Origin of the sequence: Rathayibacter sp. VKM Ac-2926 (genome assembly GCF_022815565.1) — a bacterium.
In the GTDB taxonomy this organism is placed as follows: domain Bacteria; phylum Actinomycetota; class Actinomycetes; order Actinomycetales; family Microbacteriaceae; genus Rathayibacter; species Rathayibacter festucae.
This window is the reverse complement of sequence record NZ_JALGRS010000002.1, coordinates 285,061-396,586: the sequence shown is the minus strand read 5'-3', so window position 1 is coordinate 396,586 and position 111,526 is coordinate 285,061. Positions and strand designations below refer to the sequence as shown.

Sequence of the window (111,526 nt, the reverse complement as noted above, 5' to 3'; positions counted from 1 at the left end):
CGCCGCGAACGCCAGAAGGATGATGGGGATCTGCGCGAGCGGGGGGATGCTCGCCAGCCACTGGAAGAAGCCGGACATGGACGCCCTTTCGAGTGCGACTCTGAACTCTGGTGAGGCCCGGTCCGGCCGGACCGCGGGTGCGATCCGGCCGGACGGGCATCGGTCGAGGGCCGCCGCTCCGGGGAGCGACGGCCCTCTCCGCGACTGCTAGGAGGTGTAGCCGGCCTGGATCTCCTCGAGGACCTGATCGGTGCTCGAGCCGTCGATCCAGTCGACCATGCCCTTCCAGAAGCTGTCGGCGCCGACGGACTTCGGCATGAGGTCCGAGCCGTCGAAGCGGAAGGTGGTGTCCGGGTCCTGGAGGATGCCGATGGAGTCCTTCAGGATGTCGCTGCCGGCGTTGGCGGCGTCGAGGCCGGTGTTCGCCGAGATGACGCCACCGAGCTTGACGCGGCTGTTGGCCCAGTCGGCGCTGGCCAGGTACTCCTGGACCTTGGCGGTGTCCTCGTCGTTCGAGAACGCGGCGACCATCTCGCCACCACCGGTGACGGCCTGGGCGTCGCCCGCCTCGGCCGGCGGGGTGAGGAAGGCCCAGACGTCGCCGTCCTCGGCGACGTTGGCGCCGGCCGAGATCAGGAAGCCCTCGAAGAACGAGGCCTGGTGGGTCAGCGCGCAGGTGCCGTTGGCGACGTTCTGCGCGACGTCGCCGAAGGCGGTCGAGTTGATCGAGGAGACGTCGCCGTAGCCGGCGTTGACCAGCGTCGGGTCGAGGAGGATCGAGCCGACCTTGTCGAAGGCCGCCTTGATCTCGGGGTCGGTGAACGGGGTGTCGCCCGCGACCCAGGAGTCGTACACGTCGGGGCCGGCCTCGCGGAGGACGGCGTCCTCGATCCAGTCGGTGCCCGGCCAGCCGGACGCCTCACCGGAGTTGAAGCCCGCGCACCAGGACGGTCCGCCGGTCTTCTCGGCGATGGTCTTGCCCAGCGCCTCCATCTCGTCCCAGGTGGTGGGAACGGAGACGCCCCACTCGGCGAACTTCTTCGGCGAGTACCAGATGTAGCCCTTGACGGAGGCCATCAGCGGCGCGCCGTACTGGGTGCCGTCGACCTGGCCGTACTTCTGCCAGTCCTCGGACCAGTTGTCCTGGACGTTCTTGAGCGCGCCGGCGGGCAGCTCCTGGACCTTGCCGGAGGCGACGGTGTCGGCGAGCAGACCCGGCTGCGGGAAGATCGCGAGGTCGGGGGTGTCGCCACCCTGGACCTTGATGCCGATCTGCTTCTCGAACTCCTTGTCGCCGGTGTACTTGATGTCGATGCCCGACTCCTTCTCCCAGTCCGCCCAGGACTGCTCGAGAAGGGTGGCCTCGTCGCCGTTGATGGTGCCGTAGACGTTGACGACGCCGTCGGCGGTGCCCACGGTGCCGGCGGAGCTGCCGCCGCCCGCGTTCGGGTCGTTCGGGTCGCTGCTGCTCGAGCAGCCGGCGAGGGCGATCCCGGCCGCTGCGAGAACGGCGACGGGAAGGGTGATACGGCGGTGCAGGGATGACCGCATGGTTCCTCCTCATTGAGTGGTGGTTCAGCCGAGGGCCGGTGCCGTCCGGCGGGCCGGCGGGCTGAGGCGACTCGAAGCAGGTGCTGCGACGACTCGGATGCTGTTGGTGGTTCCGTGCGGAGACTCTCCGAGCGGAACACCGGGTTCGTGTGGCTCGGGCCTCCACGGAGGGAAACCTTTCCACAAGATCGATGAAAGCACAACGGCGGCGATAGAGCGCTCTCTGAGATAACGATCCGGCGACGAACCGCGGTAAATCGGGCCGTGCGCCGCGGGAGATCGATCTCGACGCTCCCCCTCGCGTCGAGCCCGGGGTATAACTTTCTGGAACCGTTTCCAGCACCGACGCCGGACGGTCCGGGAGGAACGCCGTGCCAGGCATCGAAGAGGTCGCCGAGCTCGCGGGAGTGTCGAAGGCGACCGTCTCGCGCGCCCTGAGCGGCCGCGGCTACGTCTCCGCCGGGACGAAGCAGCGGGTCGAGCACGCCGCGTCGAGCCTCGGCTACGTCGTCTCGGCCAACGCCTCGAGCCTCGTCACCGGGCGCAGCAACAACGTCGCCGTGATCATCCCGGTGATCAACCAGTGGTTCTTCGGCGGGATCATCGAGGGCATCGAGCGCGCCCTGCTCGCCGCCGGCTACGACCTGCTCCTCTACAACATCGACAAGCACCGCGACGCGCGCCGCAGCGTCTTCGAGTACTACCTCGTCCGCAAGCGCGTCGACGCGATCGTCGCCGTGACCCTCGAGATCTCGCCCGACGAGACGGAGGCGCTGCTCGCCCTGGGCAAGCCGATCGTCGGGATCGGCGGCTCGCTCCCCGGCATCCCCACCTTCAGCATCGACGACGTCGCCGCGGCCCGGCTCGCCACCGAGCACCTGCTCTCCCTCGGCCACGAGCGCATCGTCCACATCGGCGGACTGGCGGAGGAGGAGATGGACTTCCACGTGCACACCAAGCGCCACGAGGGCTTCTCGCAGGCCCTCGCGGCGGCCGGACTCGAGCGCGAGGCCGGCCACTTCGTGCCGACCCGGTTCGACATCCCCGGCGGGCACCGGGCCGGGCGTCAGGTGCTGGGCGACCCGCGCACCCGGCCGACCGCGATCTTCGCCGCCTCCGACGAGATCGGGATCGGCATCATCCTCGCGGCGCGCGAGCTCGGGCTCTCGGTGCCGGAGGACGTCTCGATCATCGGGATCGACGACCACCCCTTGGCCGAGCTGTTCGGCCTGAGCTCGATCCGCCAGGACCCGCGGCAGCAGGGCGAGCTCGCGGTCGCGCTGGTTCTGGAGGCGCTGGCCGCGCTGGCCCGGGGCGAGGCGCCGCCGCCCGCCCGGCACACGACCATCCCCGCCTCCCTCGTCATCCGCACCAGCACGTCGGCCCCGCGGGGCGCGAGAATCGGAGCATGAGCGACTCCGCCGCCCCCTCCCCCGTCGTCCGCGACGCCCCCGAGCGCTCCCGCTTCGAGATCTCCGTCGACGGCGAGGTCGCGGGATTCGCGGCCTACGTCCGCCGCGGCGACGAGGTCGTGCTGACCCACACCGTCGTCGACGACGCCTGGGAGGGACACGGCCTCGGCAGCGTCCTCGCCCGCGCCGCGGTCCTCGCGGTGACGGAAGCGGGAGGCACCGTCGTCCCGCGCTGCCCCTTCGTCGCGGCCTGGCTCCGCAAGCACCCGGACTCGGGCGCCCGCGTCCGCTGGCCCGAGGACTGACGCGGGGCGGCCGCGTCCGCTCCATGCTGATCGAGTAGCCCGCGCAGCGGGCGTATCGAGATCCCCCAGCATCAGAACAGGAGCCTGCAGACCCGCCGTACTGAGGACGCCGGGTCTCGATACGCCCCTGCGGGGCTACTCGACCAGCATGGGGCGGCGGACCTCGTCGGCGTCGGCATGCTGATCGAGTAGCCCGCGAAGCGGGCGTATCGAGATCCCGGCGTCCGCTCAGGCGGGCGCGGTGCGGGAGCCGATCTCCTGGAGGGACCAGGTGTTGCCGTCCGGGTCGGCGAAGTGGGCGTACTTCACGCCGCCCATGTCCTGGACGTCCGACAGCTCGAGACCGCGCTCGACCAGCTCGGCGCGCGCGGCGGCGATGTCGTCGACGACGAGGTGCAGCCCGCGGACGACGCCGTCCTCCGGCCCGGGCCCCATCCCGGTGCCGATCACGATCGAGCACGCGGAGCCGGGCGGCGTCAGCTGGACGACCCGCATCGACGGCGAGGGCCGGACGTCGTGATCGACGTGGAAGCCGACGACGTCCGCGTAGAACGCCAGCGCCCGATCGACGTCGGAGACGGGCACGGGGACGAGTTCGAGTCGCATCTGCACCCGCTCATCCTGCACGAGTCGCTGACGACGGTGGGTCTCGATACGCCCCTGCGGGGCTACTCGACCAGCATGGAGAGGGCGGGGTCAGTCGCGCGGGGCGACGACGAGGCGCTCGTGCATGATCTCGACGGCTCGCTCGAGGACGCGGCGGTCCTCGGGGCGGAGGTCGGCGAAGATCGGCGTGAGGGCGTCGCCCAGCTGGGTGCGCCAGGCGCTGAGCGCGGCGGCGCCGTCGGGGGCGAGGCGGATCTGCCAGGCCCGCGCGTCGGCCGGGTCGGCGATGCGGTCGAGCCAGCCGGCCTCGACGAGGTTCTTCACGATCTTGGTCATCGTGGGCTGCGAGACGCGGCTCTGGGTCGCCAGCTCGCCCAGACGCATCGGCCCCATCGACAGCAGCACCGACAGGGTGCGCCAGACGGCCTGCGACTCCTGGTTGTCGGTGGCCTGCGCGGCGAGGCGGGTGATCCGGTGCGTCACCGAGACGAAGTCGCTCAGCAGCTCGCTCAGCGACACCTCGCTGGGCGGCACGTCGCGGGCCGGCAGGCCTGCGAGCGGATCGATAGCAGTCACCCGCCGATTCTAGAGGCTGCGTCGCGCGGCACCGGGGAGGCCGATCACCCCCGGTCGGGGACGCCGGGGCGGTGACGACAGCGCAGGGAGGACAGCGCGACGACGAGCGGGAACGACGAAGGGCGCCGCCTCCGAGGAGACGACGCCCTGCGCCGGTGGGCCGCCCGAGGGAGGACCCGTGCACCCTGACGGGTGCGAGGGGATTACTTGACGGTGACGGTCGCGCCGGCGGCCTCGAGCTGGGCCTTGGCCTTCTCGGCGGTCTCCTTGTTGACGGCCTCGAGGACAGCCTTGGGGGCGCCGTCGACGACAGCCTTCGCCTCGCCGAGGCCGAGGCTCGTGAGCGCGCGGACCTCCTTGATGACCTGGATCTTCTTCTCGCCGGCGGCCTCGAGCACGACGTCGAACTCGGTCTGCTCCTCGACCTCTTCGGCCGGGGCGGCCGGGCCGGCGACACCAGCAGCGGCGACGGGCGCGGCGGCGGTGACCTCGAAGACCTCTTCGAACTTCTTCACGAACTCAGAGAGCTCGATGAGCGTGAGCTCCTTGAAGGCCTCGATGAGCTCGTCCTGCGTGAGCTTTGCCATGATTTTTCTCCTTGTTGTTTCTTGTCTACGAACCGCGTGCGCACTGCCTCCCGGAGGGAAGCGTCAGCTCGCGGACTCCTGCTTCTCGCGCAGTGCCTCGACCGTGCGAACGGCCTTGGACAGCGGCGCCTGGAACAGGTAAGCGGCACCGAAGAGCGAGGCCTTGAAGGCGCCGGCGAGCTTGCCGAGCAGCACTTCACGGGACTCGAGGTCGGCGAGCTTTCCCACCTCTTCCGCGGTCAGCGGGTTACCGTCGAAGTAACCGCCCTTGACCACGAGGAGAGGGTTTGCCTTGGCGAAGGCACGCAGCGACTTCGCGACGGCGACGGGGTCGCCGTGCACGAACGCGATGGCCGAAGGGCCAGCGAGCTCGGCGTCGAAGGACGAGATCCCGGCGTTGTTCGCCGCGATCTTGGTCAGCGTGTTCTTCACCACGGCGTAGGTCGCGTGCTCACTGATGTCCTTGCGCAGCGTCTTGAGCTGAGCAACAGTGAGACCGCGGTACTCGGTCAGCAGAACGGCGGTCGAACTCTGGAACTTCTCCGTGAGTTCGGCGACCGAGGCTTCCTTGTTCGCCATGGCTACTCCTGTGAATTCTCGTGCCGGTAGCCCGAAGGCACGCAAAGAAAAAGGCTCCGGCGCAGGAGCGCGGGAGCCTGGGGAACGCGATGAACGCGGAACACATCTCTTGCACACCTGCGCGGGCCATTCGCTTCGCGAATCCTTCGTCCGGTGGCGATCCGCGGGGCCTGGGCCCTGCTCGTGCGCACACCGGAAACCGGCGGTCTTTGGCTTCGGGAAGCGTACGACGTGGACGGGGTCGTGCGCAAGTCGGATCGAGGCGGGATGCTGGAGGGATGACCGGCCCGTCCTCCCCTCCCGACCCCGAGACCGGCGGGCACGCCGAAGGCGACCGCGCGACCGAGGGCGCGACCGACGCCGCGATCGCCGCCGTCGAGGGCGAGCTGAGCACCCTCTTCAACCGGGTGCGCGACGCGATGCGCTCCGCCGCCGAGCGCCTGCATCCGGAGCTGAGCACCGCGGGGTACCGGACGCTCGCCACCCTGGAGCGGCGCGGCCCGATGCACTCCGGCGCCCTGGCCGAGCTGCTCGAGACGGACAAGTCCTCGATCAGCCGGCAGATCTCCGCGCTCGACCGCCTCGGTCTGCTGCAGCGCTCCCCCGATCCCGACGACGGGCGCGCGACGATCCTCTCGGTGCCGCCGGAGACCGCCGAGCGGATGCGGGCGATCCGCAGCTCCCGCCAGGCGCTGATGCACGAGGAGCTGCGCCGCTGGGACGCGGGCGACGTCGAGCTCTTCGCCGTCCTCCTGCGCCGCATCACCGCTCTGGACATGCGCGGCGCTACCACCGAGCCCTCCCCCGGACAATCCGGGGCGGGCCCGGCGCCGACCGCGTAGCGTCCACGGGGATGGAACCGCTCGCTCCTCCCTCCCTTCCCGGCGACGTCGACGGCGCTCTGGCCCTCGCCCGCACCCTCTCCGCCGACCCGCCGCGGCCCGGCACCGGCCGCACCGCCGAGCTGCACGGCCTGCTCGAGCGCCTGGCCCGGCACGATCTCGGCGTCGCCCGCGCGATCGAGCCGCACCTCGACGCGCTCGCGATCCTCGGCGAGGCGGGCCTGTCCGCCGCGGACGTCGGCGTGCAGGACGACGCGGTCTGGGGCGTCTTCGCGGCGGAGGGCGGCGACGAGCCGCTCGTCGCGACTCCCGAGGGCGACGCCTGGCGACTGGACGGCGTGAAGCCCTGGTGCTCGCTGGCCGGCCGCCTGGACGCGGCGCTGATCACGGCGCACGTCGGTGGGGGCTCCGGCGAGCGCCGGCTCTTCGCCGTGCGCCTCGGCGACGGCACCGCGACCCCGGAGGAGAACGCCTGGCACCCCCGCGGGCTGACCGAGATCCCGAGCGGGCCGGTGCGCTTCGCCGGTGCGCGCGCCCAGGAGGTCGGTGCTCCCGGCTGGTACCTCTCGCGACCGGGCTTCGGCTGGGGCGGGATCGGCGTGGCCGCCTGCTGGCTCGGCGGGGCCCGGGGCGTCGCCGCGACGCTGGCCCGGGCGGCCGCCCGCCGCGAGGACCCGCACCTGCTCGCGCACCTCGGCGCGGTGGACACCGCCCTGTCCGCCGGGCGCCGCGCGCTCGACGAGGCCTCGGCGCTGATCGACGCGGGCGAGGCCGAGGGCGCCCGCGGTGCACTGCTGGCCAAGCGGGTCCGCGGCACGGTCGCGAGCGCCGTGGAGGAGATCCTGCTGCGCGCCGGCCGCGCGCTCGGACCGGCTCCGCTGGCCCTCGACGCGGAGCACGCGAAGCGGGTCGCCGACCTCGCCCTCTACGTCCGCCAGCACCACGCCGAGCGCGACGACGCGGCCCTCGGCCGAGCGGTCCTGGCCAGCGGCGAGACGGAGGAGTGGTGAGCCGCGTCATCGAGTTCGACGGTCACCTCGAGGGCACCCCGGTCGAGCGCTGGCGCGAGGACGGGCGGCTCGACCGGCTGCCGGTCCTGCCGGAGGACGCACTCCTCGCCGTCGACCGCGTGCTCGCCATCGTCGCGCACGCCGACGACGAGACGCTCGGCTGCGGCGGCACGATCGCCCTGGCCCGCCGCCTCGGCGTCCCCGTGGACGTCGTGATCGTGACGGACGGCGGCGCGGCGCACGGCGCCTCCTCCCCCGGGGCCGCAGCCGCCCTCGTCGCCGAGCGCCGCGCCGAGGTCCGGGCCGCGCTCGACGAGCTCGGCGCCGGGATCGGCCTCGCCTTCCTCGACGTCCCCGACTCCGGCACCCCCGAGCACCGCGACCGGATCCTCGCGGAGGTGCTCGCCCGCGCCGCCGCAGAGCCCGGCCGGGTCCTCCTGCTCTCCACCTGGACCGGTGACGGCCACCGCGACCACCGCGTCGTCGGCGAGGTCTGCACCGAGGCGGCCGACGCCCTCGGCCACCCGCTGCTCGCGGCGCCGATCTGGCTCTGGCACTGGGCCGCGCCCGACGATGCCAAGGTGCCGTGGCCGGCGCTCGCCCGCGTCGAAGCCGACGAGGACCTGCGGGAGCGGAAGGCCCGCGCCCGCGAGCGCTATCCGAGCCAGACCGCGCCGGGACCCGGCGGGATCGCCCCGGTCCTCCACCCGCTCTTCGTCCGGGCCTTCGCCGGCGACGACCGCCTGATCCGGGTCCGCTGATGGCCCGGCCGGAGCTAGCGCACGGCGATCCGACCGACAAGTGGCGGAGAGAAGCCCCGATCCTGCCTAGGCTCGGGGGGACGGACGGGCGCGGCCCCGGCGACGAGGACACGGGGATGAGCTACTTCGACGAGCTGTACGAGCGGCACGAGGACCCCTGGGGGTACACGAGCCGCTGGTACGAGGAGCGCAAGCGCGCCCTCACCCTCGCGAGCCTGCCCGAGCGCCGCTACGACTCCGTCCTCGAGATCGGCTCCTCGATCGGCGTGCTGGCCGAGGCCCTCGCCGCGCGGGCCGAGCGCCTGCTGGCGATCGACGTCTCCGCGGCCGCCGTGGAGCGGGCCGCCCGCCGGCTCGCGCCGCTCGCGCACGTGCGGGTCGAGCACCACGACATCACTCGCGGGGTGCCGGAGGGTCCGTTCGACCTGATCGTGCTCTCCGAGGTCGGCTACTACCTGGGGCGCGAGACGCTCGAGCGCACGCTGCGCGGGGTGCGCGACCGGCTCTCCGCGTCCGGCGAGCTCGTCACCGTGCACTGGCGGCACCCGATCGACGGCCTCGAGCTCGACGGCGACGCCGTCCAGAGCGCCGTCGCTGGTCTCGGCCTGCACCGGATCGCCCGGCACGAGGAGGAGGACCTGCTGCTCGAGGTCCACTCGCGCGACGGCCGCTCGGTCGCCCGGCGGACGGGGCTGCTGTGACCCGGATCGAGGAGCTGCTGGTGGTCGTGCCGGCCCACGACGAGGAGGAGCGGATCGGCGCCACCGTCGCGTCGGTCCTCCGGAGCGCCGCGCACCTCGCCACGACCGCCCCTGACGTCGCGGTCCGGCTGATCGTCGTGGCCGACGGCTGCACGGACGCGACGGTGGAGCGTGCGCGGGCCGCGGGCGCCGAGGTCCTCGAGCTCGAGCGCTGCGGAGTCGGCGCGGCGCGGGCGGCCGGCATCGCGCACGCCCTCGGCTCCGTCTCCGGCTCCGTCCCGGACGACCGGGTCTGGCTCGCGAACACCGACGCCGACACCGTCGTGCCGGAGGAGTGGCTGCTCGAGCACGTCGAGCACGCGCGCCACCACGACGCGCTGGTCGGCACGGTCCGGCCCGACCCGTCCGACCTCTCGCCGGAGATGTACGGCCGCTGGCAGCGCACCCGCGAGCGGGAGGAGTCGATCGGCAGCATCCACGGCGCGAACCTCGGCGTGCGCGCGAGCGCCTACCTGGCGGCAGGCGGGTTCGGCGGCGAGCCGCTGCACGAGGACGTCCTGCTGGTCGAGCGCCTGCACGCCGCCGGCGCCCGGGTGGGAGCGACCGACCGCGGCGAGGTGACCACCTCCGGACGCCGCCGCAATCGCGTGGACGGCGGCTACGGCCCCTACCTGCACGACCGGTTCGCGGACGCTCCGGTCTGCTGACCGCTTCGGTCGCGGACGACCTCTGCTACAACGCGCGGGCGCAAGCAGATCCGCGAGGCCGTTGTCAACGGTCCGGGCCTGAATTGTCACGGCATCCGCAGGAGAGTGGAATGGGGGCCGAGCACGACCCTGTGCTCTCTCCGATGGAAGGGTCACCGCATGAATCCCCGCCTCGTCCTGCTGGCGCTCGTCGCCCTCGCCGCGTACGTCTTCGGCGCCCGCGCCGGCCGCGGACGCTACGAAGAGCTCCGCCATCTCGCACTCGGTGTGTGGAACGACCCGGCCACGAAGAAGACGCGCAAGAAGCTCAAGAAGACCTCGAAGCGCGAGGCGAAGCACTTCACCGCGGTCGCCGACAAGGCACGCGCGAAGGTGCAGCGCTCACTCCGCTGATCGACATCATCTGCAAGGACGCCTTCACGACAGGCGTTGACGCTCGCACCGGAACGGCCGGTCGAGCACACTACGAAGGAGACACATCATGGGCATCATCGGTTGGATCGTTCTCGGCCTCATCGCCGGCGCACTCGCAAAGCTCATCCTGCCCGGCAAGCAGGGCGGCGGATGGATCATCACCATCATCCTCGGCATCGTCGGCGCCCTCCTCGGAGGATTCATCGGCGGCGCGCTCTTCGGGCGCGACGACCCGATGGGCTTCAACCTCGTCAGCATCATCCTCGCTGTCGTCGGCGCCATCATCGTGCTGCTGATCTACGGCGCGATCACCGGCCGCAAGTCCCGCGCGTAGTCACGCGACCCCCGAAGGCCCCCGGCATCCGTGCCGGGGGCCTTCGTCGTTCCCCGAGCGTCCGGTGGCGCCGGACGACCGCCGATGTTCGCCGGCGGCGCAAGGCCTTGCACCTGGGAGGCCCCGGGGCGTGGACTGTACTCCGGCCGCAAGCTCTCCGATGCGGCCGATCCCCGGACGAAAGGACGCTCGAGTATGAGCACGGACGCGAACACTGTCCCCACGATCACCCTCAACAACGGAGTCGAGATCCCGCAGCTGGGCTTCGGTGTCTTCCAGATCGACCCCGCCGAGACCAAGGACGCGACGCTCGCCGCCCTCGAGGTCGGCTACCGCCACATCGACACCGCCGAGATGTACGGCAACGAGGCCGGCGTCGGCGAGGCCGTGCGCGCCTCGGGCCTCGACCGCTCCGAGGTCTTCGTCACCTCGAAGCTCAACAACGGCTTCCACGCCCGCGAGGACGCCCTCCAGGCGATCGACGACACCCTCGCCGAGCTGAAGTTCGACTACGTCGACCTCTTCCTCATCCACTGGCCGCTGCCGAAGGTCGGCGACTACCTGGAGACCTGGAAGGCGATGGAGGAGATCTATCGCAGCGGCAAGGCGAAGGCGATCGGCGTCTCCAACTTCCAGACCAACCACCTCAACCGGCTCCGCGCCGAGGCGACGATCGTCCCGGCCGTGAACCAGATCGAGGTGCACCCCTTCCTCACGCAGGAGGAGCTCCGCGCCTACGGCGTCGAGCACGGCATCGCGACCGAGGCCTGGTCGCCGATCGCGCAGGGCAAGGTGCTGGACGACGAGGCGATCGTCCGCATCGCACACAGCGTCGACCGCTCCCCCGCGCAGGTCGTCCTGCGCTGGCACATCCAGCGCGGCGACATCGTCTTCCCGAAGTCGGTCACCCGCAAGCGCGTGGAGGAGAACTTCGCGCTGTTCGACTTCGAGCTGGACGACGAGTCGATGACCGCGATCTCCGCGCTCAACCGCGACGAGCGCACCGGCCCGAACCCGGACGAGTTCAACTACATCCCCAGCTGACCCTCGGCTGCTGAGCCGGCACCTCCGGCTCGACCTCATGCCTCCGGCTCGCGGGATCCTCGGATCCCCGCGAGCCGGAGGCGTCTCCACGTGCCGGAGCTCCCGTGGGAGACCTCCGGCACGCGGGATCACCCTCGGCACGCGGAAACCGCGGACTCCAGCGAGCCGGACACCGTTCCACGAGCCGAAGCTCCCCGCACCCCACCTCCGGCACGCGGAATCACTCTCGGCACGTAGAAACCCCGGACTCCAGCGAGCCGAACACCGTTCCGCGAGCCGAAGCTCCCCGCACCACACCTCCGGCACGCGGGATCACCTCCGGCACGCGGGATCACCTCCGGCACGCGGGATCACCCTCGGCACGCGGAAACCGCGGACTCCAGCGAGCCGGACACCGATCCGTGAGCCGAAGCTCCCCGCACCGCACCTCCGGCACACCTCCGGCACGCGGGATCACCTCCGTCACGCGGAAACCGCGGACTCCAGCAAGCCGGACACCCTTCCACGAGCCGAAGCTCCCCGCACCACACCTCCGGCACGCGGAATCACCCCCGGCACGCGGAAACCGCGGACTCCAGCGAGCCGGACGTCGTTCCACAAGCCCGAGATCGGTCCGGCGCGGCTCCGGCTCGCAGAAACGGCTTCGGCTCGCGGAAACGGCTCCGGCTCGCGGGATCCGTGGATTCCTGCGAGCCGGAGGGTGTTTCGCGAGCCGGAACGGCGCGGAGGCGGGCGGTGGCTACTGCGAGTCGCGCCAGGAGTGCTCGGGGGCGTAGCCGAGCACCTCGCGGGCGTGGTCGATCGAGAGCAGCGTGTCGTTCACGCCGAGCTCGCCGCGCAGCTCGACGCCGGGGAAGACCTCGGCGACCAGCTCGTCGTTCGGGCGGGTCATCACGGTGTCGGCCGCCGCGATGATGAAGCGGTCGAAGCCGGGCTCGCGGTGCGCGAGGGCCTTCTCGACCGCCTGCGCGCCGTCGCGGCCGTCGATGTAGCCCCAGAGGTTCCACTTGCGCAGTGTCGCGTCGGCGTCGAAGGACGGGAACTCGGCGTAGTCCTCCTCGTTCATCACATTGGAGAAGCGCAGGCCGATGATCGTGAGGTCCTCGTGCCAGCGGCAGAGCTCGATCGCCAGCTGCTCCTCGAGGTGCTTGGTCAGCGAGTAGACCGACTCCGGGCGGGCCGGGTACTTCTCGTCGACCGGGATGTAGGGCGGCGGCACGTCGAAGGGCAGGCCGAGCACGGTCTCGCTGGACGCGTAGACGATGCTGCGGATGCCCGCGCGGATCGCCGCATGGAAGACGTTGAAGGTCGACGACATGTTGTTCTGGAAGGTCGCGATGTCCGGGACGATGCCCGGCGCCGGGACTGCCGCGAGGTGCACGACCGCGTCGATCCCCTCGTAGCGGTCGCCCACGGCCTGCAGGGCGTCGACGACCTGCCCGTAGTCGGTGATGTCGATGCTGATGACGCCCTCGCCGCGGGTTCCCGCGCGGTCGAGGACGAAGACGTCGTGGCCGGACTCGCGGAGACGGGTGACGACGCTGCGGCCGAGTTTCCCGGATCCACCGGTGACTGCGATTCTCATGCTCGAACGCTAACGGGCCGCGGGCCTGCGGACGAGGGGCTGGCGGATCAGCCCGCGACGTGGAGGGAGATGCCGTCGCCGACCTCGGGCGTCGTCTCGTCGGCGACGAGCTCGGTCCAGCGGCGCAGCACGGCGGCGCCGGCCTCGTCGTTGATCGCTCCGTCGACCACGAGGATCGGGTACGGCTTGTCCGGGACGCCCTCCGCGGGGCGGACGTCCACGTGGGCGACGTCGTAGGCGTGCTCGGAGAGCCAGTCGGCCATCGCGTAGTCGCTGCGGGAGTCGCCGACCGTGCGCCAGCGCTGCGGGATCGGGCCGGTGGCGCCGAGCAGCTCGACGGCGCGCTGGGCGCCGAGGTCCTTGCCGAGCCGGTTGGACTCGATGTCGGTGGAGATCACGGTCGGGTCGATGCGGTACTCGACGGCGCCGGTGTCGTTCGGGTAGCGGATGCCGCGGCGCTCGACGCCGAGGCCGGCCGCGGTCATGATCTGCAGGGCGTCGGCGTCGAAGACGAGCTGGCGCTCGAGGTAGTCCTCGCTGGAGAGGTCGACGAGCTGCTCGGCCGAGACCATCGCGCGCTTGGTCTCGTCGAAGAAGACCAGGTCGTCGTAGTCCTCGCGGATCATCCGCTCGAGGTCGCGGGCGACCGCCTCCGGGATCGCGAGCGACTCGTCGACGATCGGCTCGGAGGTGCCACGGTAGTCGACGGTGAACCAGACGGCGCCCTTCTCGCAGACGCAGACGATCCGCGCGTCGGCCGAGACGCCGCGCTCGAGGAGCGGCGGCAGCACGCGCTCGCGCAGGAACGCGTCGGAGCGGCCGGTGTTGAAGACGAGCGGGATGCCGGCGTTCGCGAGCGCGACGAGGTCGTCGGCGATCGAGTCGATGGCGATCGTGCGGCTGATCGGGCTGGCGATCGGGCCGTCGACGTCGAGGAGCAGGCCGAGCGGAGGCGGGGTGGAGGTCATCGTCTCCATTCTGCCGTGCGGGCGCGTCCGGCCGTCCCCGCGAGATGCCACTTGTGCACGCTTTCCTCGGCGTGTCGCGTGCACAAGTGGCATCTCGCGGAGAGCGCAGCTACTCGGACGTGGGGAGGACGAGGGTGCGTTGCGTGAGGGTGCCGTCGGGGGACTCGACGGCGAGGGTGATCAGGGTCTCGGCGTCGCGGCAGGGGACGGAGAGGGCGGAGTAGCCGGTCGCTGAGAGGTCGACGGGGTCGCCGGCCCGGGCGTCGGTGGTGCCGACGGCGAGGCGGGCGGCGACACCGCCTTCGGTCTGCCAGGAGAGCGCGACGGGGACGGAGGCGGTGCGGTCGCCGGCGCAGTCGATCGTCGCGGGCGAGGCGGTGAAGGAGAGGACGGCGGCCGCAGTGGCGGCGGCGCCGGGGGCGGGCGAGGCGACGACGCCCTCGGTCGGGGAGGTCTCGGTCGGGAAGGTCTCCGTCGGGGCGTCGGTGGCCGTCGGTTCCGTCGCGGTCTCCGTGGACTCGGCCTCGGTGGGCGCGGTCGACGGGGCGGCGGCGGCCGAGGCGGAGGGGGCGACCGGGGTGGAGGTCGGGGCTCCGGCGCCGTCGGCGGGGCGGACGAGGAGGACGATCGCGACGATCACGGCGACGAGACCGAGGACGGCCAGGACGATCCCGAGGGTGCGGGCGGTACGGGGCGGCATCGGGACTCCTCGGTGGTGCGGGTGCGGTGGTGCGTCGGTGCGGTGGTGCGGGAGCGGTGGTGCGGGAGCGGTGGTGCAGGTGCGGCGGTGCAGGTGCGGCGGTGCAGGAGCGGTGGTGCAGGGGAAGAGCGGCGGGAGGGCCGGCGGATCGTGCTCGCCGGCCCTCCCGCGGCGGAGGCTAGACCTCCTCGACCTCGCGGCGGCTGCGGGCGATCAGCAGGGCGCCGAGACCGAGCACGAGCGCACCTCCCGAGAGCAGCAGCCAGGGGCCGGTCTCGACTCCGGTCGAGGCGAGACCGCCGGTACCCGGCTTCGCGACGGGAGCCGCGGTCGCCGTGGCGGTCGGCTCCGGAGCCGCGGTGGGCGCGGCCGTCGGCGTGGCGGTCGCGGTCGGTTCCGGAGTCGCGGAGGGCTCCGGGGTCACCGTCGGCTCAGGAGTCGCGGTCGGCTCCGGGGTCGCGGTGGGCTCCGGGGTCACCGTCGGCTCCGGAGTCGCGGTCGGCTCGGGAGTCGCCGTCGGCTCAGGCGTGGCCGTGGGCTCCGGCGTCGCGGTCGGCGTCGCCGTCGGCTCCGGGGTCCCCGGCAGCTCGACGGCCGCGCCCTCGGGCGCCACGGCGAACAGCGCCCGGGCGACGTCGCTGAACGCGCCGACCGGGTGGTTGCGGAAGACCGGCGAGGTGCCGAAGAGGAAGCCCTCGGTGCCCGACTCCGTCGCGAACGAGACGGCCGAGGCCTGCCCGGCCGCGTCGCTCCGGGACTGCCGCTCGGACGCGACCCAGTGCCCGGCGACGAAGGTGTCCTCGGCGGCGTAGCTCTGCTCCACCGTCACGGACGCGTCGAAGCCCTCGAACCAGAGCGCCGGCGAGACGAAGGCGGTGTCCTGCGGGTAGTCGCCGAGGATCCCGTCGGCCGGCGTCTCGACCGAGACGATGCCGTTCGAGCCGCTCGTACCGGTCTGCGCGGTCAGCGTCGCGAGGCCGAAGTCGGTCGCGAAGGCCGCTCCCGCTCCGCCGCGGCCGACCACGTCGCCGCCCGCCGCGAGGAACTCCTCGACGGCGGTGCGGCCCGCGGCCTGCTCCGGGGTGAAGGACAGCGCGCGGCCCAGCAGCAGCACGTCCGCGTCAGTGAGGACGGTCTCGCCCGAGGCGAGCGTGTCCGCCGTGACGGCGACCGCGTCGGCGAAGCCGAGCTTGGCCAGCGCGTCGCGGTCCTCGTGCGAGCCGGAGTAGGCGACGCGGACGGCGGACAGCGCGGTGCCGTCCTCGTCCTCGATACGCTCCGCCGTGGTCGCCGTGAAGTCGACGCCGAACTCGGCGGCGGCGGCCTTCGCGGCGGCGAGACCGTCGGCGTCGGCGCGGAGGGCGATCGTGCCGTCGGCGAACTGCTCGAGCGCGACTCCGGCGCCCAGGAGCGCGTTCACCGCCTGGTACTCGAGCACGCCGCGCGGCTCGAAGGCGAGGTAGCCGGCGTCGGCGGGGACGCTGCCGCTCGGGGCGACGGCGGTGACCGGCTCGAGCTCGACGGCGGGCATCGGGTCGAGCGTGGAGCCGACCGGGATCACGTCGGCGCCCCAGAGCAGCGAGAGACTCCAGGCCGAGACGTCGTACATCTCGGGCACGCGGTCGGAGATGTCGGTGCCGTCGGCGAGCAGCACGTTCGCGAGGCCGCGGACGGGCTGGTGCATGTCGACGACGTAGGAGCCGGCGGCGTAGGTCGTGCCGCCCGCTGTCATCGCCGTGGTCGTGCGATCGACCTCGACGCCGTGCGCGAGCAGCTGCGCGACGAGGGTCTCGGCGTCGGACGAGGAGCGCTGCGCGTCGCCGGCGGGGATCACGTAAGCGCGGGGGTACTCGGTCGTGTAGACGTCGGTCTCGTCCCAGATCTCGGTCCACTCGGTCGGCGTGCCGGCCGGCAGGTCGGACGCGGCGACGTCGGCGGGGATCTCGACGGCCGGGGCGCCGGTGACGCCGCGCTCGAAGATCTGCACCTGGTTGCTGAGCAGGGCGTCGCGGTTGGCCTCGATGTAGTCGACCGAGGCGTCCATGACGATCCCGGCGACCTCGATGTCGATGTCGGCGTTGGCCTGGCCCTGGGCGATCTCCTCGGGCGTCTCGTTCGCGGTGCGGCCGAGCGGCAGCTCGACCGTGTTGGTGATCGCGCCCTGGAAGGCGACGTACTGCGGCGCGAAGATCGGGGGCCAGTCGTCCCAGCCCGCGCGGATGTCGCGGTAGGGGATCAGGATCTGGCCGGTGTTCTCGGTCGTGACGCTGCCGTCGGCGGCCTTGTAGGTGTTGCCGGGCACGTCCGCCTCGACGACGCGGCGCTCGATCTCGAGCGCGGTCGCGTAGGCGTGCGGCAGGAACAGGTCGTACTCGTAGTTCTCGCCGTGCGGCGGACCGCAGGGCTCGACCTGCAGGATGCCGGTGTAGCCGTGGATGTCGATGAAGTAGGTCGGCTGCAGGACACTCGAGAGGTCGCGGATGACCGCCGCCTCGTTCGTCGCGCCGGTGATCATGTCGCGGTTGGGGTCGTAGCCGGCCGCGACGGCGCGCTGGCCGAGGGCCCGGCCGTCGGGGTTGTTGGTGACGGTGAAGTAGAGGCGGTTGCCCTCGAGGAGCGCCTGGGTCTCGGCGTCCTCGGCGGTGGCGACCTTCTCGATGTAGTTCAGGATCGCGTCGGATCCCTCCCACTCGTTGCCGTGGATGTTGCCGTTGAACCAGGTCGGCACCTTGTACTCGGCCATCAGCTCGGCGTCGGCGGCGGCCGCCTCCGGCTCGTTCTTCAGGCGGTCGCGCCACTCGGCCTGCTGCGCCGTCTCGGCGGCGGTCTCGGGAGCGGTGACGGTGACCAGGTAGATGTCGCGGCCGAGGCCCGACTTCCCGACCACCTGGGTCGAGACGCGGTCGGAGCGCGCGGCGAGGTCGTTCAGGGCCGGGGCGATCCGGTCGTACGGCGTGACGCCGCGGGTCAGCGAGGCGTCGGTCGGGTCGACCGCGACCTCGGTGAGAGCTTCCCGGTAGGGGTAGCTCGCGGGCTCGGTGATCGGCGCCGAGGCGGGGCGGACGAGGTCCACCCGCTCGAAGGCGGAGGCGGCGGTCGGTGTCGCGGTGGTGGTCGCTGTCGCGGCGGGCGCGATCAGCAGACCGCCGGCGGCGAGCGCGAGGGCCGCGCAGCCGGAGGTCAGGGCGGTGCGTGTTCTCAAGCGGAGATCTTTCGTGTCGGAGGTCGGCGCGGACGAGGCTCCGCGCTCGCTCCTGCGTCATCGACCTCGGAGCAACGTGTGAACCCTCTCAGGAACCTAGGCCACCCGTGTTTCCGGCACGTGTCACGCCGGTCCCCCTCCGCGAGATGCCACTTGTGCACGCGACACGCCGTGAAAGGCGTGCACAAGTGGCATCTCGCGGCGGGGATCGGCAGGGATCAGAGGAACAGCGAGAGGAGGAGGACCATGCCGAGGGCCAGGACGGAGGCGAGGGAGACGCCGACCGTCACCGACTTGAGGGCGCCGCGGACGGACTGGCCGAGGAAGCTCTGCAGCAGCCAGAAGGTGTTCGAGGTGACGTGGATGCAGAACAGCGCGCCGGAGCCGGCGGCGAGCGCGATCAGCAGCGGATCGAGTCCGAGCGTCGCGGCGACCGGGGCCACGACGCCCGCGGCGGTGATCGCCGAGAGGGTGACCGAGCCGACGGCGATGTGCAGCACGGCCGCCATCAGCCAGACCAGCAGCAGCGGCGCGGCGGCGTTCGCCGAGAAGTAGCCCTTGAGCAGCTCGCCGAGGTCGCCCTCCGCGATCACCGCCGCGAGCGCGCCGCCGACGCCGGTGAGCAGGAAGATCTGCCCGCCGTCCTGGAAGCCCTTCGCCACCGCCTTCTCCATCCGCGGAGTCCCGACGACGGAGCGGCCGACGAGGCCGGTCGCGATCACGGCGAGCAGCAGCGCGATCACCGGGTTGCCGAGGAACTGCAGCACCGGCACCTCCGCGCCCGCGACCGAGAGCACGGCCTGCGCGGCGATGAGCAGCAGCGCGAGGAGCATCGGGGCGAACAGCAGGAGCAGCGGGCGCTCGCGCGGGGCGTCGGCGTCGCGCGCGTCGGTGTCGCCGTCAGCGGTGGAGCGACCGGCCGCGGAGCCACCGCTCGAGGACCGCCCGGACCCCTCCGACCCGGATCCGCCGACCGCCTCGCTCCCGGCCCGCTCCCCCGCGGGCACCGTCGCGAGCCCGGCGGTCTCGTCGCGCACGACGAGCTGCTCGTCGCGCGCCGGATCCCAGAAGCCCAGGCGGAAGGCGAGCGACATCAGCAGGATCGTGACCACGACGGTCGGTGCGACCACCACGAAGCCGCCCAGCAGCATCACGCCGAGCGGAACGCCGAGCAGCCCGGCGAGCGCCACGGCCGCGAAGCCCGGCACCATCATCACGATGCCCATCTCGAGGCCGACGGCGAAGGTGACGGCGACGATCCCCGTGCCGGCGGGGCCGAGCCGCGGCGCGATCCGCCGGGCGAGCGGCGCCGCGATGACGATCAGTGCGTCGACGAAGATCGTCTGCAGATAGGTGGCGAAGGACAGCCCGAGCGCGTACGGGATGCCGCGCTTGCCGAAGACGCGCAGCAGCCCCTCGACGAGGCGGACGACCGCGCCCATCTCGTTGAGCATCGCGCCGATCAGCACGCCCCAGCCGATCAGGAGGCCCGCCTCCATCATCACCTCGCCGAAACCGCGGGTCATGGTCGAGACGGTGTCGACGGGGCCGAGCCCGGTCAGCAGGCCGATGGCCGCGGCGCCCACGGCGAGCGCGAGCACCGGATTGAAGCGGTAGCGGACGATCGCGACGACGACCACGACGATGACCAGGGCGACGACGCCGAGGGTGTACCACTCCGGCATGACGCCTCCTCCGCCCGCGGCGGCGCGGGCTCTCACACCCTAGGGGTGCGGAGGATCCGGCGCAGAGCACCCGCGCCGCCACGCGGGTCTGCCGCGTGACGGGGTCCGCCCCATGGACTCCTGGCCACCGCGGTCCTACGGTGTGCGCATCGGCGATTCCCGTCGCCGCGGTCGGAGCCGCGGATCGTTCGACCCGCAGCACTGCTCTGCCCGCACCCCGAGTGCAAAGGAGCACCTCGTGAACAAACGCCTCCTCCTCACCGCGGCCGCCGCCGTCGCGGTCACGACTCTCGTCTCGGCCCCCGTCGCCCAGGCCACCCCCTCCCCGCTGTCCTTCGTCTCCGTCACCGATCGAGCGACCGGACTCGTCTCGCCGCTCAGCTTCGCCGTCGATGCGGGCGGCACCGCCTACGTCGCGCAGAACTTCGCCGGGATGCTGACCAAGGTCGCTCCCTCCGGCGCGACCTCGACCCTGGTCAGCGCGCCCGGAACCGAGATCGGGGCCGTCTCGGTCCGCGGCTCCACCGTCTACTACAGCGAGGGCGTCCAGGAGGAGGGCGAGGCGCTGCTGCAATCGGTGCCGAGCGGCGGCGGAGCGCCGACGACCCTCGCCGACCTCGGCGCGTACGAGGCGAGCGCCAACCCGGATGCGGGCAACAGCTACGGCTTCCTCGGCCTGCCCGCCGAGTGCGCCGCGCAGGTCGACCCGGAGGTCGCCGGCCCCGCCTCCTACACCGGCCGGATCGACGTGCACCCCTACGCGTCGGCCGCGACCAGCGCCGGCGTCTACGTCGCCGACGCGGCCGGCAACGCGATCCTGAAGGTCACGCCGAACGGCGTCGTCTCGACCGTGGCGGTGCTGCCGCCCACGGCCCCGATCACGATCACGGCGGAGCAGGCGGCGGCCTTCGGCTTCCCGGCCTGCACGGCCGGCTACCGCTACTCGTTCGAGCCCGTCCCGACCGACGTCGAGGTCGGCCCCGGCGGCTGGCTGTACGTGTCGACGCTGCCCGGCGGGCCGGAGGACGCCAGCCTCGGCGCTCGCGGCTCCGTGGTGCGGGTGAACCCGGCGACCGGCGAGATCCGCACGGTGGCCACCGGCCTGCTGAGCGCGACCGGCCTCGCGGTCGACCGCGTCACCGGCACCGTCGTGGTGACCGAGCTGTTCGGCGGCCCGGACGGCACGGGACGCGTGGCGCTGATCCTGCCGCGCACCTCGACGCCGATCACCGGACTCGCGGTCGTCTCGCCTGCGGCGATCGAGCTGCGGGACGGCGCTCTCTACGTCGCCCGCAACGCGTTCGTCCTCTCGCCGGAGGGCGCCCCGCAGCCGATCGGCACCCTGACGGTCGCCCGGCTGCGCGGCGTCGGAGCGGCGATGACCGCGGTCGACTGAGGTCTGCTGCACTCCGCTGAAATCCGCTGAGTCGCCCGGGAAGGCTCGTTCTCCAGCCCGAGAACGAGCCTTCTCGGGCGACTCAGGAGCTCCGGGCCTGCGCGGCGGGGGCTCGGCGCCGCCCAGGAGGAGGGAATAGCGTGGCGGGATGGCACTGACGCTTCCCGAGCCCCGGCTCCCCTCGCTCCTCGACTCCCCGGTGCTGCGCTGGGGAGTCCTCGCCCCCGGCTCGATCGCCGGCACCTTCGTCGCCGCGCTGCAGAAGCACACCCGGCAGCGCGTGGTCGCGGTCGGCTCGCGCTCCCAGGAGCGCGCCGATGAGTTCGCCCGGCGCTTCGGTGTCGAGCGGGCCTCGGTCGGCTCCGACGCGGTCGTGAACGACCCCGAGGTCGACGTCGTCTACATCGCCTCGCCGAACTCGGAGCACGCGCGCCAGGCCCTGCGCGCGATCGCGGCGGGCAAGCACGTCCTCATCGAGAAGCCGTTCGCCACCACGGCGGGCGAGGCCGAGATGATCGTCCATGCGGCGCGCGACGCCGGCGTCTTCGCGATGGAGGCGATGTGGATGCGCTACCTGCCGCAGATGGACGTGGTGCGGCAGCTCCTCGCGGACGGCGCGGTCGGCGCTCCCGCGCTGGTCTCCGCCGACTTCGGCGCGGCGTTCGCGTTCGACCCGGCCAGCCGCATCTTCGACCCGGCGCTCGCGGGCGGCGGCCTGCTCGACGTGGGCGTCTACGCCTCGTCCTTCGTCTCGATGGTGGCCGGCGCGCCGCAGAGCACCGTCGTCGCCGGCGCGCTGACCTCGACCGGGGTGGACGCGATGGCGACGATCGTCGGCCGGCACGCGCACGGGATCCAGTCGGTCGCGACCTCGACCGTGCTCGCCGACACCCTGCACGCGGCGAGCGTCGCGGGCAGCGAGGGGCGGATCGACGTGCACCCGTCGTTCTGGACGCCGAGCGGCGTCACCCTGACCCGCGGCTCCGAGAGCGGCTCGTGGCGGGATGAGACCGGGCTGCAGGGCGGCGAGGGCCTCGCGTGGGAGGCCGTGCACCTCGCGCAGTACGTGGCGGAGGGGCGCACCGAGTCGCCGGTGCACCCGCTGGACGAGACGGTGCAGGTGGTGCGCACGCTCGACGAGGCGCGCCGCCGCCTGGGCGTCGAGGTCTGACGACAGCGGTTCGATCTGCAGGCGATCCGGCCACCGCGCGGCACTCCCCCGCGGAGGAGAGCGCGTTCCGGACGGCATCGCCTGCAGATCGCACGTCAGCCCGCGGGCAGCTCCACCCGGAAGCTGGTGCGCCCGGGCTCCGACTCGACCAGCACCCGCCCGCCGTGCGCGTCGACGACGGCCGCCACGATCGCCAGGCCCAGCCCGGTCGACCCGGTGGTCCGCGCCCGCGAGGAGTCGCCGCGGGCGAAGCGCTCGAACAGCACCGGCACCAGCGCCTCGTCGATCCCCGGACCGGAGTCGGTGACCGTCACCACCGCGATCGGCCGGCCGCGCTCGTCGCGGTCCTCGGCGAGCGCCGCGACGACGCGCGTGCCCGGCGGCGTGTGCACGGTGGCGTTGCGCAGCAGGTTCGCGACCACCTGGTGCAGCCGGAAGCCGTCGCCGCGGATCTCGATCGGCTCCTCGGGCAGGTCGAGGTCCCACTCGTGGTCGGGGCCGGCGACGTGGGCGTCGGACACGGCCTCGATCAGGACCATCGTCAGGTCGACCGGCTCCTTCTCGAGATCGCGGCCCTCGTCGAGGCGCGCGAGCAGGAGGAGGTCCTCGACCAGCGAGGTCATCCGGGTGGCGGCCGACTCGATCCGGTCGAGCGAGTAGCTCGCCGACTCCGACAGCTCGACGTCGCCGCGGCGGGGCAGCTCGGCGTAGCCGCGGATCGCCGCGAGCGGCGTGCGCAGCTCGTGCGAGGCGTCGGCGACGAACTGGCGGACCTTGTTCTCGCTGGCCTGGCGCGACTCCAGAGCACCGCCGACGTGGTCGAGCATGCGGTTGAAGGCGGCGCCCACCCGGCCGACCTCGGTGCGGACGTCGGCGTCCTCCTCCGGCACCCGCTCGATCAGCTCGACCTCGCCGCGCTCGAGCGGCAGCTCGGCGACACGGGTCGCGGTCGCCTCCACCCGCTCGAGCGGCCGCAGCGCCACCCGGATGATCGCGGTCGCGATCAGGGCGACCAACAGCATCGCGAGCAGGACGACGACGACCACCACGGTGGTCAGGGTCCGGAGCGTGTCCTCGGCCTCGCCGAGGGGCACTCCGACGATCACGACCGAGCCGTCGATCACGCGCGCCTCTGCGCGGTACTGGCCGAGGGCGTCGCCGAGATCGAGGGTGGTCGCGTCACCGGCGTCGGCGACCGCGGCGGCAAGCACGGAGTCGGCCGGGTCGGCGAACTCCTGGCAGGCCCCGGAGCTGTCGATGTACGCGCCGGTGTAGGCACCGGACGCCCCGAGCACCGCCGTGATCGTCTGGGTGTCCTGATTGGGCCGCCCCGCGAAGTCGCCGCTCGGGCAGGTGGTCGCCCGCTCGATCGCGCTGGAGCCGGCGAACTGGCCCGGCCCGTCGAAGCCGGCCAGCCGGTCCAGCGACTCCGAGAGCTGCGTCTCCGCGTTGTCGTAGAGGATGCCGCGCAGCGACAGCACGCTGACCGTCCCGACGATCCCCGCGATCACCGCGACCAGCGCGACGACGGCGACGACCATCCGGCGCCGCAGCGTCCAGGGCGCGCGTCGGGACGCGTTCGAGCGGCGGAGGGCCGACCGGGTCGCGAAGTCGCCGAGTGTGGGCCGCAGCCGCCCGCCCCCGGTCGTCACTGCTCGGCGGGCTTCAGCAGGTAGCCGGCGCCGCGGACCGTGTGAATCATGGGCGAGCGCCCCGCGTCGATCTTCTTGCGGAGGTAGGAGATGTAGATCTCGACGACGCTCGACTTGCCGCCGAAGTCGTAGGACCAGACGCGGTCGAGGATCTGCGCCTTGCTCAGCACGCGGCGGGGGTTCCGCATCAGGAAGCGCAGCAGCTCGAACTCGGTCGCGGTCAGCTCGATGTCGGTGCCGGCCCGGCGCACCTCGTGGCTGTCCTCGTTGAGGACGAGGTCGCCCACCACGACCTCGGGGTCGTCGGCGTCGTTGGCGAGCAGGGTGGAGCGGCGGATGAGCCCGCGCATCCGGGCGACGAGCTCCTCGAGGGAGAACGGCTTGGTGACGTAGTCGTCGCCACCGGCGGTGAGCCCGGCGATCCGGTCGTCGAGCGCGTCCTTCGCGGTGAGGAAGAGGACCGGGGTCTCGCTGCCGTCGGCGCGGATCCGCTGGAGCACCTGCAGCCCGTCGATGTCCGGCAGCATCACGTCGAGCACGATGACGTCGGGGCGGAACTCGCGGGTGATCGTGATCGCGGAGCGGCCCTCGGCGGCGGTGCGCACCTCCCAGCCCTCGTAGCGCAGCGCCATCTGCAGCAGATCGGTGAGGGTGCTCTCGTCGTCGACGACGAGGACGCGGATCGGCGTGCCGTCCGCTCGCTTGAGGCGGGTGCGCTGCGCGGAGGCGAGGTGCTTCGAGGGGGCCGGGGTGCTCATGTCTCCCCAGTATCAGGAGTTTCCTATGAGCGCGCTATGCCCGGGCGATGGCCCGGCTGTGCGCGGCCGGAGAAGCGCGGCGACGACCGCCGACAGCACCTGCCGCCTTCGTCCAGGAGCGGTAGTGAGGGAGAGGGTTCGGCGCCCCTCTTCATGCTGGTCGAGTAGCCCCGCAGGGGCGTATCGAGACCCACCATCGTCACGAGGGCAGGTCTGCCGACTCGTCCTTCCGGCGATGGGTGGATCTCGATACGCCCGCTGCGCGGGCTACTCGATCAGCATGGGCTTGCGCGTCGACTCCCGCGGCTAAGTGAAGCTAGCGCTCGGAGGACGGCGCCGGCTCGTCGGCCGGGTTCGCGTCGAACTCCTCCGGGTCGACGACGGCCGAGCGGGCGTAACCGCGCACGCGGCGGTCGATGAAGGTCGCGAACCAGAGGAGCACGCCGATCACGAGCAGCACGCCCGCGATCTCGTACTGCGCGATGTCGCGGCCGGAGGTGATCGGCAGCACCAGGTAGAGGCAGGCGATCGCACCGAGCACCGGCAGCACGGTCGGCGTCCGGAAGTGCGCGTGCTCCACGGGCTGGCGCCGCAGCACGAGGACCGCGACGTTCACCACCGCGAAGACCGCGAGCAGCAGCAGCGACGTGGTGCCGCCGAGCAGGACCGCGATCGGGTCGGACGGGTCGCGCGACACGTACGCGGTGAGCAGCAGCGCGAGGACCGTGGTGAACAGGATCGCCGCCCACGGCGTCCGCCGGCCGGCCAGCACGTTCTTCAGGAACGGCGGCAGCACGCCCTGCTTGCTCATCCCGTAGAGCAGGCGGCTGGCCATCATCATGTTGATCAGCGCGCTGTTCGCGACGGCGAAGAGCGAGATGAAGGGCAGCAGCGTCGAGATCGGGAAGTCCGGCGCGGCCGTCTCCACGACCGTCACGAGCGGGGTGTCGTTGCCGGCCAGCTCGCCGATCGGCACGATCGCGACGGCGAGCGTCGAGACCAGCACGTAGACGACGGCGGTGATGCCGAGTCCGGTCAGCATCACCTTCGGGAAGATGCGGCTCGGGTCCTTGGTCTCCTCCGCCATGTTCACCGAGTCCTCGAAGCCGACCATCGCGAAGAAGGCCAGCGAGGTCGCGGTGCTGACCGCGAGCAGGAGCGACTTGTCCTCGGGCGTCTCGAACGCGACGACGCGGGAGAAGTCGGCCTGGCCGCCGAAGACCGCGAAGAAGCAGACGAAGATCACCAGCAGCAGGCCCGACAGCTCGATCAGGGTGAGCACCACGTTCAGGCCGACGCTCTCGGCGACGCCGCGCAGGTTCACCAGCGCGATGCAGACCATGAAGATCAGCGCGATGCTCAGCCGCGTGCCCGCGCCGTCGCCCAGGCCGAAGCCGATCGCGAAGTTGCTGGCGAACGCGCCGGAGGCGGCCGAGGCGGAGGTGATCCCGCTCGCCATCACGGTGAAGCAGACCAGGAAGGTGACGAAGTGGATCCCGAACGCCTTGTGCGCGTAGAGCGCGGCGCCGGCGGCCTGCGGGAACTTGGTCACCAGCTCGAGGTAGGAGCAGGCGGTCAGCGTCGCGACGACGAAGGCGATCACGAACGGCAGCCAGGCGGCACCGCCCACCTCCGAGGCGACCTGCCCGGTCAGCGCGTAGATGCCGGTGCCGAGGATGTCCCCCACCACGAAGAGGAGGAGGAGCTTGGGGCCGAGGACCCGCTTGAGCTCGGGAGGTGCCGTCTTCTCGCTGGTCGCCGTCATGATCGCGCCTCCATCGGTTCGTACCGGGTGGCGCGAGCCTAGGGCCGCGCGGGAGGCAGGGGGAAGCCCCGAGGACGGGAACGACGGCGGGAGCGCGTCCGGGAACGCAGAAGCGCCAGGACCCCGAACCGGTCCTGGCGCTTCTGTGGTGGTCGGTCACCGGGGACGACCGAAGTCGCCCGCTCAGGTGATCGAGACCTAGATCCCGAGGCAGACCCCGAGGAAGCCGGTCAGCGGGGAGGCGGAGAGACCGGTGAGGTTCGCAGCCGCCGTGTTGTTCCCCGTGTTGGTCTCCGTGAAGCCGGCGGGGACACTGGCGAGGGAGAGACGGAACTCGGCCACCGCGAAGACGCCCAGGACGCCGGTGATGTCGATGATCGCCGACGGGGTCGCCGTTGCGATGGTGAAGGTGATGGTGTTGTTGACGAGGACGCCGACGGTCGCACCCGCGGCCGAGACGCTCACGTTCGCCAGGCGCGGGCTGGACAGCGTGAAGGTCGTGCCGGCGGGGATGTTGCCCGTCACGGCGGACACCGTGAAGCGCGGCACGGAGCCGCCGAGCGTGAGCGTGCGGCAGGCGCGCGAGACGACGATGTCGACGGTCGCGTTCGACGCGGCGGCAGCGGGAGTGGCGATGGCGACGGCGACGACCGGCACGCTCCAGGCGGCGGTCTTGGCGAGCGAGCGGCGGGAGAGGGAGTTCTCGGGCACGGGTTCCCTTTCGAGGAGTCGGAGCGGAGGCCGTGCGTCGGAGGAGACCCCCGCGACCGGACAAGGGGAAAGCTAGGGAGCTGTCCCCCTTTCGATCCATCCCGGCGAACGCGGCGAGGATCACTCGAATCCGGGAGAACCTGGATCCGGGCTGAGAGCCGCCTGCACGACCGCGCGCGAGGATCCGCGCCGTTCCGGGCGCCGCCGAGCGCCGCTCCGGCGACCGGCGCCTCGGTCGCGTTCCTCGCCGAGGCGAGCCGACCCGCCGAGGAGGTCGATCAGGCGTCGCGAAACAGCGCTCCGCTGTCGGCCCCGGACGGTTCCCCCGCCGGTCGCGTCTTCGGACGTCCCGCCGGTTCAGGCGTCGTCGAGGTCCTCCGCGGCGCGCCGCAACCGCAGCAGCACCTGGAGCTCCAGCGCCCGCCCCCGCCACTCCCGGCCGAGCAGCCGGTCGAGCGCCGCGAGCCGCTGATAGACGGTGTTGACGTGCACGCGCAGCGCCGCTGCGGTGGCCGTGGGCCGGCGGCCCTGGTCGAGGAACACCTCGAGCGTCCGGAGCAGCGGGACGCCGCGCGCGGTCTCCTCGGCGAGCACCGGTCCCAGCTCGCGCGCCGTCTGGTCGCGCAGCTCCTGCCGGCCCGTCCGGCTGAGCAGGACCGCGAAGACGCCGAGGTCTGCGGCCCGCGCCAGCACGGCCGTCCGGCCGAGCGTCGTCATGACCCGGGCGGTCCGGCTGGCCTCCGCGTGCGCCGCGCGCAGCCCCGCGGGCTCGAGCACCGGCCCGGCCAGGCCCGCCGCCGGTGCCTCCTCGCCGCCCCAGCGCAGAGACAGGTCGAGGTCGGCGGGGACGACGAGCACCAGCTGACCGCGGTGCACTGCCGAGGCGACGCGCTCGCCGAGGCGCAGGCCCGCCACGTACCGCCGGGCGCGCTCGGGGTCGCCGCCCGCGACCACCACGAGGTGCGCCCGGCGGGGATCGAGGCCCGCTCCCCACCAGCGCCGGCTCTCGGCGGCCGGGTCCTCCTCGCTCCGGCTGAGCAGGTCGATCGTGGCGATGTCGCGGCCGAGCTGCACCGCGCGGGCGGTCGCCCGAGCGCCGGCGAGGGTCAGCGCGATCAGCGGAGCGGCGCGCTCGACGAGCAGCGCCGCATCGACGGCGGGCGCCCCGGAGTCGGACGTGCCGGACTCCGCGTCGTCGACGACCAGCGCGCCGAAGAGGGTGCCCGCCGCCAGCACCGGCTGCACGAGCGCCTCGCCCACCCGGATGCGGCCCGGATCGCCCGACTCGCCCGCCCGGGCGAGCGCCGCCCCGATCGGCCCGGCGCCGGGGTGCGCGAACCAGCGCACCGGCGCGTCCGTCATCGCCCGCACCCGCTCGACGAGGGAGTCGGGGTCGCCGCCCGCGAGCACGGCCGCGGTGAGCTCGGCGTCCAGGCGCAGCGTCGCCGCCAGACCGTCGCGCGCGTCCCGCAGCTCCTGCGCTCTGCTGGCGTTGTCGAGCGCGACCGCGGCGTGCGCGGCGAGCGCCGTCAGCAGGCTGATCTCGTGCTGCCCGAAGCGCCGCTCCTCCCGCTTGGCGGCGAGCAGCACGCCGAGGACCTGCCCGCGCACGCTGAGCGGCACGCCGAGCAGGCCGCGGATCGACTCGGCGGCGGCGGCGCGATCGGCGCGCGGCTCGTGGACGAGGGTCTCGTCCGCCGCGTAGTCCGAGGTCCACCGGGGTGCTCCCGCCTCGAGCACGGCGCCGACGAGCCCGGCCGAGCTCGGCAGGCGCACGCCGACCAGGTGCGCCGAGCGGTCCCCGCTGGCGACCCGGATCTCGAGGTCGTCCTCGGCGATCAGCACCACGTAGGTCAGGTCGACGCCCAGCAGCCGCCGGGCCTGGTCGACCACCTCGACCAGCAGCTCGCCCGGATCGGCGACGGAGGCGAGCCGGCCGGCGATGTCGTTCAGTGCCGCCAGCTCGACCGCGCGGTGGCGCCGCTCCTGCAGCAGCACCGCGATCTCGACGGCCGCGCGCGCCTCGGCGTCGACGACGGACTCCTGAGCGCCCGCCGCCAGCAGCGCGACGCGGTGCGCCTCGAGCGCGGGCAGGTCGGCCTGGTCCGCGAGGAGGTCGAGCCACTGCTGCCGTGCCATGGAGGCATCCTCCACCCTGCGGCTCGAGAGTGGAAGGTCCGTCCATTGTCGGCGAGGGCGGCGAGGACCGAGAGTGGAGCGTCCCCGAGCGGCACCGCCGCCCCCAGCTCAGGAGCTCCCCATGAACAACGTCGTTCCCCACCCCGATCACGGCCTCTCCGACGTCGCGCCGACCCCCGACAGCGCCGGCCCCGCCGCCGTCGCCGACACCCCGCCCGTCCTCACCGGACCGCTCCGGCTGCGCCGGCTCTCGGTCGGCCTCGCCCTCGTCTACGTCGCGATCCTCGCGATCAACTCCGGCGGCCTCGGCATCCTCATCCCGAACCTCGTCGCCGACCTCGACGCCGCGAACAAGATCGGCAACCTCGCGATCGTCACCACGGTCGCCTTCCTCGCCAACGTCTTCGCGCAGCCGATCGCCGGCGCGCTGTCGGACGCGACCCGCTCGCGCTTCGGCCGCCGCTCCCCCTGGATGATCGGCGGGGCGCTGCTCGCGGGTGGCTTCGTCCTCGGCCTCCCGCTGGCGAGCTCGGTGGTGATGGTCGCCGTGATCTGGCTCGTGGTCCAGCTCGGCCTCAACGCCCTGCAGGCCGCCGCGACCGCCCTCGTGCCCGACCGCTTCCCCGCGGCCAAGCGCGGCGGTGTCTCCGGCATGATCGGCCTCGGCATCACCGTCGGCAACGCGGCCGGCGCCGTCATCGCCGGCTCCACGGTCGGCTCGGGCGCGCTGCCCTACGTCGTCCTCGCCGTGCTCCTGCTCGTGATCGTCGCGCTCTTCGTCGTGGTCAACCCCGACCGCTCCAGCCGCGACGACGTCGCCGCTCCCCGCCAGACCCTCGGCGAGTTCCTCCGCGGCTTCTGGGTCGACCCCCGCAAGCACCCCGACTTCGCCTGGGCCTTCGCGGCGCGCTTCCTGATGGTGATCGGCTTCTACGGCGCGCAGACCTTCGGGCTCTACATCCTGCGCGACTACATCGGCCTCAGCGACGAGGCGTCCAACGGCTTCGCCGCGCAGATCGGCATCGTCCTCCTGCTCGGCGTGCTGATCTCCGCGCTCACCAGCGGAGTGCTGTCCGACCGGATCGGGCGCCGCAAGCCCTTCATCGTCTGGGCCTCGGTGATCATGGCGATCGGCCTCGCCGTCCCGTTGGTGCTGCCGACCACCACCGGCATCCTGATCTACAGCTTCCTGCTCGGCCTCGGCTTCGGCGCCTACATCTCGATCGACCTCGCCCTGATGACCGAGGTGCTGCCCGTCTCGATGACCTCCGGCGCCAGCACCGCGGGCCGCGACCTCGCGATCCTCGGCCTCGCCACGACGCTCCCCCAGGCGCTCAGCCCCTCGATCGCGGCCGGGCTCGTCTCGCTCACCGGCGGCTACCCCGTGCTGTTCGTCTCGGGCATCGTGTTCGTGGTGCTCGGAGCGCTCGCGGTGATCCCGATCAAGTCGGTCCGCTGACCGGCACGGCCCCGGGACCCGCGGCGGGGTCCCGGGGCCGTCCTGCGCCCGCCGCCCCCTGCTCCCCCGCCCGCCCCTCGAGAAAGACGGACCGATGCGACTGCACACCACGACGACCGGAGACGGCGAGCGCCGGCTGGCCCTCGTCCACGGCCTCGGCGCCGACGGAGCGACCTGGGCGCCGCTCGCCGATCGCCTGATCGCGACCGGCGAGTACACCGTCACCACGGTCGACCTCCGCGGGCACGGCCTGAGCGACCGCGCCTCCCGCTACCGCCTCGACGACTTCGCCGACGACCTCGTCGAGACCCTGCCGGCGGGCCTGGACGGCGTCGTCGGGCACTCGCTCGGCGGCGCGGTGCTGGTGCGCGCGGTGCCGCGCCTCCGCCCCGCGCAGGCGGTCTACCTCGATCCGGGCTTCGCGCTCGCGCTGCCGACCAGCGGAGTCGCGGGGCGGCTGTTCTGGGCGGTCCCGCAGCTCACGATGGGCGTCGCCGGCCTGATGCAGGCGCGCAAGGGGGCCGCGGTGCGCCGCGGCTACCCGCCGGAGATCCGCGCCTCGCTGGACGACGCGCGCGGCCGGTTCGACGCCTCGATGGCGATCGGCGTCTTCCGCGACGTCGCCTTCCACCCGGTCGCAGTCGGCGCTCCGGCCGTGCCGTCGGTCCTCGTCCTCTCCGACGACTCGCCCGCCGTGCTCCCCGATGCCGTCGTCGACCGGCTCGAGGCGGCGGGCTGGGGCGTGCGGCGCGTCCCCGGCGTGCACCACGACCTGCACCTCGAGGCGCCGGAGCGGACCTTCGAGCTGGTCGCCGGGCTCCTCCGTCCCGGCGCGGAGCGGCGCTGACCGGCACGTCACCCCACGGCGAGCCGGCGGGCCCGGCGGCGCACATCGGCGACTCATAGACGACCGAGACGAGCCGCATAGCGCGCCTTCCTACTGTCGGGACGTCGAGCGGACCCCACCGCTCGGCCTCCCCGACCGAAGGACGCCATGTTCGCCACCTATCTCCGGCGAGAGCTGACCAACCGCCGCCGGCAGACGATGATCATCGCCGCCGGAATGGCGCTCGCCATCGCCCTCGTGATCCTCGTCACCTCGTTCTCCGCCGGAGTCCGCAGCGCCCAGGCCTCGGTCCTCGAGTCCGTCTACGGCGTCGGCACCGACATCACCGTCACCCAGGCCGCCGTCGCCCCGACGGAGGGGCAGGCCCCCGGCCAGCGCTTCGACTTCGGCTCGACCGACGGGACGACCGACGACGGCACCACCTCCGTCAGCCAGTCGCGCCTCGAGGCCGACCGCGGCACGACCACCTTCGACGCCTCGGCCGTCGCCACCGCGCAGGGCGTGACCGACGTCTCCGCCGCGATCGGCGTCCTCGCGCTGAACAACACGACCTTCAGCGGGCAGCTGCCCGACTCCGCCCAGCAGGGCGGCACCGGCGGCACCGGCGGCACCGCGGGTCAGGGCGCCGCAGGCACCGCTCCGGCGGCCGGCGAGGCGCCCACGGGCGGCCCGGACGGCGCGGGGGGCTCCTCCTTCGGCGTCGACTCCTTCTCGGTGCTCGGCCTCGACCCGGCCGGCTCCGCGATCGGCCCCCTGGCCGACGTGAGCCTCACCGACGGCCGCACCTTCACCGCGGACGACGCGGGCCAGAACGTCGTCGTCGTCGACTCCTCCTACGCGACCACGGCCGCGCTGTCCGTCGGCTCGACCGTCGACATCGGCGGCACCGACTTCAGCGTGATCGGCATCGTCACGACCGACTCCACGGACGCTAGCACCGCCTCCGACACCTACATCCCGCTCGACGTCGCCCAGACCCTCTCCGGCCAGGCCGGACTGATCTCCTCCGTCTACGTCCAGGCCGCCTCCTCCGAGGACATCTCCTCGATCCAGACCGCCCTGCAGACCGCGCTGCCCGACGCGACCGTCTCGACGCAGGCCGACCTCGCCTCGAGCGTCTCCGGCTCGCTCTCCACCGCGGGCAGCCTCGTGGCGAACCTCGGCACCTGGCTCTCGCTGCTGGTCCTCGCCGCCGCGTTCCTGATCGCGATCCTGTTCACCGTCTCGGGCGTCACCCGGCGCACCCGCGAGTTCGGCACGCTCAAGGCCATCGGCTGGAGCAACGGCGCGATCGTCCGCCAGGTGGCCGGCGAGTCCGTCGTCCAGGGGCTGATCGGCGGCGCCGCGGGCATCGTCCTCGGGCTCGTCGGCGTCACGATCGTGAATCTGATCGCGCCCACCCTCTCGGGCACCTCCACCACCACCTCGGCGATGGGTGCCGGCGGTCCCGGCGGCGGCTTCGGCGGAGGCGGCCCCGGCGCCGCGCAGACCGCCGCGGCCACCGAGGTGGCGCTCTCGCTCCCCGTCACCGTGCCGGTGATCCTGCTCGCGGTCGGCCTCGCCGTCCTCGGCGGGCTGCTCGCCGGAGCCCTCGGCGGCTGGCGCGCCTCGCGTCTGCGCCCCGCGGCCGCGCTCCGCTCGGTCGGCTGACCTCCTCGTCTCCTCGTCTCCTCGTCCCCGGAAGGACACCCGCATGTACACCCTCACGAACGTCACCAAGAGCTACGACGGAGCGAAGACGACGGTCACCGCGCTGAAGGACGTCACCCTCACCATCCCGGACGGGCAGATGGTCGCGATCCAGGGCCCGACCGGCGGCGGCAAGTCGACGCTGCTGCAGATGCTCGGCGCCCTCGACCGCCCCACCTCGGGCACCGTCGTCCTCGGCGAGCACGAGATCTCCTCGGCGGGCGACGCGCGTCTCGCCTCGATCCGGGCGCGGGAGGTGGGGATCGTCTTCCAGAGCTTCAATCTGATCCCGACGCTCACCGCGCTCGAGAACGTCGAGACGGCGCTCGCTCCCCAGCGCGTCCCCCGGGCGGAGCGGGCCGAGCGGGCGAAGGCGGCCCTCGCCTCCGTCGGCCTCGCCGACCGGCTCGACCACCTGCCCACCGAGCTCTCCGGCGGTCAGCAGCAGCGCGTCGCGATCGCCCGCGCACTGGTCAAGAACCCGACGGTGCTCCTCGCCGACGAGCCGACCGGCGCCCTCGACGAGGACACCCGCGACGACATCATGACCCTGCTCGAGACCCTCTGGAAGGACCTCGGCCTCACCCTCGTCATCGTCACCCACGACTCCGCCGTCGCCCGCCGCGCCCAGCGCCGCCTACACCTCAAGAACGGCCACGTCCGCGACGTCGCGTGAGCCCATGCTGATCGAGGAGCTGCAGGCAGCAGGCAGCACAGCCATGCTGATCGAGTAGCCCGCGCAGCGGGCGTATCGAGATCCACCACCGTTCGAACAGCGGGTCTCGATACGCGCTGCGCGCTACTCGACCAGCAGAAAGCGCCTGCTCCTCGGTCGGCCGCGCCTCCCGCTGAGGCCCCGCCTCAGCCCGCGTGCTCCCGCAGGAACGCCAGCGCACGCGGCCACGCGTCCGTCGCCGCATCCGCCCGGTACATGCCCTCGTTCGCGTCGTTGAAGAACGCGTGCCCGGCTCCCGGATACACGACGATCTCCACGTCCTTGCCCGCGGTCGCCTCGCGGATCCCGGGGACCTGCGCCATCAGCGGTTCGTCCTGCTCGCCGTAGAACGCGAGGACCGGCACGCGCAGCGAGCCGAGCTCCTCCGCCGAGGCGGTGTTGTGCCCGTAGAACGGCACGGCCGCGGCCACGCGCGGCTCCGCGAGCGCGAGGGCCCAGCTGAAGGTGCCGCCGTAGCAGAAGCCGGTGACGGAGACGCTCGTCGTCCCCTCCTCGCGCAGGAGCCGCTCGACCAGCGCCCGGAGGATCGCAATCGTCCGCACCGCGTGCTGCGGTGTGAACACCGGGGCGAAGAACGTCCGCAGCTCCACCTGGCGCGGCAGCCGGCGGACCGGGTGGTCGTAGTCCGCGCGCTGCTCGGTCTCGAGCTGCTCGAGCAGACCGCTGTCGGCGAGCAGCTCGGGCGCGACGACCTGGAAGCCCTCGGCCGCGTACCGGTCGGCGACCGAGCGGATGTGGCCGTCGACCCCCCACACCTCGTGGATCAGGATCAGGACGCGCCCGCCCTCTCCGCTGCAGTACACCGGTACATCGTGGTCGGCCAGGGTCCAGGTCTCATCGCTCGTGGGCATCTGCGCACCCTAGCCCCGCCGGCCGGGAGCGGGCCCACCGATGGACCTCCGGCACGCGGAACCTCGTCCGGCTCGTCGAAACGGCCGATTCCCGCGAGCCGGAACCGGTTCCGCGAGCCGGAGGTGCTCCGGAGTCGCGGTCAGCCCACGGCAGCAGCGAGCGGCGGCGCCACCAGGATCTCGTCCCACTCCCCCTCGGGCCGCTCCAAGCGGAAGCCGTGCCGCTCGTAGAGCCGGCGTGCGGCGCTCCCCCGCAGCACGTCGAGGCGGAAGGGCCGGTCGGCGCGCCCGTCCTCGAGCATCACCCGCCGGAGGACCGCCCCGCCGATCCCGCGCCCCTGCGCGGCGGTCGCGAGGTAGAAGTGCTCGATCCAGACCGCGTCGTCCTCGAGGCGCGACGCGATGCAGCCGACGACCTGGCCATCCGCCTCGATCACGCGGGTGTGCTCGGGCCGGTAGCCGTCCAGGAAGCGGTGCCGCACCCGGTGCTCGTCGTAGCGGTCGAGCCGCTCGAGGTCGGGCCGCATCACGACGGCGCGCAGCTCGGCGATCACCGGGGCGTCGTCGAGCCGCCCCGCCCGGAGGCTCCAGCGCGGAACCCCGTCGAGCTCAGCGCCCACGGGGCTTCCGGGTCCGCCGCACAGCCGGCCGCGCGGTACCGCCGGGGCGGGCGGGCTTCTTCTTCCCGCCGCCGGCCTTCTCCAGCTTCTCCCGCGCCTCGCGGGCCTTCGCCTTCGCCGCCTTCGCCCGCGACTCGACCTTCGGCGTCGCCGCTGTGCCGCGCGTCGTGTTCGCGCTGCGGCCGCGGACCACGCCGATGAAGTCCTCGACGTCGTCGGTCTTGTCCTCGGTCGCCCAGGCGAGGCGGATGCTGGTGGGCGCGACGCCGGTGACGGGGACGACCCGCACGTCCTTCCGGCTGTGCACGCGGGCGACCGACTGCGGCACGATCAGCACGCCGACTCCTGCGGCGACCTGCTCGACGGCGTCGTCGAGGCCGGCCATCCGCGGCAGCGCCCGGCGGGTCCCGTCCGCGATCTCCGCGGCGAGCGCCGCCCACTCCGGCACCGTCTCCGGCTCCTGCAGCAGGTGCTCGTCGGCGAGGTCGGCGACGTCCATCTCCTCGGCGTCCGCGAACGGGTGGTCCCGGGGCAGGATCGCGACGGGCTGCTCCTCGTAGAGCAGGATCGAGCTGACGGAGTCGCTGCGCAGGTCCCCGCGCACGAAGACGATCTGCGCGCGGCCGTCGCGCAGCACCTCCTCCTGCTCGCTCTCCGCGATCGGGAGCACGCGGAGCCGCAGGTCGGGGCGGCGCTCGGACCAGACCCGGGTCCACTTGGTCGGCGTGACGCCGGGCACCAGGGCGATCAGAAGCGCGGGACCTTCCGGCTCGACGTCGTCCGGCTCGGCGCCCTCCGGGTCCGCGTCGTCCGTCTCCGGCGTCTCCAGGTCCGCCTCAGCGGCATCGGCCCCGTCGTCCAGGCCGACCGCGTCCTCGCGGGGTGCCGGCTGCTCGCGGGGGTCCGGCTCGTCGCTCATCCGTCCAGGGTAGGTCCTGCGCGCCCACCGGTAGGGTTGCCGCATGGCCAAGGCGACACAGACGATGAAGGCTGCGACCGCGGCGAAGAAGCTCCAGATCTTCCTCCCCGCGACTCCGGAGGAGTTCCAGGAGTCGGCGATCACCCGCGAGCAGTACGACGATCTCGTCGCGAACCCGCCCGAGTGGCTGACGACGCTCCGCGAGACCGGCCCGCATCCGCGCCCGGTCATCGCCTCGCGCCTGAACGTCTCGATCTCGGGCCTCGCCCGCGGCGGCATCGACGAGGCGCTGACCACCGAGCAGATCCAGGCCCTCCTCGACGAGGTCCCCGAGTGGCTCCGCGTCGAGCAGAACTCCTACGCCGAGGTCCGCCGCGAGCAGGCCCGCCTCAAGTCCGAGCGCGCCGCCAAGGACGCCGAGTCCGCGTAAGCCGGACTCCCGCTAGATGCCACTTGTGCACGCGACACGCCGTGAAAGGCGTGCACAAGTGGCATCTCGCGGAGGGGGCTAGGCCGGCACGTCCACCCAGGCGCCCGCCGCCGAGGCGTCGAGGACGGCGTCGGTGATGCGGGCGGCGCGCAGGCCGTCCGCGAAGGTCGGCAGACCCTCGACCTCGGCACCCGCGACGGCGGCGTAGGTGTCCCGGGCGAACGCGGTGAACGCGTCCTGGTAGCCCATCGGATGCCCGCTCGGCACGATCGAGAGCCGCGCCGCATCCGGGCGCAGGATCGACCCGTCGCGCGGAACGAGCGTCGCGCTGTCGCGCCGCCCGACCCACAGCGTCTCGGGCAGCTCCTGCTCGAACCGCAGCGACTCCTCGAGCCCCGAGACCTCGAGCACCAGCTCGTTGCGGTGCCCGGCGGTCACCTGCGAGACGAGCAGCGTGCCGACGGCGCCGCCCGCGAGGCGGACGATCACCCCGGCCGCGTCCTCCGTCTCGACCCGACGGCCGCCGCGCTCGGCGTGCACGGTGCTCGTGAGCGAGGCGAGCGCCGCGATCCGCTCGCCGGTCACGAACTCGAGCAGATCGACCAGGTGCGAGCCGATGTCGGCGAAGGCGCGGGAGCGCCCGCCCGCCGCCGGGTCGACGCGCCAGTTGTCGTCGGAGGCGCCGAGCAGCCAGTCCTGCAGATAGCTCCCGCGCACCGTCACGAGCCGCCCGGTCTCACCGGCCGCGACCCGCGCCCGCGCCTCGCGCACCATCGGGTGGAACCGGTAGGCGAACGGCACGGTGGCGACCACTCCGGCCTCCGCGGCGGCCTCGACGAGCGCGGTCGCCTCCGCCGTCGTCGCCGCGAGCGGCTTCTCGCAGACCACGTGCTTGCCCGCCGCGATCGCCGCGAGGGCGAGCTCGGCGTGCGTCCCGTTCGGCGTGCAGACGTGCACCACGTCGATCGAGTCGTCCTCGATCAGCGCGCGCGCATCGTCGTGGGCGACCTCGAAGCCGAGCTCGCCGGCCGCCCGCTCGCCCTTCGCCGGGCTGGAGGAGGCGATGCCCGCGAGCACCGCGCCCGCACTGCGGGCCGCCCGGCTGTGCACGGCGGCCATGAAGCCGCCGCCGAGCACGCCGACCCGCAGGGGTCCGCCCATCAGACGAGTGTCGCTTCGCTCGGGTCCCAGTCCTCGGGCAGAGCGGGGCGCGGCGCGACGGTGCTCTCGACGAGCACCTTCTCGCCGGTCTCGGCGGCCTCGAGCAGCGACAGCATCACGTCGGTCACGTGGTAGGCCAGATCGCCCGAGGCCGCCTCGGGACGGTCGGTGCGGATCGCGCGCGCGAGCTCGAGCACGCCGGTGCCGCGCGAGGCGGTCGAGCCGGTCGCCTGCACGACCTCCGGCTCGGACTCGCCGCGCCGGTACAGCGTCAGCTCGCCGTCGTGCATGTTCGGGTCGGGGAGCACGAGGGTGCCCTCCGAGCCGTTGATCTCGACGAAGCCCATCCGCGGCAGGCTCGACTCGAAGCTCCAGACGCCCTGCGCCGAGGCGCCGGACTCGAAGCGCAGGAGCCCGCCGATGTGCGTCGGGATCGTCACGGGGAACTCGGTGCCCTCGCGCGGGCCGGAGCCGACCGTGCGGGTCGCCCGCGCCTGCGAGGAGACCGCGGTCACGCTCTCGACCGGGCCGAGGTTCTGCACGAGGGTCGTGATGTAGTACGGCCCCATGTCCAGCAGCGGGCCGCCGCCGGTGGTGAAGAAGAACTCGGGGTTCGGGTGCCAGCCCTCGGGGCCGGGGCCCTGGAAGAGCGTGATCGCCGAGAGCGGTGTGCCGATGGCTCCGCCCTCGATGAGGCGCTGAGCGGTCTGCAGGCCGGCGCCGAGGAACGTGTCGGGCGCCGTCGCGACGCGCAGCCCCTTCTCCTTCGCGAGCGCGAGCAGCTCGACGCCGCTGTCGCGGTCGAGCGAGAACGGCTTCTCGGTCCAGACGTGCTTGCCCGCCTCGACGGCCTTGCGCGCCACCTCGACGTGCGCGGCCGGGATCGTGAGGTTCACCACGATCTCGATGCCGGGGTGCGCGAGCAGCTCGTCCACCGTGCCCGAGGCCGGCACGCCGAACGCCTCCGCCTGCGCCTTCGCGCGGTCGAGGTCGATATCCGCGACGAAGAGGACCTCGAGGTCGGGGAAGACGGTGAGGTTGGTCAGGTACTGCGTGCTGATGTTGCCGGCGCCGATGACGCCGACGCCGACGCGCCCCGCGCCGCTCATGCGCCGAGCTCCGAGACGTAGCGGAGGCCGGAGGCGAGGCCCTCGAAGACGTCGCCCGCGTAGGCGTCGAACTCGAGGACGGCCAGGGCCTGCGGGGCGGCGGCGAGGATCGCCGGGACGTCCATCGCCCCCTCGCCCGCGGGCAGCTGCTCGGACGTCTCCTTCGAGATCGGCCCGTCCTTCACGTGCAGGAACTGCACGCGATCACCGAGGCGGCCGAGCACCTCGACCGGGTCGTCACCGCCGACCGCGGCCCAGTAGGTGTCCAGCTCGAGGACGATGCGCGGGTCGAGCAGGCCCGCGAGGTGCTCGAAGGCGGTGCGGCCGTCGACGCGGTTCTCGAACTCGAAGGCGTGGTTGTGGTAGCCCAGCACCAACCCGCGCGAGGCGGCGGAGTCGACGAGCCCGTTGAGCTCGTCGGCGATGGCCTTCACGCCGTCGGCGCTGGTCCAGCGCTCCGGGTCGACCATCGGATCGATCACGGTCTGCACCCCGAGCGAGGCGGCGAGGTCGAGGATCTCCTCGACCGGCGCCCCGGTCTCGAGCAGCCGGGCGTGCGCGCTCGGCGCCGTGAGGCCGGCGGCCGGGAGGGCGGAGCGGTACGCGTCGGCGCGGTTCACCAGGTCGAACAGCTCGACCTTCGCGAAGCCGAGTCCGGCGAGCCGGTCCAGCGCGGCCGGCAGGTCCTCCGCGAGCGCGTCGCGGACCGAGTAGAGCTGGACGGAGAGGTCTGAGGGTGTGGCCACCGGGGGGTGCTCCTGATCGACGTCGAACATTGGTCCCCCGACCCTACGCGGACTTTTGCTTCCCGCCAAGCAAAACCCTGGGCCGCGGCGCGGGAAAGCGTGCTCCCGACGCGCAGAAGCCGACCCCCCTGTGGTTGACTCCAGCCATGTCCCCGCGCCGCCGCTCCTCGATCAGCGCGGTGGGCGAGCTGCTGCTCCTCCTCGCCGACGGAGCGCCGCGCACCCGGGCCGACGTCGTCGCCGAGACCGGCCTGCCCCGCGCCGCCGTGTCCGCGCAGCTCGACGCGCTGATCGCGACGGGTCTCGTCGCCCGCCGCGACGACGCCCCCTCCTCCGGCGGGCGCCCGGCCGGCCGCGTCGCCTTCGACGCCCGCGCGCGCAGCCTCCTCGTCATCGACTTCGGTGCCGCGCACGCCACCGTCGCCCTGACGGACCTCGACGGCCGCGTCCTGGCCGAGCGGCGCGAGGCGATCGCGATCGCCGACGGCCCGCAGGTCGTCCTCGGCCACGCCCTCGACGTCGCCGACGCGCTGCTCGCGCAGACCCCCGGCGCCGGTCCGCTCGCGGGCGTCGGCGTCGGCGTCCCCGGCCCGGTCGAGCACGCGACCGGCCGCCCGGTGAAGCCGCCGATCATGCCCGGCTGGGACCGCTTCGACATCCCCGCCGCGGTCGGCCGCCGCCTCGCCGTCCCCGTCCTCGTCGACAACGACGTGAACCTGCTCGCGCTCGGCGAGCACGCCGCGCACTACGCCGACGTCGACGACCTCCTCTACGTGAAGGTCTCCACCGGCATCGGCGCCGGCATCGTCAGCGGCGGCGCCCTGCAGCGCGGTGCCCTCGGCGCGGCGGGCGACCTCGGCCACGTGCAGGTGCCCGGCGACCGCGGCGAGGCCGACCTCGAGGCGATCGCGAGCGGCTCGGCCATCGCCCGCCGCCTCACCGCCGCAGGCCTGCACACCGCCGCCGGCCTCCCGGTCGCCCGGACCTCCGACGTCGTCGCCCTGCTCACCGCCGGCGAGCCGACCACCGTCGAGCTGACCCGCGCCGCCGGCCGCGACCTCGGCGAGGTGCTCGCGACCTGCGTCAACCTGCTCAACCCCTCCGTCATCGTCATCGGCGGCAGCATCGCGGAGGCGAGCCACGAGGTCCTCGCCGGCGTCCGCGAGGTGGTCTACCGCCGCTCCCTCCCCCTGGCGACCCGCGCCCTCGACATCGTGCAGGCCTCCGGCGACACCGGCGGCGGCGTCCGCGGCGCCGCCCTGATGGTCCGCCGCCACCTGCTCTCCCCCGCCGAGGTCGACGCCTTCCTCAGCGCCTGACCCGGCCCGCACCCGCGCCGACCTCCCCCCGCCGACGGCGTGCCGGTTGGGCAGGACGGCCCGACAGGCAGAGAATGAATCGGTGCCCGATCTGCAGCTCTCGTTCCCCTGGGAGACGCAACCCGTCTTCGTGGACGCGAAGCCGCCGCACCTCCGCCGGGTCGTCGCCGACTCCTCCGACCGCGTCGCCTGGCTGCGCGCCCGCTCGCGGGGCATCACCGCGACCGACGTCGCGCGCCTGTCCTCCCCCGCGGCCATCGACCGCGCCGCGCTCGACAAGCTCTACGGCTCGAGCTTCAGCGGCAACGCCTTCACCGACCACGGCCGCGCCCGCGAGCCGGAGATCGCCGCCTGGGTGCTCCGCGAGCACGCGATCGAGCCGAGCAGCACCCTCTTCCATGCGAGTCAGGAGCGCCGCCACCTGGCCACGCCCGACGGCATCGGCCTCCGCGAGGACGGCCGCCTCGAGCTCTGCGAGATCAAGACGACCTCGAAGCAGTGGCGCAGCATCCCGCGCCACTACCTGCGCCAGGTCTTCTGGCAGCAGTACGTCCTCGGCGCCGAGCGCACTCTCGTCGTCTGGGAGCAGCACCGCGACTTCGTCCCGATCGACGCCGTCCCCGAGTTCCGCTGGGTCGACCGCGACGAGGACGAGATCCACGTGCTGGTCCGCCTCGCCGGCATGCTGATGGCCGAGCTGCACGAGAGAACGCGCGCGGGCCGGCGATGACCGCCCTGCTCCTGCACGGCCTGGGCGGCGACCGCTCCCAGCCGCTCGGCCTCCTGCGCGCGGCCCTGCCGGCCGGCACCGAGGTCATTGCGCCGGACGTCCGGGCCCACGGCGCCTCCGAGCTGATCGGCGGCGCGGCCGACTTCTCGCTCGACGCCCTGGCGGACGAGGTGACCGAGCACGTGATCCGGGCCGGAGCCGCGCACAAGCCGCTCACCGTCCTCGGCATCTCGATGGGCGCCGCGATCGCCCTGCGGCTCGCCAGCAGGAAGGTCCTGCCGATCGACCGGGCCGTGTTCGTCCGCCCCGCCTTCACCGCGGAGCCGCTGCCGGACAACCTCACGGTCTTCCCTGTCATCGCGCAGCTGCTGCACGACCACGGCGCCAAGCGCGGCGAGCGGCTCTTCCGCGCCTCCGGCCTCTTCGAGCGCGCGGCCCAGGTGTCGCCCGCGTCGGCGGAGGCGCTCTGCCTGCAGTTCCGCTCGCCGCAGGCCCAGGAGCGCGCGGTCCGCCTGGCCGAGATCCCGCGGAACGCCGCCTACCGCGACTCCGGCGAGCTCGGCGAGGTCATCGCGCGCACGCTCGTGATCGCGGCCGACCGCGACCCGGTGCACCCGGTCGCGGTCGCCGAGCAGTGGGCTAGGGCTCTTCCGGACGCAGACCTCGAGCAGGTCCCGTCGCGGGACGCAGGTCTGTCGCAGCAGCAGGAGCGGATCCGCGGTCACGTCCGGGAGTGGCTCGGTCGCTGAGCTCCCGGCCGGTCGCGGCCGCCCGGAACTCCTCGCCCGCCCGCCCACCCTTGAACTCCTCGCCAGCGAGGACGAGCCCGACGACGGCCAGCCAGAGCACCGCGATCGCCGTCGCGACGAACTCGAGGGTGCCGCCGACTCCCAGCCACAGCCGCAGCAGCGAGAAGATCGCGCCGGTCCCTGCGACCAGGGCCACCGCGATGCCCGCGACCAGCGACAGCCTGGCGACCCCCGGCCGCTCCCGCGCGGTCGCGAGCTGCAGCATCGCCAGGCAGGCCGCAGAGAAGCCGAGCACCGCGGCGGAGGTGTGGATCAGATCCTGCCAGCTGAACCGCGGCCCCACCGGGAGCGGGCAGCCCGCCGAGCAGGTCACCTGCGAGGCGAGTGCGAAGCAGAGAGCCGCGAGGAGGATCGCCAGCGCCGGCCGGAAGCCGGGCAGCAGCCGCGTCCGCACCGCTCGCGCCCCGATCGCGATCGCGACGCCGCCCGCCGCGACCAGCAGCAGGGCGATGCGGAAGGTGCCTGCGGTCGGCAGGTCCGGCGCGCCCATCTCGCTGACGTAGACCCAGCGGCTCGTGCCGATGCTGAACCGCGCGGCCAGCAGCAAAGCAAGCCCCGCGAGGACCAGGAGCGCCCCGACCACGAGAAGGGGGCCGTTCGCTCGTCGTCGCACCCCCTCATCGTGCCAGACCGCACCTGGAGCGCCACTCAGGAGACGACCGGGCGCCCACCCCTCCCGCACGGGGGACAAGAGGGCTTTCTTCTCCGAGGGGTGACACCGCCGAAACAGCCCGGACTCATTACCGGGCTTGACTGAACGCGGCGCGCGGAAGCGGGGTCGGTCGGGGCGGACAGCCGCCTCCCGCCTGCTCGAAGGACCACCGGCGCCGGATCAGGAAAGGGCGATGATGCACAACAGCGCGCTCGGCCACGGCCTCGCGATCGGCGACATCCCGGAGGAGGTGGTGCTCCCCGAGACGATGACGGCGGCGGTCATCGACGCCCCGGGCGACTGCTCGGTCCTCCACCTGGCGACGGTGCCCACGCCGACCGCGATCAACGCCGAGTTCGCCGTCAAGGTGATCGCGGCGGGAGTGAACCCGCTCGACGTGAAGACGCGAGCGGGCAAGGGAGTCGCCGCGCAGATCCCCTCCTACCCGGCGGTGCTCGGCCACGACTTCTCCGGCATCGTCGTCTCGAGCCCCTACCCGGCGCACCCGCTGCGCCCCGGTGACGAGGTCTACGGCTTCGTGATGGTGCCGCGCTACTCCGGCTCCTACGCCGAGTACGTCAGCGTCCCGAGCGTCTCCCTGGCCCGCAAGCCGTCGACGCTCTCGCACGTCGAGGCGGCGGGGGTGCCGCTCGCCGCGCTGACCGCCTGGGGCATGGTCGTCGAGCTGGCGAAGGCGCACGAGGGCCAGCGGATCCTGATCCACGCCGGGTCGGGCGGCGTCGGGCACTTCGCCGTGCAGTTCGCCGCCTACTTCGGTGCGTCGGTGATCGCGACCGGCTCGACCCGCAACCTGCAATGGCTGCGTGAGCTCGGCGCCGACCAGGTCATCGACCACACCACCGAGCGCTTCGACGAGCTGCTGTCCGGCGTCGACGTGGTGATCGACCTCGTCGGCAACGTGCACGACAGCACGGGCTCCCGCTCACTGTCGGTGCTGCGCCCCGGTGGGCTGATCGTCAACGCGCCGACCGGCAGCTGGCCGGAGTTCTTCGAGGAGGCGGCCGCCGCGGGAGTTCGGGCCTCCACCTTCCGCGTCGCCCCCGACGGCGCCACGCTCGGCGTCGTCTCCCGTCTGCTGGAGTCCGGCGACGTCCGCGTCTTCATCGACGGCGTCTACCCGCTCTCCGCCGCCGGCGCCGCGCACGCGCAGCTCGAGACCGGCCACACCCGCGGCAAGCTCGTCCTCACCGTCGCCGAGGGCTGACCCCCCTCCCCTCCCGCGAGATGCCACTTGTGCACGCGACACGCCGTGTCGGGCGTGCACAAGTGGCATCTCGCGAAGGGGAGCACGGCGTCAGGGCAGGGGGCGCTCGAGGACGAAGTCCTCCTCGAGGCGGCCGCCGACGAGGAAGTGCCGGACGCCGACGGGCGCGAAGCCGTGCTTCGCGTAGAAGCGGCGTGCGCGCTCGTTCTCCTGGTTCACGCCGAGCCAGACACTGAGGGCGCCGATCGCGCGCGCCTCGTCGAGGGTCGCGGCCATCAGCCGCGCCGCGATCCCCGAGCCGTGCCGGTCGGGCAGCGCGTAGCACTTGCTCAGCTCGATCGTCGGCCGGACCGTGACCGCGACCGCCGCCTCGGGGTCGGACGGCTCGCCCCGCACGAGCATCGTGTAGCCGAGCGCCCCGGAGTCGTCCTCCGCCAGGAACAGTACGCGGCCGGGATCGGCGAGGTAGCCGCGGAAGCGCTCGACCGACAGCACGGTCCGGATGAAGTCCGCCTTCGCCTCCTCGGTGACGTGCGGCGGGCAGGCGAGCGGGAAGGTCGCGGCGGCGACGGCGGCGAGCTCCCCGGCGTCAGCGGCAGAGGCGCGGCGGACGGTCACGGGGTCGATGCTCGGGGGGAGGGAGTCGGACACGCCGTTCAGTATGCCCGGCGCACGCGGCGCCGCTGGAACGACGAAGGAGGGGACCCGCCGAAGCGGATCCCCTCCCGTCACTGCTTGCGCAGCTCAGTGCTGTGCCGAGGCTCAGGCCAGGACGTTGACGTCCAGCGGGATGCCGGGGCCGAAGGTCGTCGAGACGGCGGCCTTCTGGATGTAGCGGCCCTTCGAGGAGGACGGCTTCAGGCGGACGATCTCGTCGAGAGCCGTCTTGAAGTTCTCCTGGAGCTGCTCCTCCGTGAAAGCGGCCTTGCCGACGACGAGGTGCACGTTGGCGTGCTTGTCGACGCGGAACTCGATCTTTCCGCCCTTGATCTCGGTCACGGCGCGAGCCACGTCCGGGGTCACGGTGCCGGTCTTCGGGTTGGGCATGAGGCCGCGGGGGCCGAGCACCTTTCCGAGACGGCCGACCTGGCCCATGAGCTCCGGGGTCGAGACCGCGGAGTCGAACGAGGTGTAGCCGCCGGCGACCTTCTCGATGAGCTCGGCGCCGCCGACCTCGTCGGCGCCCGCGGCGATCGCGGCCTCAGCGGCCGGACCGGTCGCGAACACGATGACGCGGGCGGTCTTGCCCGTGCCGTGCGGCAGGATGACCGTGCCGCGGACCATCTGGTCGGCCTTGCGCGGGTCGACCCCGAGCTTGAGCGCGACCTCGACGGTGCTGTTGAACTTCGCGGAGCCGGTCTCGCGCGCGAGCGCGACGGCCTCGTCGGCGGTGTAGAACTTGCCCTCTTCGAGCTTGGCGGCGGCGGCCCGGTAGGCCTTCGACTTCTGTGCCATGTTGTTTCTCCTTGAAACGAGAATGTGGTTCTAGAGCCTGGCGGGCTCTCCCACGGTGTGAGTTCTGGAAAGGCGGAGGGACTAGCCCTCGACCGTGATGCCCATCGACCGAGCGGTGCCCGCGATGATCTTCGAGGCGGCCTCGATGTCGTTCGCATTCAGGTCGGCCTGCTTGGCCTCGGCGATCTCGCGGACCTGCGCCATGGTGAGCTTCGCGACCTTCACGGTGTGCGGGGTCGACGAGCCCTTGGCGACGCCGGCGGCCTTCTTGATGAGCTCCGCCGCGGGCGGGGTCTTCAGGATGAAGGTGAACGAGCGGTCCTCGTAGACGGTGATCTCGACGGGGATGACGTTGCCGCGCTGCGACTCGGTCTGCGCGTTGTACGCCTTGCAGAACTCCATGATGTTGACGCCGTGCTGACCGAGCGCCGGACCGATCGGGGGGGCCGGGTTCGCGGCGCCCGCCTTGATCTGGAGCTTGATCAGGCCGGTGACCTTCTTCTTGGGGGCCATTCAGGATTCCTTTTCTCAGGGTTCGAGCGGTCGGGGGCTCCCGGCCGCTCTCCCGCGCATCCGACGGAGCCGGATCGCGGTGGAGGAGGGTCGGTCGGCGCGCACGCGGACGGGCGCCGACACGAAAACCCGTACGAGCTTACACGGCGGAGGCCCTCCCCGACAGTGCGGGAAGGGCCTCGGCCGGACGGGGGTCCGTCGTCAGAGCTTGGTGACCTGGTCGAACGAGAGCTCGACCGGGGTCTCGCGCTCGAAGAGCGAGACGAGGACCGTGAGCTTGCCGCTCTCGGGCTTGATCTCGCTGATCGAGCCGGGAAGACCCGCGAACGAGCCCTCCTTGATCGTGATGGTCTCGCCGATCTCGAAGTCGACCTCGGCGGGCAGCACGCGCTGCGCCTGCTTCTGACCCTTGACGCCGGCCGTCTTGGACGGCGCGACCTCCTTGATCTCGACCAGGCTCTTCAGCATCGTGAAGGCCTCCTCGAAGCGCAGCGGCGTCGGGTTGTGGGCGTTGCCCACGAAGCCGGTGACGCCCGGAGTGTGGCGGACGACCGACCACGAGTCCTCGTTGAGGTCCATGCGCACCAGCACGTAGCCGGGGATGCGCACGCGGGTGACCATCTTGCGCTGGCCGTTCTTGATCTCGACCACGTCCTCCATCGGGACCTGGACCTCGAAGATGTAGTCCTCGGCCTCGAGGGAGACCTTGCGGTTCTCGATGTTCGACTTCACGCGCTTCTCGAAGCCCGCGTAGGAGTGGATGACATACCACTTGCCCATCTTGCCGCGCAGCTCGGCGCGGAACGCCTCGTACGGGTCGATGTCGGCGAGGTCCTCGCCCTCGGCCTCCGCGTCCTCCGCGGCGACCTCGGCCTCGTCCTCGACGGCCTCGAGGGCCGCTTCGGCCTCCTCGACGGTGTCGATGTGCGCGGCCTCGTCGACGGCCGAGTCGGCCTCGGGGTCGTCCACGGAGCCGATCGCGTCGAGCGCGGCCTCGAGGTCCGACGCGAGGTCGTCCTCGGACTCGTTCTCGTCGATGACGCTCAGGGCGCCCTCCTCGGCGGGCTCGACGGCGTCCTCAGCCTGGATCTGGGTGTCGCCCTCCTGAACCTCGTCGACCTCGGACGACTGCTCGGCGGCGGTGGCCCAGTCGACGTCGTCGCGGTTTCTGTCAGACACTCGTAACTCTCTCTCGATCGATCGGCCGCGTCCCGTCGGGATTCGCGTGCCGCTGCCGTCGGCGTCCCCCGCTCCTGCGGACGGGACGCTCCCGGGTCGGGTGGCGGGGGTCAGGACGCCGGTGTGCCGAACACGTAGGTCACGGCGAGCGCGAACACCCAGTCCAGCAGCGACACCAGCGCCATCATGATCACGACGAAGATCAGGACCACGACGACGTAGTTGCCGAGCTCCTTGCGCGTCGGCGTGACGACCTTCTTCAGCTCGGCGATGACCTGCCGGATGAAGAGGGCGATGCGCGCGAACGGACTGCGCCGCGCCTCGCGCTGCTGATTGGCGATCGCGACGACGTCCTCGCTCGGCTCGTCGACTGCTTTCCCGGCCACCTGCACGCACCTTTCCCGCACCGGAACCTCCGGTGTGGCCGACCGCCCGTGGGCGGTCCTGGACCGATGACCGCTGCATCGCGGGGACCGCGAGCGACGGGCATCGATGTGCAGGGCGGACAGGGCTCGAACCTGCAACCTGCGGTTTTGGAGACCGCTGCTCTACCAATTGAGCCACCGCCCTATGGATGCCGTTGCGAGCATCCGAGGAGGAGTCGAACGTCTTCGGGAGCCTCAGCAACCGCCTCGGGCGCTGTGAATCCTGGCAGCGTTCGACTACCGCAGACGAGTGTACGTGGACCCGCTGGACGTGTCCAGCCGGGCGCGACCCGTCGCCTGGAGGCCCCCGCGCCCGCGCGATACGCTGGCCGTCGTGTCCTCCACCACGCGCATCTCCGCCCGCATCGCCGCCATCGCCGAGTCCGCGACCCTCAAGGTCGACGCGAAGGCGAAGGCCCTCCAGGCCCAGGGGCGGCCGGTGATCTCCTACGCCGCGGGCGAGCCCGACTTCACCACGCCGCAGCACATCGTCGAGGCCGCGTCGGCCGCGGTGCTCGACCCGAGGAACTACCGGTACACGCCGGCGGCCGGTCTGCCCGACCTCCGCGAGGCCATCGCCGAGAAGACTGCGCGCGACTCCGGCTGGGCCGTCGAGGCGTCGCAGGTCGTCGTCACCAACGGCGGCAAGCAGGCCGTCTACCAGGCGTTCCAGACCCTGCTCGACGACGGCGACGAGGTGCTCGTGCCGACCCCCTACTGGACCACCTACCCCGAGGCGATCAAGCTGGCCGGCGGCGTCCAGGTCGACGTCTTCGCCGGCGCGGACCAGGGCTACCTCGTCACCGTCGAGCAGCTCGAGGCGGCGCGCACCGAGCGCACCAAGGTCCTCCTCTTCGTCTCCCCCTCGAACCCCACCGGCGCGGTCTACTCCGCCGAGCAGACCCGCGAGATCGGCGAGTGGGCCGAGGAGCACGGCCTCTGGGTGATCGCCGACGAGATCTACCAGAACCTGGTGTACGCGGCCGAGGGCCAGGACGACGCGAGCCCGCTCACCCGCGCCACCTCGATCGTCGAGGCCGTCCCCGCCCTGCGCGACCGCACGATCCTCGTCAACGGAGTCGCCAAGACGTACGCGATGACCGGCTGGCGCGTGGGCTGGATGGTCGGCCCCGCCGACGCGATCAAGGGCGCCTCGAACCTGCAGTCGCACCTCTCCAGCAACGTCTCCAACATCTCGCAGCGCGCCGCGATCGCCGCCCTCACCGGCCCGCAGGAGCCGGCCGAGGAGATGCGCCTCGCCTTCGACCGCCGCCGCCGCACCATCGTCGACGCGCTGAACGCCATCGACGGTGTCGACTGCCCGACCCCCGGTGGCGCGTTCTACGTCTACCCGGACGTCCGCGGACTGCTGAACCGCGAGTGGGACGGCGTCACGCCCACCACCTCGCTGGAGCTCGCCGACCTCATCCTCGAGAAGGCCGAGGTCGCCACGGTCCCCGGCGAGGCCTTCGGACCCAGCGGCTACCTCCGCCTCTCCTACGCGCTCGGCGACGACGCGCTGCTTGAAGGCGCGAAGCGCCTTCAAGCGCTGTTCGGTGCCGTTAGCTGATCTCCTCCTTCGTCGTCGATCAGCCGCGGTCGGCGTCCTGAGACGGGTGCGTTCCGCAGAGCGTCGTACGTCCACGCACGACGATTCGCTCGCACGCGAATCGCCGGTTGCACGGTGCCTCTGAGCTGATCTCCTCCTTCGTCGTCGATCAGCCGCGGTCGGCGTCCTGAGACGGGTGCGTTCCGCAGAGCGTCCTGCGTCCGCGCACGACGATTCGCTCGCACGCGAATCGCCGGCTGCACTCGACCCTGCTGCCGCGCCTCCCGGATCGAGTCCGGTCCGGCGGCTGGGGGCTCGCGAGATGCCACTTAGGAGGCAAGACACGCCGTCGGGGTGGCGCAAGTGGCGTCTTGTGGGGGCGGATGACTGTGCTCGGGGGGTGGGACAGGGCACGCTGGGGGGATGACGCCTGACGACGCCGTTCGTGTCCGCGATCTGCGGAAGGACTATGGGGGTGCGCCCGCCCTCACCGGGGTGTCCTTCGAGATCGCGCGCGGCGAGACGTTCGCACTGCTCGGGCCCAACGGGGCCGGCAAGTCGACGACGATCGAGATCCTCGAGGGCTACCGCGACCGCTCGGGCGGCGAGGCATCGGTGCTCGGCGTCGATCCGCGGCACGGCGACCTCGCCTGGAAGTCGCGGCTCGGGATCGTGCTGCAGTCCAGCGGGGAATCGGGCAACGCCACGGTCCGCGAGCAGATCGCCCACTTCGCGAGCCTCTACCCGAGCCCGCGCGACGTCGACGAGACGATCGAGGCGGTCGGGCTCACGGCGAAGGCGCGCTCGCGGATCGGCAAGCTCTCCGGCGGGCAGCGCCGCCGCGTCGACGTGGCGCTGGGCATCGTGGGCCGTCCGGAGCTGGTGTTCCTCGACGAGCCGACGACGGGCTTCGACCCGGAGGCGCGGCACGCGTTCTGGGACCTGGTCGCGCTGCTCAAGAGCGAGGGCACGACCATCCTGCTCACCACGCACTACCTCGACGAGGCCGCGCACCTCGCCGACCGGGCCGCGGTCATCGCGGGCGGCCGCCTCCTCGCGATCGGGCGGATGGACGAGATCGGCGGCGACGAGGCCCGCGTGCCGATCGTCCAGTGGCAGGAGGACGGCGCGCAGCGTCGCCTCCGCACCCCGGAGCCGGCCCGCGTCGTCGCCGAGCTGAGCGCCCGCCTCGGCGAGCCGACGGCCCTCGAGGTCCTCCGGCCCAGCCTCGAGGACATCTACCTGGACCTGATCCGCGACGACCGCGCCGGAGACACCGCCCTCGATGTGATCGGAGAGCCGGCATGAGCGCCGTCGCCGCCCCCCGCCCCGCGCTGCGCACCGGTGTCGGCCGCACCCTCCGGCTCGGCGCCGCCCGCGCGCGCTACGAGGTGCGCTCGTACTTCCGCGCGCCGGACCAGGTGTTCTTCACCTTCCTCTTCCCGGTGCTGCTGCTCGCGATCTTCTCGGTCGCGTTCGGCGACGGCGCGGTGATGCAGGCGAACCCGCAGGACCCGGGCATCAGCATGGCCGAGTACTACGTGCCGGGACTCGCGGCGGCGGGCATCCTGCTCTCCGGGGTGCAGAACCTCGGCGTGGACATCGCCGTCGAGCGCGGCGACGGCACGCTCAAGCGCCTCGCCGGAGCACCGCTGCCCGTCCTGAGCTACTTCCTCGGCAAGTTCGGCCAGGTGCTCGTGACGAGCGTCGCGCAGACGGCGCTGCTGCTCGCTGTCGCCGCGACCGTCTTCTCGGTGCCGCTGCCGACCGACGGCGGTCGCTGGGCGACCTTCGCCTGGATCTATCTGGCCGGAGTGGCGACCTCGGCGATCCTGGGCATCGCGGTCTCCGCCCTCCCCCGCACCGGGAAGAGCGCGACGGCCGTCATCGTCCCACCGCTGCTCGTGCTGCAGTTCGTCTCGGGGTCCTACCTCTCCTTCACGACCCTGCCGGACTGGCTGCAGACGATCGCGAGCGTCTTCCCGCTCAAGTGGATCGCGCAGGGCATGCGGGCGGTCTTCCTGCCGGCCGACTTCGAGCAGGCCGAGGTCAACGGCGACTGGGACCTGACCGGGGTCGCGATCGCGCTCGGAATCTGGCTGGTCCTGGGACTGATCGCGAGCCGCCTCACCTTCCGCTGGATCCGCCGCGACGCCTGACACCCACCATGCTGGTCGAGTAGCCCCGCAGAGGCGTATCGAGACCCACCGTTCCCCGTAGGGCGGGGACGCGCGCCGCGCGGTCCATGGCGCGGGGAGTCACACGGTGGTGCCGACCACCACGGGCTCGGGGTGCAGCAGGATGCCGAACTCGGCGAGCACGCGGCCCTGCACGTAGCGGGCGAGCTCGGCGATCTGCTCGGCGGTCGCTCCGCCGCGGTTCGTGAGCGCGAGGGTGTGCTTGCTCGACACCGCGGCGCGCGAGCCCGGGAGCGAGAAGCCGCGGGCGATCCCGGCGTGCTCGATGAGCCAGGCGGCGCTGAGCTTGACCAGCGCGTCGGGCGAAGTCGGGGCGGGCAGCCGGATCGGCGCCCCCGCCTCGACGTCGGCGAGGGCGGTCACCAGCGGGGCCTCGCTCGCCGGCGTCTCCGGCCAGCGCGGCGCGGTCGGCGGCAGTCCGCTCGCGGCCGCGACGGTGATGATCGGGTTGGTGAAGAAGGAGCCGGCGCTGGCGGTGTCCGGATCCTCCGGATCGAGCACCATCCCCTTCGCGCCGCGCAGCCGCAGCACGCTCGCGCGCACCTCGGCCAGCGGCACGCGGTCGCCCAGCTCGACGCCGAGCGCACTGGCCAGCTGACCGTAGGCGACGGGAGCACCGAGACCCGCTCCGCCGACGTCCTCGAGGGCGAACTCGACGGCGAGGACGGCGCCGCGTCGACCCTGCTTGACGGCGGAGGTCCGATAGCCCAGCTCGAGCTCGGCGGCGGTCAGTCGCACGGGCTCCTGTGCGCCCTCGTCGAGGAAGTCGACCGCGACGAGGGTGTCGGAGAGCTCCTGGCCGTAGGCGCCGATGTTCTGCACCGGCGACGCGCCGACCGTCCCGGGGATGCCGCTGAGCGCCTCGAGTCCCGCCCAGCCGCGCTCGACGGTCGCGGCGACCAGGCCGTCCCACGACTCGCCCGCCTGCACGCGGAGGTGGACCGCGCCGGGCCGGTCCGTCTCGAGCCGCTCGATCCCGGTCGTGCGCACGCGCACCACGGTCCCCTCGACTCCGTCGTCGCCGACGAGGAGGTTGGAGCCGCCGCCGAGCAGCAGCCAGGGCTCGTCGTCGGCCCACACCTCGCGGAGGGCGGCGACCAGCTCGGCCTCGGTGGCCGGCTCGAGCAGGCGCTCGGGGACTCCCCCGACGCGCAGCGTGGTGAGGGTGGAGAGGGCGGGTGTCGTCATCGGTGCGGGATCAGGCCAGCGAGACGCGCGCCTGCGCCTTGCCGAGCACCGCCTGGCCGCCGTACGTCACGGCGAGGTCGATGCGCGCGATCCCGGCCTCGGCGTCGATCGCGCCGATCTTCGCGACGACGTCGAGCTCGGCGCCCTCCTTCGGGTCGACGACGACGGGCCGCGTGAAGCGGACCTGGTAGTCGACGACACGGCCGGGATCGCCGACCCAGTCGACGACGACCTGCACGGCGGTGCCCATCGTCAGCATGCCGTGGGCGAGCACGCCGGGCAGCCCGACCTCGGCCGCGACGTCGTCGCGGTAGTGGATCGGGTTGAAGTCGCCCGAGGCGCCGGCGTAGCGCACGAGCGAGCCGCGCTCGAGGTGGAAGCGCCGCTCGCCGACGACGTCGCCGACGGTGAGCTCGGACAGGACGGGGCGCTCGGCGCTCATTCGTCTCCCCTGACGACGAGGGTGGACAGGGCGGTGACGACGTGGGCGCCGTCGGCGTCGACCATGGTCGACTGCGTGGTGATCATCGAGTGCGCGCCGAGCTGCTTGATGCCGGCGACCGAGAGGGTCGCGGTCAGCTCGTCGCCCGCGACGATGGGGCGCGAGTAGCTGAAGCGCTGGTCGCCGTGGACGACCCGGCTGAAGTCGATGCCGGCGTCCGGAGCGGCGAGCAGCTGGGCGAGGGTGAACTCCTGCACCACCACGGCGAAGGTCGGCGGGGCGACGACGTCGCGGTAGCCGGCACGGCGCGCGGCCTCGGGGTCGAGGTGGAGAGGGGACTCGGCGGAGACGGCGCGCGCGAACTCGCGCACCTTCTCGCGGCCCACCTGGTAGGGCTCCGTCGGCGCGAAGACGCGCCCGGTGAGGTCGGGGTTCACTGGCACCCGGCCATCTTAGGCGCTGGTCTCGGAGCCCTCCACGGCCCTCGGCCCCCTCCGAGACCCCTCCCCCCTCGACGAGGGTCATGCACGTATGACCATCGGCAATTACCCACGCGCGTATGGGTGACCGCGGACGATTCTTCTCCGAAGCTGGCGAGCATGTCCACACCTGACCCCGAACGCGACTGGATGACCTACGCCCGCGAGCTCGGCACGAACCTCCACCGCGCCCGGATGGCCAAGGGCGAGAGCCAGGAGCGCATCGCCCACGCCGCCGGACTGGCGGGCTACACCTACCAGAAGTTCGAGAAGGGCGAGTCGAAGCCGGGCTCGCCCGCGAACCCGCAGCTGAAGACGCTCTTCGCCCTCTGCGAGGCCCTCGACATCGAGCTCTCCGACCTGCTGCCGCCGAACCCGCCCCGCTCATCCGGCTCCGCCGGAGCCGAGTAGCCGCAGCGTCGCCTCGACGCCGCGCGCCAGCCGCGCCGCCGCGCTGAGATCGAGGTCCACCGCGCCGAGCCCGTCGGATTCGAGGCGCAGCCGCTCCTCGCCCCGGCCGCCGGGCCGGCACAGCGAGACGTGCACGACGGCGGCGACGGGCTCGCCTGCCCCACCCTCCCCGCACCAGAGCACGAGCGGGAGCGACTGCGCCCGGGAGCGGTGCAGCCGCTCCTCGGGGCACTCGATCTCGTCGTGCTCCCCTGCGCACCAGCGGGGGCACTCGTCGTCGTCTCGCCTGTTCTGTCGTCCGTCCATGTTCCGCACCAATCGTTCGAGGCGCACAGCACACCAGGCGGCACCGACATCGCGGCGGGCCCGCCGACCGGATCCCCCAGGGATGTGGACAGGCACCCGGCACCTCCCCCCTGTGGAGGAATGCTGTCACTGTGCCATACCGGGATGGCGGCCCCGCGGGCCGCGTCAGCGGTGGACGATCAGCCAGGTCGCGACGGCCGTCGTGGCACCGCGGTTGATCATCCGGTGGCCGCGCTCGCAGGGGAACGTGATCGCGTCCCCCGCGGCGAGGACCACGGTCTCGTCCTCGAACTCGACGGTGAGCTCGCCGAGCGTGACGGTCCCGATCTCGATCCCGTCGTGGCGCAGGAACCGGCGCTGCGCGGTCGAGGTCGCCCCCGGCGGATAGGTCGACTCGAAGAAGTCGACCGCGTCGACGGGCTGCGGCGCCAGCCGGCGGAAGAGCACGCCGCCCTCGAGGAGGACGGGAGCGACCTCGCCCGCGCGGACGACGGCCGTCGTCAGCCCCGCGCCCTCTCCGCCGCTGGGCCCGCCCGGCCCACCGGCCGCCGTGCCGCCGGCGGCGGTCTCGTCGAAGACGACGGAGAGCGGGACGCCGAGGGCGCCGACCATCGCGATGAGGCGCCCGACCGACGGCTGCATGGCCCCCCGCTCGATCTGCGAGACGGCGCTGGCCGAGATGCCGAGCTCGCGGGCGAGTGCGCGCAGCGACATCCCTGACGCGAGACGCAGCTCGCGCAGGCGCGCGCCGACGCCTTCGCGGACCGCCCTGGGGAGCGCGGCGGCGACGTCCGGAGCCGCGGAGACCGCGGAATCCCGGGCGGTCTCGTCGGTGGGCATGCGGGACGCCGTCCTCTCCTCGGTGATCGTCACACAGCTGTAACGGGGGCGAAACGAACGCGGCCCGGCGGAGCCCTAGGTTCTCCCGTGTGAAGTCATCACTTCACACGATCCGACAGCCCACCGCTCGCGCGGAGGCGGCCGATCGCCACGGCCGACCGCCTCGACCACCCTGACACATCCGCTCCGTGCGCCGACCCGCGCACCCGCCCGAGAGGTGGATCCACCATGACCGACCGCGCCACTGCACCCCGCATCGACCCGTCGACCGCGCCGCCCGCCGAGAGCGCCGGGCTCGCCGGCCCCTCGCTCGTCAAGCCGGGCTACGACGACCGCCTCGCCAACGAGGACCTCGCCCCGCTCGTCAAGCAGCGCTGGTCGAGCTACAACATCTTCGCGTTCTGGATGTCGGACGTGCACAGCGTCGGCGGCTACGTCACCGCCGGCTCGCTCTTCGCGCTCGGCCTCGCCGGCTGGCAGGTGCTGGTGGCCCTCGTGGTCGGCATCGTGATCGTGCAGGTCTTCTGCAACCTCGTCGCGAAGCCCAGCCAGGTCACCGGCGTCCCCTACCCGGTGATCAACCGGGCGATCTTCGGCGTCCGCGGGGCGAACATCCCCGCGATCATCCGCGGGCTGATCGCCATCGCCTGGTACGGCGTGCAGACCTACCTCGCCGCGCAGTCGCTCAACATCGTGTTCCTCAAGTTCTTCCCGGCGATGGCCTCCTGGAACACCCCGGAAGCCTCCTTCCTCGGCCTCTCCGCCCTGGGCTACCTCTCCTACGCGATCCTCTGGGTCGCCCAGGCCGCTCTCTTCTGGCGGGGCATGGAGTCGATCCGCCGCTTCATCGACTGGGCCGGCCCCGCCGTCTACGTGGTGATGCTCGTGCTCGCGATCTACCTCGTGTCGCAGGCCGGCTGGGAGAACATCTCGCTGAACCTCGGCTCGGGCGAGCCCCTCGACCTCGGCGCCTCGATCCCCGTGATGATCTCGGCGGTCGCCCTGGTCGTCTCCTACTTCTCCGGCCCGATGCTGAACTTCGGCGACTTCTCCCGCTACGCCCGCAGCTACCGCGCCGTAAAGAAGGGCAACCTCCTCGGCCTGCCGATCAACTTCCTCTTCTTCTCCCTGCTCACCGTGATCACCGCGTCCGCGACGGTCCCCGTCTTCGGCGAGCTGATCACCGACCCGATCGAGACCGTCGAGCGGATCGACACCTGGTTCGCCGTCCTGCTCGGCGGGCTCACCTTCGTCATCGCGACGATCGGCATCAACATCGTCGCCAACTTCATCTCGCCGGCGTTCGACTTCTCCAACGTCAACCCGAAGAAGATCAGCTGGCGGATGGGCGGCATGATCGCCGCCGTCGGCTCGGTGCTGCTCACCCCGTGGAACTGGTACTCCAACGACACCGCGATCCACTACACGCTCGGCATCCTCGGCGCCCTGATCGGCCCGCTGTTCGGCGTCCTGATCGCCGGCTACTACCTGATCAGCCGTCAGCGCGTCTGGGTCGACGACCTGTACACGATGAGCGAGAAGGGCCGCTACTGGTTCTCCCGCGGCTTCAACCCCAACGCCGTCTGGGCCACCGTGATCGGCGGCCTCCCCTCCGTCCTGTCGGTGCTCGTCCCGCGCTGGATCGAGGAGGCGGGCGGCCCGTCCTTCACCTGGCTCGGCGACTACAGCTGGTTCCTCGGCTGCGGCCTCGGCTTCGTCGCGATGGCCGTCCTCGAGCGCCGCTCCCCGCGGATCGGCCGCCTCGAGGAGGACCTCGCGAACGTCAGCGACGGCAGCACGGTCTGACCCGAGCCCTCCCCCACCCGCCCCTGACCCGGCCTCGCCGTCCACTCCATCCTCCAGAAGTTGCGGTAGTCGCGCGTGACTACCGCAACTTTCGAGGACTGGCCGGTGGCGTGGTGGCCGTTCCACCCCTGCAGCATCCCGAGGAGCGCCCGTGCGCATCACCGTCGTCAACTCGAACACCAGCGAGCGCATGACGGAGGCGATCGGCCGCGCCGCGCGGTCCGTCGCCTCGGTCGGCACCAAGATCGTCGCCGTCACCCCGCCGATGGGGCCGGCCTCGATCGAGAGCCACTACGACGAGGCGCTGGCCGTCCCGGGGCTGCTGCACGAGATCGTCCGCGGCGACGCGGCCGGCAGCGACGGCTACGTCGTCGCCTGCTTCGGCGACCCGGGGATCGACGCGGCCCGCGAGCTCGCCCGCGGACCGGTGATCGGCATCGCCGAGGCCGCGATGCACATGGCGTCCCTGGTCGGCCGGCGGTTCAGCGTCGTCACCACGCTCTCGCGCACCAGCGGGCGGGCCTGGGACATCGCGCACCGCGCCGGATTCGACCGGGCCTGCGCGGGAGTGCACGCCTGCGACATCCCGGTGCTCGAGCTCGACGACCCGCACTCCGACGCGCGCCGGGTGATCCTCGAGGAGTGCGCCGCCGCCCTCGCGACGGACGGCTCCGACGTGATCGTGCTCGGCTGCGCCGGGATGGCGGACCTCTGCCGCGACCTCTCCCGCGAGCTCGGGGTCCCGGTGATCGACGGGGTCGCCGCGGCCGTCCGGCTGGTCGAGGGCCTGGTCGCGATGGGAGTCACGACCTCGCGCCGCGACGAGTTCGCGGCACCGCGCCCGAAGGAGATGACGGGGCTGCTCGCCCCGTTCGCGCTGACCTGAGGCGAGCGCACGACGCGGGACGCACGAGAGGGCCCGGGAGCAGATGCTCCCGGGCCCTTCGTGTGCAGCGGCTAGGACTGCTGCGCGCTCCGGCGACGGCGCGTCACGACGAGCGACGCGAGACCGAGCGCCAGCAGCGCGGCCGCACCGGACGCGAGGCCCGCGGTCTCAACACCGGTCTCGGCGAGCGCCGAGCCACCGCGGGTGCTGCCGCCCGTGGTGGAGACGGTGGTCGTCGTGCCCTCACCGGGCTGCGGGACGTGAGCGCGGTACTGCAGGTACTCGAGACCGCCCTCGAGGACGCCCAGGGTGCCGACGATCGTGACCATGGCGTCGACGTGGCCGGGGGTCACCGGGTAGCTGTAGGTGCCGCCGGCGTAGGAGGAGGAGTCGAGCACGATCTCGTCGAGCTTCACCGCGACGAAGGGGTGGTCCTCGGTCGGGCGGTCGTAGTCGGCCGCCCAGATGACGAAGGTGATGCTGTCGAGGCAGTCGACGGTCTCGACCGACGGCAGGACGACGGTCATGACGCCGTTCGTCGTGCTCGCGGTGACGTCGCCGCTCTTGCTCTTCACGATGCGTCCGTCGTTCGGGGCGAGGCACGCGTGGTAGGCGGCCGCGTCGGCCTCGTACTGCTCGGCCGAGACGTCGGGGACGTCGAGGTGGATCTGCTCGCCGATGGTCTCGCGGGTGCTGCCCTGGACGTCGCCGTCGAATCCGTAGATCGCCACGAGGATGTCCTGATCGCCGGCGGGCAGGTCGCCGAGCCCGAGGGTGACGCCGCGGAAGTCGCGGCCCTCGATCGGGATCGTCGTCAGCAGCTCGAGCGAGTAGCCCAGGTCGGTCGGGCGCTCGTAGTCGAGGTTCCAGACGCGCAGCTCCGCGCGCTCCCAGCAGGACGTGGTGCGGATCGGCGGGATCGTCACGCTGACCGCGGCGCCGGACAGGGTGGCCGACACGTCGCCCATGACCTCCTCCGCGACCGGCCCGCCGCCGGGGACGTCGCAGATCGGGTCGATGCCGGGGGCCGGCGTCGCGGTGGGGGTCGCAGTGGCCGACGGCTCCGGCGACGGAATCGGCGATGTCGTCGGGACGGCGGTGGGAGTCGCCGTCGGCGTCGCCGTGGGGGTCGGGGTCGCTGTCGGCTCCGTCGTCGCGGTCGGAGTCGCGGTCGGGACAGCCGTCGGTGTCGCGGTCGGAGTCGACGTCGCGACGGCGGTCGCGGTCGGCTCCGGGGTGCTGGTCGACGCGGCGGCGGCCGGGGCGATCAGGCCGCCGGCGAGGCCGACGACGAGGGTGAGGCACGCGAGACGCGAGCGCGAGCGGAGAGAGGTCCCCCGGAGAGACATGGATGTATTCCTTCTCGAGAATGTGGAAGCGGGATCGGCGCCGAAGCTGCCCCCGTGGCGCCTGGCTGATGTCTATCAGCGGCCTGAACATCCGCACATCCCCCGCGAGGTCGCGTTCTGCATCGATCGCATAACGGCCCTTCTGCGAGGATCGAGCCATGGCGATCCTCCGCGACTTGGCCCTCGGCGCACGGCTCTTCGGCAGGGGGTTCGGCACCTGGGTCCGCTCGCCCCGGGCGATGCTCCTCGGCGCGATCCCGCCGCTGATCGTCGGCCTCGTCTTCGTCGGCGTGCTGGTGCTCGTGCTCACCCGGATCGACGCCGTGGTGCGCGCGCTGACGCCGTTCGTGGACGGCTGGGACGAGGCCGCGGCCGGCACCGTCCGCCTCCTGCTCTCCATCGCCGCGGTCGGGGCGATCGTCGCACTCGGCGTCGTCCTCTTCGCCGCGGTCACCCTGCTCGTCGGCGACCCCTTCTACGAGCGGATCTGGCGCGGCGTCGAGAATGAGCTCGGCGGCGTGCCCGACGAGCACGAGACGGGGTTCTGGCGCGGGCTCGGCCGCACACTGCGCGACTCCTCGGTGCTGGTCGGCACCTCGCTGGCGATCGGCGTCGTGCTGGTGCTGCTCGGGATCATCCCGGTCGTCGGGCAGGTGGTCGGGCTGATCGCCGGCGCACTCGTCGGCGGCCGGGCGCTCGCCCTCGAGCTGACCGGATTCGCCGGCGATGCCCGCGGACTCGCACTGCGCGATCGCCGCCGCCTCCTCGGCGAGCGCCGCGCGGTGTCCCTCGGCTTCGGCATCGCGGTCTACCTCGCCTTCCTGATCCCGGGCGGCGCGGTGATCGCGACACCCGCGGCGACGGCCGGGGCGACCCTCCTGCTCCGCACTCTCCGCGGCGAGTCGACGGAGCGGATCGACCCGGCGTCCGACGCCGCGACCGCCTGATCGGGTGGCCGCCCGAGCGGCGCCTCCCCTAGACTTCCCCCGTGCTCACGTCGACCCTCCGCCCCTGGTGGCCCGCCTCCTAGGCAGGCCGACGCGCAGACTCCTCTCGCACACGACCGCCTCGACCGGGCGGTCGTTCTGCATGTCGGGGCCCGGGTGAGGGACACCCCGACCCAAGGACCACGATGACCTCGCTCCTCTCCCGCATCCTCGCCTCCGACGGATCGCTGCCGTTCGCGGTCGTCCTCCGGCAGGGCCGGACGGACGTCGACGTCTTCACCGGCGACGTCGTCGACGTCGAGGGCCTCGCCGACATCCCGCTCGACGGCGCCGACGTGCTGACCCTCGTGCCCTACCGCCAGGTGCGCGAGCGCGGCTTCGCGGCCAAGGACGACGGCGCCCCGCTGCGGAACCTCGTCGTCCGCGAGCGCGAGACCGTGCCGCTCACCGAGGTGCTGCGGCTGCTGCCCGAGCGCGAGATCCCGGTCGAGGAGCGCGGCTTCGACGTGCCCGACGAGGAGTACGCGGAGATCGTGCGGCGGGTGATCGACGACGAGATCGGCCGCGGCGAGGGCGCGAACTTCGTCATCAACCGCGCGTTCGTCGCGCACACTGACGCTCCTGCAGTCGAGGCGGTGCTGGCCTGGTTCCGGCGGCTGCTGACCGACGAATCGGGCGCCTACTGGACCTTCGCGATCCACACCCCCGGCGCCGACGGCTCGCCGACCGTCACCGCGGTCGGCGCGACGCCCGAGCGCCACGTCTCGGTCCGTGACGGCGTGGCGATGATGAACCCGATCAGCGGCACCTTCCGCCACCCCGCGGCCGGCCCGACCGGCGCCGAGGTGCTGGCGTTCCTCGCCGACGTCAAGGAGAGCGAGGAGCTCTTCATGGTGGTCGACGAGGAGATGAAGATGATGAGCGCGGTCTGCCCGAACGGCGGCCGGATCCTCGGCCCGTTCCTCAAGCAGATGTCGCGCCTCAGCCACACGGAGTACCTGCTCGAGGGGCGCACCGACCTCGACGTCCGCGAGGTGCTGCGGCTCACGATGTTCGCGCCGACCGTCACCGGCTCGCCGATGGAGAACGCCTGCGCCGTGATCGCGGAGTACGAGAAGGAGCCGCGCGGCTACTACTCCGGTGTCCTCGCCCTGTTCGAGCCGGAGGAGCACGGCTACACGGTCGACGCGCCGATCCTGATCCGCACCGCGTACCTCCGCGAGGACGGCCGGCTCACCGTGCCGGCCGGCGCGACGCTCGTGCGCCACTCGACACCGGAGGGCGAGGTCGCCGAGACCCGCGCGAAGGCCTCCGGGGTGCTCTCCGCACTGGGGCTGCTCCCCCACCGCGACATCCCGCCGGCGATCGACCTCAATGCGCAGCCCGGAGTGCAGGAGGCGCTCGAGGCGCGGAACGAGCGGCTCGCGTCGTTCTGGCTGCGGCCGCAGGCGCCGGAGCACATCGAGGGGCTCGCCGGGCACACGGCGCTCATCGTCGACAACGAGGACCAGTTCACGACGATGCTCGCGCACCAGCTGCGCCACCTCGGCATGGACGCCCGGGTCGAGCGCTGGTCGAGCGTCGAGGACGTGCTGAGCGACGACCTCGTGGTGTTCGGCCCCGGCCCCGGCGACCCGCGCGACGACTCCGAGCCGCGGATCGCGCGCCTGCGGGCCCTGATGACGGAGCGGCTCGCCTCGGAGCGGCCGATGCTCGCCGTCTGCCTCAGTCACCAGATGCTCTCGCTGCTCGCGGGGCTGCCGGTCGAGCCGCTGCCCGCGCCCCGGCAGGGCGTGCGGCTCGCGGTCGACGTGTTCGGTGAGGACGCGGCGATCGGCTTCTACAACACCTTCTCCTCGGTCGCCGGCGCGGACGTGTCGAGCACCCCGCTGCTCGACCTCGAGATCTCGCGCGACCCGGCGACGGGGATCGTGGACGCGCTGCGCGGGGAGGGAGTCGCCTCCGTGCAGGGGCATCTCGAGTCGGTGCTGTCGTCCGACGGCCTGCGCACGCTCGAGCGACTGGTCCGCACCGCGACCTCGCAGCCGGCGCGCGCGTGAGCGACGTCCGGCTGATCGCGTCGCCGTCCTACTCCGCCGAGCTGCGGGAGGCGGTGGCCGCGAGCGTCCGGGCGGCGGCGGAGGCGGCGCGCGGCTGGTATGGCCGCGGCGACAAGCTCGCCGCCGACGCGGCCTCGGTCGCGGCGATGCGCGCGGTGCTGGCCGAGGCGCCGTTCGCCGGCGTGGTCGTCATCGGCGAGGGCGAGAAGGACGACGCGCCGATGCTCGCGAACGGCGAGCGGCTCGGCCGGGCGGACTCCCCCTCCTGCGACGTCGCGGTCGACCCGCTCGACGGCACGCGGCTGGCGGCGGAGGGGATCCCCGGCTCGGTCTGCGTCATCGCGCTCGCCCCGCGCGGCACGATGCTCGACCCGCGCGACGTGTTCTACATGGACAAGCTGGTCTGCTCCGGCGCGGGGGCGGGGGTCGTCGGGCTGGACCTGCCGCCCGCCGAGAACGCGCGGCGGCTGGCCGACGCCCTTCGCAAGCCGGTCTCCGAGCTGGTGGTCGCCGTGCTGGACAAGCCGCGGCACGCCGGACTGATCGCGGCCCTCCGGGAGGCCGGCGTCGCGCTGTCGCTGCGCGGCGAGGGCGACGTCTCGGTCGCGATCGAGGCGGCGGACCCGGACGGCAGCGTCGACCTCGTGCTCGGCATCGGCGGCACGCCCGAGGGCGTCGTCGCCGCCTGCGCCGTCCGCGCCCTCGGCGGCGTGATGGAGGGCCGCCTCGCCCCGCAGACCGATCTCGAGCGTGCGAACGCCCTGGCCGCCGGCCACGACCTGACCCGCCTGCTGACCCTCGACGACCTCGTCTCCTCCCCCGACGTCCTCTTCGCCGGCTGCGAGGTCTGACGCTTCTCCGCGAGATGCCACTTGTGCACGCCTTTCACGGCGTGTCGCGTGCACACGTGGCATCTCGCGGGGGCGCCGGTCAGGGGGCGGCGACGCCGTGGCGCCAGTAGCCGATGAAGGTGATGGCGCGCTTGTCGACGGCGCGATCGGCGACGAGGTGGCGGCGGGCGCCGGTGGCGAGGGAGGACTCACCGATGGCGAAGACGGAGGGGCGACCCGCGGGCAGGGTCGCGTCGCGGAGGACGGCGAGCGCGTGCTCGCCGGGGCGGGCGTGCGCGTCGGCACGGGGCAGCCAGTGCAGGGTGACGGCGTCGGAGGCGACGACGGGCTGGCGGTCCGCCTCGGAGGGCAGCTCGAGGAAGACGTGAGCGGCGCGGTCCTCGGGCAGCGAGGCGAGGATGCCCGCGACCGCCGGCAGACCCGTCTCGTCGGCGACGAGCAGGCACCAGTCGGAGCCGTCGGCCCGGCGGTAGCCGAGCCCCTGGTCGAGGATGCCGACCCGGTCGCCGACCGCGGCGGTGAGGGCGAAGGTCACGGCGGGCCCCGCTTCCCCCGGCTCGCCGTGCACGACGAAGTCGACGTCGATCTCGGGTCCGCCGTCGGCACCCTCGGCCCGGTAGCGGCGCACGGTGTAGTTGCGGACCACCGGCCGCTGCGCCTTCGGCATCGCGAGGTACTGCGCGTACCAGAGCGCGCTCGAGCGGGTCGGCAGCCGCAGCGCCTCCTGCCCGGGCCGCGGCAGGAAGAGGCGGAACCACTGGTCGTGGCCGAGCGGATGCAGCAGCGCGACCCCGGGCCCGCCGAAGGTGACGCGCTGCATCCCCGGCGTCACGCGCGCGGTGCGGACGACCTCGACGGTGACGACCTGCGGATCGGTGGGGCGCGTCGGGGCGGACGAGCGGGCCATGCGGAGCCTCCGTGCTGCGGGCGGACGCACCGCCGGGTTTGGTGAGGCTTACCTTACCCAGTCGCTCCTCGAGCATCCGAGAGCGCGCCGACGATGAGCTCCGCGAGATGCCACTTTTGCACGCCTTTCACGGCGTGTCGCGTGCACAAGTGGCATCTCGCGGAGGGGGTGCAGCCCGCGCAGCAGGGACGAAGCGGGCGCGCCGTAGAGGGTCGGCGGGCGGAGCGGTCGTCGCCAGAGGCCGACAGGTCAGCCGTGCTGAGCACAGGCCGGTACACGGTCGCTCGTCTGACCCTCGAAGAGGGGTATGTGATATTTCCTCGCTTAGTGGTCATATAGATGTGGTCGCGGCGCTTGGTCCGACCGACGGATCGAGGGACGGCCATGAAGAGATCGACACGAATCGCTTCCATCGCAGGAGCAGTCCTGCTGAGCGTCGGAATGGCGGCGACGGCGCAGGCGAACGTCTTCGCTGACAGCTTCGACAAGAACGCCGGCGGGTTCCAGTCGCCGACGTCGACCACGTACCAGACGAAGTACGAGTCGAATCGCAACGGCACCATCCAGCTCCGGGAGATCGGCAGCGACTACAAGATGGACGCGCAGATGTGCCAGGCGCTCGTCAACTGCGACAAAGGCACGAAGATCTTCTCGATCACCGACGACAACATCGTCCACGGGCTCCCGAACAGTTATGCGGCGGGTACCGAGACTCTCACGTCCGCGCTTAGAACGACCCCTTTCACCATCTATCAGGTGCACGTGCGCGGTCAGTGGCAGGCCTGGTAGAGCCGGAACCCGACCATCGACACGACCGTGCCGTCGCGCTTCGCACTGGTCCTCACCGATCTGCGGTCGTCGTTGCGCTGGCCGCAGGCGCTCCTCGGTGCGATCCTCGTCCTCGGTCCGACGGCTCTCGGGCTGGCGGAGGTGGGCGGCGGTGTCTACCGCGATGAGCTGGACGTCTACTCCCAGTTCATGATCTCCCCGATGATCATTCTCTTCCCCGTCTTCATCACGACGGCCTGCTGCAGCGGCACCGCTGCCGAGATCAGGAACAGGTTCGTCGTCCTCGTCCGCGCGCGGACGGATCTCCGGTCCTACCTGGCGACCCGGATGATGAGCGTCGCCCTCGGAGGATTCGTGCTCGGCTTCGTCGCCGCACTCCTTCCCGGACTGATCGCCTTCGGGATCTGGCCGGAGCTGGGTGCGCCCTTCATCGATCCGGTCGTGTACGGACTCGCACCGGACGAGGTGGAACGGAACGCCCTGGAGCGCGTGAACTACTCGCAGCTGCTCGCCTTCGGGTGGCCGGTGTACCTGATCGGCTACTCCTCGGTGCTGGGTGCCTGGGGCGCGATCACGGCGGTGGCCGGGGTGCTCGCACTGGTCGCACTGAAGAACCTGGGGCTGGCGATGGTGCTGCCCGCAGTGATCTTCTTCGTCGAGACGATGGCTGTCGCTCTGGTCGACCATCCACTTCTCGGATTCATGTACGGAGCCTTCCCGTTCGGTCTCGATCAGGCACCGATCGGCATCATGGTCCTGCCGCTCGCGGTCGCTGGAGCCGCGACGGTTCTCGCCGCACGGCGGGTCCTCGGCAGAGCCCAGCGACTCCCGGCGCTGACATGATCGCCTCGCTCTCCCGCCGTGTCCGCCTGCTGCTCGCCGGCTGGGCGCTCGCGGCTGCCGCCGCGTACTCGATCCACCAGCGGATGCTCTGGACCGCGTCGGGTTCCTCGTTCGGATTCGTCGACGTGGCGGTCGAAGTCGTGAACGACCCGCTCTTCGTCTGCTACGGACTGGGAGCGCCGTGGTGCATCGCCCTCTTCCTGGCGTCGAGGTCCCTCCCTCCGGAAACCGTGTGCATTCGGGCAGGATCCCTCAAGAACGTGCTCCTCGTCCTCCTGCGCAGCGACGCGGCGAGTGCTGCGGTCGTCCTGTTCGGTGTGCTGACGACGTGCTGGGTGTGCTCCCTCGGGCTGGTGAACGACGTCGCGCGCGTGCCCGGATCGGTGAGTGCGCTGCTCTCGGACGTTGCGCTGCCCCCGCCCGTCGGAGTGCTGCTCCAGCTCCCGCTCCTCCTGCTCTTCCTCGCGACGATCGGGTCCCTCCTCTCCGCCTGCTGGGTGCTCTCAGGCGGGAGTGTCCTCGTCGGGCCGGCGGCGACGGTGCTGCTCGGCTGGTTCGCCGTCTCGGCGGCGGGGGGACTCCCGAGGGACTCCGCCGTCAGCTCGGCGTTCCTCTCCAGTTCCTCGCTCCACCTCGGGCGGCCGTTCGGCATGCTGGCCGCCGTCGTCGTCCTCCTCTCGATCGAGGTCGTCCTCCTCGGCGCCGTCCGGGTCCAGGATCGCCGGCTGTCCGGAGCGGCGCGGTCCTGGGGTGCCGGATGGGCGGCGTACGTCCTCCTCCTCGGCACGGCCGCGCTCGGGCCGACGGGGCTCCAGTCGGTCTCCGAGGGGAATCCGGCACCCGGGGTCGAGGGAAGAGTCCTCGGTCCTCTCTTCGCGGGCCCAGTGGGCGCTCTCGCACCCACCCTGCTCTCCGTCCTCGTCGTCACGGGCTTCGCGATGACCTGGCAGCTCAGCGAGCTCGATCCCCGGCGCCCGATCCTCCGCTGCGAGCTGATCCGGTTCGGATCGAGCGGCGCTCGGAATCGGCGACTCGGCGCAGGGCTCCTCGCCCGTGCACTCGGAGTGAGCGCGCTCGTCGGCGCTCTGGCCGGTGCCGAGGCGCTCCTGCGGGGCGCCCCCGGCGAGCTCGCGTCCTTCGTCGACCCGGTGGTGGGCTATCAGCTCCTGGTGAACGGAACGCTGCAGCTGACACTGGTCGCGGTCGCCGCCTCCGCCTTCGCGCCGCTCGCCGGATCGGGCGCGGCCCCCGCGGCCTTCTCGGCCGGATTGGCCTTCCTGCCGAGCGAGCTCCTCGAGGGCAACCCGCTCGGCATCGCGGGTCTGTGGAGGAGCGCGGGGGGCTGGCCGAGCGTCCTCCACGGGACGGCGCTGGCGCTGGGGAGCGCCTGCATCGTCCTCATCGCAGCAGTCATCGCGTCTCGACTGGTCGAGAGGCATCCAAGAACAGAAAGAGGTCGCTCATGACGAACGCCATCACGGTCGAGGGTGTGTCCAAGAGCATCCGCGGGAATCTGCTCTACAGCGAGGTCGCGTTCGAGCTGCGCCGAGGCGGGCTCTACGCCCTCCTCGGTCCGAACGGCTCCGGGAAGTCGGTCCTGCTGCGACTGCTCTGCGGCTTCCTCAGGCCGGACTCGGGCAGCATCAGCGTCGACCCTTCGATCTCGCCGGAGGGGCGGACGTTCCCGGACAGCTTCGGGATCACGATCGACGGCCCCGCCTACATCGCCGGCCTCTCCGCGGAGCAGAACCTCTTGCGACTGGCCGCGATCCGCAGGCGCATCGGGATCGAGGAGATCCGCGCGACGCTCGCCTCGGTACGTCTGCAGAGCACGGGGCGCGCGGCGGTCCGCACCTTCTCCTCGGGGATGAAGCAGAAGCTGTCTCTCGCGCAGGCCCTGATGGAGGAGCCGAAGGTGCTCCTCCTCGACGAGCCGTTCACCGCGCTCGACACGGAGAGCGTCGCGGTCGTCAAGGACGTCCTCCGCGAGCGGGTGGCTCAGGGCGTCACCGTTCTGCTGACGATGCACGGCGAGGCGGACTTCCTCGCCGAGTGCGACGGCGTCCTCCGGATCGAGAACCGCACGATCTCGATGCTCTGACGACCGGTCGTCTCCGCGAGATGCCACTTGTGCACGCCTTTCACGGCGTGTCGCGTGCACAAGTGGCATCTCGCGGGAGGGAGGCATCGGGGACGACGAAGGCCCCGGCTCGACGTGCGAACCGGGGCCTTCTCGATGTAGCGGGAGCGGGACTTGAACCCGCGACACCACGATTATGAGCCGTGTGCTCTAACCACCTGAGCTACCCCGCCGCACGTTTCCGGAGGCTGGCCTGCCGGGAACGGAGCCCCCTGTGGGAATCGGACCCACTACCTCTTCCTTACCAAGGAAGTGCTCTACCAATGAGCTAAGGGGGCGCACCTGCGGGTCTGACTGCCCCTCTCGGGGCGTGCCCGCGATTTGGCACCGTTAGACGATAGCACCTCCACGGGGCCGTGTTGACCGCGGGGTGGAGGGGGTGGTCCGGGCGGGGTGGATCTCGATACGCCCGCTCTGCGGGCTACTCGATCAGCATGAAGGCGCGGGCGGAGCAGTCGCGCAGCGGGGCCTCATGTCGGTCGAGCAGCCGCGCAGCGGCGTATCGAGACCCGCCTACGAGCGGCTCGCCGTGTCGAGTGCGGCCAGCTCCTCCGCCGTCAGCTCGAGAGTCGCGGAGGCGACGAGGGCGGGCAGCTGCTCCATGACGCGGGCGCTCGCGATCGGCGCGGCGACGCCGTCCTGCGAGCGCAGCCAGGCGAGGGCGACGGTCGCGACCTCGGCGTCGTGGGCGGCCGCTGCCGCGTCGAGGGCGGCCAGCACGCGGCGCCCGCGGGCGTCGAGGTACTGCGCGGCACCCGAGGCGCGCGGGCTGTCGGGCGTCGAGCCGTCGCGGTACTTGCCCGTCAGGAAGCCGGACGCGAGCGCGTAGTACGGGACGACGGCGAGCCCGGCCTCGCGGGCGAGCGGCAGGACGTCCGCCTCGATGCCGCGCTCGACGAGGTTGTAGTGCGGCTGCACGGCGACCGGCGCGTGCAGGCCCTCCTCCTTCGCGAGGCGCAGCCACTCGGCGATGCGGTCGGCGCTGAAGTTCGAGACTCCGATCGCGCGGACGAGGCCCTCGTCGACGAGCTCGGAGAACACCCGGGCGATGTCCTCGAGCGGGACGGCGTCGTCGTCGAAGTGCGCGTAGTAGAGGTCGATCCGGTCGGTGCGCAGGCGCTGGAGCGAGGCGCGGGCGGCCTTGCGGACGTTGTCGGGCGCGAGGCCGAGGAACTCGGGGTGCCTGCTGACCTTGGTCGCGATCACGACGTCGTCGCGGGAGCCCGAGCGGCGCGAGAGCCACTCGCCGATGATCGTCTCGGACTCACCACCGTGGTTGCCGGGCACCCAGGCGGAGTAGGAGTCGGCGGTGTCGATGAAGTCGCCGCCCGCGGCGACGTAGCCGTCGAGGACGTCGAAGGAGGTCTGCTTCCCGGCGGTCCAGCCGAAGACGTTGCCGCCGAGGGAGAGCGGGAAGACCTCGATGCCGGAGTCGCCCAGGGGCGTGCGGGTGAGGGAGTCGTGGGACGGAGCTGCGCTGTCGATCGTCATCCCCCGATTCAACTCGCCGCGGGCCGCACTGCCGATCCCCCGCCGCGCATGCGGAGCAAGCACTCAGCCACCCGGCGCCGAGCAGTACCTCCGGCACGCGGAACCTCCTTCGGCACGCCGGAACAGCAGGTTCTCGCGAGCCCGGGCACGTTCCACGAGCCGGAGGTGCGCACCGGCGGACCCTCCGGCACGCGGAACCGACTCCGGCACGCCGGAACGGCCGGTTCTCGCGAGCCGGAGGGGGTTCCACGAGCCGGAGGTGGGGCGGGCCTCGCGCACCCGCGCAGGACGGCGGGCGTCAGCCGCCGAGCGGGTAGTCCGCGTAGGCGAAGCGCGCCCCGTCCGGCGACCAGCCGGCGACGTTGATCGTGCCCTGGCCGCCGAAGAGCGACTGCACCACCCGGCCCGGCGAGGTGTCGCCGGCCGGGCGCCCCTCGAGCGCGAGCAGCCGCAGCTCGACCGGCAGGTTCTCCGGGTGCCCGGCCGTCCCGGCGGGGTAGGCGAGGTACAGCAAGTGCGCGCCGTCCGGCGACTCGTGCGGGAACCAGTCGACGGTGTCCGACACCACGGTCCGCTCGATCCCGGAGCCGTCGGGCCGCATCCGGAACAGCTGGGCGACGCCGCCCTCGCGCTCGGAATTGAAGTGCAGCCACTCGCCTTCGGCGGAGAAGTCGACGCCGTCGTCCGGGTGCGGGTCGTCCGTCAGCGCGGTGAGCGGCCCGCCCTCGGCCGGCATCGTGTAGACGTTGGTGACCCAGCGGCCGGTGGCGTCCTCGCCGCCGCCGATCAGCGCGAGCAGCCGGCCGTCGGGCGAGACGCCGTGCAGGTAGTGCTTGAAGCGCGGCACGGGCCCGGCGGAGGTGACCCGCCGGGCGCGCGCCGAGCCGTCCAGCGCGACCGCGTAGAGGTGGCCGTCGCGGGCCGAGACGTAGGCGGTGCCGCCGCCGGGAGCGAGCACGTGGTCGTTGTTCAGCTCGTCCGGCACCCCGTCGAGCGGGATCGCCTCGAGCCCGGCGGGACCGACCGGCGCGTCCCCGAGCGGCAGCCGGAACAGCCCGCCGTCCCCGTTGACCACCAGGAACGACCCGTCCGGCGACCAGTTCGGCGCCTCCACGAGCAGCGAGTCGGAGGAGAACACCGTGGTGACCTCGCCGCTCACAACGTCGAGCACGCGGATCCGGCAGGTCTGGGCGGGGAGCAGTGAGCGGGCCATGCGCACCACGGTAAGGGAACGGCGGTCGTCAAGCCCGTCCGCACTCAGGTTCCCGCCGCCCGGCCTCCCTTATCCTTGTCTGGACAACTGTGCTGAGTGGAACCGGGGAGGACTGTGTGATGCTCCTCACCCTCGCGATCACGTTCGCCCTCGCGGTGATCACGCCGTGGATCGTCGACCGCTTCGGTCCGAAGGTCTTCTACGCCCTCGCCCTCGTGCCGGCCGCGACCTTCGTCTCGACCGCCGCCTCGCTGCCGACCGTCCTCGCCGGCGGAGAGCTGCGCGAGGAGATCCCGTGGATCCCCTCCCTCGACGTCTCGCTCTCCTTCCGGCTGGACGCGCTCTCGATCGTCCTCGCGCTCGTCGTCAGCGGCGTCGGCGCCCTCGTCCTCGCCTACTGCGGCAGCTACTTCACGCGCGACGAGCCGTCGCTCGGCCGGTTCGCCGCCCTGCTCTTCGCCTTCGCCGGCGTGATGTACGGGCTGGTCACCGCCGACGACGTGATCATCCTCTTCGTCTTCTGGGAGGCCACGAGCGTCCTCTCCTACCTGCTGATCGGGCACTACAGCGGTCGCAAGGAGAGCCGCGGAGCCGGCCTCCAGGCCCTCCTGGTCACCACCCTCGGCGGCCTGGCGATGCTCGTCGGCGTGATCATCCTCATCGTCGAGTCGGGCACCTCGAGCCTCGCGGGCATCGTCGCCGCGGCCCCGTCCGGGCCGATCGTCTCCGTCGCCCTCGTCCTCGTCCTGCTCGGTGCCTTCTCGAAGTCGGCGCTGGTCCCCTTCCACTTCTGGCTGCCGGCCGCCATGGCCGCGCCCACCCCGGTCAGCGCCTACCTGCACGCCGCCGCGATGGTGAAGGCCGGCATCTACCTCGTCGCCCGCCTCGCCCCGGGCTTCGCCGACGACGCCGTCTGGCTGCCCGTGATCGTCAGCGTCGGCGTCTGGACGATGCTCGTCGGCGGCTGGCGCTCGCTCCGCCAGTACGACCTCAAGCTCGTCCTCGCCTACGGCACCGTCAGCCAGCTCGGCTTCCTCACCGTCGCCGTCGGCTTCGGCTCGCGCGACGCGGCCCTCGCCGGCCTCACCCTGCTGATCGGCCACGCGCTGTTCAAGGCGCTGCTGTTCCTCGCCGTCGGCATCGTCGACCACCGGGCCGGCACCCGCGACCTGCGCAAGCTCAGCGGTCTCGGCCGCCAGGCCCCGGTGCTCGCCGGAGCCGCGCTGCTCGGCGTGCTCTCGATGGCGGGCATCCCGCCGCTGCTCGGCTTCGTCGCGAAGGAGGCGGTGTTCACCAGCCTGCTCTCCGCGATCGAGCAGGGCTCGTTCTGGGCCTGGGTCGCGCTGATCGGCCTCGTGCTCGGCTCGATCCTCACCGTCGCCTACTCGGCCCGCTTCTTCTGGGGCGCCTTCGCCCGCAAGAAGGGCCTCGAGGACACCCACCTGCACGCGGAGCCGTGGACCTTCACCGCGCCCACCGTCGTCCTGGCGGTCGTGAGCCTCGTCGGCGGCATCGGCGCCTCGCTGCTCGACCCGCTCGTCGCGGTCTACGCCGACACGCTGCCCTACGGCGCCCCCGACGCCGACCCGCAGCTCGCCGCGGCGGCCGAGGAGTCCGACCACGGCGGCTACCACCTCGCGCTCTGGCACGGCTTCGAGCCGGCCCTCGCGCTCAGCGCGATCGTGATCGCGATCGGCCTGCTCCTCTTCGCCAAGCGGATCGCCGTCGCGCGGATCCAGTCCAAGGTCCCGAACACCATCGACTCGGCCGAGGGCTACTGGGCCACCGTCCGCTGGCTCGACCGCGTGGCCAGCACCGTCACCGAGTTCGTCCAGCGCGGCTCGCTCCCCCGCTACCTCACGGTGATCTTCGCGGTCTTCGTGCTGGGAGTCGGCGGCGCCGCGGCCCTCAACCGCACCTGGCCCGGCGACCTCGTCTTCTGGGACTCCCCCGGCCAGCTCGCCGTCGCGGCCGTGATGATCCTCGCCGCGATCCTCTGCGCCGTCGCGCGCAACCGCGTCGCCGCCGTGCTGCTCGCCGGTGCGACCGGCTACGGGATGGTCGCCCTCTTCGCCATCCAGGGCGCCCCGGACCTCGCGCTCACCCAGGCGCTGATCGAGACGATCACCCTGGTCGTCTTCGTCCTCGTGCTGCGCCGCCTCCCGACCCGGATCGCGCAGAAGCACCAGCCGATGCGCAAGCGCCTGCGCGCCGTCATCGGCATCGCGGTCGGCGCCGTGATGGCCCTCGCCGCGACGATCGCCCTCGGCGCCCGCACCGCGACCCCGATCTCCGTCGACCTCCCCCGCCTGGCCTACGAGGAGGGCAAGGGACGCAACATCGTCAACGTCCTCCTCGTCGACATCCGCGCCTGGGACACCATGGGCGAGATCTCGGTGCTCGTCGTCGTGGCGACCGGCGTCGCGAGCCTGATCTTCCTCTCCAGCCGAGCCGGCGGCGCTCCGCGCCTCGAGCACCAGAGCGCGGCCGACCGCGAGGAGCGCGCGACCGACCTCACCGCCCCCTCGGCCGACGCGGAGAAGACCGGCGACCGCGGCTCCTGGCTGGTCGCCGGCCGCACGCTCCGCCCCGAGAACCGCTCGATCGTGCTCGAGGTGCTGGTGCGCCTGCTCTTCCACCCCGCGATGATCGTCTCCGTCTACCTGCTCTTCACCGGTCACAACACCCCGGGCGGAGGCTTCGCGGGCGGCCTGCTCGCCGGTCTCGCCCTCGTCGCGCGCTACCTGGCCGGTGGCCGGTTCGAGCTCGGCGAGGCCGCGCCGATCGACGCGGGCAAGGTCCTCGGCCTCGGCCTGCTCTTCGCGGTCGGCACCGCCGTCTCCTCGCTCGCCTTCGGCCTCGAGGTGCTCGAGTCGAGCTGGCTCGACCTCTACCTGCCGGTCCTCGGCGAGCTGCACCTGGGCACCTCCACCCTCTTCGACATCGGCGTGTACCTGATCGTGATCGGCCTGACCCTCGACATCCTCCGCAGCCTCGGCGGCGAGGTCGACCGCCACGGAGAGGAGGCCGAGCAGGGCGACCCGTCCGGCGACGGCGTCACCCACTCGACCGACAGCACCCCCGGTCCCGGCGCCGGCACCGTCGACGGCCTCGAGACGAAGCTGCCGACCGGCTCCACCGTCGTCGGCGGACCGGGCAGGGGGGACGACGCATGAGCATCACCCTCGTCCTCGTCGTCGTGATGGCGGTGCTGTACGCCGCGGGCGTCTACCAGATGCTCGAGCGCAGCCTCACCCGGATCCTGATCGGCTTCCTCCTGGTCGGCAACGCGACGAACATCCTGATCCTGCTGATGGCGGGCCGCTCGGGCGTCGCGCCGTTCGTCACCGACGACGGCCGCTCCTACGAGCAGATCGCCGAGGAGATGGCCGACCCGCTGCCGCAGGCGCTGATCCTGACGGCGATCGTGATCACCTTCGGGGTGTCCGCCTTCCTCCTCGCGATGATCTACCGGCGCTGGCGCCTCGCCAACGCCGACCAGGTCGAGGACGACGAGACCGACGCCTCCGTCCGCGCGGACGCGGCCGGCATCTCGGCGCAGACCACCGCGGACGACCGGGCCCTGGACGTCCTGCTCGAATCGAGCGACGAGGGCACCGCCGCCAAGCATGCCGAGAGCGCCATGACCGACGACAGGAAGGAGGACCGATGAACGTGCTGATCCCCCTCGTCGTCACCCTCCCCCTGCTGGGAGCCGCCGTCGCCCTCGTGCTCGGCCGCCATCGGCGCGCGCAGATCACGGTCAACATCGTCACGCTGTCCGCGGTCCTCGTGATCTCCTCCGTGCTGCTCGTCCTGGTCCTCACCGGCCAGGAGGGCGGCAGCGCCGTCTACGTCGGCGGCTGGGAGCCGCCGTGGGGCATCGTGCTGGTCGTCGATCCGCTCGCCGCCCTGATGCTGGTGATCACCTCGGTCACGCTGCTCGGCGTCCTGCTGTTCTCGGTCGGCCAGGGCCTGGTCGACGGCAACCGCGAGACGCCGGTCACGATCTTCCACCCGACCTACCTGATCCTCTCGGCCGGCATCCTCAACGCTTTCGTCGCGGGCGACCTCTTCAACCTCTACGTCGGCTTCGAGATCCTGCTCGCGGCGAGCTACGTGCTGATCACCCTCGGCGGTACCGCGCCCCGCATCAGGGCGGGCACGACCTACGTGGTCGTCAGCCTGGTCTCGAGCGTGTTCTTCCTCTCCGCGATCGGCCTGCTCTACGGCGCCACCGGCACCGTCAACATGGCGCAGCTGTCGATCCGCATCGCCGAGCTGCCCGCCGACGTCCAGCTCGTGCTGCACGTGGTGCTGCTGCTCGGCTTCGGGATCAAGGCCGCGGTCTTCCCGCTGTCCTTCTGGCTGCCGGACTCCTACCCCACCGCTCCGGCGCCGGTCACGGCCGTCTTCGCCGGCCTGCTCACCAAGGTCGGCGTCTACGCGCTGATCCGCACCGAGACGCTGCTCTTCCCGGGCGGCAGGCTCACCGAGGTGCTGATGGTGGTCGCGCTGCTGACGCTGGTGGTCGGCATCCTCGGCGCGGTCGCGCAGGCGGATATCAAGCGGATGCTCTCCTTCACGCTGGTGTCGCACATCGGCTACATGGTCTTCGGCATCGCGATCGGCACGGAGGCGGGCTACGCCGCGACGATCTTCTACGTGATCCACCACATCACCGTGCAGACCACACTGTTCCTCGCGACCGGGCTGATCGAGCGCGTCGGCGGCACCACCTCGATCCTCCGGCTCGGCGGGCTGCTGAAGGCCTCGCCGCTGCTCGCACTGCTCTACTTCATCCCCGCCATGAACCTCGGCGGCATCCCGCCGTTCACCGGCTTCCTCGGCAAGGTCGGCCTCTTCGTGGCCGGCACCGAGTCCGCCGCCGACCAGCCGTCCTGGCTGATCTGGGCGGTCATCGCCGCGGGCGCCGTCACCTCGCTGCTCACCCTCTACGCGGTCGCCCGCGTCTGGAACATGGCGTTCTGGCGCCGCCAGGAGGAGGTGCCCGGCTACGAGTCGCCGCTGATCGACCAGCTGCAGGAGGACCCGCACGACACGGGCACGGTCCGCACCCGGCACTCGCCGCCGATGATGGTCCTCGCGACCGCTGGCATGGTCGTCTTCGGCGTCGGGCTGACGATCGCCGCCGGCCCGCTCTACGACGCCAGCGAACAGGCCGCCGCCGCGGTCGCCGACCCCTCCACCTACATCGCCACGGTCTACCGCGACTCGTCCTTCGGAGAGGAGGGCCCCCGATGAGCCCCCGCCGCCGCGTCGACTTCTGGAACCGGTTCGCGATGTTCGTGACCCTCGTCGGCATCTGGGTGCTGCTCTGGGACGACGTCTCGGTGCTCTCGATCGTCTCGGGCTTCCTGGTCGCGCTGATCATCACCCGCGTCTTCTACCTGCCGCCGGTGGAGTTCTCCAACCGGGTGAACCCCTGGCACCTGCTGGTCTTCCTGCTGCGCCTCACCTACGACATCGCGGTCGCCTCCGTGCGCGTCTCGTACCAGATCCTCACCCTGCCGGTCCCGGTGCACAACGCGATCGTGGCCGTGCACCTGCGCAGCCGCTCCGAGGGGATGCTGGTCTGGACGACCGAGGCCGTCTCGCTCGTCCCCGGCTCGCTCGTGATCGACGTCGACCCCCAGCTGAACGTGCTCTACCTGCACGTGCTCGGGGTCACTCACGACGAGGGCCACCGGATCGACGAGGTCCGCCGCACGGTCCTGCGCACCGAGGCGCGCATCGTCCGCGCGATCGGCTCGCGCGAGGACGTCGCCCGGGTCAGCGAGCCGCTCGGCGAGAACGCAGGGGTGCTCCGATGATCGAGTGGCTCGTCTGGATCCTGGTGCCGATCTTCGGAGCGGCCGCCCTGCTCTCGCTCGTGCGCATCCTGATCGGCCCGTCGGTCCTGGACCGCGTGGTCGCCGCCGATGTGCTCGTCGCCACGATCCTCTGCGGCCTCGGCGCCGAGATGGCGATCAACCACCACGCGACGACGCTGCCGGTCGCGCTCGGACTCGCGCTCTTCGCGGTGTTCGGCTCGATCAGCGTCGCCAAGTTCATGGCCAACCGCGAGGAGGACTGACATGGACGTCTTCTTCGACGTCGTCACCGCCGTGCTCGTCACCGTCGGCGGGCTGCTCTCGCTGGTCGCCGCGATCGGACTGCTCCGCTTCGACGACCTGCTCTCCAGGATGCACGCGGGCACCAAGCCCCAGGTGCTCGGCATCATCTGCGTGATGCTCGCCGTCGCGATCCGGAACCCCGGCTTCGCCGCCGCGGGCACCGTCGTCCTGGTGATCGGCTTCCAGCTGCTGACCGTGCCGATCTCGGCGCACATGGTCGGCCGCGCGGCCTACCGGGCCGAGGCCGTCTCCACCGGGTTCCTCGTCTCGGACGAGCTCGCCGACGCCGTGCAGCGCGCGGACGACGCCTCGCGGGCGACGGGTCCGGAGACGGCGCACGCGTCCGAGGAGGCCGCCGAGCACTCGAGCGCCCCGCAGCCCGAGGACGAGGACGGACCGGCCGCGACCGCCTAGCCGCCGGTCATCGTCCGCAGCGCGTAGCCGCCGACGGCGAGCGTCACCGCGAACAGCCCGCCGATCAGCAGCACGAGCAGCGGCACCACCCAGAGCAGGGCCCTCCGGCGTCGGGCGCGGGCGGCTTCCGGGGTCTCTTCGCTCACCCGTCGACCCTAGGCCAGGCGGCGCCTCCGCCGGGCCGGGCGCTTCCGGGGCGCCCGCTACCCTTGATGCCATGACCCTGGACTCCGCTCTCTCCGGCGCGCCCGAGAACTCCCCTGCTCCCGGGAGCTCGCCCGTCTCGTTCCCGGAGGCGGCCGGCCGGCCCGGTGCGGAGTGGTGGCGCACCGCGGTCATCTACCAGATCTACCCGCGCTCCTTCGCGGACGCCGACGGCGACGGGATCGGCGACCTCCCCGGCATCACCTCGCGCCTGGACAGCCTGGCCGAGCTCGGCATCGACGCGATCTGGCTCTCGCCGTTCATGACCTCCCCGCAGAAGGACGCCGGCTACGACGTCGCCGACTACTGCGACGTCGACCCGCTCTTCGGCACGCTGGCCGACTTCGACGCGATGCTCGCCCGCGCCCACGCGCTCGGGATCCGGGTGATCGTCGACCTCGTCCCCAACCACTCCTCGAGCGCGCACCGCTGGTTCCAGGCCGCACTGGCCGCTCCCGCCGGCAGCGACGAGCGCGCCCGCTACCTCTTCCGCGACGGCCGCGGCGCCGCCGGCGAGCTGCCGCCGAACAACTGGGAGTCGGTCTTCGGCGGCCCCGCCTGGACCCGGGTCACCGAACCCGACGGCACCCTCGGCCAGTGGTACCTGCACCTCTTCGACACCTCGCAGCCCGACTTCGACTGGACGAACGAGTGGGTGCGCGAGCGCTTCCGCGAGGTCCTGCGCTTCTGGCTGGACCGCGGCGTCGACGGCTTCCGCGTCGACGTGGCGCACGGGATGATCAAGGCCGAGGGCCTGCCCGACTACACCCCGCCCGCGGACAGCGGCTCGATGGGCGGCGTGGCGCCCGGCGACGACGCCGAGCCCGTCACCGCTCCCTACTGGGCGCAGGACGGCGTGCACGAGATCTACCGCGACTGGCATGCGCTGCTCGCCGAGTACCCGGCCGACCGCGTGCTCTGCGCGGAGGCGTGGGTGCAGCCGCTCTCGAAGCTCGCCCGCTGGGTGCGCCCCGACGAGATGCACCAGGCCTTCAACTTCGCCTACCTCGAGACGCCGTGGGGCGGACCCGCGCTGCGCGACATCATCGACTCCTCGCTGAGCTCGTTCGCCGCGGTCGGCGCACCCTCGACCTGGGTCCTCTCGAACCACGACGTCGTGCGCCACGCCAGCCGCCTCGCCCTCACCTCCGACAACCCGCAGGGCTACGGCATCGGCCCGCGCACCCCGGGCCTGCCCGACCCGGTGCTCGGCCTCCGCCGCGCGCGGGCCGCGACCGCCCTGATGCTCGCGCTGCCCGGCTCCGCCTACGTCTACCAGGGTGAGGAGCTCGGCCTGCCCGAGGCGATCGACCTGCCCGACGCGGCGCGCCAGGACCCGACCTGGTTCCGCACCGGCGGCGAGCGCTACGGCCGCGACGGCTGCCGCGTGCCGCTGCCCTGGGAGGCCGACGCGCCCGCCTACGGCTTCAACGACTCCGGCGACTCCTGGCTCCCCCAGCCCGGCGACTGGGCGCCGTTCGCGCGCGACCGCCAGACCGGCGTCGAGGGGTCGACCCTCGAGCTCTACCGGGCGCTCCTCGCGGTGCGCCGCGCGGAGGACCTCGGTTCGGGCGCGATCGAGTGGCTCGAGGGCTACCCGGAGGACGTCGTGGCGTTCCGCAACGGCGGCGTCACGGTGATCGCGAACACCGGCTCATCGCTCGTCGAGCTGCCGGTCGGCACGGTCGTGCTCTCCTCCGAGGAGCTGCACGAGCCGGCGCTGCCGGGCGACACGACGGTCTGGCTGCGCCAAGACTGACGTCCCAGAGTTCGATCTGCAGGTGATCCGCCGCCGCGGGCTGCGCTGCCGCGGCGGAACGGGTGCTGCGACGCGGATCGCCTGCAGATCGAACGGGAGCGGGCGGGCCCGCGGCGGCTCAGCGCCCGGCGTTCGCCTTGAGCCAGAGGTAGGAGTCGACCTTGGTCACGCCGTCGAGGCGGATCTCGAAGTGGAGGTGCGGCCCGGTCGACATGCCGGTCGTGCCGACGAGGCCGAGCAGCTGGCCGACCTTGACCGGGTCGCCCTCGTTGACCGCCGCGCTGCCGTGCTGCATGTGCGCATAGACGCTGGAGACGAGCTGGCCGTCGATCTCGTGGTCGACGATGACGTGCACGCCGAGCGAGCCCTCGCCGTCGATCACGGTGCGGACCACGCCGTCGGCGATCGCCTGGATCGGCGAGCCGTTGCCCGGGTTGAAGTCGGTGCCGCCGTGGTTGACCGAGCAGCCGGCGCAGTTGCGGTAGCCGAAGCGGTCGCCCACCGGCACACCGACCGCGAAGGGCCACTGGATCGAGGCGTTCGGGTCGTTGGTGAAGCCGGCGTCGGAGGTGCGGACGATCGCGGACACGTCGGTCTGCGTCTTGCGCTCCTGCACGCCGAAGCCGTCGCGCGCGACGGTCTCGGCGCTGACCTCGCCGGTCGTGAAGGACTGCGCGCCGCGGTCGACGGTGCCGCCGGGCGCGACGACGAGGTTCTGCGCCTGCACCTCCTCCGCGGTGAGGAGCGACGTGGCGGGCAGCGAGGTCGCCGCCACCATCGCGGCGACGAACGACAGCGCGACGAGCCCGCCGATCCGGCGGCTCGACCGCACGGGTCGCAGCGGCGCGACGCGGGGTGCGGAGACGGGCGCCGGCGGCGCGGAGCGGACGGAGGCGACCCGCAGCTCGGCGTCGCGGAGCTCGGCCGGGCCGACCGCCACTCCCTCGGCCTGGACGTCGGCAGCGAGGGCCTCGGCGCGCTCGCGCTCGCGCAGCTCGCGACGGGTGAGGGGTGGGAGGGATTCGCCAGGGGTCGATGCGGGGGCAGCGGGCAAGGGCGAATCGGGGCTCACGAAATCCGGATCTTCCGTCGGGGGCGGGGGACGAGCGGCACTCCGCCAGGGAGTCGAAGCGCTTCTCGGGGATCCGCGACCGCATCCTGTGCGAATGTCACGAATTCATAAAGGATAACCACGGACTCCCGATCCGGCCAGAGCGGGTCGTCGAGAGGCCGGATCCTCGTCGCCGGATCCGCGCTCGGCGCTCGGATCCTGCGCGATCATGCGCGCGCATGCACCGACTTCGCGCGGAACCGGTCCCCGATCAGACCTCGTCGGCGCGCAGCCGCCGCAGCAGAGCCTCGAGCTCGCTGAAGATCGGCTCCGGGGCCGCGATCAGCAGGCCGTTGCCCGCCGGGCGGCCGTCGAAGCCGGCGACGATCGCTCCGGCCTCCTCCGCGACGAGGGCGCCCGCCGCGAGGTCCCACGGGTTCAGCCCGCGCTCGTAGTACGCGTTCAGCGACCCGGAGGCGACCGCGCAGAGGTCGAGCGCCGCCGAGCCGATGCGGCGGATGTCGCGCACCGAGCCGAGCAGCTCCTGCACGACCGCGCCCTGGCGCATCCGGCGCCCGGCGTCGTAGCCGAAGCCCGTGCCGACCAGCGCCAGCGAGAGCGAGGCGGGCGGAGAGACGTGCAGCGCGACCCCGTCGCGCTCGGCCCCGCCACCCTTGCTCGCGGTGTAGACCTCGCCGGTCGCGCCGTTCACGACCGCCCCGGCGAGCGCCGTCCAGGTCTCCGGCTCCGGCTCGCCCTCGACCACGGCGATGCTGACCGCATAGGAGGGGATGCCGTAGAGGTAGTTGACCGTGCCGTCGATCGGATCGACGACCCAGGTGAGTCCGCTCGTCCCGCCGCCCGCGCCGGACTCCTCACCGAGGAAGCCGTCGTCCGGCCGCGCCTCGGCGAGCCGGCGGCGGATCAGCTGCTCGACCTCGCGGTCGGCGGCCGTGACCACGTCCTCCGGCGACGACTTCGAGGCGGCGATCTCGACCCCGTCCTGGCGGCGCTGCCGGGCGAGGTGCGCCGCCTCGACGGCGATCGAGCGGGCGATGGCGAGGAGGGAGGCGTGGGCGCTCATGCGTCCAGCCTAGGGACCGGCCGGTCCGGCGGGGACGGACGCGGGCGGGGCGGACGGCGACCGGGCCCGCGGAGGATCATGGGGGCATGAGCGCCGCCGTGACCCCTCAGCCCCCGATCGCCGTGACCGGAGCCACCGGGGCGGTGGGCGGCCGCGTCGCGCGCCTGCTCGCCGACGCCGGCCTCCCCCTCCGCCTCCTCGCCCGCGACCCCTCGCGTGCGCCCGAGCTGCCGGGGGCGACGGCCGTCCGCTCGTCCTTCACCGATCCGGGCGATGCGCTCGACGGCGTCCGCCTCCTGCTGATGGTGTCCGCGGCCGAGAACGAGGACCGGCTCGCCGAGCACCTCTCGATGGTCGCGGCCGCCGCCGCCGCGGGCGTCGAGCACGTCGTCTACACGTCCTTCGCCGGCGCCTCCCCCACCGCGACCTTCACGCTCGCGCGCGACCACGCCGCGACGGAGGAGGCGATCCGCGCCTCCGGGATGTCGTGGACCTTCCTCCGTGACAACCTCTATCTGGACTTCGTCCCCGCGATGCTCGGCGACGACGGCGCGATCCGCGGCCCGGCCGGCACCGGCCGCGCGGCGATCGTCGCCCGCGAGGACGTCGCCCGCGCCGCCGCCGCGATCCTGCGCGCCCCGGAGGAGCACCGCGGCGCGACCTACGAGCTGACCGGTCCCGAGGCCCTCACCTTCGACGAGATCGCCGCGGTCCTCACCGCCGCCGGCCGCCCCGCGGTCTTCGTCGACGAGACCCTCGAGGAGGCGCGCGCCTCCCGCCGCCGCTGGAACGCCCCCGACTGGCAGCTCGACGCCTGGATCAGCACCTACACCGCCGTCGCCGCCGGCGAGATGCAGCACGTCTCCGGCGACGTCGAGCGCCTGACGGGCCGCGCCCCGCTCTCGCTCGCGCAGTTCCTCGCGGCGCCTAGATCAGCATGAGCTCACGGCGCCGCAACGGACGAGCAGCAGTCGACCGCGCGGCGAACGGCCCTCCCCCTGCTGGTCGAGTAGCGCCACAGGCGCGTATCGAGACCCGCCGTCATGAGCAGGGCGGGTCTGCAGACTCATCCTGCTGACGTGGGTGGATCTCGATACGCCCGCTGCGCGCGCTACTCGATCAGCATGAAGGCGCCTGCCTGCACATGCTGGTCGAGCAGCCGCGACCCGCGGCGCATCGAGACCCCCGTGATCAGCACGGCGGGTCTGCGGACGCGGGTGGATCTCGATACACCCGCTGTGCGGGCTACTCGATCGGCATGAGCACTGAATGCCGCAGCACCTGCATGCTGGTCGAGTAGCGCCGCAGGCGCGTATCGAGACCCACGCGCGCGAAGGACCGGGAAACGGAGGAAGCCCCGCCACCCGCCTCGTGGAGGCGCGTGCGGGGCTTCGGTCGCAGTGCTGTGGCGAGTGAGGGATTCGAACCCCCGAAGGCTACGCCGTCTGATTTACAGTCAGATCCCTTTGGCCGCTAGGGTAACTCGCCGTCGCGCACCCGACCGGGAGTCATGCTCTCGACCGAAGGCGCTGGACAAGGATACCCACGCGCTCCCCGGATCGGAAATCGGCCTCAGCCCGCCGCCGCGGCGTAGCGGGACGCCGCCTCGGCGACCTTGCCCGCGTAGCTCGTCGCCGGGTTGTAGGCCGCGATCGCGTCTCGCCAGCCGGACTGCGTGGTGAGGTCGCCGCCCGCCTGGCAGAGGTAGCGCGCCGCGGTGACCGCCTGCTGGTCGACGTTCTGCGGGTCCCAGCCGCTCGATGCCCAGCGCATCCAGGTGGCGGGGATGATCTGCAGCGGGCCCATCGCACGATCGGTCTCGGGGTCGCCGTCGAGCGCGCCGCCGTCGTTGTCCTCGACGCGGTCGAACCGCGTGCCGTCCAGCGAGGGTCCGTAGATCGGCTCGGTCGGGCGGCCGTCCTCGCCGAGCTCGCCGCCGAAGATCGTGCCGTGACGGCTCTCGACGTAGCCGATGCCGGCGAGTGTCGCCCAGTCGAGGCCGCAGCCGGGGTCGACGGAGGAGGTGAGCAGCGCCGCGCCCGCGTAGGCCGTGAGCGCGCGCACCGGGATGCCGCTGCCCTCGGCGGTGCCGGCCAGCCAGTCCCCGCTCGTGAGCTGTCGCACCGGAGTCGCCGCCGTCTCCTCGGGGTCCTCCAGCAGCGCCGGGTCGGCCGCGGCGGGAGCGGCGGCCGCCGGCGGCACCGTCACGACTCCGTCCTCGTACTCCACCGCGGGCTCCGCGGGGCGGGTGCAGCCGACGAGCACGAGGCCGACGAGCGGCAGGATCAGCAGGGCGGGGAGGCGGCGCACCGTCCATTCGTACCAGGCGCGCCTCCGGATCGGCCCGGCCGAGGCGCGAAAGCTAAGCTCGGAGGCATGGCAGATTCAACGTTCGACGTCGTCAGCAAGGTCGACAAGATGGAGGCGGACAACGCCCTCAACCAGGCCCACAAGGAGGTCGAGCAGCGCTACGACTTCAAGAACGTCGGCGCCTCGATCGCGTGGAGCGGCGAGAAGATCCTGATCAAGGCGAACACCGAGGAGCGGGCGAACGCCATCCTGGACGTCTTCCAGACCAAGCTGATCAAGCGCGGCATCAGCCTGAAGAGCCTCGACTCGGGCGAGCCCTTCGCCTCCGGCAAGGAGTACCGCATCGAGTCGACGCTCAAGGACGGCATCGATCAGGAGCAGGCGAAGAAGATCAACAAGCTGATCCGCGACGAGGCCCCCAAGTCGGTCAAGTCGCAGATCCAGGGCGACGAGCTCCGCGTCTCGTCCAAGAGCCGCGACGACCTCCAGGCGACGATGGCGCTGCTGCGCGGGGCCGATCTCGACCTCGACCTCCAGTTCGTCAACTTCCGCTGAGGGATGTCGCACTCCGAGAGCACGCAGACCCGCCGCGGCATCGACGCCCCCGACGCTCGAGGCCGCACCGGCCTCGACCGCGAGGGCTACGACCTGACCGGCAACCCCGACGTGGTCGTGAAGTCGGTGACCCTCCTCTCCAGCCACTGGTACGTCCTGCGCACCACCGAGTTCGAGTACCGGCACCGCGACGGCCGCTGGACCACCGAGCACCGCGAGACCTACGACCGCGGCAACGGCGCGGCCGTGCTGCTCTACGACCTCGAGGCGCGCTCCGTCGTGCTCGTGCGGCAGTTCCGCTACCCCACCTACGTCAACGGCAACCTCGACGGCATGCTGCTCGAGGTGCCGGCGGGTCTGCTCGACGAGGACGGTCCGGAGGAGGGCGCGCGCCGCGAGGCGTCCGAGGAGACCGGCCTCGAGGTCGGCCGGCTCGAGCACGTCTTCGACGCGTACATGAGCCCCGGCTCGATCACCGAGATGCTGCACTTCTACGCCGGCCCCTACCGCGCCGGCTCGAGCGACGGCGTCTACGCCGGGCTCGCGGACGAGGGTGAGGACACCGAGCTCGTCGAGCTGTCCTTCGACGAGGCCCTCGCGCAGATCGGCGTCCAGATCATCGACGCGAAGACGATCATGCTGCTGCAGTGGGCGGCCCTGAGCGGCCCCTTCTCGCGCTGACGCCGGGGGCCATATCGCGCCGAGGCGGGACATCCATGGTGATCGAGTAGCCCGCGGAGCGGGCGCATCGAGATCCACCGGCGCCAGAGGATGAGCCTTCAGGCCCGCCCTGCGGAGGACGGCGGGTCTCGATACGCCCCTGCGGGGCTACTCGACCAGCATGAATCTCCTGCTGACCGAGCAGCCCCGGAGAGAGCGCGACTCATGCTGATCGAGTAGCCCTCGAAGCGGGCGTATCGAGATCCACCGTCGTCCGGAGTCCGGGGTCTCGAGACGCCGCTTCGCGGCGGCTCGACCAGAAGAGGCTCGTCGAGGGCCGTCCGGTCAGGCCGTGTACGCCCGCAGCGCGTCGCCGGTACGGGTCTGCGCACCGGCGACGAGGTCGGCCGGCGTCCCCTCGAAGACGATCGACCCGCCGTCGTGCCCCGCGCCCGGGCCGACGTCGATGATCCAGTCGGCGTGCGCCATGAGCGCCTGGTGGTGCTCGATCACGATCACCGAGGAGCCGGAGTCGACGAGGCGGTCGAGCAGGCCGAGCAGGTTGTCGACGTCGGCCAGGTGCAGGCCGGTCGTCGGCTCGTCGAGGATGTAGACCGAGCCCTTCGAGGCCATGTTGATCGCGAGCTTCAGCCGCTGCCGCTCGCCGCCGGACAGCGTGTTCAGCGGCTGCCCGAGGGTGAGGTAGCCGAGCCCCACGTCCACGAGGCGGGCCAGGATCGTGTGAGCCGGCCCGGAGCCGAAGAACTCGGCCGCCTCGACGATCGGCATCGAGAGCACCTCGTGGATGTTCTTCCCGCGCAGCCGGTACTCGAGCACCTCCGCGGTGAACCGCTTCCCCTCGCACTCCTCGCAGATCGACGAGACGGTCGCGGCCGGGCCGAGCTCGGTGAAGATCAGCCCGGCGCCCTTGCAGACCGGGCAGGCGCCCGCGGAGTTCGCACTGAACAGGGCCGCCTTGACGCCGTTCTCTTTCGCGAAGGCGGTGCGGATCGCATCGAGCACGCCGGTGTAGGTGGCGGGGTTGCTGCGCCGCGAGCCGCGGATCGGCGACTGGTCGGCGACGATCACCCCCGGCCGCTTCGCCAGCGAGCCGTGGATCAGCGAGGACTTGCCCGACCCGGCGACGCCCGTGACGACCGTCAGCACGCCGAGCGGCACGTCGATGTCGACGCCGCGCAGGTTGTGCGTGGACGCGCCGCGGATCTCGGCGAAGCCCATGGGCCGCCGCACTTCGCTCTTGAGCGGCACCCTGTGGTCGAGGTGCCGGCCGGTGAGGGTGTCGGACTCGCGCAGCGCCTCGACCGAGCCCTCGAAGCGGATCTCACCGCCGTGCGAACCGGCTCGCGGCCCGAGGTCGATGACGTGGTCCGCCACGGCGATGATCTCCGGCTTGTGCTCGACGACGAGCACCGTGTTGCCCTTGTCCCGCAGTCGGCGCAGCAGCTCGATCACCCGCGAGACGTCGTGCGGATGCAGCCCCGCCGTCGGCTCGTCGAAGACGTAGGTGATGTCGGTGAGGCTCGAGCCCAGGTGCCGCACCATCTTGACCCGCTGCGCCTCGCCGCCCGAGAGCGTGCCCGACTCGCGGTCGAGCGAGAGGTAGCCGAGCCCGACCTGCACCAGCGCGTCGAGCGTGCCCAGCAGCGCCTCGACGATCGGGGCGACGGAGGGGTCGCGCACCCCGCGCAGCCACTCCGCGAGATCGGTCGCCTGCATCGACGAGCACTCGGCGATGTTCCGACCTTCGATCAGCGAACCCAGGGCCGCGCGGGTGAGCCGCGCTCCCCCGCACTCCGGGCAGGGGCCGAAGGCGGCCACCCGCTCGGCGAAGGCACGGATGTGCGGCTGAGCCGCCTCCTTCGCGAGGTACAGGCGGGTCACCTTGACCACGAGGCCCTCGTAGGTCATGTTGATGCCGGCGATCGGCATCTTGACGGCCGGCTTGTACAGGAAGTCCTCGAGCTGCTGCGGCGTGAAGTCGGCGATCGGCACGTCGGCGGGATAGAGCCCCGACTCGGCGAGGCTCTTCCAGTACCAGCCGCCGACGACGAAGTTCGGGATCGCGTCGAGCGCACCGCCCTCGAGCGACTTCGAGCGGTCGAGCAGCGCGTCGAGGTCGATATCGGAGACGCGGCCGGTGCCCTCGCAGCGCGGGCACATGCCCTCGGGCAGGTTGAACGAGAACGCCCCGCTGGTGCCCACGTGCGGGTCGCCGATCCGGCTGAAGAGGATGCGGAGCATCGTGTAGGCGTCGGTCGCGGTGCCGACGGTGGAGCGGCCGTTCGCGCCCATCCGCTCCTGGTCGACGACGATCGTCGCCGACAGCCCGTCGAGAGACTCGACGTCCGGCCGGGCCGGCGAGCCCATGAACTGCTGCAGGAACGCCGAGTAGGTCTCGTTGATCAGCCGCTGCGACTCGGCCGCGATCGTCCCGAAGACCAGCGACGACTTGCCGGAGCCCGAGACACCCGTGAACACCGTGATGCGGCGCTTCGGGATGTCGACGTCGACGCCGCGCAGGTTGTTCTGCCGGGCTCCGCGCACCCGGATGACGTCGTGCGGGCTGCTGCCGGGACTCGTCGCGGGCAGGTCGGGCATCGTCATCGGGTCTCCGTCCGTCAGCGGTGCCCGAAGCCTAGAGGAGGCCTCCGACGTCCGGGAGTCGCCGAGGGCGACCGGGCCGGAAGGGCCCCCTCAGCACCGCGGTCTGGTGCTCACTGGTCGTGGCCGGCCCACACGACAGTGCGGGTGCTCTGCTGCCAGGGCTTGTCCGTGGGCCAGCTGCGCAGGGTGATGGTCTGCGGATTCGGCATCGGCCGGTCGAAGGTGACGCGGAAGGCGCCGGTCACGTCGGTCGCGACCGGGGGCAGCGCTGGGTCCTCGCCGAGGCGGAGCTGGACGCTCTGACCGGCGGGGACGACGCCCTCGATGCCGGTCGCGGTGAGGTGGAGGATGCGGATCGGCGAGCCCTCGACGCTCTCCGGGATCCGGGCCGGGACGGTCGGTCCGCCGTCCAGGACGATGCGCTCGGCGATCGTGTGGTCCTTGAACGTGGCGACGAGACGGGTGCTGCCACCGGGCGCATCCGGTCGCGCGGTCAGGGTGAAGTGCCCGTCCGCCGCGGTGACCGGATCGGAAACAGGGAGTCCGTTCTTGTCGGCGTCGATGCTGTCCTGGGGCATGGTCTGCAGCTGCACGACCGCGCCCGCGGTGACGGTGCCGATCACGGTGCGGCCCTCGACGCGGAGGTCGGGTCCCCACTCGACGACGGGCTCGGGCTTCGCCTTCCCCGTCGTCGTCACGGTGACGGTCTTGCCGGTGCTCGCGAACCCGCCCGTATCGGTCGTCGAGGAGTACAGCTCGTAGGTCGCGCTCGTCCCCGGTTCCTGGAAGCCCTTCTCGTTGCGGCAGACCCAGAGGCCGACCGTGTTGACCTTCGTCGCCCCGCAGACGAGGGCGTGCGTGTTCGGGTTCCAGATCTGCACGAACGAGCCCGGCGTTCCCGTCCCGGTGAACGAGGTCACCGAGTCGACGGTCGCCGCAGCTGCGGGCGCGGTGAAGCCCCAGTCCCGCTGCACCTTCGCGACGGTGGCGAGCACCTTCTCCTCGGTCACCATCGGCGTCGCGAACGCGTTCTTCGACGGCGCCCACAGCGGCAGCGCGTCGAGCGCGTGCCGGTAGCGGCTCTGCATGGTCGTCCGGATCGAGCCCAGCGGGGTCGTGAACTCGTCCACGTGCACGGGCGTCGGGTCGGTCGTGGGCAGGGCGTCGAGGTCGACGTGGTGCTTGAACCCGTTGATCGACACGCCCCCGTTCTCGTTCATCGTGTCCGCCCACTTCTTGCGGAACTCGGTGAACACGGCACCGTTGTTGTACACGTCCAGCAGAGCATCCAACCCCTGGTCCAGACTGAGCACCCCCGCTTCTGCGATCCGGGCGAGCTCCTGATCGGTCGCCTCCCGGATCAGGCGCTTCTGCTCCTGACCGTCCCCGGGGCCACCGCCGGTCGTGAGGTCCTCGCCCGCGCTGAGCTGCTCCAGATCGACCTTCGTCTGCAGATAGTCGGCCCGGTAGCGGGCCTCCTCCATCCGGTCCGAGACCGCGTCGCGCATCGCGTCGGCCATCGCACCCGCTTGCTTCTCCAGCGACGGCAGCGCCCAGTCCTTGAACGCGATCGCCATCTGCTGGCCCGCATCCATCGCCCCTTCAACGGGCGACGTGCGCGACCAGATCGACGCCGCCGTGTACAGGATCATCAGCGGTGCCAGCTCCGGGATCGCGCTCGCCACCAACCCCACCATCGAGAAGATGTAATCCGTCGAGCTGCCACCCTGATTGAACGCGATCGTCGACGTGATGAACCCGACCACCGCGCCCGCACCACCGACCGTCGTCGCGATCCGCGACCCCAGCATCGGCGCGATCGTCGTGACGATGTCCGCCGTCGTGTTCGTGATCGACAGCGCACTCACATCCCCCTGCATCAACCCCAGAACATCCAGCCCGATGCCCGCCGCGCTCAGCGAGTCCGACCCCGCGAGGAACCGGAACGACGCCCGCTCCAACCCCGACACGACCTTCGGATACCGCGCCCACACCCCCGACGCCAGACCCGGACCATGCACCTGCCGGATCGCATCCCCCACCGGATCCGCCAGCACCCGCCGCTGCACCGCCCGCGGACCCTCGAACGCCGACCTCACCTCCGCCGCCACCCGCGCCTCGACCGCCGCCGCCCGCTCCGCTGTCGACGGCCTGCGCGCCGTGACCGCGCAGGTGAGGCACGACTCCCCCGAGCCCGTCCCGGGTCGGTCCTCGGACCCGGCGGAGGAAGAGGACCGGCTCCGCGACCCCTCCGGCGATGTGGACGACGAATCCAGCGGCTGCGGCGCCTCCCACGTCCCCTTCGCCGGCACGACATCGGTGCGCCCCCGCAGGTCGGACGCCTCCCAGTCGTCGAATCCGCGAGGGACGACGACGTCGAGCGTCGTGAGGTACTCCCCTCCGATGGTGAGGGTGCTCGGGTTGTACTCGGGGCGCGTCACGACGCCCCGCTCGCGCGCGAAGGTGACCTCGGTCGGCGGATGCAGCGCCATGCTCAACCGGGCCGCTGCGGTGCGGAGCCAGCCCTCGCGCTGCCCCGCTGGGGTGTCGGCGGCGACGGACCTGTCCGTCGCGTGATTCTGAGCTCGCAGGAACCACGGGTCCACGCTGATCGAGGGGAACTCCTCGGCCGTGAACACCGGCGCTTCCCCGTTCGGGCCCGGCGACGTCAGGACCGTCCGTGCCTCGGTCAGCCCGCGCGGCCCCCCGTGCGCGAACAGCTCGGTCAGCTTCTCCTGGATCTCGCCCTCACCGTCCGCGGGACCGGTCAGTGGCCACGTCGTCCACTCGGGCGTGACGACCCAGGCGTCCCCCGTCGGCTCGGCGCCGCCCGCCGCCGTGACCGCGTGCATGAGCTCGTGGTGCACGGCCGTCTCGGCGCTCAGCAGCCGACCCGCCCCGGACGCGGGGTCGAACCACATCGACCACGTCGAGTCCCCGTCCCCCCAGAGGTCCGGACTCAGGTTGACCAGGCTGCCCACCCCCTCGATGTCCCGGCCGAAGCTCGTCGCCGTCGTGTCTCCGACCGCGCCGGACGAGCGCTCCGCGAACACGATCTGCACGTCGGACCTCACGGCTGCGGAGCCGTCCGTCCCCGCGACCGTCCAGACGTCCTTCGCGCCCGGGCCGACGAGGTGCGGGATCGCCTTGAGCTCCGCTGCGCCCGTCGGAGTCGCCCGGATCCGGTCGAGGACTCCCGAGACCCGATCCACCAGCGCCTGGAAGCGATCGTCCGTCAGCACCGATCCATCGGGGTCGAGTCCGTTCGCCCGCGACGACGGGATCGTGTTCGTGACCCCGATGCCCGGCGCGACGCGGACGACGCGATAGGCGAAGTGCGACTCCGGCTGGTGCAGGGTCAGGCCGTCGGCGCCCGGACTGCGGACGTCCACGTGGTGGGTCGGCGCGCTCGCACCGGGCGGAGGAGGCGGCGTCATCGCCTGCGCCGGCGGTGCCAGCAGACCGGCCAGCAGTGTCAGAACGACGGCGACGCCCGTCGTCCTCGCTCGACGCGTCCGACCGTTCACCGCTGCTCGTGTGCTCATCCCAGGGACGGTAGCGATCCCCGGGAGTCCGCCGCGGGGATGCTCGGCGTCCTGGCGCGCGGCGGACGCACGGAAGGGCCCCCGGATCGCTCCGAGGGCCCTTCCGAAGGACGCGCCTCAGCTCGAGACGGTCTCGCCGCGCGAGATCGAGATCATGTCCTCGCGCGGGACGACCTTCACGCGGACGCGGCCCTGCGGAGCGCCGAGCGCCTGCTCGTGCTCGTCGAGGCGGTGCCAGCCGTCGAGGTCGGTGTAGGCGACGCCGCGCTCCTCGAGCAGGGCGACGACCGCCGACTCCTCGGGGTGCGCCGGGGTCCACCAGGACGCCTGGTCGTTGAGCACGTGCCCGACGGTCTCCATCGCGTCCGACTTGGTGTGCCCGATCAGGCCGACCGGTCCGCGCTTGATCCAGCCGGTGGCGTAGACGCCGTGCACCGGCTCGTCGTTGTCGTCCAGCACCTGGCCCTCGCGGTTCGGGATGACGCCGCGCATCTCGTCGAACGGCAGGCCGTCCAGCGGGGAGCCGAAGTAGCCGACGGCGCGGTAGACGGCCTGGACCGCGATCTCGCGGATCTCACCGGTGCCGCGGGTGCCGCCCTCGCCGTCGGGCTCGGTGCGCTCGTAGCGGATGGCCGAGACGCGGCCGGTGCCGTCGTCGACGAGCTCGAGCGGCTTGGCCCAGAAGTGCAGGTGCAGGCGGCGCGAGGCCGAGCCGACCTCGCGGGTGCGCCACTGGTTCAGCACCCGGTTGATCACCATGACCTGCTTGTTCGTCTCGATGGCGGCCTGCGAGGCGGCGTCGAGCACGAAGTCCTCGTCGGCGACGATCATGTCGACGTCGCGCAGCTCGCCGAGCTCGCGCAGCTCGAGCGGGGTGAACTTGACCTGCGCCGGTCCGCGGCGGCCGAAGACGTGCACGTCGGTGACGGGCGAGGCGGCGAGGCCCTCGTAGACGTTCGGCGGCACTTCCGTGGGCAGCAGGTCCTCGGCGTGCTTCGCGAGCATCCGCGAGACGTCGAGCGCGACGTTGCCGTTGCCGATCACGGCGACGGAGGAGGCCTCGAGCGGCCAGGTACGCGGCACGTCGGGGTGGCCGTCGAACCAGCTGACGAAGTCGGCGGCGCCGTAGGAGCCCTCGAGCTCGACACCGGGGACGTCCAGCGGGGCGTCGCGGATCGCGCCGGTCGAGAAGATGACGGCGTTGTAGTGCCGCTTGAGGTCCTCGAGCGTGATGTCGGTGCCGAAGTGCACGTTGCCGAAGATGCGGATGTCGCCGCGGTCGAGCACCTCGCGGAGCGCGGTGATGATGCCCTTGATCCGCGGGTGGTCGGGCGCGACGCCGTAGCGGACGAGTCCGTAGGGCGCCGGCAGGTGCTCGAACAGATCGATCGAGACGTCGTACTTCTTCTCGGCCTTGATCATGAGGTCGGCGGCGTAGATGCCCGCGGGACCCGCGCCGACGATGGCCAGCCTGAGCTTGGTCATTGCATTCCTCCTGCCGGGGCGCCGAGGCGCGTCTCCGGACTCATTCCTGCGGCGCTCGAATGCGCGCCGCGACGATTCGGTCAGCCGTTGCGGTCGACGACCGTGTCGGCGAAGCGCGTGAGCGCCTTGCGGACCGGCCCGTCGGGCAGCGGGGCGAGAGCGTCGACGGCCTCATCGGCCCAGGCGTGGGCCTCGGCGAGGGTCTGCGCCGTCACGGGGTGGTCGCGCAGCTGCGCGATGGCGTCGGAGATGTCGGCGCTCTGCTCGTCGGTGTGCGCGATCGCGTCGTTCGTGCGGCTGACATAGCTCTCGATCCGGGCCAGCAGCACGGCCGCGTCGCGGTCGGCGGCGGCCCGCTCGCGCAGGCGCAGGATCGGCAGCGTCGAGACGCCGGCGCGGATGTCGGTGCCCGGGTTCTTGCCGGTCTCCTCCGGCTGCGGCGAGAGGTCGATCACGTCGTCGACGATCTGGAAGGCGACGCCGATCTTCTCGCCGAAGACGCGCACCGCCTCCTCGAAGGGCGCGGGCGCCTCGGAGAAGACGACGCCGGTGCGGGCGGCGGCGGCGATCAGCGAGCCGGTCTTGTCGGCCAGGACGCCGAGGTAGTGCTCGACCGGGTCCTCGCCGGCGCTCGGGCCGACCGTCTCGTGCAGCTGGCCGAGCACGAGGCGCTCGAAGGTGTCGGTCTGCAGCCGGATCGCGCGCTCACCGAGCTCGGTCATCAGCTGGTTCGCCCGGGCGAAGAGCAGGTCGCCGGTGAGGATGGCGACGTTGTTGCCCCAGACGGTCTGCGCCGAAGGAACGCCTCGGCGCTTCTCCGCCTCGTCCATGACGTCGTCGTGGTAGAGCGAGCCGAGGTGCGTGATCTCGATGGCCTGCGCGGCGCTGAGCACCTCGGGGGTGTTGCCCCGGCCGAGCTGCGCGGTGAGCAGGGTGAGCATCGGCCGCACCCGCTTGCCGCCGGCCTCGAGCAGGTAGCGCGTCGAGACGTCGGCGACGGCGTCCGCGAAGGACAGCTGCTGGACCATGCCGGCTTCGACCCGCTCGAGCCCGTCGTCGATCGCGCGCGCGAGAGCGCGGTCCGGAGCGGTCGAGAAGATGCGCTCGGAGAGGCCGAGCTGCGCCGTCAGCGACGGACTGCGGCGGGCGACGGGCGCACTGGCGTTCACACTCAAACCCTAACGTCTCGGCCCGGCAGGCCCCTGGGCGCGCATCAGGTCGCCGCGATCGGCTTGATCCCGCGGTGCAGCGCCACGATCCCGGCGGTGAGGTCGCGGTAGGCGACGCGCTCGAAGCCGGCCGCGCGGAGCCAGCCCGCGACGACCTTCTGCTCGGGCCAGGCGCGGATGGAGTCACCGAGGTAGTCGTAGGCCGGGTCGTTGGAGGAGGCGAGGCCGACGATCACGGGCATGACCTTCGTCAGGTAGAAGTCGTAGGCGGCGGCGAGGGGCTTCAGCGGCGGGGTCGAGAACTCGCAGATCACGACGCGGCCGCCGGGCTTGACGACGCGGAAGAACTCGGCGAGCGCCGTCCGCGGCTCGGAGACGTTGCGCAGGCCGAAGGAGATGGTGACGGCGTCGAAGGAGTCGTCCTCGAAGGGGAGCTTCATCGCGTCGGCCAGGACGAACTCGATGAGCTCGTTCTCGGCGTGCCGGCGGCGGCCGACCGAGATCATCCCGCGGGAGAAGTCGGCGGCGACGACCTGCGCTCCGGAGCGCGCCAGCGAGGCGCTCGAGGTGCCGGTGCCGGCCGCGACGTCGAGGATGCGCTCGCCCGGCGCCGGGTTGACGGCGCGGGTCGTGGCGATCCGCCAGAGGTGGTCGTTGCCGACGGACAGGACGGTGTTCGTCAGGTCGTAGGCGGGCGCCACCGTGTCGAACATGGCAGCGACCTCGTCGGGCCGCTTGGTGAGGTCTGCCTTTGTCACGATCAACGAGTCTAGGGCGAGGAGCGGAGTGGCGGCTGTGCATCCACTGCCCTTGCACATCCGCTCAGGCGACCGGCGCCGGACCGGCGGAATCGCGCGGAGGGAGCGGGACGGGGCGGAGGTGCCGGGGCCGCCTTGCTCCGCCTAGCTGCGGCGGCCCCGGACGAGGAAACCGTAGCAGCGGGCCCCCGGGCGAGGGTGGTCCCGGCGCACAACGTCTCGCTTTCTGCGGCGGGCGTACTGTGGAGCAGTGACATCGACCGGGGCCGGAGCTCCTCCCCTCCATGCCGAGACGACACCGCTCGACGGCCCGCACGAGCTGATCACCCGCGTCGATCCGCGGCAGCCGCTGCTCTGGCAGCGCGGCGGCGCAGGACTGGCCGGGCTCGGCGAGGCGCTGCGGCTGGAGTTCTCCGGCCCGGATCGCATCCGCGAGGCCTCCGCAGCGTGGCGCGAACTGTCGGCTGCGGCCGTCGTCGCTGATCCGCTCGGCGTCCCGGGCACGGGACTGGTGGCCTTCGGGGCCTTCGCCTTCTCCAGCCGGTCGAGCGCGACGAGCGTCCTGATCGTCCCCCGCGTGGTCATCGGCTCGCGGGGCGGGCGGTCGTGGCTGACCCGCATCCGGACGGCCGACGAGACGGCCGGCTCGACGGCGGTCCCCGCTCCGCTGCCGTTCGGCGACGAATTCCGCCTCCCCCTCCTCCCCGGTGCGATGACGCCGGACGCGTATCGCGCCGCGGTCGCGTCGGCCGTCGGCTCGATCCGCTCGGGCGCCCTCGAGAAGGTCGTCCTCGCGCGCGACCTGCAGGGACGGCTCCCCCGGGACGCCGACCGCCGTCGGCTGCTCCGCGATCTCGCGAACGGCTACCCGGACTGCTGGACCTTCGCGGTCGACGGCTTCCTCGGTGCCAGTCCCGAGACGCTCGTCGGGGTCGACCACGGCGCGATCACCGCGCGCGTCCTCGCCGGCACCAGCGCGCGCGGCGGCGACGCGGAGGAGGACGCCGCGATCGTGCGCGCCCTCCTGGCGAGCCCGAAGGACCGCTCCGAGCACGCGTTCGCCATCGCCAGCCTGCTGCGCGAGCTGCGGCCGCACACCGGCGCGCTCACGACCACTCCGGAGCCCTTCGCTCTGAAGCTGCCGAATCTGTGGCACCTCGCGACCGACGTCCGCGGGACGCTCGACGACGCCTCGACCGCGCTCGACCTGGTCGACGCCCTGCACCCGACCGCCGCCGTCGCCGGCACGCCGACCGACCGCGCGCTCGCCCTGCTGGAGGAGCTCGAGCCGTTCGACCGCGGCCGCTACGCCGGTCCGGTGGGCTGGATCGACGGCAACGGCGACGGCGAGTGGGCCGTGGGGCTGCGCAGCGCGCAGGTCCCCCCCGACGGCGCGGTCACCGCGTGGGCCGGTGCGGGCATCGTCGCGGACAGCGACCCCGCCACCGAGCTCGCGGAGACGGGCATGAAGTTCCGCCCGATCCTCGACGCCCTGAGCTGACGGCCGCGGCCGCCGGGGCGGGAGATCAGCGCTCGAGCGCGATCTCGACGATGCCCGGGCCCTCGCCCGGCGAGGTGAGGGCCTGCTCCAGCTCGCCGCGGGTGGCGACGAGGCGGTGCGACCAGCCGTAGGCCGTCGCCAGGGACGCGATGTCGACGGTCTGCGGCGTGAACTGCACGCGGTCGAAGGCGTCGGGAGCCGAGCTGGTGGCGACCTCGAGGCCGTCGAAGATGGTGCCGCCGCCGTCGTTCACCACGACGAGCTGCACGCGCGGGCGGCGCTCGCCCGGGGCGAGCAGCAGTCCGCCCGCCTCGTGCAGGAGCGTGAGGTCGCCGAGGACGACGCGGGTGGCGCCGCCCGAGCCCGCGTCGGCGCTCTGCGAGGCGACGGCGATGCCGATCGCCGTCGAGACCGTGCCGTCGATGCCGGCGAGCCCGCGGTTGGAGTGCACGGTGATCCGCTTGCCGGGCAGCGAGCCGTCCGCGACGCGGATCAGGCGCGAGGCGCCGAAAAGCAGGCGGTCGTGCGGCCAGGTGACGCGCCAGACGGCGGCGACCACGAACTCGCGGGTGAGCGGCGCGCGGATGGCGGTCAGGGCGTTCCGGGCGTAGCCCCGGCGGTCCTCGATCGACATCGAGCCGCCGTCGGGCGCCTCGGGGATCGCGTCGGGGTCGGCGTCGGCCACGAGCGCGCGGCTCGCCGACACCCAGGAGCCGGCCCAGGCGCGCTCCGACCGCTCGGGCCGCGGCGAGTCCTCGGGACGGACGACGGCGAGAGCGCGGACGCTCCGGGCACGGCGGCCGGGGTTGTAGAACTCGCGGCGACCGCGGTCCACGACGATGACCTCGACGTCCTCGCGGCGAAGCAGCTCCGGGACCTCGCGGGAGAGGGTCGGGTGGCCGAGGACGATCGCCCGGCGGACGCGGCCGCCGAACCCGGGCTCGGAGAGGAGGCGTCGCCAGGCGACGACGAGCTGCGGACCGAAGCGGGCCCCGGAGGAGACCTCGGCGAGCAGCGGCCAGTCGCCGGCGCGGGCGAGCGCCTCGGCCTCGGCCCCGGCCTTGTCGCCGGCGATGACGACGGTGAGGGGCTCGAGCGGGCCGGCGGCGATCGTCTCCGGGGCGACCGCGGCCTCGTCCGGGGCCGGTGCGGCGGATCCGGGCTCGGGCACGTCGAAGGCGGGCAGGCGCGAGGACAGCGGGTCGCGGAAGGCCAGGTTGAGGTGCACGGGGCCGCCCGGGCGGAGCGCCGCGGCGTGCGCGCGGTCGGCGAGGGCGCAGGCCGACTCCGCCGGCGTCTGCGCGTCGGGGGCCGCGACGTCCTCGAAGAGGCGGACGGCGCGGCCGAACAGCTCGACCTGGTCGGTGGTCTGGTTGGAGCGGATGCCGCGCAGCTCGCCGGGTCGGTCGGCCGTGAGCACGATCAACGGCACGTCGGACGCGTCGGCCTCGAGCACGGCGGGGTGCAGGTTGGCGGTCGCGGTGCCGGAGGTCGTGATCAGGACGGCGGGCGAACCGGTCTCGAGCGCGAGGCCGAGGGCGAGGAATCCGGCGGAGCGCTCGTCGATCCGGACGTGCAGCCGGATGCGGCCGCGGGTCTCGAGCTCGGCCGCGACGAGCGCGAGTGCCTGGGAGCGGGAGCCGGGTGAGACGACGACGTCGCGGACGCCGAGCGCGACGAAGCGGGTGAGGAGGTCGACCGCGAAACGGGTGGAGGGGGCGACCGGAGCCGCGTCAGGCATCCCGACGGCCGGTGCCGTCCGACTCGCCGGAGTCGTCGAGATCGGCGAGGTCGCGCTCGAGCTGGGCGATGCGCTCGGCCTGCTCGCGCTCCTTCTCCGGGTCGCGCTCGCGGCGGAGGGTGCCGAGGAAGTCGGGGTCGTCGTCCGGAGCCGTGAAACGGCGGCCCTCGGAGCGCTGCTTGCGAGGGCGGCCGATCCAGAACCAGAGGCCCGCGCCGATGATCGGCAGCAGGAGGACCACGAGGACCCACGACCACTTGGGGATCGCGCGCACCGAGTGGCGATTGCTCAGGGCGACGTCGATCACGGTGTAGACCGTGAAGACGGCGAGGGCCACGAGCAGGCCGATGAACAGGCGGATCATGGTGTCCAGTGTACGTCCGGGGTCCTCGAAGGAACCGGGCGCACGGATGCTGGACAGGGAGCTCCCGGGGTGCTCACGGACGCGCATGCAGGCGCCGACGTACACTTGCCCGGTGAAACTGAGCCGCGCGGTCGTCGTCTACTCGCTCCTGCGTCTGGCCATGTTCGCCGGCGTCTTCGTGCTGGTGTACCTGCCGGCGCGCTCCTTCGTCGACTCCGAGCTGACGGCGGCGGTGACGGCCGGCTTCGTCGCCGCCATCGCGAGCATGTCGCTCTCCTACATCGTGCTGCGCAAGCCCCGCGAGCGGATCGCCGAGGCCATCTACGAGCGCCGCAAGGACGTCCCGCGCACGCCCACCGACGACGACATCGAGGACGCCGCGGTCGACGCGGCCCGCGATGGCCGCCCGGGCGCCTGACCCCGCCGCGAGATCGGCCTGCTCGCCTCGCCGATCGGTGACGGTGAGTCTCGATACGCCCCTTCGGGGCTACTCGACCAGCAAAGAAGAGGCGTCCCTCGCGCAGCGGGCGCACCCCACATGCTGATCGAGTAGCGCGCGCAGCGCGCGTATCGAGATCCACCACCGTCGGCACGGTGGTCTGCAGACTCGACGTCTCGGTGACGGAGGGTCTCGATACGCCCCTGCGGGGCTACTCGACCAGCATGAGGCGCGCGGGATGCGCACCACACCAGCATGAGGCGCGCGGGATGCGCACCACACCAGCATGAGGCGCGCGGGATGCGCACCACACCAGCAGGGGCGCGCGGGACGCGCACCACGCGGTCAGAAGGCGAGGGCCGCGCCGAGGATCGCGGCGTAGGCGAGGCCGCTGAGGCTGGTGAGCTGCAGGGCAAGGATGAGCTCCTTGGCCGTGCGCGCGGTCAGGGTGATCAGGATGGCCGGCAGGACCGCCAGCAGGACGAAGAGCGTCAGCCAGGCGAGCGGGTAGAACAGCGCCAGCACGACCGCGATCCCGAACGGCACCAGCACGAAGGCGCTGTACATCGCCCGCGCGATGGTCGGGCCGACGACGACCGCGAGGGTCCGCTTGCCGGAGAGGCGGTCCGTCGGGATGTCGCGGATGTTGTTGACCATCAGCACGGCGCAGGCGAACAGGCCCGCGGCGACGGCGCCGAGCCAGGACTCCTGGTTCGCGCGGCCGATCTGCACGAACGTCGTGCCGACGGTGGCGACGAGTCCGAAGAACACGAAGACGAAGAGCTCGCCGAGGCCGAGGTAGCCGTAGGGGCGCCGGCCGCCGGTGTAGAACCAGGCGGCGGCGATCGCCGCGGCGCCGATGATGAGGAACCACCAGAAGCCGGACAGGAAGGTCAGCACGAGGCCCGCGACGCCCGCGATCCCGAAGAAGACCAGCGCGACCGTGAGCACCGCGCGCGGCTTGGCGGCACCCGATCCGGTGAGCCGCGAGGGGCCGACGCGGTTCGCGTCCGTGCCGCGGATGCCGTCGGAGTAGTCGTTGGCGTAGTTCACGCCGATCTGCAGGGCGAGCGAGACGACGAGGCAGAGCAGGGCGCGCACCCAGTGCCAGCCCTCGTCCGTGACCTGCGTCGCTCCGGTGCCGATCAGGACGGGAGCGATCGCGAGCGGGAGGGTCCGCAGCCGGGCTCCGGCGATCCACTCGCGCGGGCCGGCGGGCTGCACGACGACGCGGCGGGGGTCGCCGCCGGGGCGTCCGCTCCGGGGCTTCGCCGACGGCTTCTTCTTGCGACTCGAACTCGACACGGAGGGAATCCTACCGAGTGGTCCCTGCCCGTCCCGGGCCGTCGGCCGCCGGGCGACGCGTCGTTCTCCGCCCCCGTCCGGGCCTGTCCTCAGACCGATCCCTCCGCCGCGAGGCTCTCGAGGGTGCGGCGGTCGGGCTTCCCCGAGGCGAGCAGCGGGATCTCCGCGAGGGCGAGGACCGCCGCCGGGCCGGCCGCTCGGCCGAGCCGCTCGACCACCTCGGAGCGCACCCGCGCCAGGTCTGCGTCCGGCGCGGTCGTCGCGACGACCGGCACCTCGCCCCACTGCGCGTCCGAGCGGCGCACCACGACCGCGTCGGGCAGGAGTCCGTCGCGCAGCACTCGCTCGACCGCGTCCAGCGAGACCTTCTCCCCGCCCGAGACGATCACGCGGTCGAGGCGGCCGGTGACGCTCAGGCGGCCGTCCTCGACGACACCGGCGTCCCCGGTGCGGTACCAGCGCTCGCCGTCGAGCGAGACGAAGGCGGTGGCGCTGCGCTCCGCGTCGAGGCCGCCGTCCGCGTCCAGGTAGCCCTCCGCGAGGGTCGGGCCGCCGAGCAGGACCTGGCCGTCGACGACGCGCATCCGCACGTCGCGCAGGGGGACGCCGTCGTAGACGCAGCCGCCGGCGGTCTCGCTCGAGCCGTAGGTGAGCCGGATCCGCACTCCGAGCGCAGCGGCCCGGTCGCGCAGCGTCTGCGGAGTCGACTGGCCGCCGATCAGCAGCGCGTCGAAGGAGGCGAGGACCGCGGCCTCGGCGGGCACGCTCTCCGCGAGGTCGAGCAGCCGGGCGAGCTGCACCGGGACGAGGGACGAGTAGCGCCGCTCCCCCGCCGGCATCCTCCGCGCGAGGGCGAGGAAGGCGGCGGCGTCGAAGCCGCCGGCCGGCAGCACGACCGGGTCGGCGTCGGCGGTCAGCGAGCGGACCAGCACCTGCACTCCCGCCACGTAGTGCGTCGGCAGGCAGAGCAGCCAGCGGCCGGGGCCGCCGAGCTCGGCGAGGGTGGCGGAGGCGCTGGTCAGCAGCGCAGAGGTGGCGAGCGCGACGCGCTTGGGCGGGCCGGACGAGCCGGAGGTCTCGACGACCACCGCGACGCGCTGCGGGACGGACGCGTCCGCCTCCGGGTCCGACTCCACTCCCGGAGCTGCGATCCGCACCGCGGGACCGCTGCCGTCGAGCGCCGCGCGCAGGGCGATGAGCACCTTCTCCGGCGCCGAATCGACGGAGGCGAGCGGGCGGGTCATCGCCGCGCCGCCCCGGATCGAGCCGCCCCGGCCCCGGCCGCCACCGTCAGAACTGCCACGGGAAGGGCGACCAGTCGGGCGCGCGCTTCTCGAGGAAGGAGTCGCGCCCCTCGACGGCCTCGTCGGTGCCGTAGGCGAGGCGGGTGGTCTCACCGGCGAAGAGCTGCTGGCCGACCAGTCCGTCGTCGACCGCGTTGAAGGCGTACTTCAGCATCCGGATCGCGGTGGGCGACTTGGTCAGGATCGTCTCGGCCCACTCGAGGGCGGTCGCCTCGAGCTCGGCGTGCGGGACGACCGCGTTCACGGCACCCATCTCGTAGGCGCGCTGCGCGGAGTACTCGCGGGCGAGGAAGAACACCTCGCGGGCGTTCTTCTGGCCGATCTGGCGGGCGAAGTAGGCGGAGCCGTAGCCGGCGTCGAACGAGCCGACGTCGGCGTCGGTCTGCTTGAAGCGGCCGTGCTCCTCGGAGGCGATCGTCAGGTCGCAGACCACGTGCAGCGAGTGCCCGCCACCGGCCGCCCAGCCGGGGACGGCGGCGATGACGACCTTGGGCATGAAGCGGATCAGCCGCTGCACCTCCAGGATGTGCAGGCGGCCGTTGCGCGCCGCGTCGATGCCCTCGGCGGTCTCGCCGTCCGAGTAGCGGTAGCCGTCGCGGCCGCGGATGCGCTGGTCGCCGCCCGAGCAGAACGCCCAGCCGCCGTCGCGCGGGCTGGGGCCGTTGCCGGTCAGGATGACGACGCCGATGCGCGGGTTCGTCCGCGCATCCTCGAGGGCGCGGAACAGCTCGTCGACGGTGCGCGGGCGGAAGGCGTTGCGCACCTCCGGCCGGTCGAACGCGACCCGGGCGATGCGGCCGGAGCGGTCGTGGTGGTAGGTGATGTCCTCGAGACCGTCGAACCCGTCGACGGGCGCCCAGCGGCGCGCGTCGAACAGCTCGGAAACCTGCGTGCTCATGGCCTCGACCCTACTGTCGGGGGCTGGGGGCGGGATCGAGCCGGTTGCGCGAGGCCGCCTCTGCTTGCTGGTCGAGTAGCCCGCAGGGCGTATCGAGACCGACGGCACCAGGACTGCGGATGGCGGGGATCTCGATACGCCCGCTGCGCGGGCTACTCGATCAGCATGAAGTGCGCCCGCTGCGCCGGCTGCTCGATCAGCATGAAGTACGCCCGCTAGGCGGGCTGCTCGATCGGCAGAGATCGCGCCCGCTCCGCGGGCTCCTCCGTCGGCGCGGACCCCGGGGACGCGAAGAGGGACCCCGCGCAGGCGGGGTCCCTCGACGGGTGGTGCGGTGGTGCTACTTCGCGGCGGAGGTGGTGCGGTTCTCGGCCGACACCATCCAGGCGTACTGCTCGAGGCTCTGGATGATCGCGTGCAGGAGGTCGGCGCTCGTCGGGTCCTCGTCGTCCACCTGGTCGTGCACCTCGCGCATGGTGGCGGCGGTGTTCTCGAGGCGGACGGTGATGAGGTCGACGGTCTCGGCGGTGTCGATCTCGCCGTGCGGGTACTCCGGGAGCGTCGTGGTCGCCGCGACGGTGTCGCTGCGGCCGTCCGGGATGCCGTGCAGCGCGCGCATGCGCTCGGCGATGTCGTCGCTGAACTCGCGCGCGGCCTCGATGATCTCGTCGAGCTGGAGGTGGAGGTCGCGGAAGTTCTTGCCGACGACGTTCCAGTGCGCCTGCTTGCCCTGGACGTGCAGCTCGATCAGGTCGACGAGGACGATCTGGAGGCTGTCGAGCAGCTCCTTGGAGGCCTTGAAGCCCTTCTCGGCGTTCTGGCGGCGGCTGGTCTTCGCTCCGGAGCCCGCGGGGGCTTCGACGTGGCGTTCGAGGGTGGTGGTCATGGACCGTTCCTTTCTCTGACAGTGCCGGGATGCGGAAAACCCGACTTCGATTGTGACTCTTTCGGCTGGACGTCGCCCGGACGCGCGGGGTGCGCGACCTGGACGGCGCCGGGACTGCGGGGCCGGGTGCCCGGGGCTAGATCGTCGCGACCGAGCCCGAGTCGACGCGGTAGTTCGAGCCGTTGACGAACGAGGCGCGCTCCGAGCAGAGGAACGCGATGACCGCGGCGACCTCCTCCGGACGGCCCCGTCGCTTCAGCTCCAGGTAGGGCCGCTCCTCGTCGAGGAAGGACGAGATGGCCTCCTCCTTCGAGGTGCCGTTCTCGTCGGCGCGCTTGTCCATCATCGCGTCGGTCATCGGCGTGTGGATGAAGGCCGGCGACACGGCGTTCACGAGCAGGCCCTCGAGGGCGTAGGAGCGGGAGAGGCCCTTGGCGAGCGCCAGCACGCCGGCCTTCGCCGCGCAGTAGGGCAGCTCGTCGTCGTAGGGCTGCACCGCGTCCTCGGAGGCGGTGAGCACGAGGCGGCCCCAGCCGCCGGAGCGCAGGTCGGGCAGGAATTCGCGGACGAGCCGGACGGGGCCGAGCAGGTCGGTCTCGAGCGTGCTGGTCCAGCCCTCGTCGTCGATCTCGTGGAAGAGGCCCTGGGCGCCGGTGACGCCCGCGCACTGCACGAGGATGTCGATCTCGCCGACGGCCTCGGCCGTGCGCTCGTGCAGGGCGGCGAGCTCGGAGACGCTGGTGACGTCGGCGGCGAAGGCGTGCAGCGTCCCGTCCGCGGCGCCGAGGCGGGCGGCCGCCTCGTCGAGCTTCCCCTGGTCCTTGTCGCTCAGGACGACGGTGACGCCCTCCGCGAGCAGGAGCTGGGCGGTGTGCCAGCCGATGCCGGAGTCGCCGCCGGTGACGAGGGCGGTGCGCCCGGAGATGCCGAGATCCATCTGCTCTTCCTTCCTGCCGCTCCCGGGCACGCCGCGCAGGACGGTCCGGGGTGATGAGTCCGGTCTACGCGCCGCGGCGGGAGCCCCTCAACCGGGTTGCGCGAACCCGTCGCCGGGTCTAGCGGTGCGCCGCGCCGATCGTCGGGGGCCCGGAGGATGCCGTCAGCGCTCGCCGACCTTCTCCGGCGCCAGCTCCTCGATCGTGATCGCGGCGTTGATCAGCGCGAGGTGGCTGAGGCCCTGCGGCAGGTTGCCCCAGAAGGCGAGGTCGTCGACGGCCACCATCTCGGACATGATGCCGACGTCGTTCGGCACCGTCTCGACCAGCTCGTCCATCAGCGCGATCGCCTCGTCGTGCCGGCCGACGCAGGCGAGCGCACCGGCGAGCCAGAACGAGCAGGCGACGAACGGGTGCTCCTCGGCCTCCATGCCGGAGTAGCGGAACAGCAGAGCGCCGCGGCCCAGCTCCTTCACCAGCGCGTCGATGGTCGAGACCATCCGCTCGCCGCGCTCGTAGCCGCTCGGCGCGTGCAGCAGGACGGAGGCGTCCAGCTCCTCGGTGCCCGGGTACATCACGTAGGAGCCGAGCTCCTCGGACCAGCAGTTCTCCTCGATCCAGTCGCGGATGCGGTCGCGCTCGAAGCGCCAGCGGTCGGGGCTGCCCGCCACCTGGCCGAGCTCGGCGAGGTGCACGGCGGCGTCGAGCGCCTGCCAGCAGCCCATCTTCGAGGAGGTGTAGTGCTGCTCCTCCTCGAGCTCCCACATCCCGGCGTCGCGGTTGCGCCAGAGGTCGCAGGTGGTGTCCGCGATCCGCGCGAGCAGCCGGCCGGTCTCGATGTCGAGGACGTTGCCCTCGTCGACGTAGATGCGGCAGATGTCGAAGAGGTCGCCGAAGACGCCGAGCTGGAGCTGGCTCTGCGCGCCGTTGCCGGCGAGGACCGGGCCGATGCCCGCGTAGCCGGGGACGTCGTACTCGGTCTGCTCGGTCGGCAGCGAGCCGTCGAGGCCGTAGAAGATGTGCAGATCCGGGCCGTGCTCCTTGATCGTGCGCAGGAGCCAGGAGAGCGCCGCGTGCGTCTCCTCGCGCAGGCCGAAGCGCACCAGCGCGTGCGCCGTGTACGCGGCGTCGCGCACCCAGGCGAAGCGGTAGTCCCAGTTCTTGCCGCCGTTGGGCGACTCCGGGAGCGAGGTGGTGGCGGCCGCCGCGATCGCGCCGGTGGGCGAGTAGATCAGCAGCTTCAGCGCGAGCGCGCTGCGCTGCACCGCTCCGGCCCAGGGCCCGTCGTAGGAGAACTCGTCCGACCAGGACTGCCAGCTGGCGAGCGTGCGGTCGATCCCGCGGTCGACGTTCACCGCGACCGGGAAGTGCAGGGGCTCGTCGTGCGTCGCCGAGACGACCAGGACGTGGCGCTCGCCGCCCGCGGTCGCGACGAAGCCGCCCGCCAGCTCGTCGCCGGCGCCGGAGGGCGCCGACTCGTCGACCGGTCCGTGGTCCTTCCCGGTGACGCCGATCGTGATGTCACCGGCCCGGATCAGCGAGCGGCCGTCCGCGTTCTGGATCCACGGGGAGAAGGTGCCGAGACCGGTGCCGGGGCGGACGACCCAGCGCATCCGGACCTCGCCGTCGGTGCACTCGACCCGGCGCGCCAGCTCGGCCCACGGGAGCCGCCCGGCGATGCCCGTCACGAGCGCGTCGGTCACCGTCACGGTGCCGGACTCGGTGGTGAAGGTGGTCTCGAGCACGTTCGTGTCGCCCAGGTAGCGGCGGGTCGTCTCCGCGGGCTCCTCCGGGGAGAGCTCGATGCAGCCGCCGGTCTTCGCATCGATCAGCGCGGCGAAGGCGGGGGTCGAGCCGAGGTCGGGGACCGGCAGCCAGTCCACGCTGCCGTCGCTCGCGATCAGCGCGACCGTCCTCCCGTCGCCGATCGCCGCGTAGTCGCGCAGGGGTCTGGTCGCTCGGGGTTGGGCCATGCCCTCACGCTAGGCGGCGCGCGGGTCGTCGGCTCGGGCTTGCGAGGTCATCCGGTTGCCGGTACCGGAGGCTCAGGTGGCGGCGACTCCGCCGTAGGCCTGCATCCGCTCCGTGAACTCGGCGCGGTCGCCCTCCTCGAGGATCGCGTTGGCGTAGCCGGCGAGGAACGCGCCGCTGTCCGGCGGCGTCAGACCGACGTCGTCGAGCATCCGCTCGACCTCTCCGGTGCTGTCCGCACCGAGATCGACGAGGCCGATCTCGATCGCGGGCACGTCCTCCACCGTGGAGTAGGCGGTGACGACCCAGAGCGCGGCGCCCGCCTCCTCGTCGCTCAGATCACCCTCGTACTCGTAGCCGACCTCGGACCACTCGGCCGGGGTGTCGGCGACGTCGACGGCGTCGAAGCCGAGCGGCGCGACCGCGGCGGTGAACACGTCGACGACTGCCTGCTTGGCGGCGTCGGAGCCGAGGTCGGCGTCGGCGTAGCTCGTGGCCGAGATGTAGTCGTAGAGGAGCGACGGGCCGCCGTAGCCGTTCTCCGAGCGCTCGTAGTACTCGTCGTCGGCCGAGGTCCAGCCGTCGAGGACGGTCGACTCGATCGCCGCGACGGCCGCCTCGGACTGCGCGATCGCGGCCTCGGCCGAGGGCTGCGCGAGCACGAAGGCGGCGTCGCCGTCCTGATAGCCGGGGTAGTCGTAGAGCGGGTCGGCCGGGTCGCCGGCGTCCGGGCCCTCGGTCGCCTCGCCGAACGGCTCGTCGGTGAAGCCGGGCGCCGCGGTCGGCAGGGCGTCGGCGGTCGCGTCGATCGCGGTGCCGATGCCGAGAGCGAGCAGCGTGCCGAGCACGCCGGTATAGACGACGCCGACGACGATGCTCGCGCCCAGGGCGATCCAGCCGCCGGTGCCGAGCGGCCGGGGCGCTCCGGGGAGGCCGGGCGGGGTGGCGGGGGGCATCGGGGGCGGGCTCACGGGTACCTGGCTCATCGCGTCCCTCCGGGGTCGAGCGTCGTCGACGCCAGTCTCGCACGGGGCGGGTGGCACGCCGTCGCGCCGATGCCCCCTGGGCAGGCGGCGCTCGGTGTGCCACTCTGGCCCCGCGCGCCGGAGACGACCGACCGCGGTGGGAGGCGTCGTGAACCGGATCGAAGCGGGCTTCGGAGTGGTGGTCGGCGTGATCGCCGTGGGAGCGATGACGGCGCTCGCGTCGGTCGCGGGAGCGGGAGGCGCTCGGGAGGCGGAGGCCACGGTGCAGACGGTCGCCGTCGCGGAGACGACTCCGCAGGCGGGCGCCGCGGCCGGGTCCGGTCCGAATGCCGAGACGCCCGCGGGAATGCCGATCGCCGAGGGGGTCGAGATCTGGAGCACGCCGGCCGCCGATTCCCCGGCCGCCCCGACGGGCACGCCGATCGACTCCGCCGAGGCCGCCATCGCCGTGGTGCGCCCGCTCGAGGGACCGGGCGTCGACGCGGGCAGCGAGCGCGCCGTCCGGGTCAGCGCCGAGTCCGTCTACGGCGAGAGCGGCTCGCTGCGAGCCGCGGGCGAGGAGATCGCCGCACCGCCCGGGCTCTCCCCCGCCGACGGACTCTGGCTCGTCGGCTACACGGGCGACATCCCGGCGCCGTACACGACGGTTCCGCTGACACTCGACCACCTGGTCTACACGATCGACGCCGCGACCGGCCTCGTGCTCAGCAGCGCGGGCGGCGAGGGCGGACTGCCCGCGGTCTTCGACGACGCGGGCTGAGCGCCGCCCGTCCCGGCCGGTCCGCCCGGCGGAGGATGATGGCGGGATGGACGATGTCGTGCCCGCTCCCCTCCCCGCCGCTCTGCCCACCCTCGAGGAGGTCGACGCCGGACTGCGCGTCGTCGCGCTGCCGCTGCGCACGCGCTTCCGCGGGGTCGACCACCGCGAGATCGCCCTGGTCCGCGGGCCGGAGGGCTGGACCGAGTTCTCGCCGTTCCTCGAGTACGGGCCCGCGGAGTCGGCCGCCTGGCTGCGCGCCGCCCTCGACTACGGCTGGAGCGAGCAGCCCGCGCCGCTGCGCGACCGCATCCCGGTGAACGCGACCGTGCCCGCGGTGGACGCCGGCGAGGTCGCCGCGATCCTCGCGAGCTACCACGGCTGCCGCACCGCCAAGGTGAAGGTCGCGGAGCGCGGGCAGACACTGGCCGACGACGTGGCGCGGGTCGCCGAGGTGCGCCGGGTGCTCGGTCCGGAGGGGCGCATCCGCGTGGACGCGAACGGCGGCTGGAACGTCGATGAGGCGGAGCACGCGGTGCACGCGCTCGCCTCCGCCGACCTCGAGTACGTCGAGCAGCCGTGCGCGAGCGTCGACGAGCTCGCCGATCTGCGCCGCCGGGTGAAGTGGATGGGCATCCCGGTCGCCGCCGACGAGAGCGTGCGCAAGGCCGCGGATCCGCTCGCCGTCGCCCGCGCCGGCGCCGCCGACCTGCTCGTGGTCAAGGCCCAGCCGCTCGGCGGCGTGCGGCGGGCGCTCGACCTCGTCGCCGAGGCGGGGCTGCCCGCGGTGGTCTCCAGCGCCCTCGACAGCTCGGTCGGGCTGGCGATGGGAGCGGCGCTCGCCGCGGCGCTGCCCCAGCTGCCCTACGACTGCGGGCTCGGCACGGCCTCGCTGCTCGCCGCCGACGTGGCCGAGCGGCCGCTGCGACCCGTCGACGGTGCGATCCCGGTGGAGCGGGTCGAGGTGTCGGAGACGCTGCTGCTGCGCCACGCAGTCTCCCCGGAGCGGCTGGCCTGGTGGCGTGACCGCCTCCGCGAGACGTGGGCGCTGCTCTGAGCCGCTGAGGCTGCCTGGGCCCGATCAGTCGGGCGGCGCGAGCACCGAGATGATCGCGGAGTCGTCCGCCGCCGCGAGTCCCTGGGCCGCGCCGAGCAGGAAGAGCTGCTCGGCCGCCGCGGCGACCGGGGTGGCGAGACCCGCGCCGCGCGCGGCCGTGGTGACGATGCCGAGGTCCTTGACGAAGATGTCGAGGCGGCTCAGCACCTCGGCCCCGCCCTCGTCGCCGGCCTGCAGCATCCGCGGCCCGCGGTTGCCGAGCATGAACGAGCCGGCGGCGCCGGCGGAGAGCGTCTCGAGCGTGGCCGCCGGGTCGAGGCCGAGCTTCGCGGCCAGCGCGAGCGCCTCCGCCCCGGCGGCGATGTGCACACCGCAGAGCAGCTGGTTGACGGTCTTGAAGGCCTGGCCGTCCCCCGGGCGGTCGCCGATGACGCTGAGGGTCGAGGCGAGCAGGTCGAGCACGGGGCGCGCCTGCTCGCGGGCGGCGGGGGTCGCGCCGACGACGATCAGCAGGTCGCCCTCCCCCGCGCGCACCGGTCCGCCGCTGAGCGGGGCGTCGACCAGGTCGACCCCGTGCTCGGCGAGCGCCGCCGCCACCTCGGTCACCTCGGTGATGCCGACCGTGCTGGTCATGATCACGACGGAGCCGGCACGCAGCGCGGTCGCGATCCCCTCGGAGTCGGCGCCGCCGAAGAGCACCTCGCGCAGCTGAGCCCCGTTGCGGACGGCGAGCAGCGTCGCGTCGGCGCCGGCCACCGCCTCGCGGGCCGAGCCGAAGGGGGTGATCCCGGCCTCGCGGGCCAGCGCGAGGCGCGGCTCGGCGATGTCGAAGCCGTGCACGGTCAGCGAGCCGGCCAGGCGGGTGGCCATCGGCAGGCCCATCGCGCCGAGGCCGAGGACGGCGACGGTGTAGTCCGAGCCGGGAGTGGGAGTGGTGTCGGGCGTGGTCACGGGGTCCTCCAGGGGATCGGGGCGGATGCGGATGCGCGGTCAGAGCGCGGGAGCGCGGAGCGTCGCGGCGACCTGCGCCAGCGACTCGTCGTCGCCGACGTTGCCGGCAAAGACGATGTAGGGGATGCCCGTCGCGGGGCCCGCGACGGGCTCCCAGAGCGAGACCAGGCCGGGCAGCATCGGGCCTCGCACGACGGCGCGCCGAATGCCGAGGCCCTTCGACGCGACGTCGCTCGAGGTGATGCCGCCCTTCGCGATGACGAAGCGCGGGCGGACGCGGGCGAGCACGCCCTGCACCACGGCGACGACCGCAGCTGAGACGCGCCGGGAGAGGTCGAGGCTCTCCTGCGGGTCGTCGGTGCGGCGGAGCGAGCGGCTGGTGTGCACGGCGACGTCGCCCTCCGCGAGCGCCGCGACCGCCTCGTCGACGAGCTCGGCGAGATGCGCGGGGGCGCGGTCGGGGTCGACGGCGCGGTCGACGTCGAGCTCGAGGGTCGCGCGGAGCGAGCCGGTCGCCGCGAGCCGCTCGAGCTGACGCGAGGTGAGTCCGACGTGCGAGCCGACGACGACGAGGCCGCCGCGGGACCGATCGGCCGCGTCGGATCCGCTCGGGAAGACCTCGTCCGCGGTGAGCGGCGGGTGCACCGCCTGGCCGATGCGCGCCCGGACGAACGGCGGGCCGACCCGGTAGAGCACGCGGAGGCCCGCCTCCTCCGCCTGCGCGAGCCCGAGGGCCAGCAGCCGCAGGTCGTCCTCGGTGACGGCGTCGACGACTACCGGCACGCCGCCGCGCAGCGGAGCGAGCACGGCCGCGATCGCGGCGGCGCCCGCGCGGATCGTGTCGAGGCCGAGTGCGAGGACCCGGTCGGTCGGCCAGCGGCCCTCCGTCTTCTCCGCCACCCACTCGCGCAGGTCGGAGTGCGCGTAGCCGAAGGTCGAGTCGCGGGCGAACTCCGTCTCGGCGACCGGCTGGAGCCCCTCCGCGCCGCGCATGTAGTGGACACCGCCGATCGTCACCCGGCCGGCATCGGGGAAGGCGGGCACAAGGAGGACGGCGTCGACCGCGCCGTCGAGGGCGGCGGTGATGGTGTCGGTCTCGAGCGGGAAGTGGCCGCGCAACGTCGAGTCGCCGCGGCTGACGAAGGCGACCGGCACGTCGAGGGAGCGGGCGGCGGCCAGCGCGCTCGCGACGATCTCGCGGTTGCGCTCGGCGGCGTCCTCGGGCGCGAGGCTCCGGGTGTTGCTGAGGACGTAGACGGCGGGCGCGCCGGTGGCGAGCGCCCAGCGGAGGTCCTCCGCCGCCCAGCTGGTCAGCACCGGCAGGTCGGCGACGGACTGCGTGCCGGTCGGGTCGTCGTCCAGGACGACCAGCACCGGCGTGCGCTCCGTCCGCGTGGCGGCGACGGCGGCGGCCTCGACCGGCACCTGCGCGGGGTACTGCTGCAGCAGCGTCGTCTCCGAGATCACCGGTACTCCTTCGTCCTGGGGTATCAGATATCTTACAAGTACCCCGCGCCTCGAAGGAAGAGCGCACGGCAGCAGGTTGAGCGGCCTACGCAGCGCGCCCACCCATGCTGATCGAGTAGCCGGCGCAGCGGGCGTATCGAGATCCACCACCGTCGGCACGCCGGTCTGCAGACCACACTGCTGGCGGAGGGCGGGGCTCGACACGCCCCTCCGGGGCTACTCGACCAGCATGATCGCCGTGCAGTGGGCGTGCCTGCGCGAGTAGCCTCCGGGCATGACGAGCCCCCTCCCCGCCCGGCGGCAGCTGCTCGAGGACCTCATCGAGCACGCCGCGCTCGACGACGTCGACCTCGCGACGATGTTCGGCTCCCCCGCGATCCGGCACCGCGGGCGGATCGTCTGCTTCCTCGGCGCGGGCGACCGGCTGATCGTGAAGCTGACGCGGCCGGACACGTTCGAGCTGGTCGAGCGCGGCGAC

General features: G+C 72.6%; 106 protein-coding genes and 4 tRNA genes (2 of these 110 running past the window's edge). 49 read left to right on the top strand and 61 right to left on the bottom strand.

Translation table 11 applies throughout. The annotated features are described in order from the left end of the window. Both MT351_RS04355 and MT351_RS04350 read right to left on the bottom strand, forming a co-directional pair. On the bottom strand, positions 1 to 78 hold the beginning of the coding sequence (locus tag MT351_RS04355) for a carbohydrate ABC transporter permease (protein ID WP_123705268.1). 1,062 nt of this gene lie to the left of the window's left edge; the window shows 78 of its 1,140 coding nt (coding positions 1-78); it begins with the start codon at positions 76 to 78; the stop codon falls past the left edge of the window. A 129-nt stretch (positions 79 to 207) separates the two neighbouring features. Further along, positions 208 to 1,551: an ABC transporter substrate-binding protein gene (locus tag MT351_RS04350; RefSeq protein ID WP_123737355.1), complete on the bottom strand. Its 1,344-nt coding sequence runs from the start codon at positions 1,549 to 1,551 to the stop codon at positions 208 to 210. Positions 1,552 to 1,922: 371 nt separating this feature from the next. Between MT351_RS04350 and MT351_RS04345 the strand changes: the two genes are divergently transcribed. Both MT351_RS04345 and MT351_RS04340 read left to right on the top strand, forming a co-directional pair. After that, entirely contained in the window at positions 1,923 to 2,963 is a 1,041-nt protein-coding gene (locus MT351_RS04345; RefSeq protein WP_123737356.1) for a LacI family DNA-binding transcriptional regulator, read from the top strand. Then, positions 2,960 to 3,268 carry a GNAT family N-acetyltransferase gene (locus tag MT351_RS04340; RefSeq protein ID WP_243581352.1) on the top strand — a complete coding sequence of 103 codons (309 nt, stop codon included), beginning with the start codon at positions 2,960 to 2,962 and terminating at the stop codon, positions 3,266 to 3,268. The genes MT351_RS04345 and MT351_RS04340 overlap by 4 nt, the downstream gene beginning before the upstream one ends. Before the next feature lie 228 nt (positions 3,269 to 3,496). Here the strand turns inward: MT351_RS04340 and MT351_RS04335 are convergent, their stop codons facing one another. The 4 genes from MT351_RS04335 to rplJ form a co-directional block, all read right to left on the bottom strand. Then, the gene (locus tag MT351_RS04335) at positions 3,497 to 3,880 is read right to left on the bottom strand and encodes a VOC family protein (protein ID WP_243581351.1); all 384 of its coding nucleotides are present in this window, start codon (positions 3,878 to 3,880) and stop codon (positions 3,497 to 3,499) included. 84 nt (positions 3,881 to 3,964) lie between these two features. Then, positions 3,965 to 4,450, bottom strand: a complete 486-nt coding sequence (locus MT351_RS04330) for a MarR family winged helix-turn-helix transcriptional regulator (protein WP_243581350.1) — start codon at positions 4,448 to 4,450, stop codon at positions 3,965 to 3,967. 203 nt (positions 4,451 to 4,653) lie between these two features. Beyond that, entirely contained in the window at positions 4,654 to 5,037 is a 384-nt protein-coding gene (gene rplL, locus MT351_RS04325) for a 50S ribosomal protein L7/L12 (RefSeq protein WP_055791021.1), read from the bottom strand. Between the two features lie 63 nt (positions 5,038 to 5,100). Continuing rightward, positions 5,101 to 5,616 (bottom strand): 50S ribosomal protein L10, encoded by a 516-nt coding sequence (rplJ, locus tag MT351_RS04320; protein WP_123447792.1) that lies wholly within the window; start codon positions 5,614 to 5,616, stop codon positions 5,101 to 5,103. A 278-nt stretch (positions 5,617 to 5,894) separates the two neighbouring features. On the opposite strand from rplJ, the gene MT351_RS04315 reads away from it, so the two are divergent. From MT351_RS04315 to MT351_RS04280, 8 genes are all read left to right on the top strand, one after another. Next, complete coding sequence (locus MT351_RS04315; RefSeq protein WP_243581349.1) at positions 5,895 to 6,458, top strand: MarR family winged helix-turn-helix transcriptional regulator; 564 nt, start codon at positions 5,895 to 5,897, stop codon at positions 6,456 to 6,458. 11 nt (positions 6,459 to 6,469) lie between these two features. Next, complete coding sequence (locus MT351_RS04310; RefSeq protein WP_243581348.1) at positions 6,470 to 7,468, top strand: acyl-CoA dehydrogenase; 999 nt, start codon at positions 6,470 to 6,472, stop codon at positions 7,466 to 7,468. Then, complete coding sequence (locus MT351_RS04305) at positions 7,465 to 8,229, top strand: PIG-L deacetylase family protein (RefSeq protein ID WP_243581347.1); 765 nt, start codon at positions 7,465 to 7,467, stop codon at positions 8,227 to 8,229. Before MT351_RS04310 ends, MT351_RS04305 begins: the two co-directional genes overlap by 4 nt. Before the next feature lie 116 nt (positions 8,230 to 8,345). Beyond that, a complete protein-coding gene (locus MT351_RS04300; protein WP_123447796.1) occupies positions 8,346 to 8,930 on the top strand; it encodes an SAM-dependent methyltransferase in 585 nt (194 codons plus the stop codon). Then, positions 8,927 to 9,637, top strand: coding sequence for a glycosyltransferase family 2 protein (locus MT351_RS04295; RefSeq protein WP_123737362.1), 711 nt, complete (start codon positions 8,927 to 8,929; stop codon positions 9,635 to 9,637). The genes MT351_RS04300 and MT351_RS04295 overlap by 4 nt, the downstream gene beginning before the upstream one ends. Before the next feature lie 159 nt (positions 9,638 to 9,796). Next, positions 9,797 to 10,030 carry a YtxH domain-containing protein gene (locus tag MT351_RS04290; RefSeq protein ID WP_123447798.1) on the top strand — a complete coding sequence of 78 codons (234 nt, stop codon included), beginning with the start codon at positions 9,797 to 9,799 and terminating at the stop codon, positions 10,028 to 10,030. Positions 10,031 to 10,118: 88 nt separating this feature from the next. Further along, entirely contained in the window at positions 10,119 to 10,385 is a 267-nt protein-coding gene (locus tag MT351_RS04285; protein WP_056041656.1) for a GlsB/YeaQ/YmgE family stress response membrane protein, read from the top strand. A 195-nt stretch (positions 10,386 to 10,580) separates the two neighbouring features. Then, on the top strand, positions 10,581 to 11,429 hold the full coding sequence (locus MT351_RS04280) for an aldo/keto reductase (protein WP_123447799.1): 849 nt from the start codon (positions 10,581 to 10,583) through the stop codon (positions 11,427 to 11,429). Positions 11,430 to 12,168: 739 nt separating this feature from the next. Here MT351_RS04280 and MT351_RS04275 read toward each other — a convergent pair. From MT351_RS04275 to MT351_RS04255, 5 genes are all read right to left on the bottom strand, one after another. Beyond that, the gene (locus MT351_RS04275; protein ID WP_123447800.1) at positions 12,169 to 13,014 is read right to left on the bottom strand and encodes an NAD(P)-dependent oxidoreductase; all 846 of its coding nucleotides are present in this window, start codon (positions 13,012 to 13,014) and stop codon (positions 12,169 to 12,171) included. A gap of 47 nt (positions 13,015 to 13,061) precedes the next feature. Then, positions 13,062 to 13,982 (bottom strand): hypothetical protein, encoded by a 921-nt coding sequence (locus MT351_RS04270; protein WP_207901789.1) that lies wholly within the window; start codon positions 13,980 to 13,982, stop codon positions 13,062 to 13,064. 109 nt (positions 13,983 to 14,091) lie between these two features. Continuing rightward, entirely contained in the window at positions 14,092 to 14,682 is a 591-nt protein-coding gene (locus MT351_RS04265; RefSeq protein WP_132437592.1) for a hypothetical protein, read from the bottom strand. A gap of 178 nt (positions 14,683 to 14,860) precedes the next feature. Then, the gene (locus tag MT351_RS04260; protein ID WP_132437591.1) at positions 14,861 to 17,884 is read right to left on the bottom strand and encodes a M14 family zinc carboxypeptidase; all 3,024 of its coding nucleotides are present in this window, start codon (positions 17,882 to 17,884) and stop codon (positions 14,861 to 14,863) included. Positions 17,885 to 18,102: 218 nt separating this feature from the next. After that, positions 18,103 to 19,569, bottom strand: coding sequence for a GntP family permease (locus MT351_RS04255; protein WP_243581346.1), 1,467 nt, complete (start codon positions 19,567 to 19,569; stop codon positions 18,103 to 18,105). Positions 19,570 to 19,807: 238 nt separating this feature from the next. Here MT351_RS04255 and MT351_RS04250 point away from each other — a divergent pair, with 238 nt between their 5' ends. Together MT351_RS04250 and MT351_RS04245 are read left to right on the top strand one after the other, a co-directional pair. After that, positions 19,808 to 20,965 carry a ScyD/ScyE family protein gene (locus tag MT351_RS04250; protein WP_165909140.1) on the top strand — a complete coding sequence of 386 codons (1,158 nt, stop codon included), beginning with the start codon at positions 19,808 to 19,810 and terminating at the stop codon, positions 20,963 to 20,965. Positions 20,966 to 21,113: 148 nt separating this feature from the next. Then, positions 21,114 to 22,136, top strand: a complete 1,023-nt coding sequence (locus MT351_RS04245) for a Gfo/Idh/MocA family protein (protein WP_123733689.1) — start codon at positions 21,114 to 21,116, stop codon at positions 22,134 to 22,136. Positions 22,137 to 22,231: 95 nt separating this feature from the next. On the opposite strand, the gene MT351_RS20230 is transcribed toward MT351_RS04245, so the two are convergent. The 5 genes from MT351_RS20230 to MT351_RS04220 all read right to left on the bottom strand — a co-directional run bounded on the left by MT351_RS20230 (position 22,232) and on the right by MT351_RS04220 (position 29,161). Next, positions 22,232 to 23,788, bottom strand: a complete 1,557-nt coding sequence (locus tag MT351_RS20230) for a cell wall metabolism sensor histidine kinase WalK (protein WP_221181674.1) — start codon at positions 23,786 to 23,788, stop codon at positions 22,232 to 22,234. Further along, positions 23,785 to 24,546 (bottom strand): response regulator transcription factor, encoded by a 762-nt coding sequence (locus MT351_RS04235; protein ID WP_123447806.1) that lies wholly within the window; start codon positions 24,544 to 24,546, stop codon positions 23,785 to 23,787. Before MT351_RS04235 ends, MT351_RS20230 begins: the two co-directional genes overlap by 4 nt. 316 nt (positions 24,547 to 24,862) lie before the next feature. After that, entirely contained in the window at positions 24,863 to 26,311 is a 1,449-nt protein-coding gene (locus MT351_RS04230) for an APC family permease (protein ID WP_243581345.1), read from the bottom strand. 198 nt (positions 26,312 to 26,509) lie between these two features. After that, the gene (locus MT351_RS04225) at positions 26,510 to 27,022 is read right to left on the bottom strand and encodes a hypothetical protein (protein WP_123737372.1); all 513 of its coding nucleotides are present in this window, start codon (positions 27,020 to 27,022) and stop codon (positions 26,510 to 26,512) included. A 357-nt stretch (positions 27,023 to 27,379) separates the two neighbouring features. After that, on the bottom strand, positions 27,380 to 29,161 hold the full coding sequence (locus MT351_RS04220; RefSeq protein WP_243581344.1) for a GAF domain-containing protein: 1,782 nt from the start codon (positions 29,159 to 29,161) through the stop codon (positions 27,380 to 27,382). A gap of 121 nt (positions 29,162 to 29,282) precedes the next feature. Here MT351_RS04220 and MT351_RS04215 point away from each other — a divergent pair, with 121 nt between their 5' ends. The 4 genes from MT351_RS04215 to MT351_RS04200 all read left to right on the top strand — a co-directional run bounded on the left by MT351_RS04215 (position 29,283) and on the right by MT351_RS04200 (position 33,832). Next, positions 29,283 to 30,620, top strand: coding sequence for an MFS transporter (locus tag MT351_RS04215; protein WP_243581343.1), 1,338 nt, complete (start codon positions 29,283 to 29,285; stop codon positions 30,618 to 30,620). Positions 30,621 to 30,714: 94 nt separating this feature from the next. Next, a complete protein-coding gene (locus tag MT351_RS04210; protein ID WP_243581342.1) occupies positions 30,715 to 31,467 on the top strand; it encodes an alpha/beta fold hydrolase in 753 nt (250 codons plus the stop codon). Positions 31,468 to 31,614: 147 nt separating this feature from the next. Next, the gene (locus MT351_RS04205) at positions 31,615 to 33,117 is read left to right on the top strand and encodes an ABC transporter permease (RefSeq protein WP_132437582.1); all 1,503 of its coding nucleotides are present in this window, start codon (positions 31,615 to 31,617) and stop codon (positions 33,115 to 33,117) included. A 43-nt stretch (positions 33,118 to 33,160) separates the two neighbouring features. After that, complete coding sequence (locus tag MT351_RS04200) at positions 33,161 to 33,832, top strand: ABC transporter ATP-binding protein (RefSeq protein WP_132437581.1); 672 nt, start codon at positions 33,161 to 33,163, stop codon at positions 33,830 to 33,832. Positions 33,833 to 34,017: 185 nt separating this feature from the next. On the opposite strand, the gene MT351_RS04195 is transcribed toward MT351_RS04200, so the two are convergent. From MT351_RS04195 to MT351_RS04185, 3 genes are all read right to left on the bottom strand, one after another. Continuing rightward, complete coding sequence (locus MT351_RS04195) at positions 34,018 to 34,743, bottom strand: dienelactone hydrolase family protein (RefSeq protein ID WP_123737378.1); 726 nt, start codon at positions 34,741 to 34,743, stop codon at positions 34,018 to 34,020. Positions 34,744 to 34,883: 140 nt separating this feature from the next. Further along, positions 34,884 to 35,363 (bottom strand): GNAT family N-acetyltransferase, encoded by a 480-nt coding sequence (locus MT351_RS04190; protein ID WP_243581341.1) that lies wholly within the window; start codon positions 35,361 to 35,363, stop codon positions 34,884 to 34,886. Then, positions 35,353 to 36,282 carry a LysR family substrate-binding domain-containing protein gene (locus tag MT351_RS04185; protein ID WP_243581340.1) on the bottom strand — a complete coding sequence of 310 codons (930 nt, stop codon included), beginning with the start codon at positions 36,280 to 36,282 and terminating at the stop codon, positions 35,353 to 35,355. Before MT351_RS04185 ends, MT351_RS04190 begins: the two co-directional genes overlap by 11 nt. 43 nt (positions 36,283 to 36,325) lie before the next feature. Here MT351_RS04185 and MT351_RS04180 point away from each other — a divergent pair, with 43 nt between their 5' ends. Further along, on the top strand, positions 36,326 to 36,712 hold the full coding sequence (locus tag MT351_RS04180; protein ID WP_243581339.1) for a DUF5997 family protein: 387 nt from the start codon (positions 36,326 to 36,328) through the stop codon (positions 36,710 to 36,712). 78 nt (positions 36,713 to 36,790) lie between these two features. On the opposite strand, the gene MT351_RS04175 is transcribed toward MT351_RS04180, so the two are convergent. Genes MT351_RS04175 through MT351_RS04165 form a run of 3 tightly spaced genes read right to left on the bottom strand, consistent with a single transcriptional unit; the run spans position 36,791 to position 39,728 of the window. Further along, positions 36,791 to 37,873 carry a Gfo/Idh/MocA family protein gene (locus MT351_RS04175; RefSeq protein WP_243581338.1) on the bottom strand — a complete coding sequence of 361 codons (1,083 nt, stop codon included), beginning with the start codon at positions 37,871 to 37,873 and terminating at the stop codon, positions 36,791 to 36,793. Further along, on the bottom strand, positions 37,873 to 38,982 hold the full coding sequence (locus MT351_RS04170; RefSeq protein ID WP_243581337.1) for a Gfo/Idh/MocA family protein: 1,110 nt from the start codon (positions 38,980 to 38,982) through the stop codon (positions 37,873 to 37,875). The genes MT351_RS04175 and MT351_RS04170 overlap by 1 nt, the downstream gene beginning before the upstream one ends. Next, a complete protein-coding gene (locus MT351_RS04165; RefSeq protein ID WP_243581336.1) occupies positions 38,979 to 39,728 on the bottom strand; it encodes a sugar phosphate isomerase/epimerase in 750 nt (249 codons plus the stop codon). The genes MT351_RS04170 and MT351_RS04165 overlap by 4 nt, the downstream gene beginning before the upstream one ends. A 146-nt stretch (positions 39,729 to 39,874) precedes the next feature. On the opposite strand from MT351_RS04165, the gene MT351_RS04160 reads away from it, so the two are divergent. From MT351_RS04160 to MT351_RS04150, 3 genes are all read left to right on the top strand, one after another. Next, a complete protein-coding gene (locus MT351_RS04160; RefSeq protein ID WP_243581335.1) occupies positions 39,875 to 41,047 on the top strand; it encodes an ROK family protein in 1,173 nt (390 codons plus the stop codon). 82 nt (positions 41,048 to 41,129) lie between these two features. Beyond that, entirely contained in the window at positions 41,130 to 41,777 is a 648-nt protein-coding gene (locus MT351_RS04155; protein ID WP_159422160.1) for a YqaJ viral recombinase family protein, read from the top strand. Beyond that, on the top strand, positions 41,774 to 42,526 hold the full coding sequence (locus MT351_RS04150) for an alpha/beta fold hydrolase (RefSeq protein WP_123737385.1): 753 nt from the start codon (positions 41,774 to 41,776) through the stop codon (positions 42,524 to 42,526). The genes MT351_RS04155 and MT351_RS04150 overlap by 4 nt, the downstream gene beginning before the upstream one ends. Here MT351_RS04150 and MT351_RS04145 read toward each other — a convergent pair. Beyond that, complete coding sequence (locus MT351_RS04145; protein ID WP_243581334.1) at positions 42,417 to 43,199, bottom strand: DUF998 domain-containing protein; 783 nt, start codon at positions 43,197 to 43,199, stop codon at positions 42,417 to 42,419. The two genes, MT351_RS04150 and MT351_RS04145, sit on opposite strands and share 110 nt — an antisense overlap. Before the next feature lie 235 nt (positions 43,200 to 43,434). Between MT351_RS04145 and MT351_RS04140 the strand changes: the two genes are divergently transcribed. Then, positions 43,435 to 44,463, top strand: a complete 1,029-nt coding sequence (locus tag MT351_RS04140; RefSeq protein WP_374204745.1) for an NADP-dependent oxidoreductase — start codon at positions 43,435 to 43,437, stop codon at positions 44,461 to 44,463. A gap of 90 nt (positions 44,464 to 44,553) precedes the next feature. Here MT351_RS04140 and MT351_RS04135 read toward each other — a convergent pair whose 3' ends face one another. The 6 genes from MT351_RS04135 to MT351_RS04110 all read right to left on the bottom strand — a co-directional run bounded on the left by MT351_RS04135 (position 44,554) and on the right by MT351_RS04110 (position 48,180). Next, entirely contained in the window at positions 44,554 to 45,114 is a 561-nt protein-coding gene (locus MT351_RS04135; RefSeq protein WP_243581333.1) for a GNAT family N-acetyltransferase, read from the bottom strand. Between the two features lie 111 nt (positions 45,115 to 45,225). Next, positions 45,226 to 45,918, bottom strand: coding sequence for a 50S ribosomal protein L1 (gene rplA, locus MT351_RS04130; protein WP_123447821.1), 693 nt, complete (start codon positions 45,916 to 45,918; stop codon positions 45,226 to 45,228). 81 nt (positions 45,919 to 45,999) lie between these two features. Further along, positions 46,000 to 46,431 carry a 50S ribosomal protein L11 gene (gene rplK, locus MT351_RS04125; RefSeq protein ID WP_123737387.1) on the bottom strand — a complete coding sequence of 144 codons (432 nt, stop codon included), beginning with the start codon at positions 46,429 to 46,431 and terminating at the stop codon, positions 46,000 to 46,002. Positions 46,432 to 46,632: 201 nt separating this feature from the next. Further along, the gene (gene nusG, locus MT351_RS20225) at positions 46,633 to 47,610 is read right to left on the bottom strand and encodes a transcription termination/antitermination protein NusG (protein ID WP_123447823.1); all 978 of its coding nucleotides are present in this window, start codon (positions 47,608 to 47,610) and stop codon (positions 46,633 to 46,635) included. A 110-nt stretch (positions 47,611 to 47,720) separates the two neighbouring features. Further along, positions 47,721 to 47,996: a preprotein translocase subunit SecE gene (secE, locus tag MT351_RS04115; protein WP_123447877.1), complete on the bottom strand. Its 276-nt coding sequence runs from the start codon at positions 47,994 to 47,996 to the stop codon at positions 47,721 to 47,723. Positions 47,997 to 48,107: 111 nt separating this feature from the next. Then, positions 48,108 to 48,180 (bottom strand) — tRNA-Trp (locus tag MT351_RS04110). A gap of 180 nt (positions 48,181 to 48,360) precedes the next feature. Here MT351_RS04110 and MT351_RS04105 point away from each other — a divergent pair. The 3 genes from MT351_RS04105 to MT351_RS04095 all read left to right on the top strand — a co-directional run bounded on the left by MT351_RS04105 (position 48,361) and on the right by MT351_RS04095 (position 51,743). Then, positions 48,361 to 49,605, top strand: a complete 1,245-nt coding sequence (locus MT351_RS04105) for a pyridoxal phosphate-dependent aminotransferase (RefSeq protein ID WP_374204744.1) — start codon at positions 48,361 to 48,363, stop codon at positions 49,603 to 49,605. A gap of 402 nt (positions 49,606 to 50,007) precedes the next feature. Continuing rightward, positions 50,008 to 50,892, top strand: coding sequence for an ABC transporter ATP-binding protein (locus MT351_RS04100; protein ID WP_123737390.1), 885 nt, complete (start codon positions 50,008 to 50,010; stop codon positions 50,890 to 50,892). After that, positions 50,889 to 51,743 carry an ABC transporter permease gene (locus MT351_RS04095; protein WP_132437571.1) on the top strand — a complete coding sequence of 285 codons (855 nt, stop codon included), beginning with the start codon at positions 50,889 to 50,891 and terminating at the stop codon, positions 51,741 to 51,743. Before MT351_RS04100 ends, MT351_RS04095 begins: the two co-directional genes overlap by 4 nt. Positions 51,744 to 51,842: 99 nt before the next feature. Here MT351_RS04095 and MT351_RS04090 read toward each other — a convergent pair whose 3' ends face one another. The 3 genes from MT351_RS04090 to MT351_RS04080 are packed head-to-tail and all read right to left on the bottom strand — an operon-like array spanning position 51,843 to position 53,855. Further along, a complete protein-coding gene (locus MT351_RS04090; RefSeq protein ID WP_243581331.1) occupies positions 51,843 to 52,970 on the bottom strand; it encodes a UDP-N-acetylmuramate dehydrogenase in 1,128 nt (375 codons plus the stop codon). Between the two features lie 10 nt (positions 52,971 to 52,980). Further along, a complete protein-coding gene (locus tag MT351_RS04085) occupies positions 52,981 to 53,412 on the bottom strand; it encodes a MaoC family dehydratase (RefSeq protein WP_132437569.1) in 432 nt (143 codons plus the stop codon). Next, complete coding sequence (locus MT351_RS04080; protein WP_132437568.1) at positions 53,409 to 53,855, bottom strand: MaoC family dehydratase N-terminal domain-containing protein; 447 nt, start codon at positions 53,853 to 53,855, stop codon at positions 53,409 to 53,411. Before MT351_RS04080 ends, MT351_RS04085 begins: the two co-directional genes overlap by 4 nt. 156 nt (positions 53,856 to 54,011) lie before the next feature. Between MT351_RS04080 and MT351_RS04075 the strand changes: the two genes are divergently transcribed. Then, complete coding sequence (locus MT351_RS04075; RefSeq protein WP_123737395.1) at positions 54,012 to 54,302, top strand: helix-turn-helix domain-containing protein; 291 nt, start codon at positions 54,012 to 54,014, stop codon at positions 54,300 to 54,302. Here MT351_RS04075 and MT351_RS04070 read toward each other — a convergent pair. Beyond that, entirely contained in the window at positions 54,276 to 54,608 is a 333-nt protein-coding gene (locus MT351_RS04070) for a hypothetical protein (RefSeq protein ID WP_132437567.1), read from the bottom strand. The genes MT351_RS04075 and MT351_RS04070 overlap by 27 nt on opposite strands. A 165-nt stretch (positions 54,609 to 54,773) precedes the next feature. Then, a complete protein-coding gene (locus tag MT351_RS04065; protein WP_132437566.1) occupies positions 54,774 to 55,448 on the bottom strand; it encodes a helix-turn-helix domain-containing protein in 675 nt (224 codons plus the stop codon). A 228-nt stretch (positions 55,449 to 55,676) separates the two neighbouring features. On the opposite strand from MT351_RS04065, the gene MT351_RS04060 reads away from it, so the two are divergent. After that, positions 55,677 to 57,254, top strand: coding sequence for an NCS1 family nucleobase:cation symporter-1 (locus MT351_RS04060; protein ID WP_132437565.1), 1,578 nt, complete (start codon positions 55,677 to 55,679; stop codon positions 57,252 to 57,254). A 151-nt stretch (positions 57,255 to 57,405) separates the two neighbouring features. Continuing rightward, on the top strand, positions 57,406 to 58,140 hold the full coding sequence (locus MT351_RS04055) for an aspartate/glutamate racemase family protein (RefSeq protein WP_243581330.1): 735 nt from the start codon (positions 57,406 to 57,408) through the stop codon (positions 58,138 to 58,140). 71 nt (positions 58,141 to 58,211) lie between these two features. Here the strand turns inward: MT351_RS04055 and MT351_RS04050 are convergent, their stop codons facing one another. Then, a complete protein-coding gene (locus MT351_RS04050) occupies positions 58,212 to 59,489 on the bottom strand; it encodes an LPXTG cell wall anchor domain-containing protein (protein WP_132437563.1) in 1,278 nt (425 codons plus the stop codon). Between the two features lie 158 nt (positions 59,490 to 59,647). Here MT351_RS04050 and MT351_RS04045 point away from each other — a divergent pair, with 158 nt between their 5' ends. From MT351_RS04045 to MT351_RS04035, 3 genes are all read left to right on the top strand, one after another. After that, positions 59,648 to 60,436 carry an EI24 domain-containing protein gene (locus MT351_RS04045; protein WP_132437562.1) on the top strand — a complete coding sequence of 263 codons (789 nt, stop codon included), beginning with the start codon at positions 59,648 to 59,650 and terminating at the stop codon, positions 60,434 to 60,436. Between the two features lie 185 nt (positions 60,437 to 60,621). Next, on the top strand, positions 60,622 to 62,496 hold the full coding sequence (locus MT351_RS04040; RefSeq protein WP_243581329.1) for an anthranilate synthase family protein: 1,875 nt from the start codon (positions 60,622 to 60,624) through the stop codon (positions 62,494 to 62,496). After that, a complete protein-coding gene (locus MT351_RS04035; protein ID WP_243581328.1) occupies positions 62,493 to 63,347 on the top strand; it encodes a fructose-bisphosphatase class II family protein in 855 nt (284 codons plus the stop codon). The genes MT351_RS04040 and MT351_RS04035 overlap by 4 nt, the downstream gene beginning before the upstream one ends. 79 nt (positions 63,348 to 63,426) lie before the next feature. Here the strand turns inward: MT351_RS04035 and MT351_RS04030 are convergent, their stop codons facing one another. Beyond that, positions 63,427 to 64,254, bottom strand: coding sequence for a siderophore-interacting protein (locus MT351_RS04030; protein ID WP_132437559.1), 828 nt, complete (start codon positions 64,252 to 64,254; stop codon positions 63,427 to 63,429). A 384-nt stretch (positions 64,255 to 64,638) separates the two neighbouring features. On the opposite strand from MT351_RS04030, the gene MT351_RS04025 reads away from it, so the two are divergent. From MT351_RS04025 to MT351_RS04010, 4 genes are read left to right on the top strand one after another with little or no spacing between them, the layout of a single operon-like run. After that, entirely contained in the window at positions 64,639 to 65,043 is a 405-nt protein-coding gene (locus MT351_RS04025; RefSeq protein WP_132437558.1) for a hypothetical protein, read from the top strand. Positions 65,044 to 65,070: 27 nt separating this feature from the next. Beyond that, the gene (locus MT351_RS04020; protein ID WP_243581327.1) at positions 65,071 to 65,886 is read left to right on the top strand and encodes a hypothetical protein; all 816 of its coding nucleotides are present in this window, start codon (positions 65,071 to 65,073) and stop codon (positions 65,884 to 65,886) included. After that, positions 65,883 to 67,352, top strand: a complete 1,470-nt coding sequence (locus MT351_RS04015; RefSeq protein ID WP_165909136.1) for a hypothetical protein — start codon at positions 65,883 to 65,885, stop codon at positions 67,350 to 67,352. Before MT351_RS04020 ends, MT351_RS04015 begins: the two co-directional genes overlap by 4 nt. After that, entirely contained in the window at positions 67,349 to 67,987 is a 639-nt protein-coding gene (locus MT351_RS04010; RefSeq protein WP_185020257.1) for an ATP-binding cassette domain-containing protein, read from the top strand. The genes MT351_RS04015 and MT351_RS04010 overlap by 4 nt, the downstream gene beginning before the upstream one ends. Positions 67,988 to 68,125: 138 nt before the next feature. Here the strand turns inward: MT351_RS04010 and MT351_RS04005 are convergent. The 4 genes from MT351_RS04005 to MT351_RS03990 form a co-directional block, all read right to left on the bottom strand. After that, positions 68,126 to 68,199: transfer RNA gene (locus MT351_RS04005), tRNA-Met, on the bottom strand. Between the two features lie 33 nt (positions 68,200 to 68,232). Beyond that, positions 68,233 to 68,304 (bottom strand) — tRNA-Thr (locus MT351_RS04000). Positions 68,305 to 68,539: 235 nt separating this feature from the next. Then, entirely contained in the window at positions 68,540 to 69,517 is a 978-nt protein-coding gene (locus MT351_RS03995) for an aldo/keto reductase (RefSeq protein ID WP_132437554.1), read from the bottom strand. 298 nt (positions 69,518 to 69,815) lie between these two features. Continuing rightward, positions 69,816 to 70,730 (bottom strand): biopolymer transporter Tol, encoded by a 915-nt coding sequence (locus MT351_RS03990; protein ID WP_243581326.1) that lies wholly within the window; start codon positions 70,728 to 70,730, stop codon positions 69,816 to 69,818. Between the two features lie 119 nt (positions 70,731 to 70,849). Here MT351_RS03990 and MT351_RS03985 point away from each other — a divergent pair, with 119 nt between their 5' ends. The 6 genes from MT351_RS03985 to mnhG are packed head-to-tail and all read left to right on the top strand — an operon-like array spanning position 70,850 to position 77,281. Beyond that, complete coding sequence (locus MT351_RS03985) at positions 70,850 to 73,906, top strand: Na+/H+ antiporter subunit A (protein WP_243581325.1); 3,057 nt, start codon at positions 70,850 to 70,852, stop codon at positions 73,904 to 73,906. Next, complete coding sequence (locus MT351_RS03980) at positions 73,903 to 74,403, top strand: Na(+)/H(+) antiporter subunit C (protein WP_123737411.1); 501 nt, start codon at positions 73,903 to 73,905, stop codon at positions 74,401 to 74,403. Before MT351_RS03985 ends, MT351_RS03980 begins: the two co-directional genes overlap by 4 nt. Continuing rightward, positions 74,400 to 75,995, top strand: a complete 1,596-nt coding sequence (locus MT351_RS03975) for a Na+/H+ antiporter subunit D (protein WP_123447848.1) — start codon at positions 74,400 to 74,402, stop codon at positions 75,993 to 75,995. Before MT351_RS03980 ends, MT351_RS03975 begins: the two co-directional genes overlap by 4 nt. Next, positions 75,992 to 76,564, top strand: a complete 573-nt coding sequence (locus tag MT351_RS03970; RefSeq protein WP_243581324.1) for a Na+/H+ antiporter subunit E — start codon at positions 75,992 to 75,994, stop codon at positions 76,562 to 76,564. The genes MT351_RS03975 and MT351_RS03970 overlap by 4 nt, the downstream gene beginning before the upstream one ends. Continuing rightward, positions 76,561 to 76,827, top strand: coding sequence for a monovalent cation/H+ antiporter complex subunit F (locus tag MT351_RS03965; RefSeq protein WP_123447850.1), 267 nt, complete (start codon positions 76,561 to 76,563; stop codon positions 76,825 to 76,827). Before MT351_RS03970 ends, MT351_RS03965 begins: the two co-directional genes overlap by 4 nt. A gap of 1 nt (position 76,828) precedes the next feature. Next, the gene (gene mnhG, locus MT351_RS03960; protein ID WP_243581323.1) at positions 76,829 to 77,281 is read left to right on the top strand and encodes a monovalent cation/H(+) antiporter subunit G; all 453 of its coding nucleotides are present in this window, start codon (positions 76,829 to 76,831) and stop codon (positions 77,279 to 77,281) included. On the opposite strand, the gene MT351_RS03955 is transcribed toward mnhG, so the two are convergent. Continuing rightward, the gene (locus tag MT351_RS03955; protein WP_159422145.1) at positions 77,278 to 77,427 is read right to left on the bottom strand and encodes a hypothetical protein; all 150 of its coding nucleotides are present in this window, start codon (positions 77,425 to 77,427) and stop codon (positions 77,278 to 77,280) included. The two genes, mnhG and MT351_RS03955, sit on opposite strands and share 4 nt — an antisense overlap. A 71-nt stretch (positions 77,428 to 77,498) precedes the next feature. Between MT351_RS03955 and MT351_RS03950 the strand changes: the two genes are divergently transcribed. Then, positions 77,499 to 79,244, top strand: a complete 1,746-nt coding sequence (locus tag MT351_RS03950; RefSeq protein WP_123737414.1) for an alpha-amylase family glycosyl hydrolase — start codon at positions 77,499 to 77,501, stop codon at positions 79,242 to 79,244. A gap of 118 nt (positions 79,245 to 79,362) precedes the next feature. Here the strand turns inward: MT351_RS03950 and MT351_RS03945 are convergent, their stop codons facing one another. Both MT351_RS03945 and MT351_RS03940 read right to left on the bottom strand, forming a co-directional pair. Then, positions 79,363 to 80,298 carry a M23 family metallopeptidase gene (locus tag MT351_RS03945; protein ID WP_132437549.1) on the bottom strand — a complete coding sequence of 312 codons (936 nt, stop codon included), beginning with the start codon at positions 80,296 to 80,298 and terminating at the stop codon, positions 79,363 to 79,365. A gap of 268 nt (positions 80,299 to 80,566) precedes the next feature. Beyond that, entirely contained in the window at positions 80,567 to 81,379 is an 813-nt protein-coding gene (locus MT351_RS03940) for an inositol monophosphatase family protein (RefSeq protein ID WP_123737416.1), read from the bottom strand. 86 nt (positions 81,380 to 81,465) lie between these two features. Between MT351_RS03940 and MT351_RS03935 the strand changes: the two genes are divergently transcribed. Next, complete coding sequence (locus MT351_RS03935) at positions 81,466 to 82,320, top strand: SDR family oxidoreductase (RefSeq protein ID WP_243581322.1); 855 nt, start codon at positions 81,466 to 81,468, stop codon at positions 82,318 to 82,320. Between the two features lie 465 nt (positions 82,321 to 82,785). Here MT351_RS03935 and MT351_RS03930 read toward each other — a convergent pair. Further along, positions 82,786 to 82,867: transfer RNA gene (locus tag MT351_RS03930), tRNA-Tyr, on the bottom strand. An 84-nt stretch (positions 82,868 to 82,951) separates the two neighbouring features. Beyond that, positions 82,952 to 83,689: a hypothetical protein gene (locus MT351_RS03925; RefSeq protein ID WP_243581321.1), complete on the bottom strand. Its 738-nt coding sequence runs from the start codon at positions 83,687 to 83,689 to the stop codon at positions 82,952 to 82,954. Between the two features lie 66 nt (positions 83,690 to 83,755). On the opposite strand from MT351_RS03925, the gene MT351_RS03920 reads away from it, so the two are divergent. Together MT351_RS03920 and MT351_RS03915 are read left to right on the top strand one after the other, a co-directional pair. Continuing rightward, complete coding sequence (locus MT351_RS03920; RefSeq protein WP_123447856.1) at positions 83,756 to 84,244, top strand: YajQ family cyclic di-GMP-binding protein; 489 nt, start codon at positions 83,756 to 83,758, stop codon at positions 84,242 to 84,244. 3 nt (positions 84,245 to 84,247) lie between these two features. Beyond that, complete coding sequence (locus tag MT351_RS03915; protein ID WP_123705333.1) at positions 84,248 to 84,925, top strand: NUDIX domain-containing protein; 678 nt, start codon at positions 84,248 to 84,250, stop codon at positions 84,923 to 84,925. 324 nt (positions 84,926 to 85,249) lie between these two features. Here MT351_RS03915 and MT351_RS03910 read toward each other — a convergent pair whose 3' ends face one another. The 5 genes from MT351_RS03910 to ubiE form a co-directional block, all read right to left on the bottom strand. Further along, positions 85,250 to 87,523 carry an ATP-binding cassette domain-containing protein gene (locus MT351_RS03910; protein ID WP_374204743.1) on the bottom strand — a complete coding sequence of 758 codons (2,274 nt, stop codon included), beginning with the start codon at positions 87,521 to 87,523 and terminating at the stop codon, positions 85,250 to 85,252. Between the two features lie 116 nt (positions 87,524 to 87,639). Next, positions 87,640 to 91,074 (bottom strand): hypothetical protein, encoded by a 3,435-nt coding sequence (locus MT351_RS03905; RefSeq protein ID WP_243581319.1) that lies wholly within the window; start codon positions 91,072 to 91,074, stop codon positions 87,640 to 87,642. A gap of 117 nt (positions 91,075 to 91,191) precedes the next feature. Continuing rightward, positions 91,192 to 92,559 carry an FAD-dependent oxidoreductase gene (locus tag MT351_RS03900; RefSeq protein WP_123732849.1) on the bottom strand — a complete coding sequence of 456 codons (1,368 nt, stop codon included), beginning with the start codon at positions 92,557 to 92,559 and terminating at the stop codon, positions 91,192 to 91,194. 80 nt (positions 92,560 to 92,639) lie between these two features. Continuing rightward, entirely contained in the window at positions 92,640 to 93,728 is a 1,089-nt protein-coding gene (locus MT351_RS03895) for a polyprenyl synthetase family protein (RefSeq protein ID WP_243581318.1), read from the bottom strand. 44 nt (positions 93,729 to 93,772) lie between these two features. Beyond that, positions 93,773 to 94,486, bottom strand: a complete 714-nt coding sequence (ubiE, locus tag MT351_RS03890) for a bifunctional demethylmenaquinone methyltransferase/2-methoxy-6-polyprenyl-1,4-benzoquinol methylase UbiE (protein ID WP_243581317.1) — start codon at positions 94,484 to 94,486, stop codon at positions 93,773 to 93,775. A 250-nt stretch (positions 94,487 to 94,736) separates the two neighbouring features. Between ubiE and MT351_RS03885 the strand changes: the two genes are divergently transcribed. After that, a complete protein-coding gene (locus MT351_RS03885) occupies positions 94,737 to 95,987 on the top strand; it encodes an isochorismate synthase MenF (RefSeq protein ID WP_243581316.1) in 1,251 nt (416 codons plus the stop codon). A gap of 25 nt (positions 95,988 to 96,012) precedes the next feature. Here MT351_RS03885 and menD read toward each other — a convergent pair whose 3' ends face one another. Then, the gene (menD, locus tag MT351_RS03880) at positions 96,013 to 97,728 is read right to left on the bottom strand and encodes a 2-succinyl-5-enolpyruvyl-6-hydroxy-3-cyclohexene-1-carboxylic-acid synthase (protein ID WP_132437538.1); all 1,716 of its coding nucleotides are present in this window, start codon (positions 97,726 to 97,728) and stop codon (positions 96,013 to 96,015) included. Then, on the bottom strand, positions 97,721 to 98,092 hold the full coding sequence (locus MT351_RS03875; protein ID WP_123447864.1) for a PLD nuclease N-terminal domain-containing protein: 372 nt from the start codon (positions 98,090 to 98,092) through the stop codon (positions 97,721 to 97,723). The genes menD and MT351_RS03875 overlap by 8 nt, the downstream gene beginning before the upstream one ends. Before the next feature lie 112 nt (positions 98,093 to 98,204). Between MT351_RS03875 and MT351_RS03870 the strand changes: the two genes are divergently transcribed. Next, positions 98,205 to 98,510: a DUF4229 domain-containing protein gene (locus tag MT351_RS03870; RefSeq protein ID WP_159422135.1), complete on the top strand. Its 306-nt coding sequence runs from the start codon at positions 98,205 to 98,207 to the stop codon at positions 98,508 to 98,510. A 366-nt stretch (positions 98,511 to 98,876) separates the two neighbouring features. Here the strand turns inward: MT351_RS03870 and MT351_RS03865 are convergent, their stop codons facing one another. The 7 genes from MT351_RS03865 to MT351_RS03835 form a co-directional block, all read right to left on the bottom strand. Further along, positions 98,877 to 99,836, bottom strand: coding sequence for a 1,4-dihydroxy-2-naphthoate polyprenyltransferase (locus MT351_RS03865; RefSeq protein ID WP_372487876.1), 960 nt, complete (start codon positions 99,834 to 99,836; stop codon positions 98,877 to 98,879). Positions 99,837 to 99,925: 89 nt separating this feature from the next. Beyond that, entirely contained in the window at positions 99,926 to 101,080 is a 1,155-nt protein-coding gene (locus MT351_RS03860; RefSeq protein WP_243581315.1) for an AMP-binding protein, read from the bottom strand. 46 nt (positions 101,081 to 101,126) lie between these two features. After that, positions 101,127 to 102,038, bottom strand: a complete 912-nt coding sequence (locus MT351_RS03855) for a 1,4-dihydroxy-2-naphthoyl-CoA synthase (RefSeq protein ID WP_243581314.1) — start codon at positions 102,036 to 102,038, stop codon at positions 101,127 to 101,129. Positions 102,039 to 102,378: 340 nt separating this feature from the next. After that, entirely contained in the window at positions 102,379 to 102,924 is a 546-nt protein-coding gene (locus MT351_RS03850; RefSeq protein ID WP_123732843.1) for a Dps family protein, read from the bottom strand. 136 nt (positions 102,925 to 103,060) lie between these two features. Then, positions 103,061 to 103,861: an SDR family NAD(P)-dependent oxidoreductase gene (locus MT351_RS03845; protein ID WP_123446595.1), complete on the bottom strand. Its 801-nt coding sequence runs from the start codon at positions 103,859 to 103,861 to the stop codon at positions 103,061 to 103,063. A 162-nt stretch (positions 103,862 to 104,023) separates the two neighbouring features. Next, positions 104,024 to 105,832, bottom strand: a complete 1,809-nt coding sequence (locus MT351_RS03840) for a glycoside hydrolase family 15 protein (RefSeq protein ID WP_243581313.1) — start codon at positions 105,830 to 105,832, stop codon at positions 104,024 to 104,026. 72 nt (positions 105,833 to 105,904) lie between these two features. Then, complete coding sequence (locus MT351_RS03835; protein ID WP_243581312.1) at positions 105,905 to 106,786, bottom strand: hypothetical protein; 882 nt, start codon at positions 106,784 to 106,786, stop codon at positions 105,905 to 105,907. 178 nt (positions 106,787 to 106,964) lie between these two features. Here MT351_RS03835 and MT351_RS03830 point away from each other — a divergent pair, with 178 nt between their 5' ends. Together MT351_RS03830 and MT351_RS03825 are read left to right on the top strand one after the other, a co-directional pair. Next, positions 106,965 to 107,576: a hypothetical protein gene (locus MT351_RS03830; RefSeq protein WP_243581311.1), complete on the top strand. Its 612-nt coding sequence runs from the start codon at positions 106,965 to 106,967 to the stop codon at positions 107,574 to 107,576. A gap of 46 nt (positions 107,577 to 107,622) precedes the next feature. Then, complete coding sequence (locus MT351_RS03825) at positions 107,623 to 108,630, top strand: o-succinylbenzoate synthase (protein ID WP_243581310.1); 1,008 nt, start codon at positions 107,623 to 107,625, stop codon at positions 108,628 to 108,630. 24 nt (positions 108,631 to 108,654) lie between these two features. Here MT351_RS03825 and MT351_RS03820 read toward each other — a convergent pair whose 3' ends face one another. Beyond that, on the bottom strand, positions 108,655 to 109,581 hold the full coding sequence (locus tag MT351_RS03820) for an NAD(P)-dependent oxidoreductase (protein ID WP_308197708.1): 927 nt from the start codon (positions 109,579 to 109,581) through the stop codon (positions 108,655 to 108,657). Positions 109,582 to 109,620: 39 nt separating this feature from the next. After that, positions 109,621 to 111,048 (bottom strand): four-carbon acid sugar kinase family protein, encoded by a 1,428-nt coding sequence (locus MT351_RS03815; protein WP_243581309.1) that lies wholly within the window; start codon positions 111,046 to 111,048, stop codon positions 109,621 to 109,623. Positions 111,049 to 111,322: 274 nt separating this feature from the next. Here MT351_RS03815 and MT351_RS03810 point away from each other — a divergent pair, with 274 nt between their 5' ends. Next, positions 111,323 to 111,526, top strand: partial view of a hypothetical protein gene (locus tag MT351_RS03810; protein WP_243581308.1) — the 5' portion only. The gene runs 198 nt beyond the window's last position; only the first 204 of its 402 coding nucleotides appear in the window; the start codon lies at positions 111,323 to 111,325; the stop codon falls past the right edge of the window.

What these genes read in the sequence shown, in the direction of transcription:
- MT351_RS04350 (WP_123737355.1), bottom strand. Translation starts at nt 1,551, where the DNA reads ATGCGGTCATCCCTGCACCGCCGTATCACCCTTCCCGTCGCCGTTCTC.
- MT351_RS04340 (WP_243581352.1), top strand. Translation starts at nt 2,960, where the DNA reads ATGAGCGACTCCGCCGCCCCCTCCCCCGTCGTCCGCGACGCCCCCGAG.
- rplL (WP_055791021.1), bottom strand. Translation starts at nt 5,037, where the DNA reads ATGGCAAAGCTCACGCAGGACGAGCTCATCGAGGCCTTCAAGGAGCTC.
- rplJ (WP_123447792.1), bottom strand. Translation starts at nt 5,616, where the DNA reads ATGGCGAACAAGGAAGCCTCGGTCGCCGAACTCACGGAGAAGTTCCAG.
- MT351_RS04315 (WP_243581349.1), top strand. Translation starts at nt 5,895, where the DNA reads ATGACCGGCCCGTCCTCCCCTCCCGACCCCGAGACCGGCGGGCACGCC.
- MT351_RS04310 (WP_243581348.1), top strand. Translation starts at nt 6,470, where the DNA reads ATGGAACCGCTCGCTCCTCCCTCCCTTCCCGGCGACGTCGACGGCGCT.
- MT351_RS04300 (WP_123447796.1), top strand. Translation starts at nt 8,346, where the DNA reads ATGAGCTACTTCGACGAGCTGTACGAGCGGCACGAGGACCCCTGGGGG.
- MT351_RS04290 (WP_123447798.1), top strand. Translation starts at nt 9,797, where the DNA reads ATGAATCCCCGCCTCGTCCTGCTGGCGCTCGTCGCCCTCGCCGCGTAC.
- MT351_RS04285 (WP_056041656.1), top strand. Translation starts at nt 10,119, where the DNA reads ATGGGCATCATCGGTTGGATCGTTCTCGGCCTCATCGCCGGCGCACTC.
- MT351_RS04280 (WP_123447799.1), top strand. Translation starts at nt 10,581, where the DNA reads ATGAGCACGGACGCGAACACTGTCCCCACGATCACCCTCAACAACGGA.
- MT351_RS04275 (WP_123447800.1), bottom strand. Translation starts at nt 13,014, where the DNA reads ATGAGAATCGCAGTCACCGGTGGATCCGGGAAACTCGGCCGCAGCGTC.
- MT351_RS04270 (WP_207901789.1), bottom strand. Translation starts at nt 13,982, where the DNA reads ATGACCTCCACCCCGCCTCCGCTCGGCCTGCTCCTCGACGTCGACGGC.
- MT351_RS04265 (WP_132437592.1), bottom strand. Translation starts at nt 14,682, where the DNA reads ATGCCGCCCCGTACCGCCCGCACCCTCGGGATCGTCCTGGCCGTCCTC.
- MT351_RS04255 (WP_243581346.1), bottom strand. Translation starts at nt 19,569, where the DNA reads ATGCCGGAGTGGTACACCCTCGGCGTCGTCGCCCTGGTCATCGTCGTG.
- MT351_RS04245 (WP_123733689.1), top strand. Translation starts at nt 21,114, where the DNA reads ATGGCACTGACGCTTCCCGAGCCCCGGCTCCCCTCGCTCCTCGACTCC.
- MT351_RS04235 (WP_123447806.1), bottom strand. Translation starts at nt 24,546, where the DNA reads ATGAGCACCCCGGCCCCCTCGAAGCACCTCGCCTCCGCGCAGCGCACC.
- MT351_RS04230 (WP_243581345.1), bottom strand. Translation starts at nt 26,311, where the DNA reads ATGACGGCGACCAGCGAGAAGACGGCACCTCCCGAGCTCAAGCGGGTC.
- MT351_RS04220 (WP_243581344.1), bottom strand. Translation starts at nt 29,161, where the DNA reads ATGGCACGGCAGCAGTGGCTCGACCTCCTCGCGGACCAGGCCGACCTG.
- MT351_RS04215 (WP_243581343.1), top strand. Translation starts at nt 29,283, where the DNA reads ATGAACAACGTCGTTCCCCACCCCGATCACGGCCTCTCCGACGTCGCG.
- MT351_RS04210 (WP_243581342.1), top strand. Translation starts at nt 30,715, where the DNA reads ATGCGACTGCACACCACGACGACCGGAGACGGCGAGCGCCGGCTGGCC.
- MT351_RS04205 (WP_132437582.1), top strand. Translation starts at nt 31,615, where the DNA reads ATGTTCGCCACCTATCTCCGGCGAGAGCTGACCAACCGCCGCCGGCAG.
- MT351_RS04200 (WP_132437581.1), top strand. Translation starts at nt 33,161, where the DNA reads ATGTACACCCTCACGAACGTCACCAAGAGCTACGACGGAGCGAAGACG.
- MT351_RS04195 (WP_123737378.1), bottom strand. Translation starts at nt 34,743, where the DNA reads ATGCCCACGAGCGATGAGACCTGGACCCTGGCCGACCACGATGTACCG.
- MT351_RS04185 (WP_243581340.1), bottom strand. Translation starts at nt 36,282, where the DNA reads ATGAGCGACGAGCCGGACCCCCGCGAGCAGCCGGCACCCCGCGAGGAC.
- MT351_RS04180 (WP_243581339.1), top strand. Translation starts at nt 36,326, where the DNA reads ATGGCCAAGGCGACACAGACGATGAAGGCTGCGACCGCGGCGAAGAAG.
- MT351_RS04175 (WP_243581338.1), bottom strand. Translation starts at nt 37,873, where the DNA reads ATGGGCGGACCCCTGCGGGTCGGCGTGCTCGGCGGCGGCTTCATGGCC.
- MT351_RS04170 (WP_243581337.1), bottom strand. Translation starts at nt 38,982, where the DNA reads ATGAGCGGCGCGGGGCGCGTCGGCGTCGGCGTCATCGGCGCCGGCAAC.
- MT351_RS04160 (WP_243581335.1), top strand. Translation starts at nt 39,875, where the DNA reads ATGTCCCCGCGCCGCCGCTCCTCGATCAGCGCGGTGGGCGAGCTGCTG.
- MT351_RS04150 (WP_123737385.1), top strand. Translation starts at nt 41,774, where the DNA reads ATGACCGCCCTGCTCCTGCACGGCCTGGGCGGCGACCGCTCCCAGCCG.
- MT351_RS04140 (WP_374204745.1), top strand. Translation starts at nt 43,435, where the DNA reads ATGCACAACAGCGCGCTCGGCCACGGCCTCGCGATCGGCGACATCCCG.
- rplA (WP_123447821.1), bottom strand. Translation starts at nt 45,918, where the DNA reads ATGGCACAGAAGTCGAAGGCCTACCGGGCCGCCGCCGCCAAGCTCGAA.
- rplK (WP_123737387.1), bottom strand. Translation starts at nt 46,431, where the DNA reads ATGGCCCCCAAGAAGAAGGTCACCGGCCTGATCAAGCTCCAGATCAAG.
- MT351_RS04100 (WP_123737390.1), top strand. Translation starts at nt 50,008, where the DNA reads ATGACGCCTGACGACGCCGTTCGTGTCCGCGATCTGCGGAAGGACTAT.
- MT351_RS04095 (WP_132437571.1), top strand. Translation starts at nt 50,889, where the DNA reads ATGAGCGCCGTCGCCGCCCCCCGCCCCGCGCTGCGCACCGGTGTCGGC.
- MT351_RS04090 (WP_243581331.1), bottom strand. Translation starts at nt 52,970, where the DNA reads ATGACGACACCCGCCCTCTCCACCCTCACCACGCTGCGCGTCGGGGGA.
- MT351_RS04085 (WP_132437569.1), bottom strand. Translation starts at nt 53,412, where the DNA reads ATGAGCGCCGAGCGCCCCGTCCTGTCCGAGCTCACCGTCGGCGACGTC.
- MT351_RS04075 (WP_123737395.1), top strand. Translation starts at nt 54,012, where the DNA reads ATGTCCACACCTGACCCCGAACGCGACTGGATGACCTACGCCCGCGAG.
- MT351_RS04070 (WP_132437567.1), bottom strand. Translation starts at nt 54,608, where the DNA reads ATGGACGGACGACAGAACAGGCGAGACGACGACGAGTGCCCCCGCTGG.
- MT351_RS04065 (WP_132437566.1), bottom strand. Translation starts at nt 55,448, where the DNA reads ATGCCCACCGACGAGACCGCCCGGGATTCCGCGGTCTCCGCGGCTCCG.
- MT351_RS04060 (WP_132437565.1), top strand. Translation starts at nt 55,677, where the DNA reads ATGACCGACCGCGCCACTGCACCCCGCATCGACCCGTCGACCGCGCCG.
- MT351_RS04050 (WP_132437563.1), bottom strand. Translation starts at nt 59,489, where the DNA reads ATGTCTCTCCGGGGGACCTCTCTCCGCTCGCGCTCGCGTCTCGCGTGC.
- MT351_RS04045 (WP_132437562.1), top strand. Translation starts at nt 59,648, where the DNA reads ATGGCGATCCTCCGCGACTTGGCCCTCGGCGCACGGCTCTTCGGCAGG.
- MT351_RS04040 (WP_243581329.1), top strand. Translation starts at nt 60,622, where the DNA reads ATGACCTCGCTCCTCTCCCGCATCCTCGCCTCCGACGGATCGCTGCCG.
- MT351_RS04030 (WP_132437559.1), bottom strand. Translation starts at nt 64,254, where the DNA reads ATGGCCCGCTCGTCCGCCCCGACGCGCCCCACCGATCCGCAGGTCGTC.
- MT351_RS04025 (WP_132437558.1), top strand. Translation starts at nt 64,639, where the DNA reads ATGAAGAGATCGACACGAATCGCTTCCATCGCAGGAGCAGTCCTGCTG.
- MT351_RS04015 (WP_165909136.1), top strand. Translation starts at nt 65,883, where the DNA reads ATGATCGCCTCGCTCTCCCGCCGTGTCCGCCTGCTGCTCGCCGGCTGG.
- MT351_RS04010 (WP_185020257.1), top strand. Translation starts at nt 67,349, where the DNA reads ATGACGAACGCCATCACGGTCGAGGGTGTGTCCAAGAGCATCCGCGGG.
- MT351_RS03995 (WP_132437554.1), bottom strand. Translation starts at nt 69,517, where the DNA reads ATGACGATCGACAGCGCAGCTCCGTCCCACGACTCCCTCACCCGCACG.
- MT351_RS03990 (WP_243581326.1), bottom strand. Translation starts at nt 70,730, where the DNA reads ATGGCCCGCTCACTGCTCCCCGCCCAGACCTGCCGGATCCGCGTGCTC.
- MT351_RS03985 (WP_243581325.1), top strand. Translation starts at nt 70,850, where the DNA reads ATGCTCCTCACCCTCGCGATCACGTTCGCCCTCGCGGTGATCACGCCG.
- MT351_RS03980 (WP_123737411.1), top strand. Translation starts at nt 73,903, where the DNA reads ATGAGCATCACCCTCGTCCTCGTCGTCGTGATGGCGGTGCTGTACGCC.
- MT351_RS03975 (WP_123447848.1), top strand. Translation starts at nt 74,400, where the DNA reads ATGAACGTGCTGATCCCCCTCGTCGTCACCCTCCCCCTGCTGGGAGCC.
- MT351_RS03970 (WP_243581324.1), top strand. Translation starts at nt 75,992, where the DNA reads ATGAGCCCCCGCCGCCGCGTCGACTTCTGGAACCGGTTCGCGATGTTC.
- MT351_RS03965 (WP_123447850.1), top strand. Translation starts at nt 76,561, where the DNA reads ATGATCGAGTGGCTCGTCTGGATCCTGGTGCCGATCTTCGGAGCGGCC.
- mnhG (WP_243581323.1), top strand. Translation starts at nt 76,829, where the DNA reads ATGGACGTCTTCTTCGACGTCGTCACCGCCGTGCTCGTCACCGTCGGC.
- MT351_RS03950 (WP_123737414.1), top strand. Translation starts at nt 77,499, where the DNA reads ATGACCCTGGACTCCGCTCTCTCCGGCGCGCCCGAGAACTCCCCTGCT.
- MT351_RS03940 (WP_123737416.1), bottom strand. Translation starts at nt 81,379, where the DNA reads ATGAGCGCCCACGCCTCCCTCCTCGCCATCGCCCGCTCGATCGCCGTC.
- MT351_RS03935 (WP_243581322.1), top strand. Translation starts at nt 81,466, where the DNA reads ATGAGCGCCGCCGTGACCCCTCAGCCCCCGATCGCCGTGACCGGAGCC.
- MT351_RS03920 (WP_123447856.1), top strand. Translation starts at nt 83,756, where the DNA reads ATGGCAGATTCAACGTTCGACGTCGTCAGCAAGGTCGACAAGATGGAG.
- MT351_RS03915 (WP_123705333.1), top strand. Translation starts at nt 84,248, where the DNA reads ATGTCGCACTCCGAGAGCACGCAGACCCGCCGCGGCATCGACGCCCCC.
- MT351_RS03910 (WP_374204743.1), bottom strand. Translation starts at nt 87,523, where the DNA reads ATGCCCGACCTGCCCGCGACGAGTCCCGGCAGCAGCCCGCACGACGTC.
- MT351_RS03905 (WP_243581319.1), bottom strand. Translation starts at nt 91,074, where the DNA reads ATGAGCACACGAGCAGCGGTGAACGGTCGGACGCGTCGAGCGAGGACG.
- MT351_RS03900 (WP_123732849.1), bottom strand. Translation starts at nt 92,559, where the DNA reads ATGACCAAGCTCAGGCTGGCCATCGTCGGCGCGGGTCCCGCGGGCATC.
- menD (WP_132437538.1), bottom strand. Translation starts at nt 97,728, where the DNA reads ATGCCTGACGCGGCTCCGGTCGCCCCCTCCACCCGTTTCGCGGTCGAC.
- MT351_RS03875 (WP_123447864.1), bottom strand. Translation starts at nt 98,092, where the DNA reads ATGATCCGCCTGTTCATCGGCCTGCTCGTGGCCCTCGCCGTCTTCACG.
- MT351_RS03860 (WP_243581315.1), bottom strand. Translation starts at nt 101,080, where the DNA reads ATGACCCGCCCGCTCGCCTCCGTCGATTCGGCGCCGGAGAAGGTGCTC.
- MT351_RS03855 (WP_243581314.1), bottom strand. Translation starts at nt 102,038, where the DNA reads ATGAGCACGCAGGTTTCCGAGCTGTTCGACGCGCGCCGCTGGGCGCCC.
- MT351_RS03850 (WP_123732843.1), bottom strand. Translation starts at nt 102,924, where the DNA reads ATGACCACCACCCTCGAACGCCACGTCGAAGCCCCCGCGGGCTCCGGA.
- MT351_RS03845 (WP_123446595.1), bottom strand. Translation starts at nt 103,861, where the DNA reads ATGGATCTCGGCATCTCCGGGCGCACCGCCCTCGTCACCGGCGGCGAC.
- MT351_RS03840 (WP_243581313.1), bottom strand. Translation starts at nt 105,832, where the DNA reads ATGGCCCAACCCCGAGCGACCAGACCCCTGCGCGACTACGCGGCGATC.
- MT351_RS03835 (WP_243581312.1), bottom strand. Translation starts at nt 106,786, where the DNA reads ATGCCCCCCGCCACCCCGCCCGGCCTCCCCGGAGCGCCCCGGCCGCTC.
- MT351_RS03825 (WP_243581310.1), top strand. Translation starts at nt 107,623, where the DNA reads ATGGACGATGTCGTGCCCGCTCCCCTCCCCGCCGCTCTGCCCACCCTC.